The organism is Pseudomonas sp. B21-051, from assembly GCF_024748795.1.
GTDB classification, from domain to species: domain Bacteria; phylum Pseudomonadota; class Gammaproteobacteria; order Pseudomonadales; family Pseudomonadaceae; genus Aquipseudomonas; species Aquipseudomonas putida_A.
On the sequence record NZ_CP087166.1, the window covers coordinates 5,074,284 to 5,187,602 of the forward strand.

General features: G+C 60.3%; 107 protein-coding genes and 4 tRNA genes (2 of these 111 running past the window's edge). 50 read left to right on the forward strand and 61 right to left on the reverse strand.

Annotated elements, in window-relative coordinates; genetic code table 11:
• The 3 genes from LOY52_RS22790 to LOY52_RS22800 all read left to right on the forward strand — a co-directional run.
• Positions 1–516 carry the 3' portion of a class I SAM-dependent rRNA methyltransferase gene (locus tag LOY52_RS22790; RefSeq protein ID WP_258676046.1) on the forward strand. 501 nt of this gene lie to the left of the window's left edge, so only the last 516 of its 1,017 coding nucleotides appear in the window; the start codon falls outside the window, past its left edge; it ends in the stop codon at positions 514–516.
• Positions 517–699: 183 nt separating this feature from the next.
• Positions 700–3,648, forward strand: a complete 2,949-nt coding sequence (locus tag LOY52_RS22795; protein ID WP_258676047.1) for a DUF748 domain-containing protein — start codon at positions 700–702, stop codon at positions 3,646–3,648.
• Positions 3,648–3,944: a DUF2845 domain-containing protein gene (locus LOY52_RS22800; protein ID WP_258676048.1), complete on the forward strand. Its 297-nt coding sequence runs from the start codon at positions 3,648–3,650 to the stop codon at positions 3,942–3,944. Before LOY52_RS22795 ends, LOY52_RS22800 begins: the two co-directional genes overlap by 1 nt.
• A gap of 234 nt (positions 3,945–4,178) precedes the next feature.
• On the opposite strand, the gene LOY52_RS22805 is transcribed toward LOY52_RS22800, so the two are convergent.
• Positions 4,179–4,535 (reverse strand): BON domain-containing protein, encoded by a 357-nt coding sequence (locus tag LOY52_RS22805; protein ID WP_007963876.1) that lies wholly within the window; start codon positions 4,533–4,535, stop codon positions 4,179–4,181.
• Positions 4,536–4,830: 295 nt separating this feature from the next.
• Positions 4,831–5,268, reverse strand: a complete 438-nt coding sequence (locus LOY52_RS22810; protein WP_258676049.1) for a pilin — start codon at positions 5,266–5,268, stop codon at positions 4,831–4,833.
• Between the two features lie 228 nt (positions 5,269–5,496).
• Here LOY52_RS22810 and pilB point away from each other — a divergent pair, with 228 nt between their 5' ends.
• Genes pilB through yacG form a run of 5 tightly spaced genes read left to right on the forward strand, consistent with a single transcriptional unit; the run spans position 5,497 to position 10,108 of the window.
• The gene (pilB, locus tag LOY52_RS22815; RefSeq protein WP_258676050.1) at positions 5,497–7,197 is read left to right on the forward strand and encodes a type IV-A pilus assembly ATPase PilB; all 1,701 of its coding nucleotides are present in this window, start codon (positions 5,497–5,499) and stop codon (positions 7,195–7,197) included.
• Between the two features lie 2 nt (positions 7,198–7,199).
• Positions 7,200–8,417, forward strand: a complete 1,218-nt coding sequence (locus LOY52_RS22820) for a type II secretion system F family protein (RefSeq protein WP_258676051.1) — start codon at positions 7,200–7,202, stop codon at positions 8,415–8,417.
• 1 nt (position 8,418) lies between these two features.
• Entirely contained in the window at positions 8,419–9,291 is an 873-nt protein-coding gene (locus LOY52_RS22825) for an A24 family peptidase (RefSeq protein WP_258676052.1), read from the forward strand.
• Positions 9,288–9,911, forward strand: coding sequence for a dephospho-CoA kinase (gene coaE / locus LOY52_RS22830; protein ID WP_258676053.1), 624 nt, complete (start codon positions 9,288–9,290; stop codon positions 9,909–9,911). Before LOY52_RS22825 ends, coaE begins: the two co-directional genes overlap by 4 nt.
• Entirely contained in the window at positions 9,908–10,108 is a 201-nt protein-coding gene (yacG, locus tag LOY52_RS22835; protein ID WP_007963861.1) for a DNA gyrase inhibitor YacG, read from the forward strand. The genes coaE and yacG overlap by 4 nt, the downstream gene beginning before the upstream one ends.
• Before the next feature lie 6 nt (positions 10,109–10,114).
• On the opposite strand, the gene LOY52_RS22840 is transcribed toward yacG, so the two are convergent.
• A complete protein-coding gene (locus LOY52_RS22840) occupies positions 10,115–10,330 on the reverse strand; it encodes a hypothetical protein (protein WP_003228298.1) in 216 nt (71 codons plus the stop codon).
• A gap of 65 nt (positions 10,331–10,395) precedes the next feature.
• A complete protein-coding gene (locus tag LOY52_RS22845; protein WP_258676054.1) occupies positions 10,396–11,085 on the reverse strand; it encodes an energy-coupling factor ABC transporter permease in 690 nt (229 codons plus the stop codon).
• Positions 11,086–11,281: 196 nt separating this feature from the next.
• Between LOY52_RS22845 and LOY52_RS22850 the strand changes: the two genes are divergently transcribed.
• From LOY52_RS22850 to LOY52_RS22865, 4 genes are all read left to right on the forward strand, one after another.
• Complete coding sequence (locus LOY52_RS22850) at positions 11,282–11,908, forward strand: DUF1780 domain-containing protein (protein WP_003228301.1); 627 nt, start codon at positions 11,282–11,284, stop codon at positions 11,906–11,908.
• Entirely contained in the window at positions 11,905–12,432 is a 528-nt protein-coding gene (locus tag LOY52_RS22855) for an MOSC domain-containing protein (RefSeq protein WP_258676055.1), read from the forward strand. Before LOY52_RS22850 ends, LOY52_RS22855 begins: the two co-directional genes overlap by 4 nt.
• Positions 12,433–12,483: 51 nt before the next feature.
• Positions 12,484–12,657, forward strand: a complete 174-nt coding sequence (locus LOY52_RS22860) for a DUF3094 family protein (RefSeq protein ID WP_003228304.1) — start codon at positions 12,484–12,486, stop codon at positions 12,655–12,657.
• 63 nt (positions 12,658–12,720) lie between these two features.
• Complete coding sequence (locus tag LOY52_RS22865) at positions 12,721–14,019, forward strand: NAD(P)/FAD-dependent oxidoreductase (RefSeq protein WP_258676056.1); 1,299 nt, start codon at positions 12,721–12,723, stop codon at positions 14,017–14,019.
• Between the two features lie 172 nt (positions 14,020–14,191).
• On the opposite strand, the gene LOY52_RS22870 is transcribed toward LOY52_RS22865, so the two are convergent.
• The 7 genes from LOY52_RS22870 to rluD form a co-directional block, all read right to left on the reverse strand.
• Positions 14,192–14,268, reverse strand: a tRNA-Pro gene (locus LOY52_RS22870).
• A 97-nt stretch (positions 14,269–14,365) separates the two neighbouring features.
• A tRNA-Lys gene (locus LOY52_RS22875) sits at positions 14,366–14,441 on the reverse strand.
• 5 nt (positions 14,442–14,446) lie between these two features.
• Positions 14,447–14,523 (reverse strand) — tRNA-Pro (locus LOY52_RS22880).
• 9 nt (positions 14,524–14,532) lie between these two features.
• Positions 14,533–14,608 (reverse strand) — tRNA-Asn (locus tag LOY52_RS22885).
• A 297-nt stretch (positions 14,609–14,905) separates the two neighbouring features.
• A complete protein-coding gene (clpB, locus tag LOY52_RS22890; protein ID WP_007963856.1) occupies positions 14,906–17,470 on the reverse strand; it encodes an ATP-dependent chaperone ClpB in 2,565 nt (854 codons plus the stop codon).
• Between the two features lie 131 nt (positions 17,471–17,601).
• A complete protein-coding gene (pgeF, locus tag LOY52_RS22895) occupies positions 17,602–18,324 on the reverse strand; it encodes a peptidoglycan editing factor PgeF (protein WP_258676057.1) in 723 nt (240 codons plus the stop codon).
• Positions 18,321–19,283 carry a 23S rRNA pseudouridine(1911/1915/1917) synthase RluD gene (gene rluD / locus LOY52_RS22900; protein ID WP_007963852.1) on the reverse strand — a complete coding sequence of 321 codons (963 nt, stop codon included), beginning with the start codon at positions 19,281–19,283 and terminating at the stop codon, positions 18,321–18,323. The genes pgeF and rluD overlap by 4 nt, the downstream gene beginning before the upstream one ends.
• Before the next feature lie 151 nt (positions 19,284–19,434).
• On the opposite strand from rluD, the gene LOY52_RS22905 reads away from it, so the two are divergent.
• The 4 genes from LOY52_RS22905 (at position 19,435) to LOY52_RS22920 (ending at position 23,739) form a co-directional block, all read left to right on the forward strand.
• Entirely contained in the window at positions 19,435–20,457 is a 1,023-nt protein-coding gene (locus tag LOY52_RS22905) for an outer membrane protein assembly factor BamD (protein WP_123588157.1), read from the forward strand.
• A gap of 126 nt (positions 20,458–20,583) precedes the next feature.
• A complete protein-coding gene (locus LOY52_RS22910; protein WP_007963850.1) occupies positions 20,584–20,817 on the forward strand; it encodes a PP0621 family protein in 234 nt (77 codons plus the stop codon).
• Positions 20,807–22,396: a PAS domain-containing sensor histidine kinase gene (locus LOY52_RS22915; protein WP_258680029.1), complete on the forward strand. Its 1,590-nt coding sequence runs from the start codon at positions 20,807–20,809 to the stop codon at positions 22,394–22,396. Before LOY52_RS22910 ends, LOY52_RS22915 begins: the two co-directional genes overlap by 11 nt.
• Entirely contained in the window at positions 22,393–23,739 is a 1,347-nt protein-coding gene (locus LOY52_RS22920; RefSeq protein ID WP_258676058.1) for a sigma-54 dependent transcriptional regulator, read from the forward strand. Before LOY52_RS22915 ends, LOY52_RS22920 begins: the two co-directional genes overlap by 4 nt.
• A gap of 88 nt (positions 23,740–23,827) precedes the next feature.
• On the opposite strand, the gene thiO is transcribed toward LOY52_RS22920, so the two are convergent.
• The 7 genes from thiO to LOY52_RS22955 are packed head-to-tail and all read right to left on the reverse strand — an operon-like array spanning position 23,828 to position 30,593.
• Positions 23,828–24,928, reverse strand: coding sequence for a glycine oxidase ThiO (gene thiO, locus LOY52_RS22925; protein WP_258676059.1), 1,101 nt, complete (start codon positions 24,926–24,928; stop codon positions 23,828–23,830).
• Positions 24,929–24,985: 57 nt separating this feature from the next.
• A complete protein-coding gene (locus LOY52_RS22930) occupies positions 24,986–25,387 on the reverse strand; it encodes a type IV pilin protein (RefSeq protein WP_258676060.1) in 402 nt (133 codons plus the stop codon).
• A gap of 15 nt (positions 25,388–25,402) precedes the next feature.
• Complete coding sequence (locus LOY52_RS22935) at positions 25,403–28,486, reverse strand: pilus assembly protein (RefSeq protein ID WP_258676061.1); 3,084 nt, start codon at positions 28,484–28,486, stop codon at positions 25,403–25,405.
• A complete protein-coding gene (locus LOY52_RS22940; protein ID WP_202370528.1) occupies positions 28,473–28,952 on the reverse strand; it encodes a PilX N-terminal domain-containing pilus assembly protein in 480 nt (159 codons plus the stop codon). Before LOY52_RS22940 ends, LOY52_RS22935 begins: the two co-directional genes overlap by 14 nt.
• A gap of 11 nt (positions 28,953–28,963) precedes the next feature.
• Positions 28,964–29,677 (reverse strand): PilW family protein, encoded by a 714-nt coding sequence (locus LOY52_RS22945; protein ID WP_258676062.1) that lies wholly within the window; start codon positions 29,675–29,677, stop codon positions 28,964–28,966.
• Complete coding sequence (pilV, locus tag LOY52_RS22950; RefSeq protein ID WP_258676063.1) at positions 29,674–30,123, reverse strand: type IV pilus modification protein PilV; 450 nt, start codon at positions 30,121–30,123, stop codon at positions 29,674–29,676. The genes LOY52_RS22945 and pilV overlap by 4 nt, the downstream gene beginning before the upstream one ends.
• Positions 30,120–30,593, reverse strand: a complete 474-nt coding sequence (locus tag LOY52_RS22955) for a GspH/FimT family pseudopilin (protein WP_258676064.1) — start codon at positions 30,591–30,593, stop codon at positions 30,120–30,122. Before LOY52_RS22955 ends, pilV begins: the two co-directional genes overlap by 4 nt.
• Before the next feature lie 131 nt (positions 30,594–30,724).
• On the opposite strand from LOY52_RS22955, the gene LOY52_RS22960 reads away from it, so the two are divergent.
• Positions 30,725–31,294, forward strand: coding sequence for a GspH/FimT family protein (locus tag LOY52_RS22960; RefSeq protein WP_258676065.1), 570 nt, complete (start codon positions 30,725–30,727; stop codon positions 31,292–31,294).
• Here the strand turns inward: LOY52_RS22960 and ispH are convergent.
• The 6 genes from ispH to murJ all read right to left on the reverse strand — a co-directional run bounded on the left by ispH (position 31,251) and on the right by murJ (position 38,831).
• Positions 31,251–32,195 (reverse strand): 4-hydroxy-3-methylbut-2-enyl diphosphate reductase, encoded by a 945-nt coding sequence (ispH, locus tag LOY52_RS22965; protein WP_258676066.1) that lies wholly within the window; start codon positions 32,193–32,195, stop codon positions 31,251–31,253. The genes LOY52_RS22960 and ispH overlap by 44 nt on opposite strands.
• A 234-nt stretch (positions 32,196–32,429) precedes the next feature.
• Positions 32,430–32,867, reverse strand: coding sequence for an FKBP-type peptidyl-prolyl cis-trans isomerase (fkpB, locus tag LOY52_RS22970; RefSeq protein WP_169843368.1), 438 nt, complete (start codon positions 32,865–32,867; stop codon positions 32,430–32,432).
• A gap of 7 nt (positions 32,868–32,874) precedes the next feature.
• A complete protein-coding gene (lspA, locus tag LOY52_RS22975; protein WP_258676067.1) occupies positions 32,875–33,387 on the reverse strand; it encodes a signal peptidase II in 513 nt (170 codons plus the stop codon).
• Positions 33,380–36,211, reverse strand: a complete 2,832-nt coding sequence (gene ileS / locus LOY52_RS22980) for an isoleucine--tRNA ligase (protein ID WP_258676068.1) — start codon at positions 36,209–36,211, stop codon at positions 33,380–33,382. The genes lspA and ileS overlap by 8 nt, the downstream gene beginning before the upstream one ends.
• A 13-nt stretch (positions 36,212–36,224) precedes the next feature.
• Positions 36,225–37,163, reverse strand: coding sequence for a bifunctional riboflavin kinase/FAD synthetase (gene ribF / locus LOY52_RS22985; RefSeq protein ID WP_003228347.1), 939 nt, complete (start codon positions 37,161–37,163; stop codon positions 36,225–36,227).
• A 129-nt stretch (positions 37,164–37,292) separates the two neighbouring features.
• Positions 37,293–38,831: a murein biosynthesis integral membrane protein MurJ gene (murJ, locus tag LOY52_RS22990; protein WP_258676069.1), complete on the reverse strand. Its 1,539-nt coding sequence runs from the start codon at positions 38,829–38,831 to the stop codon at positions 37,293–37,295.
• A gap of 252 nt (positions 38,832–39,083) precedes the next feature.
• Between murJ and rpsT the strand changes: the two genes are divergently transcribed.
• On the forward strand, positions 39,084–39,356 hold the full coding sequence (gene rpsT / locus LOY52_RS22995; RefSeq protein ID WP_003228351.1) for a 30S ribosomal protein S20: 273 nt from the start codon (positions 39,084–39,086) through the stop codon (positions 39,354–39,356).
• 120 nt (positions 39,357–39,476) lie between these two features.
• On the opposite strand, the gene LOY52_RS23000 is transcribed toward rpsT, so the two are convergent.
• From LOY52_RS23000 to rplU, 5 genes are all read right to left on the reverse strand, one after another.
• Positions 39,477–39,944, reverse strand: coding sequence for a CreA family protein (locus LOY52_RS23000; protein ID WP_003228353.1), 468 nt, complete (start codon positions 39,942–39,944; stop codon positions 39,477–39,479).
• A gap of 11 nt (positions 39,945–39,955) precedes the next feature.
• Positions 39,956–41,074: a glutamate 5-kinase gene (proB, locus tag LOY52_RS23005; protein WP_258676070.1), complete on the reverse strand. Its 1,119-nt coding sequence runs from the start codon at positions 41,072–41,074 to the stop codon at positions 39,956–39,958.
• Between the two features lie 118 nt (positions 41,075–41,192).
• Positions 41,193–42,416: an Obg family GTPase CgtA gene (cgtA, locus tag LOY52_RS23010; protein WP_003228358.1), complete on the reverse strand. Its 1,224-nt coding sequence runs from the start codon at positions 42,414–42,416 to the stop codon at positions 41,193–41,195.
• 194 nt (positions 42,417–42,610) lie between these two features.
• Entirely contained in the window at positions 42,611–42,868 is a 258-nt protein-coding gene (rpmA, locus tag LOY52_RS23015) for a 50S ribosomal protein L27 (RefSeq protein ID WP_003228360.1), read from the reverse strand.
• A 35-nt stretch (positions 42,869–42,903) separates the two neighbouring features.
• Positions 42,904–43,215: a 50S ribosomal protein L21 gene (gene rplU, locus LOY52_RS23020; protein ID WP_003228361.1), complete on the reverse strand. Its 312-nt coding sequence runs from the start codon at positions 43,213–43,215 to the stop codon at positions 42,904–42,906.
• Positions 43,216–43,456: 241 nt separating this feature from the next.
• Here rplU and LOY52_RS23025 point away from each other — a divergent pair, with 241 nt between their 5' ends.
• The 3 genes from LOY52_RS23025 (at position 43,457) to LOY52_RS23035 (ending at position 45,391) form a co-directional block, all read left to right on the forward strand.
• A complete protein-coding gene (locus LOY52_RS23025; RefSeq protein WP_150367945.1) occupies positions 43,457–44,425 on the forward strand; it encodes a polyprenyl synthetase family protein in 969 nt (322 codons plus the stop codon).
• Positions 44,426–44,585: 160 nt separating this feature from the next.
• Positions 44,586–44,927 carry a zinc ribbon domain-containing protein YjdM gene (locus LOY52_RS23030; RefSeq protein ID WP_003228364.1) on the forward strand — a complete coding sequence of 114 codons (342 nt, stop codon included), beginning with the start codon at positions 44,586–44,588 and terminating at the stop codon, positions 44,925–44,927.
• A gap of 206 nt (positions 44,928–45,133) precedes the next feature.
• A complete protein-coding gene (locus LOY52_RS23035) occupies positions 45,134–45,391 on the forward strand; it encodes a hypothetical protein (RefSeq protein WP_003228365.1) in 258 nt (85 codons plus the stop codon).
• Between the two features lie 135 nt (positions 45,392–45,526).
• On the opposite strand, the gene LOY52_RS23040 is transcribed toward LOY52_RS23035, so the two are convergent.
• From LOY52_RS23040 to LOY52_RS23050, 3 genes are all read right to left on the reverse strand, one after another.
• Positions 45,527–46,144: an FKBP-type peptidyl-prolyl cis-trans isomerase gene (locus LOY52_RS23040; protein WP_007963802.1), complete on the reverse strand. Its 618-nt coding sequence runs from the start codon at positions 46,142–46,144 to the stop codon at positions 45,527–45,529.
• A 121-nt stretch (positions 46,145–46,265) separates the two neighbouring features.
• Positions 46,266–46,571, reverse strand: a complete 306-nt coding sequence (locus LOY52_RS23045; protein ID WP_258676071.1) for a DUF6482 family protein — start codon at positions 46,569–46,571, stop codon at positions 46,266–46,268.
• A gap of 135 nt (positions 46,572–46,706) precedes the next feature.
• Positions 46,707–47,195 (reverse strand): TIGR00645 family protein, encoded by a 489-nt coding sequence (locus LOY52_RS23050; RefSeq protein ID WP_007963798.1) that lies wholly within the window; start codon positions 47,193–47,195, stop codon positions 46,707–46,709.
• A gap of 174 nt (positions 47,196–47,369) precedes the next feature.
• Here LOY52_RS23050 and LOY52_RS23055 point away from each other — a divergent pair, with 174 nt between their 5' ends.
• Positions 47,370–49,202, forward strand: coding sequence for a hypothetical protein (locus LOY52_RS23055; RefSeq protein WP_258676072.1), 1,833 nt, complete (start codon positions 47,370–47,372; stop codon positions 49,200–49,202).
• Positions 49,203–49,208: 6 nt separating this feature from the next.
• Here LOY52_RS23055 and LOY52_RS23060 read toward each other — a convergent pair whose 3' ends face one another.
• Both LOY52_RS23060 and LOY52_RS23065 read right to left on the reverse strand, forming a co-directional pair.
• Positions 49,209–49,538, reverse strand: coding sequence for a hypothetical protein (locus LOY52_RS23060; protein WP_007963794.1), 330 nt, complete (start codon positions 49,536–49,538; stop codon positions 49,209–49,211).
• A gap of 324 nt (positions 49,539–49,862) precedes the next feature.
• Positions 49,863–52,301: a Lon protease family protein gene (locus LOY52_RS23065; RefSeq protein WP_258676073.1), complete on the reverse strand. Its 2,439-nt coding sequence runs from the start codon at positions 52,299–52,301 to the stop codon at positions 49,863–49,865.
• A 300-nt stretch (positions 52,302–52,601) separates the two neighbouring features.
• Here LOY52_RS23065 and LOY52_RS23070 point away from each other — a divergent pair, with 300 nt between their 5' ends.
• The 4 genes from LOY52_RS23070 to LOY52_RS23085 all read left to right on the forward strand — a co-directional run bounded on the left by LOY52_RS23070 (position 52,602) and on the right by LOY52_RS23085 (position 56,117).
• Positions 52,602–53,090, forward strand: a complete 489-nt coding sequence (locus LOY52_RS23070; RefSeq protein WP_007909797.1) for a DUF3015 domain-containing protein — start codon at positions 52,602–52,604, stop codon at positions 53,088–53,090.
• A 96-nt stretch (positions 53,091–53,186) separates the two neighbouring features.
• Positions 53,187–55,040 carry a DUF4105 domain-containing protein gene (locus LOY52_RS23075; protein ID WP_258676074.1) on the forward strand — a complete coding sequence of 618 codons (1,854 nt, stop codon included), beginning with the start codon at positions 53,187–53,189 and terminating at the stop codon, positions 55,038–55,040.
• 154 nt (positions 55,041–55,194) lie between these two features.
• A complete protein-coding gene (locus tag LOY52_RS23080; RefSeq protein ID WP_007963787.1) occupies positions 55,195–55,551 on the forward strand; it encodes a hypothetical protein in 357 nt (118 codons plus the stop codon).
• A 71-nt stretch (positions 55,552–55,622) separates the two neighbouring features.
• Positions 55,623–56,117, forward strand: coding sequence for a GreA/GreB family elongation factor (locus LOY52_RS23085; protein ID WP_027612831.1), 495 nt, complete (start codon positions 55,623–55,625; stop codon positions 56,115–56,117).
• On the opposite strand, the gene gdhA is transcribed toward LOY52_RS23085, so the two are convergent.
• Both gdhA and ettA read right to left on the reverse strand, forming a co-directional pair.
• Positions 56,114–57,451: an NADP-specific glutamate dehydrogenase gene (gene gdhA / locus LOY52_RS23090; protein WP_098965707.1), complete on the reverse strand. Its 1,338-nt coding sequence runs from the start codon at positions 57,449–57,451 to the stop codon at positions 56,114–56,116. The genes LOY52_RS23085 and gdhA overlap by 4 nt on opposite strands.
• A 346-nt stretch (positions 57,452–57,797) precedes the next feature.
• Complete coding sequence (gene ettA / locus LOY52_RS23095) at positions 57,798–59,462, reverse strand: energy-dependent translational throttle protein EttA (RefSeq protein ID WP_003228391.1); 1,665 nt, start codon at positions 59,460–59,462, stop codon at positions 57,798–57,800.
• 287 nt (positions 59,463–59,749) lie between these two features.
• Between ettA and morA the strand changes: the two genes are divergently transcribed.
• From morA to LOY52_RS23130, 7 genes are all read left to right on the forward strand, one after another.
• Positions 59,750–63,598: a cyclic di-GMP receptor MorA gene (gene morA, locus LOY52_RS23100; protein ID WP_258676084.1), complete on the forward strand. Its 3,849-nt coding sequence runs from the start codon at positions 59,750–59,752 to the stop codon at positions 63,596–63,598.
• A gap of 240 nt (positions 63,599–63,838) precedes the next feature.
• A complete protein-coding gene (glyA, locus tag LOY52_RS23105) occupies positions 63,839–65,092 on the forward strand; it encodes a serine hydroxymethyltransferase (RefSeq protein ID WP_003228394.1) in 1,254 nt (417 codons plus the stop codon).
• A gap of 280 nt (positions 65,093–65,372) precedes the next feature.
• Positions 65,373–65,945, forward strand: a complete 573-nt coding sequence (locus LOY52_RS23110) for a hypothetical protein (RefSeq protein ID WP_258676086.1) — start codon at positions 65,373–65,375, stop codon at positions 65,943–65,945.
• A 79-nt stretch (positions 65,946–66,024) separates the two neighbouring features.
• Positions 66,025–66,579, forward strand: a complete 555-nt coding sequence (locus LOY52_RS23115; protein ID WP_258676088.1) for a hypothetical protein — start codon at positions 66,025–66,027, stop codon at positions 66,577–66,579.
• A 286-nt stretch (positions 66,580–66,865) separates the two neighbouring features.
• Positions 66,866–68,179, forward strand: coding sequence for a C4-dicarboxylate transporter DctA (locus LOY52_RS23120; RefSeq protein WP_258676090.1), 1,314 nt, complete (start codon positions 66,866–66,868; stop codon positions 68,177–68,179).
• A gap of 84 nt (positions 68,180–68,263) precedes the next feature.
• The gene (locus LOY52_RS23125) at positions 68,264–68,968 is read left to right on the forward strand and encodes a FadR/GntR family transcriptional regulator (protein WP_025108765.1); all 705 of its coding nucleotides are present in this window, start codon (positions 68,264–68,266) and stop codon (positions 68,966–68,968) included.
• Positions 68,969–68,991: 23 nt separating this feature from the next.
• Complete coding sequence (locus LOY52_RS23130) at positions 68,992–69,702, forward strand: GntR family transcriptional regulator (protein ID WP_258676091.1); 711 nt, start codon at positions 68,992–68,994, stop codon at positions 69,700–69,702.
• Between the two features lie 116 nt (positions 69,703–69,818).
• Here LOY52_RS23130 and yjiA read toward each other — a convergent pair whose 3' ends face one another.
• The 3 genes from yjiA to LOY52_RS23145 form a co-directional block, all read right to left on the reverse strand.
• On the reverse strand, positions 69,819–70,787 hold the full coding sequence (gene yjiA, locus LOY52_RS23135; RefSeq protein ID WP_258676092.1) for a GTPase: 969 nt from the start codon (positions 70,785–70,787) through the stop codon (positions 69,819–69,821).
• Between the two features lie 163 nt (positions 70,788–70,950).
• Positions 70,951–71,148 carry a YbdD/YjiX family protein gene (locus LOY52_RS23140; protein WP_003228401.1) on the reverse strand — a complete coding sequence of 66 codons (198 nt, stop codon included), beginning with the start codon at positions 71,146–71,148 and terminating at the stop codon, positions 70,951–70,953.
• A gap of 15 nt (positions 71,149–71,163) precedes the next feature.
• Entirely contained in the window at positions 71,164–73,230 is a 2,067-nt protein-coding gene (locus LOY52_RS23145; RefSeq protein WP_007963766.1) for a carbon starvation CstA family protein, read from the reverse strand.
• Positions 73,231–73,389: 159 nt separating this feature from the next.
• On the opposite strand from LOY52_RS23145, the gene LOY52_RS23150 reads away from it, so the two are divergent.
• A complete protein-coding gene (locus LOY52_RS23150; protein ID WP_258676093.1) occupies positions 73,390–73,758 on the forward strand; it encodes a PilZ domain-containing protein in 369 nt (122 codons plus the stop codon).
• A gap of 95 nt (positions 73,759–73,853) precedes the next feature.
• Here the strand turns inward: LOY52_RS23150 and radA are convergent, their stop codons facing one another.
• Genes radA through katB form a run of 3 tightly spaced genes read right to left on the reverse strand, consistent with a single transcriptional unit; the run spans position 73,854 to position 77,403 of the window.
• The gene (gene radA / locus LOY52_RS23155) at positions 73,854–75,221 is read right to left on the reverse strand and encodes a DNA repair protein RadA (RefSeq protein ID WP_258676094.1); all 1,368 of its coding nucleotides are present in this window, start codon (positions 75,219–75,221) and stop codon (positions 73,854–73,856) included.
• A 43-nt stretch (positions 75,222–75,264) separates the two neighbouring features.
• On the reverse strand, positions 75,265–75,801 hold the full coding sequence (locus tag LOY52_RS23160; RefSeq protein WP_258676096.1) for an ankyrin repeat domain-containing protein: 537 nt from the start codon (positions 75,799–75,801) through the stop codon (positions 75,265–75,267).
• Positions 75,802–75,861: 60 nt separating this feature from the next.
• Positions 75,862–77,403: a catalase KatB gene (gene katB, locus LOY52_RS23165; protein ID WP_258676098.1), complete on the reverse strand. Its 1,542-nt coding sequence runs from the start codon at positions 77,401–77,403 to the stop codon at positions 75,862–75,864.
• A gap of 286 nt (positions 77,404–77,689) precedes the next feature.
• Between katB and mscL the strand changes: the two genes are divergently transcribed.
• Complete coding sequence (gene mscL, locus LOY52_RS23170; protein ID WP_007963760.1) at positions 77,690–78,103, forward strand: large-conductance mechanosensitive channel protein MscL; 414 nt, start codon at positions 77,690–77,692, stop codon at positions 78,101–78,103.
• Positions 78,104–78,146: 43 nt separating this feature from the next.
• On the opposite strand, the gene LOY52_RS23175 is transcribed toward mscL, so the two are convergent.
• Positions 78,147–78,923, reverse strand: coding sequence for a ferredoxin--NADP reductase (locus tag LOY52_RS23175; protein WP_258676102.1), 777 nt, complete (start codon positions 78,921–78,923; stop codon positions 78,147–78,149).
• A 328-nt stretch (positions 78,924–79,251) separates the two neighbouring features.
• Here LOY52_RS23175 and LOY52_RS23180 point away from each other — a divergent pair, with 328 nt between their 5' ends.
• Both LOY52_RS23180 and LOY52_RS23185 read left to right on the forward strand, forming a co-directional pair.
• The gene (locus LOY52_RS23180) at positions 79,252–79,980 is read left to right on the forward strand and encodes an autoinducer binding domain-containing protein (protein ID WP_258676104.1); all 729 of its coding nucleotides are present in this window, start codon (positions 79,252–79,254) and stop codon (positions 79,978–79,980) included.
• Between the two features lie 151 nt (positions 79,981–80,131).
• A complete protein-coding gene (locus LOY52_RS23185) occupies positions 80,132–81,256 on the forward strand; it encodes a class I SAM-dependent methyltransferase (protein WP_258676106.1) in 1,125 nt (374 codons plus the stop codon).
• A 74-nt stretch (positions 81,257–81,330) separates the two neighbouring features.
• Here the strand turns inward: LOY52_RS23185 and LOY52_RS23190 are convergent, their stop codons facing one another.
• The 3 genes from LOY52_RS23190 to LOY52_RS23200 form a co-directional block, all read right to left on the reverse strand.
• Positions 81,331–81,498 carry a DUF2474 domain-containing protein gene (locus tag LOY52_RS23190; protein WP_007963754.1) on the reverse strand — a complete coding sequence of 56 codons (168 nt, stop codon included), beginning with the start codon at positions 81,496–81,498 and terminating at the stop codon, positions 81,331–81,333.
• Between the two features lie 128 nt (positions 81,499–81,626).
• Positions 81,627–82,634, reverse strand: a complete 1,008-nt coding sequence (gene cydB / locus LOY52_RS23195) for a cytochrome d ubiquinol oxidase subunit II (protein ID WP_258676108.1) — start codon at positions 82,632–82,634, stop codon at positions 81,627–81,629.
• Between the two features lie 3 nt (positions 82,635–82,637).
• Positions 82,638–84,080 (reverse strand): cytochrome ubiquinol oxidase subunit I, encoded by a 1,443-nt coding sequence (locus tag LOY52_RS23200; RefSeq protein ID WP_007963752.1) that lies wholly within the window; start codon positions 84,078–84,080, stop codon positions 82,638–82,640.
• Positions 84,081–84,626: 546 nt separating this feature from the next.
• On the opposite strand from LOY52_RS23200, the gene LOY52_RS23205 reads away from it, so the two are divergent.
• Entirely contained in the window at positions 84,627–85,865 is a 1,239-nt protein-coding gene (locus LOY52_RS23205; protein WP_258676111.1) for an MFS transporter, read from the forward strand.
• Positions 85,866–85,871: 6 nt separating this feature from the next.
• On the opposite strand, the gene LOY52_RS23210 is transcribed toward LOY52_RS23205, so the two are convergent.
• Together LOY52_RS23210 and LOY52_RS23215 are read right to left on the reverse strand one after the other, a co-directional pair.
• Positions 85,872–86,423, reverse strand: a complete 552-nt coding sequence (locus tag LOY52_RS23210; protein ID WP_258676112.1) for a DJ-1 family glyoxalase III — start codon at positions 86,421–86,423, stop codon at positions 85,872–85,874.
• A 67-nt stretch (positions 86,424–86,490) separates the two neighbouring features.
• Entirely contained in the window at positions 86,491–86,940 is a 450-nt protein-coding gene (locus LOY52_RS23215) for a YolA family protein (RefSeq protein ID WP_258680032.1), read from the reverse strand.
• A gap of 224 nt (positions 86,941–87,164) precedes the next feature.
• On the opposite strand from LOY52_RS23215, the gene LOY52_RS23220 reads away from it, so the two are divergent.
• The 4 genes from LOY52_RS23220 to LOY52_RS23235 all read left to right on the forward strand — a co-directional run bounded on the left by LOY52_RS23220 (position 87,165) and on the right by LOY52_RS23235 (position 91,106).
• Positions 87,165–88,460, forward strand: a complete 1,296-nt coding sequence (locus tag LOY52_RS23220) for an NCS2 family permease (RefSeq protein WP_007963748.1) — start codon at positions 87,165–87,167, stop codon at positions 88,458–88,460.
• Positions 88,457–89,536: a tRNA (uridine(54)-C5)-methyltransferase TrmA gene (gene trmA / locus LOY52_RS23225; protein ID WP_047602591.1), complete on the forward strand. Its 1,080-nt coding sequence runs from the start codon at positions 88,457–88,459 to the stop codon at positions 89,534–89,536. The genes LOY52_RS23220 and trmA overlap by 4 nt, the downstream gene beginning before the upstream one ends.
• Before the next feature lie 269 nt (positions 89,537–89,805).
• The gene (gene aroQ, locus LOY52_RS23230; RefSeq protein WP_258676114.1) at positions 89,806–90,255 is read left to right on the forward strand and encodes a type II 3-dehydroquinate dehydratase; all 450 of its coding nucleotides are present in this window, start codon (positions 89,806–89,808) and stop codon (positions 90,253–90,255) included.
• Positions 90,252–91,106 (forward strand): shikimate dehydrogenase, encoded by an 855-nt coding sequence (locus tag LOY52_RS23235; protein WP_258676116.1) that lies wholly within the window; start codon positions 90,252–90,254, stop codon positions 91,104–91,106. The genes aroQ and LOY52_RS23235 overlap by 4 nt, the downstream gene beginning before the upstream one ends.
• Positions 91,107–91,216: 110 nt before the next feature.
• Here LOY52_RS23235 and LOY52_RS23240 read toward each other — a convergent pair whose 3' ends face one another.
• On the reverse strand, positions 91,217–91,894 hold the full coding sequence (locus LOY52_RS23240; protein WP_007963740.1) for a TetR family transcriptional regulator: 678 nt from the start codon (positions 91,892–91,894) through the stop codon (positions 91,217–91,219).
• A gap of 102 nt (positions 91,895–91,996) precedes the next feature.
• Positions 91,997–93,898, reverse strand: coding sequence for a 3-dehydroshikimate dehydratase QuiC (quiC, locus tag LOY52_RS23245; protein WP_258676117.1), 1,902 nt, complete (start codon positions 93,896–93,898; stop codon positions 91,997–91,999).
• Between the two features lie 353 nt (positions 93,899–94,251).
• On the opposite strand from quiC, the gene LOY52_RS23250 reads away from it, so the two are divergent.
• The gene (locus LOY52_RS23250; RefSeq protein WP_103367271.1) at positions 94,252–95,589 is read left to right on the forward strand and encodes an MFS transporter; all 1,338 of its coding nucleotides are present in this window, start codon (positions 94,252–94,254) and stop codon (positions 95,587–95,589) included.
• A gap of 115 nt (positions 95,590–95,704) precedes the next feature.
• On the opposite strand, the gene LOY52_RS23255 is transcribed toward LOY52_RS23250, so the two are convergent.
• The 4 genes from LOY52_RS23255 to LOY52_RS23270 form a co-directional block, all read right to left on the reverse strand.
• Positions 95,705–96,583, reverse strand: coding sequence for a DMT family transporter (locus tag LOY52_RS23255; RefSeq protein WP_103367270.1), 879 nt, complete (start codon positions 96,581–96,583; stop codon positions 95,705–95,707).
• A gap of 64 nt (positions 96,584–96,647) precedes the next feature.
• Complete coding sequence (locus LOY52_RS23260; protein ID WP_258676120.1) at positions 96,648–97,463, reverse strand: sugar phosphate isomerase/epimerase; 816 nt, start codon at positions 97,461–97,463, stop codon at positions 96,648–96,650.
• Between the two features lie 2 nt (positions 97,464–97,465).
• Entirely contained in the window at positions 97,466–98,527 is a 1,062-nt protein-coding gene (locus tag LOY52_RS23265; RefSeq protein WP_258676121.1) for a Gfo/Idh/MocA family protein, read from the reverse strand.
• A gap of 219 nt (positions 98,528–98,746) precedes the next feature.
• Positions 98,747–99,523 (reverse strand): IclR family transcriptional regulator, encoded by a 777-nt coding sequence (locus tag LOY52_RS23270; RefSeq protein ID WP_258676123.1) that lies wholly within the window; start codon positions 99,521–99,523, stop codon positions 98,747–98,749.
• 176 nt (positions 99,524–99,699) lie between these two features.
• Between LOY52_RS23270 and LOY52_RS23275 the strand changes: the two genes are divergently transcribed.
• The 4 genes from LOY52_RS23275 (at position 99,700) to LOY52_RS23290 (ending at position 104,291) form a co-directional block, all read left to right on the forward strand.
• Positions 99,700–101,439 carry an FAD-dependent oxidoreductase gene (locus tag LOY52_RS23275; protein WP_258676125.1) on the forward strand — a complete coding sequence of 580 codons (1,740 nt, stop codon included), beginning with the start codon at positions 99,700–99,702 and terminating at the stop codon, positions 101,437–101,439.
• Complete coding sequence (locus tag LOY52_RS23280; protein WP_258676126.1) at positions 101,423–102,256, forward strand: aldo/keto reductase; 834 nt, start codon at positions 101,423–101,425, stop codon at positions 102,254–102,256. Before LOY52_RS23275 ends, LOY52_RS23280 begins: the two co-directional genes overlap by 17 nt.
• A 190-nt stretch (positions 102,257–102,446) precedes the next feature.
• Complete coding sequence (locus LOY52_RS23285; protein WP_258676143.1) at positions 102,447–103,337, forward strand: neutral zinc metallopeptidase; 891 nt, start codon at positions 102,447–102,449, stop codon at positions 103,335–103,337.
• The gene (locus tag LOY52_RS23290) at positions 103,338–104,291 is read left to right on the forward strand and encodes an alpha/beta hydrolase family protein (RefSeq protein WP_258676144.1); all 954 of its coding nucleotides are present in this window, start codon (positions 103,338–103,340) and stop codon (positions 104,289–104,291) included.
• 143 nt (positions 104,292–104,434) lie between these two features.
• Here LOY52_RS23290 and LOY52_RS23295 read toward each other — a convergent pair whose 3' ends face one another.
• The 3 genes from LOY52_RS23295 to LOY52_RS23305 all read right to left on the reverse strand — a co-directional run bounded on the left by LOY52_RS23295 (position 104,435) and on the right by LOY52_RS23305 (position 106,569).
• Positions 104,435–105,028 (reverse strand): HAD family hydrolase, encoded by a 594-nt coding sequence (locus LOY52_RS23295; protein ID WP_258676146.1) that lies wholly within the window; start codon positions 105,026–105,028, stop codon positions 104,435–104,437.
• On the reverse strand, positions 105,025–105,894 hold the full coding sequence (gene tesB / locus LOY52_RS23300) for an acyl-CoA thioesterase II (protein WP_258676149.1): 870 nt from the start codon (positions 105,892–105,894) through the stop codon (positions 105,025–105,027). Before tesB ends, LOY52_RS23295 begins: the two co-directional genes overlap by 4 nt.
• Before the next feature lie 105 nt (positions 105,895–105,999).
• Positions 106,000–106,569, reverse strand: a complete 570-nt coding sequence (locus tag LOY52_RS23305) for a GNAT family N-acetyltransferase (RefSeq protein ID WP_258680034.1) — start codon at positions 106,567–106,569, stop codon at positions 106,000–106,002.
• An 82-nt stretch (positions 106,570–106,651) separates the two neighbouring features.
• Here LOY52_RS23305 and LOY52_RS23310 point away from each other — a divergent pair, with 82 nt between their 5' ends.
• Both LOY52_RS23310 and LOY52_RS23315 read left to right on the forward strand, forming a co-directional pair.
• On the forward strand, positions 106,652–107,572 hold the full coding sequence (locus LOY52_RS23310) for a histone deacetylase (RefSeq protein ID WP_258676152.1): 921 nt from the start codon (positions 106,652–106,654) through the stop codon (positions 107,570–107,572).
• Between the two features lie 280 nt (positions 107,573–107,852).
• Positions 107,853–109,094: a TIGR03862 family flavoprotein gene (locus LOY52_RS23315; RefSeq protein ID WP_258676153.1), complete on the forward strand. Its 1,242-nt coding sequence runs from the start codon at positions 107,853–107,855 to the stop codon at positions 109,092–109,094.
• 117 nt (positions 109,095–109,211) lie between these two features.
• On the opposite strand, the gene LOY52_RS23320 is transcribed toward LOY52_RS23315, so the two are convergent.
• Together LOY52_RS23320 and yedA are read right to left on the reverse strand one after the other, a co-directional pair.
• On the reverse strand, positions 109,212–110,552 hold the full coding sequence (locus LOY52_RS23320) for a DEAD/DEAH box helicase (protein ID WP_258676158.1): 1,341 nt from the start codon (positions 110,550–110,552) through the stop codon (positions 109,212–109,214).
• A gap of 65 nt (positions 110,553–110,617) precedes the next feature.
• Positions 110,618–111,559, reverse strand: coding sequence for a drug/metabolite exporter YedA (gene yedA, locus LOY52_RS23325; protein ID WP_098965752.1), 942 nt, complete (start codon positions 111,557–111,559; stop codon positions 110,618–110,620).
• Between the two features lie 163 nt (positions 111,560–111,722).
• Here yedA and LOY52_RS23330 point away from each other — a divergent pair, with 163 nt between their 5' ends.
• Positions 111,723–112,175 (forward strand): Lrp/AsnC family transcriptional regulator, encoded by a 453-nt coding sequence (locus LOY52_RS23330; protein ID WP_258676160.1) that lies wholly within the window; start codon positions 111,723–111,725, stop codon positions 112,173–112,175.
• 124 nt (positions 112,176–112,299) lie between these two features.
• Here the strand turns inward: LOY52_RS23330 and LOY52_RS23335 are convergent, their stop codons facing one another.
• Entirely contained in the window at positions 112,300–112,905 is a 606-nt protein-coding gene (locus LOY52_RS23335; RefSeq protein WP_258676164.1) for a PolC-type DNA polymerase III, read from the reverse strand.
• Positions 112,906–112,940: 35 nt separating this feature from the next.
• Positions 112,941–113,319, reverse strand: the 3' portion of a protein-coding gene (locus tag LOY52_RS23340; RefSeq protein WP_041065128.1) for an NYN domain-containing protein. The gene runs 101 nt beyond the window's last position; the window shows 379 of its 480 coding nt (coding positions 102–480); the start codon falls outside the window, past its right edge; it ends in the stop codon at positions 112,941–112,943.

The window sequence follows — 113,319 nt, forward strand, 5'->3', positions numbered from 1 at the left end:
GCCGCTGCCGGTGGCGCGCGCGAGGTGTGCAATCTGGATTTCGCCGAAGGCAATCTGGCAGTCGGCCGAGAAAACGGCCTGCTCAACCCGCAATTGCCCGAGATGCAATTCATCCAGTCCGATTACTTCCCGGCGATCCGGCAGCTCGCCGGCCTGCCGATCAGCCAGCGGCGCGGGCAGAAGCTGCCGAGCTATCAGCGCCTCGACCAGCGTCAATACGATCTGGTGCTGCTCGACCCGCCCGCTTGGGCCAAGAGCGCGTTCGGCACCGTCGACCTGCTGCGCGACTATCAGAGCCTGCTCAAACCGGCGCTGCTGACCACCGCTGACAACGGCGTGCTGATCTGCTGCAACAACCTGGCAAAAGTCAGCATGGACGACTGGCGTGAACAGGTTCTGCGTTGCGCCGAGAAGGCCGGGCGACCGGTCCGCGAATGGAGCGTGATGACCCCGGGCGCGGACTTCCCGTCGCTGGATCAACAGCCACCGCTGAAAACCCTGATCCTGCAGCTGTAGCCGTACTCCCTGTAGGAGCTGCCGCAGGCTGCGATCTTTTGATCTTGTTCTGAAAAGTCAAAAGATCGCAGCCTGCGGCAGCTCCTACAGGGATTGCAGACAAATCTGAACAATCCTGCCCCCCACGATGTACTTCGGAACCAGAATCGCGTGCCATACTCCAAGGCACTCCGATTCAGACAGATGAAGCCGCACATGCCCAAAGGATTGATTCGCGCGATTGGCGCCTTGTTGACTGTTCTGGCCCTCTACAGCCTGCTGGGGTTTCTGATCTTGCCGGGCATCGCCCTGCGTATCGCCAACCAGCAACTGGCGAACTACGCCACGGTGCCGGCGCATATCCAGCGCATCGAACTCAATCCGTTCAGCCTTGAAGTCACCCTGTGGGGCTTGGTCGTCGGTGAGCCGGGTAAAGAGCAAGTCGGCTTCGAGCGGCTGTACGCCAATCTGCAACTCGACAGCCTGTGGACCAAGGCGCTGCATCTGGCCGATATCGAGCTGGACAAGCCCAAGACCGAAATCCTCTTCGCCAAGGACGGCCAGCTCAATCTGCTGGGCCTGTTCAAGATTCCCGCCAGCGAACCGACCCCGGCCGATCCGAATGCCAAGCCGTTCCCGCTGCGCATCGACCGCATTCAACTGGCCGGCGGCAACGTGCATTTCCAGGACGCCCGGCCGAGCGAGCCGATCGAGTTTCTCTACGACAAACTCGACTTCGAGCTGAAAAACCTCAGCACTCTGCCCGAAGACAATGCCGACATGACCCTGGTGGCTGCCGGCCCGGCCGGTGGGCAGATCGACTGGAAAGGCAACTTCAGTCTGATCCCGTTTACCTCCGAAGGCACCTTGAAAGTCACCGACGGCAAGATGAAATCCTTCTGGCCCTATGTGCGTGACGCGGTGCCACTGGTGCTCGAAGACGGCGTGCTGAATCTCAGCACCGAGTACAAACTGAATCTGTCGAAAGAAACCGAACTGCTGTTGAACAACGTCGCGGTGAGCATTGCGCCATTCGCGATCAAGGCGCCGGACGGACGCCCATTGGCGAAACTTGAGCGCCTCGACGTCAGCGAGACCTCACTGGATCTGGCCAAACAGCAAGTAGTGGTCGGCAAGATCCGCAGCAACAAACTGGAAACCTGGGCCGCGCTCGAAGCCGACGGCCAGCTCGACTGGCAGAAACTGTTCGCCAGCCAGCCATCGAAACCCGCCGCCAAGGCCGCCGCCGAACCCAAGACCACTCCGGCCGCCGCCGACTCGCCGAAAGAGCCGGCCGCGCCGAGCAAGCCCTGGCAAGTGCTGCTCAAAGACGTACAGCTACGCAACTACACCGTGCATCTCGCCGACCGCTCGGCCAACCCACCCGTGGCACTGGATGTCACCCCGCTGAATATCGACCTGCAGGATTTCGACAGCCTCAACGGCTCGCCTTTCAAGGTCAGGCTCGACAGCGGCTTGGGCAAACAAGGCAAGATCAACGCCGACGGTGTGGTCAACCTCGCGCCGGTCACCGCTCAACTCAACGTGAAAACCCAGGACATCGACCTGCGTGTCGCGCAGTCCTACATTAATCCGTTCATTCGCCTGGAACTGCGCAGCGGCATGCTCGGCAGCGACCTCAAGGTCAACCTCAAGAGCACCGCCCCCCTGGCACTCGGCGTGACCGGGCGTGCGCAGATCGATCAACTGCACACCCTCGACACCCTGAAAACCCGCGACTTCCTCAAGTGGCAGCAAGTGGTGGTTGAAGGCATCAACTATCAACACGGTGACAGCCTGTCGATCGACAAGGTCAACCTGTTCCAGCCGTATGTGCGCTTCATGATCAACGATGACCGCACCACCAACATCGACGACCTGCTGATCCCGCAGCCTGCCGACAGCGGTGCGAAAACCGCCGCGGCGAAACCGGCCAGCAAGGACAAGCCGCTGGGCATTCACATTGGGGCGATTGCGATCAACGACGGTTCGGCCAACTTCGCCGATTTCAGCCTGACGCCGAATTTCGCCACAGCAGTTCAACAGCTCAACGGCCAGATCGGCACCATCGACAGCCGTCAGGCGAAACCGGCCAGCGTCGACATCAAGGGCAAGGTCGACCGCTATGCCCCGGTGACCATCAAAGGTGCCGTCAACCCGTTCGACCCGATGGCCAGCCTCGACATCGCCACCAGTTTCAAACGCGTCGAGCTGACTACCCTGACCCCGTATTCCGGCAAGTTCGCCGGTTACCGCATCCGCAAGGGCCGGCTCAACCTCGACCTGCACTACCTGATCACCAAGGGCCAGTTGAAGGCTGAAAACAAAGTGGTGGTCGAGCAACTGCAACTCGGTGAAAAAGTCGACAGCCCGGATGCCGTGAGCCTGCCGCTGAAACTGGCGATTGCCCTGCTCAAGGACGTCGATGGCAAGATTTCCATCGAACTGCCGGTGACCGGCGACCTCAACAATCCGCAGTTCAGCGTGATGCCGATTGTCTGGCAGACCCTGCGCAACCTGATCGTCAAAGCGGCGGCCGCGCCGTTCAAGCTGATTGGCGGGCTGATCAACGGTGGCGGTTCCGAAGACCTCGGCACCGTGTCCTTTGCCCCGGGTTCGAGCGACCTGAGCAAGGATGCCGAGTCGGCGCTGGACAAACTGTCCAAGGCCCTCAAGGAACGTCCGGCCCTGCGTCTGGAAATCGAAGGCACTGCCGCACAGAGCAGCGACGGCCCGTTGATTGCCGAGCAGCGTCTGGAACGTGAATACCAGTACAACTACTACAAGATGCTCCAGCGCCGTGGCGACAAGGTGCCGGCTCAGGCTTCACTGCTGCAAGTGCCGGAGAGCGAGAAAGGCCCGCTGCTCGAAGGCATCTACCGCACCCGACTGAAAACCCAGCCACCGGCCGAATGGAAGGATCTGGGCAAGGAAGAACGCACGGCGAAAATGCGTGATGGCGTGATCAAGTTCTGGAGTTCCAGCGATGTGCTGCTGCGGCAGCTGGGTCAGGAACGCGCCAGCAGCATCAAGGACTATCTGGTCGACAAGGGTCAACTGGCCGACGATCGGGTGTACTTCATCGACGCCAACCTGGGCGAAGCCGAAAGCGATGGTCGGGTCGTGACGCAAATGCACCTGGACGCGGAATGATGAACCACAAATGGCGGGTTGCGCTGACGCTGCTGCTCGCCGCCAGCCCTGTGCTGGCCTCCGACACGCTGCGTTGTGGCAGCCAACTGGTCAGTCTCGGCGACCGCGCCAGCGAAGTGCTGCAGAAGTGCGGCGAACCGGTCAGCCGCGACGTCCTCGGCTACAAGCGCAGCGCCAACCGTCGTGAAGAGTTTCAAGTGGAGGAATGGACCTACGGCCCGAGCAACGGCATGTACCAATACCTGCGCTTTGAAGGCAATCGCCTGCGGCAGATCAATAGCAAGCGCGGTAACTGAAAGATCAAAAGATCGCAGCCTTCGGCAGCGCCTACAGGGAAATGCATTCCACTGTAGGAGCTGCCGAAGGCTGCGATCTTTTGCTTTAACCAAATAGAACAGGCCCCGACACAAGTGCCGGGGCCTGTAATGGTCACATCCGTGTGACCGTTCGCATGAACTCTAAAGTTGCGGCAGACGTATTGCTCGGCCCGTCTGTCGCGCCTTCTCCCGGTCCAGGCGAGAAGTCATGCCTTATTCGGCTTTCAGGCCATCAGCGGAGACCGCTTTGACGCCTTTGATTTTCTTGGTGATGTTCACAGCGGTGGTTTTCTGAGCTTCGGTGACAGCGACGTCAGAAGACAGGGAAACCACACCTTTGTTGGTTTCAACTTTGATGTCGGTACCAGGAATGCCTTTTTCGGTTACCAGGTCGCTTTTGACTTTGGTAGTGATCCAGGTATCGGAAGTAGCTTCTTTAGCCTTGGTCATTTCACCAGCAGCCAGAGTCATTGGAGCCTGAGTAGCCTGGGTGGATTGTGCAAAGGCACCGGAAGCCATGGTCAGGGTCAGCGCGGTAGCAGCAGCGGCAGTGATAGCGAACTTCTTCATACGAGTAACTCCTGTTTTTCTGGAAAGTCTGCTGGTTGTCTTGTCAGCAGGGTTACCGGGTATATTGCGAAGGCTGTGCCAACTTTTCGAAAGACAATAAACCCTTGTAAATCAATGATTTACGAATTAAGCAAATTTTCGGAATCATGCAATTTGCATGACAAGTGCATTATCGACATGCAAGTTGCGGCTTTTCGGAAAGTTCCTAACACGCTGAAATTCTTGAAGCTTTTCCAGCATCAAAAGACAAAAAAATGCCCCGCAAAGCGAGGCATTTGCCAATCAGGCCATCGCATCAAGTGCCGCTGGCGGTGCAGCCTTTAGGCGAATAATCCGCGTTAACAGTAGTGGCACAGGTCCACACACCAGAGGTATTACCCGTAGCAGCGCCCGAACGAGTAAGCGTGATGGTTTTGCCCAGTACCGGACCCGGAGCGTTGAGCAGCGTACAGCTGATGCTGCCCGCCCCCGTCGCCGCTGTGCCTGTAACCGCGACCGTACAGTTGGAGGTGGTGGCTGTACCGCCATTCACATTGTTTATATCCGGAGCGGTACCTTGATTGATGGTGTCCTCGAACGGCACCTTCATCGCACTGATCTCCGCCAGCCCCGCAGTCACTTTTGATCGCGCCTGATACTTCGAATACTGCGGCAGGGCAATCGTCGCCAGAATCCCGATGATCGCCACCACGATCAGCAGCTCGATCAGAGTGAAACCTTTTTGGTTGTTCATAGACAGGCTCTCCATGCATGAGTCGGAATCTCATGATCTGCAAAGGGCTCAGCATAGGCCGTGCCAACCGCTTGCAGACCCCGTGCGCTCGGCATAAAGGCGCCGTGTCGCGCTTTCCTACAACCGCCAACCGCACTATCTGACACTTTTTGTCACCTGTACCGGGCGTGTTTGGCGCTGTCACTTGACTAGGCTATAAGTCATGAACTGTCAGCATCCGGAATCCCCATGAATGACATCGCTCTGAGCGGTCTGGCCAAGCAATTGGTACAGGCCGAACTGCTTACGGAAAAAAGCGCCCAGCAGGCCTGGCAACAGGCACAGCGCAATCGGCTGTCGCTGGTCAGCTACCTGGTGCAGAACAAACTGGTGAAGAGCTCACAGGTGGCCGAGATCGCTTCCGAGCATTTCGGCATGGCCTTCATGGACCTCAATTGCCTCGACAAGGAAACCCAGCCCAAAGGCCTGGTCAGTGAAAAACTGGTGCGCCAGCACCACGCCCTGCCCTTGTGGCGGCGTGGCAACAAACTGTTCGTGGGCATTTCCGATCCGAGCAATCATCAGGCGATCAATGACATCCAGTTCAGCACCGGGCTGAGCACCGAAGCCATTCTGGTGGAGGACGACAAGCTCACTGATGCCATCGAGAAATTCTTCGACACTCACGCCAGTGGTCTCGAAGACATGGCCGACGTCGATCTCGACGGCGTGGATGTCGAGTCCGTCGACGACAGCCGCCAGGACGCCATTGGCGGCCTCGACGCCGACGACGCGCCGGTCGTGCGCTTCGTGCACAAGATGCTGCTCGACGCGATCAAGAGTGGCTCGTCGGACCTGCACTTCGAACCCTACGAGAAAAATTTCCGGGTGCGGGTGCGCACCGACGGCATCCTGCGCGAGGTGGCCAAACCGCCGATCCAGTTGGCCGGGCGAATCGCCGCACGCCTGAAAGTCATGGCCAGCCTGGACATCTCGGAACGCCGCAAACCCCAGGACGGGCGGATCAAGATGCGCCTGTCGAAGACCAAGTCGATCGACTTCCGGGTCAACACCTTGCCGACCCTGTGGGGTGAGAAAGTGGTGATCCGGATCCTCGATCCGTCCAGCGCGCAGATCGGCATCGATGCATTGGGTTACGAACCGGCGCAGAAAGAACTGTACATGGCCGCGCTCAAGCAGCCTCAAGGGATGATTCTGGTAACCGGGCCTACGGGTTCGGGGAAAACCGTATCGCTGTACACCGGCCTGAATATTCTCAACACCGTCGACATCAACATTTCCACCGCCGAAGACCCGGTGGAAATCAACATGGAAGGCATCAACCAGGTCAACGTCAATCCGAAACAGGGGCTGGATTTTGCTCAGGCCCTGCGTTCGTTTCTGCGTCAGGACCCGGACGTGATCATGGTCGGCGAGATCCGTGACCTGGAAACCGCCGAAATCGCGATCAAGGCGGCGCAGACCGGCCACCTGGTGCTGTCCACGCTGCACACCAACAGTGCCGCTGAGACTCTGACCCGCCTGCACAACATGGGCATCCCCGGGTTCAACATCGCCACCTCGGTCAGTCTGATCATCGCCCAGCGCCTGGCGCGCAAGCTGTGCAGTCACTGCAAGAAACCGATCGAGATCCCCCGCGAAACGCTGATCAAGGAAGGTTTCCCGCCGGAACAGATCGGCAGTTTCACGATCTATGAGCCGGTCGGTTGCGACCTGTGCAACGGCGGCTACAAGGGACGCGTGGGGATTTACGAAGTGGTGAAAAACACCCCTGATCTGCAACGGCTGATCATGGCCGAAGGCAACTCGCTGGAGATCGACAGCCAGATGCGTCGCGACGGCTTCGACGACCTGCGCACCTCCGGCCTGCGCAAGGCCATGCAAGGCATCACCAGCCTGGAAGAAATCAACCGGGTCACCAAGGACTGAACATGGCGGTCAAGGCAGCGAAAATCAGTATCTACGCCTGGGAAGGCACGGATCGCAAAGGCAGCAAGGTCACGGGCGAGTTGAGCGGGCAGAACCCCGCGCTGATCAAGGCCCAACTGCGCAAACAGGGGATCAACCCGGGCAAGGTACGGAAGAAATCCACCTCTTTGCTCAGCCTCGGCAAACGCATCAAGGCCCAGGACATCGCCCTGTTCACCCGGCAGATGGCAACCATGATGAAGGCCGGCGTACCACTGTTGCAGTCGTTCGACATCATTGGCGAAGGCTTCGATAACCCGGCGATGCGCAAACTGGTAGACGAGGTGAAGCAAGAGGTGGCCGCCGGCAACAGCTTCGCTGCGGCCCTGCGCAAGAAGCCGCAGTATTTCGATGAGCTGTATTGCAACCTGGTGGATGCCGGCGAGCAATCCGGCGCCCTCGATACGTTGCTCGAACGGATCGCGACCTATAAGGAAAAAAGCGAAGCGCTCAAGGCCAAGATCAAGAAAGCCCTGACCTACCCCAGCGCCGTGGTGCTGGTGGCAATGGTCGTTACCGGGATTCTGCTGGTAAAAGTGGTGCCGCAGTTTCAGTCGGTATTTTCCGGTTTCGGCGCTGAATTGCCGGCCTTCACCCTGATGGTGATCAGTATCTCGGAGTTCATGCAGCAATGGTGGTGGGCAGTGCTGGGTGCGCTGATTGCTGCAGTGTTCGGCATCCGCCATGCGCTGAAGAAATCCCAGGCATTGCGCGACCGCAAGGACACCTGGCTGCTGAAGCTGCCGCTGGTGGGCACGCTGATGTACAAGTCGGCGGTGGCACGATTCGCCCGCACCCTGTCGACCACCTTCGCCGCAGGCGTGCCATTGGTGGAGGCACTGGATTCGGTGGCAGGCGCCACCGGTAACGTGGTGTTCAAACGCGCGGTGCTGCGCATCCGTCAGGACGTCGCCACCGGTATGCAGCTGAATTTCTCGATGCGCAGCACCGGCGTCTTCCCCAACATGGCGGTGCAGATGACCGCCATCGGTGAGGAATCGGGCGCGCTGGATGACATGCTCGACAAGGTCGCCGGTTTTTATGAAGAGGAAGTGGATAACATGGTCGACAACCTCACCAGCCTGATGGAGCCGTTCGTCATGGTGGTACTCGGGGTCATCGTCGGCGGGCTGGTCGTGGCCATGTACCTGCCGATCTTCCAGCTTGGCTCAGCGATCTGACATGCCTATCGACGAACTCTTCAGTCTGTATCCGCTGGCCTTTGTGTGCACCGCCCTGCTGTTGGGTCTGGTGGTCGGCAGTTTTCTCAACGTACTGGTCTGGCGGCTGCCAAAAATGCTCGAGCGCGACTGGCGCCAGCAAGCCCAGGATGTCCTCGGTCTGCCGAGCGAAACACCACTGCCGACCTACAACCTGATGCTGCCGCACTCCCAGTGCCCACACTGCGGCCACCGGATTCGGGCTTGGGAAAACATTCCGCTGCTCAGTTACCTGGTGCTGCGCGGACGCTGTTCGGCGTGTGCCGCGCCCATCAGCAAACGTTATCCTCTGACCGAACTGGCCTGCGGCCTGCTTTCGGCATTCGTCGCCTGGCATCTGGGTTTCGGCTGGCCGGCCGGCCTGTTGATCGTCCTTACCTGGGGGCTGCTGGCGATGAGCCTGATCGACACCGAACATCAACTGCTGCCCGATGTGCTGGTGTTGCCATTATTGTGGCTGGGACTGATCGTCAACAGTTTCGGGATGTTCGTCTCGCTGCACGCGGCGCTGTGGGGCGCGGTGGCCGGCTACATGGCGCTGTGGTCGGTGTTCTGGCTGTTCAAGCTGCTGACCGGCAAGGACGGCATCGGCCACGGCGATTTCAAGCTGCTGGCGCTGCTCGGGGCCTGGGGCGGCTGGCAGATTCTGCCGCTGACGATTCTGCTGTCGTCGCTGGTGGGGGCGATTGTCGGAGTGATTCTGCTGCGTCTGCGTGAGCAGAAAACCTCGACGCCGATGCCCTTCGGCCCGTATCTGGCAATTGCCGGCTGGATTGCCTTGCTCTGGGGTGGTCAAATAACCGACTTCTATTGGCAGTTTGTCGGTTTGAAATGAATACCCCTGTGGAAAAACCCTGGATTCTCGGCCTGACCGGCGGCATCGGCAGCGGTAAAAGCGCCGCGGCCCAGCACTTCATCGATCTCGGGATCCATGTGGTCGACGCCGACCACGCGGCGCGCTGGGTGGTCGAGCCGGGGCGTCCGGCACTGGCGAAAATTGCCGAACACTTCGGCCCCGGCGTCCTGCAAGCCGATGGCACGCTGGACCGTGCGGCCCTGCGCAAGTTGATCTTTGAAGTGCCGGAAGAACGCCGCTGGCTCGAAGCCTTGCTGCATCCATTGATCGCCGAGGAAATCGCTCACCATCTGGCGCTGGCAAAATCGCCTTATGCGATTCTGGTGTCGCCGCTGCTGATCGAATCCGGGCAATACGCGATGACCCAGCGCATCCTGGTGATCGACGCCCCGCAACAACTGCAGATCGAACGCACCTTGCAGCGCGATCAGACCAGCGAACAACAGGTCCAGGCGATCCTCAAGGCCCAGTCCAGCCGCGAGGATCGCGTGAGCCGTGCCGACGATGTGGTGGTCAACGACCGCGACCTCGCCTGGTTGCACAGCGAAGTCGAGCGCCTGCATCACTTTTACCTGACTTTATCCGGAGGCCAAGCATGAGCCCAATCCCAACCGTTGACTGCCCAACCTGCGGCGCCCCCGTGGAATTCACCCCAGAGAACAAATTCCGCCCGTTCTGCTCCGATCGCTGCAAGCTGATCGACCTCGGCGCCTGGGCGTCCGAAGAGCACAAGATTCCGGTCGCCCCGGATGCCGAAGACGAAATGTTCTCCGGCGATTTCGACCCGCGTCACTGATCGCGATCAGGGCCGCATGAAGCCGTAGTCCTGATCGTCGTCGAGGTTTTCCGCGAGAAAGCGCAACTCGTCGGCCAGGTCTTCGGCGTTGCGCACCGTCTTGCTCTGCTGCACCACCGCGCTGAGCAAGGCGCGCAAACTCAGGCCCGGATCGAAGCCCACCTCCAGCGCCATGTCCAGACTCTGCCGCGTCTCCTGCCTCGCCCACTCGTAAACACTCATGCCGCTGCTCCTGAAGGAATTTGGCCGAGCATGAAATGCCGCGCGGGGGGCGGATTTGATGTGGATCAAGACTTGGGATCGTCGTCCTTCCAGGGCGCCGAAAGGTAGCGGGTGCGGTTAAAGGTTTCCAACCACTCGGGACTGAACACCACCAGCGCGCTGATCACCATGCCGTTGATAAAGGCTTCCGGGAAAATCAGCAGCCACAGGTAGCCGATGAAATCTTCCAGCCATTCCGGCATGGCAAACAGGCCGTCGTACCAGAGCAGGCCCAGACTCAGCGTCAGACACAGCAATGCGGACAACGCTGCGGCAAAAAAACCGGAACAGAAGATATACACAAACGGATTACGCGGCTGGGCGCGCTCGACCACCATCGCCACACACTCGGTGATCAACACCGGCAACAGGATCAGCAACGTACCGTTGACTCCGACCGCCGACAGATCCTGACGCCCGAGCAGCACCAGCCCGAGCTGCGCCACCAGCCCGCCGATGATTGCCAGCGGCCAGTCGAGCAGCAGCGTCACGGCGGTCATGCCAATGAAGTGATAAGAAACCCCGGTGTCGAAATCCCTGCGTACCATCCACAGCAGAAACAAGGCGAACACGGTGCCGAACAGCAGATGCTGACGACGACTGTCGCTGAACAACTCGACCCACGGTGCACGGCAGATCGCCCACAACAGCACCGGCAGATAAATTAACCAGCCGAGTGTCAGGCTCGTCGAGGACAGCAGTTCTGCACCGATCATCTCTCCCTCACTTTTATCAGGAAACTCCCACATCCCCTGCAGGAGCTGCCGCAGGCTGCGATCTGTTGATCTTGCTCTTTGACAGTCAAAAGATCGCAGCCTTCGGCAGCTCCTACAAGCGCTCAACGTGCGACCTGTCAGCATCAGCCGATGCAAAGCTTTCTGCTTGTCGCATTTGAACGCTAAGCTTGGGCCTATGGATGACTCAGATTACCTACGCCTGCTGACCATTGCGGCCGAGCAAGCCAACGCGTTCCTGTCCAATGCCCGCAAATGGGAGCGTGAGCGTTGGGTCTGCCAGCGCCTGCTGCAAGGCTTGAACATCCCTTACCGCGCCGATGAGTTCGCCCCCGCTGGCGAGCCGCCAGACGTGCTGTTTCGTGATGCCAATTTCGAAGTGTTCTTCGTTCTCGATGAGGGCCGCCGACTCAACGACGAATGGCGCGATGAACTGCAACGCCGGCGCAGTGCGTTTTCCCTCAGCCAACTGGTGCGCCGTGAAGCCAAGCCACGGCGGATCCCGGCAAATGAGTTCTTGCTGCGACTGGCGCCGACCTTGCGTAAAAAAGCGCACAACTACAAGGAACGCGGCATGGACCTGGGCGAACTGGACATCATCGCCTTCGCCAGCCTCAAACGCGAGGTGCTGGACCTGAACAGCCACTTTCCACCGCCCACCGAGTATCTGCGTCAGGGTTGGCGCTCGCTGTCGCTGGTCGGCCCGACGTTCGCCCGGGTGCTGTTCGCCCATCCTGATGCGCCGGACTTTCTGCGCAGCAACCTCGGTCGCAGCATCGTCTTCGATGTCGGGATCAGCCTGTGACGCCAATGCAGCAGTTGATCGCCGACGTGCCGCAGACCGGCCGCGTGCGCTGGATCGGCGTACGCCCCGAGTCTCGCGGGCCGATGATCGAACTCGACGCCGTGGAAGCGCGACTGGAGGCCGGGCTGACCGGCGATCACGCCCGCTCGGGCGTGCGTAACGCGCGGCAGGTGACGTTGATTCAGTTCGAACACCTGGCCGTGATCAGCGCGCTGATGGGTCGACCTGAAGATCAACCCGTGAGGCCTGAAGACCTGCGGCGCAATCTGGTGATCAGCGGCATCAATCTGTTTAGTCTGAAAGGTCGGCGCTTTCGCATCGGTCAGGCCATATTCGAGACCACCGGTTGGTGTCAGCCCTGCGCGCGCCTGCAAAACAACCTTGGCCCCGGCACCTTTCAAGCGGTGCGCGGGCATGGCGGAATTACCGCGCGGGTGTTACAAAGCGGGATCATTCGCCTCGACGACGGTGTGTCTGTCGAACCGGTTCCGGACAGCGGCTATGCTGCGTTCAACCCCGGTTGAAAACCGCTGTAGCTTCTGCACATTCAGCAACGTCTACCTGACGAGGCCTTTATGACCAGCCGCCTGAACCCCGAAGACCAAAAGCATGTCGAAGAGTACCTGCAACTGTCCCAACACCGTGTCGAGCGCCGGCCTTTTCGGCCGTGGATGCTCCTGGTGCTGGTGCTGGCAGTGACCATTGGTCTGGGCCTGCTGAGCCGACTTATCAGTTACCTGACGCTATGAGCAGCATTGCGCTCGCGAAGGTGATTGCACCGATTTCCTTTAAAAACCTTGCGAGTGATCCCTATGTCCCATCGTATTGTTATTGTCGGCGGCGGCGCCGGCGGTCTGGAGTTGGCTACCCGTCTGGGTAAGACTCTGGGCAAGCGCGGCACGGCCAGTGTGATGCTGGTCGACGCGAACCTCACGCACATCTGGAAGCCCCTGCTGCACGAAGTGGCCGCCGGATCGCTGAATTCTTCCGAAGACGAACTCAACTATGTTGCCCAGGCGAAATGGAACCACTTCGAGTTCCAGCTGGGGCGCATGAGCGGGCTTGATCGCGCGCAGAAGAAAATCCAGCTGGCCGCCACCTACGACGAGAACGGCGTGGAACTGGTTCCCGCGCGTGAAGTGGCCTACGACTCGCTGGTGATCAGCGTCGGCAGCACCACCAACGATTTCGGCACCCAGGGCGCAGCGCAGCACTGCCTGTTCCTCGACACCCGCAAACAGGCCGAGCGCTTCCACCAGCAGTTGCTCAACCACTACCTGCGCGCGCATGCCGGGCAGACCGATGTAGTCGAGCAGATCAGCGTGGCGATCGTCGGTGCCGGCGCCACGGGCGTCGAGCTGGCGGCAGAACTGCACAACGCGGCGCACGAGCTGGCGGCCTATGGTCTGGACCGGATCAAACCGGAAAACATGCACATCACTCTGATCGAAGCCGGTCCTCGGGTGTTGCCAGCCCTGCCAGAGCGCATCAGCGGCCCGGTACACAAGACCTTGGAGAAACTCGGGGTCAATGTGATGACCAACGCTTCGGTCAGTGAAGTGACCGCTGACAGCCTGATCACTGCCGACGGCAACGAGATCAAGGCCAGCCTGAAAGTCTGGGCGGCCGGGATTCGCGCGCCGGGTTTCCTCAAGGACATCGACGGTCTGGAAACCAACCGCATCAATCAACTGCAAGTGCTGCCGACCTTGCAGACCACCCGCGACGAAAACATTTTCGCCTTCGGTGACTGCGCCGCGTGCCCGCAGCCGGGTTCGGATCGCAACGTGCCGCCGCGTGCGCAAGCCGCGCACCAACAGGCATCGTTGCTGGCCAAGTCGCTGAAGCTGCGCATCGAGGGCAAAACCCTGCCGGAGTACAAGTACACCGACTACGGTTCGCTGATTTCGCTGTCGCGTTTTTCGGCTGTGGGTAACTTGATGGGTAACCTGACCGGCAGTGTGATGCTGGAGGGCTGGCTGGCGCGGATGTTTTACGTGTCGCTGTACCGCATGCACCAGATGGCACTGTACGGACCGTTCCGCACGGCGATGCTGATGCTGGGCAGCAAGATCGGTCGCGGCACCGAGCCACGCCTGAAGCTGCATTGATCTAAAACTGTGGGAGCGAGCTTGCTCGCGAAGAGGCTGTGTCATTCAACATTCATGTCGACTGATACACCTCTTTCGCGAGCAAGCTCGCTCCCACATTTTTTTGCGGTGCGGCGAAGTTTTTCATGGGCAAAAAAAATCCCCGTATCTTTCGATACGAGGATTTTTAATATGGTCGGGGTAAGGGGATTCGAACTCCTGACATCCTGCTCCCAAAGCAGGCGCGCTACCGGACTGCGCTATACCCCGGTAAAAAAAAGGCGACCTATCAAAGATCGCCTTCTTCGATCAGCGCTTTTGGCCTCTGATCTTAAGATTCGATCCCAGCGTTAACTGGTTTCAAAAATGGTGGGTCGTGTGGGATTCGAACCTACGACCAATTGGTTAAAAGCCAACTGCTCTACCAACTGAGCTAACGACCCAAAAATGGTCGGGGTAAGGGGATTCGAACTCCTGACATCCTGCTCCCAAAGCAGGCGCGCTACCGGACTGCGCTATACCCCGGTTTGAAATTGGCTCCGTGACCAGGACTCGAACCTGGGACCCAATGATTAACAGTCATTTGCTCTACCGACTGAGCTATCACGGAACTACATATTTCAATTTACAACGGTGAAACCTGAAGCTTCTCGACATCGTTTTCGCATCGCTGCGTTCGTGTGTCTGAGGCGCGCTATTCTACAACCTAGAACACCTCTGTCAACCCCCTAAATTGCTTTCAAGTTAATGATTTGCAACTTATTTCAGTTTTCAACCCAGTGGGTTGAAACGCTGCCGGTGACTGACTGCGGGGCGCACTTTACAAGCCTTTTCCTTAGAGTTCAACAGCCTAACGAAAAAAAGGCCTCGCAAAGCGAGGCCTTCCTTATTTCATTGGCGTTGAGGCTCAGTCGAAAACGATTTCGTCGTTGACCACTTTGCCGGTCGCCGTGTCGCCTGGCAGGAAATGCCCCGACAGGATCAACTGCGCCAACGGGTTTTCGATCCAGCGCTGGATCGCACGTTTGAGAGGACGTGCGCCATAAACCGGGTCGTAACCAACGGCAATCAGCTTGTCCATCGCTTCCGGACTCAGCTCAAGCTTCAGCTCGCGCTCGGCCAGACGACTGCGCAGACGGCCCAACTGGATCTCGGTAATGCCCGCGATCTGGTCCCGCGCCAAAGGCTCGAAGATCACCACTTCGTCGACCCGGTTGATGAACTCGGGACGGAAGTGCGACGTCAGCGCGTCCATCACCGCTGCACGCTGCGCCTCACGATCACCGACCAGTTCCTGGATCTGCGACGAACCGAGGTTCGAGGTCATGACGATCACGGTATTGCGGAAATCCACCGTGCGTCCGTGGCTGTCGGTCAGCCGTCCATCCTCAAGCACTTGCAGCAGGATGTTGAACACGTCCGGATGCGCCTTCTCGACCTCGTCCAGCAGGATCACCGAGTAAGGCTTGCGGCGCACCGCTTCGGTCAGGTAACCGCCCTCCTCGTAACCCACGTAGCCTGGTGGTGCCCCGATCAGCCGCGCCACGGAATGTTTCTCCATGAACTCGGACATGTCGATCCGCACCATCGCCTCCTCCGTATCGAAGAGGAATTCGGCCAGCGCCTTGCACAGCTCGGTTTTACCGACACCGGTCGGGCCGAGGAACATGAACGAGCCGCTTGGACGATTCGGATCCGCCAGCCCGGCACGCGAGCGCCGTACCGCGTTGGCGACCGCGACCACCGCCTCGTCCTGACCAATTACACGCTGATGCAACAGGCTTTCCATCTTCATCAGCTTGTCGCGCTCGCCTTCGAGCATTTTCGACACCGGAATACCGGTCCACTTCGAAACGACTTCGGCGATTTCCTCTTCGGTCACCTTGCTGCGCAGCAACTGGTTTTCGCTCTTGCCGTGCTGGTCGACCATTTGCAGGCTGCGCTCCAGATCCGGGATCACCCCGTACTGCAATTCGGCCATGCGGTTGAGGTCGCCTTTACGGCGCGCCGCTTCCAGTTCCTGACGCGACTGCTCGATCTTCTGCTGAATCTGCGCCGAACCCTGTACCTCGGCTTTTTCCGAGTTCCAGATTTCTTCCAGATCCGAATATTCACGCTCGAGGCGGACAATTTCTTCCTGGAGTTTTTCCAGGCGTTTCATCGCTGCTTCATCGCTTTCTTTCTTCAGTGCCTGAGATTCAACCTTGAGCTGAATCAGGCGACGTTCCAGACGATCCAGCACTTCCGGCTTGGAGTCGATCTCCATGCGGATACGGCTGGCGGCCTCGTCGATCAGGTCGATGGCCTTGTCCGGCAACTGCCGATCCGTGATGTAGCGATGGCTGAGCTTGGCCGCGGCGATGATCGCGCCGTCGGTGATCGCCACTTTATGGTGAACCTCATAACGCTCCTTGAGGCCACGCAGAATGGCGATGGTGTCTTCTTCGCTCGGCTCGTCCACCAGGACTTTCTGGAAACGCCGTTCGAGGGCCGCATCCTTCTCTATATATTGGCGATACTCGTTGAGCGTGGTAGCGCCGACGCAGTGCAGCTCACCGCGCGCCAGTGCCGGTTTGAGCATGTTGCCGGCATCCATCGAGCCTTCGCCCTTGCCGGCGCCGACCATGGTGTGCAGCTCGTCGATGAACAGAATGATCTGCCCTTCCTGCTTCGACAGCTCATTGAGCAGCGCTTTCAGGCGTTCTTCGAACTCACCGCGATACTTGGCACCGGCAATCAGTGCGCCCATGTCCAGCGACAGCAGACGCTTACCTTTAAGGCCGTCCGGCACTTCGCCGTTGATGATGCGCTGGGCCAAACCTTCGGCAATCGCGGTTTTACCCACGCCAGGTTCACCGATCAGCACCGGGTTGTTCTTGGTGCGACGCTGCAGAACCTGAATGGTGCGGCGAATTTCGTCGTCACGGCCGATCACCGGATCGAGCTTGCCGTCTTCGGCGCGCTTGGTCAGGTCGACGGTGTATTTGTCCAGCGCCTGACGCGACTCTTCGTGGTTGGCGTCATTCACCGCCTCACCACCGCGCAGGTTATTGATCGCGTTCTCCAAAGCTTTCTTGCTCACGCCCTGGCCGAGCAGCAGTTTGCCGAGCTTGCTGTTCTCGTCCATCGCGGCGAGCAGCACCAGCTCGCTGGAAATGAACTGGTCGCCCTTCTGCTGGGCCAGGCGATCGGCCTGATTGAGCAGACGCGCCAGATCCTGCGACATGTTGACGTCGCCGGTCGGGTTCTGGATTTTCGGTAATTGATCGAGCTCTTTGGTCAGCTCTTTGCGCAGGCTGTTGACGTCGAAGCCGACTTGCATCAACAAGGGTTTGATCGAACCACCCTGCTGTTCAAGCATGGCTTGCATCAAATGCGCCGGCTCGATGGCGGGATGATCGTGGCCAACGGCCAGGGATTGGGCGTCGGACAACGCCAACTGTAATTTGCTGGTTAAACGGTCTATACGCATGGGGTCACCTTCCTTTTGAGCAGGCCGGACCTAAAAACCATCCTGAATAAAGAAACCTGCCAGATACCACTGTAGATGCGGTCGATTCTGGGAGATTCAAGCGTCAGCGAGTTGATTCAGGTCAGGCAAGTCTAGCGGGTGAGCCAGACAAGGGAGGCGAAACGGCCAGTGCGCGACGCACGGCGGTAAGAAAAGAAGCGTGGATCGGTCACAGTGCAGAAACCGCCGCCATAAACCGCAGTGACACCGCGTTCAGCCAGGCGCAGGCGCGCCAGCAGGTAGATGTCGGCCATGAACTTGCCAGCATTGTGGCTGGGGGCGAAGGCGGATGCCGCTTCCGGCAATTGATTGACAAAGACTTCGCGTACTTCCGGGCCGACTTCAAAGGCTTTCGGGCCAATGGCCGGGCCGAGCCAGACCAGTACGTCCGCCGCAGCAGTGTCGAGATGATCGAGAGTCGCTTCCAGTACTCCCGCCGCCAAACCGCGCCAACCGGCGTGAGCCGCCGCGACGCGAGTACCGGCACGGTTGCAGAACAATGCCGGCAGGCAATCTGCGGTCATCGCCGTGCAGGCAATCCCGGGAGTCGCCGTCCAACTGGCATCGGCGGTGGCAACCACGCCCGGATCAGCATGGGCCACGGCAGTCCCGTGTACTTGCTGCAACCAGGCAGGCTGTATAGAGAAGTGTTCGGTCAGACGCCGACGATTCTCGGCGACTGCTTCCGGGCGATCATCGACATGATCACCCAGATTGAGGCTGTCGAACGGCGCCTCGCTGACACCCCCCTCGCGGGTGGTGACACAGGCCCTGACGCTGGCCGGCGCAGGCCAGTCCGGCGTCAGCCAGTTCATCCGACGAATGCCTCGCGATCCTGCTTGAGCAGGGTCAGCAGCCAGACGAAGTCTTCTGGCAGCGGCGATTCCCAGCTCATGCGCTCACCGGTGGTCGGATGATCCAGCTCGAGGAAACGCGCGTGCAGGGCCTGACGCGGGAAGTGCTTGAGCGACTCGACCATGGTCGGGTTCGCGGCAGGCGGAATGCGGAAACGACCGCCGTACGCAGGGTCGCCGACCAACGGGAAGTTGATGTGCGACATGTGCACGCGAATCTGGTGGGTGCGGCCGGTTTCCAGTTTGACCCGCACATGCGTGTGGGACCGGAAACGCTCCAGCACGCGGTAGTGACTGACGGCCGGCTTGCCGCCTTCCATCACTGCCATGCGCTGGCGCTGCTGACCATGACGGCCGATCGGGGCGTTGATCTTGCCCCCGGCGGTCACGACACCGATCACGATGCACTCGTAGATCCGGCTGACGCTGCGGCTTTGCAGCTGGGCAACGAGCTTGGTCTGCGCCTGAATGGTCTTGGCCACCACCATCAGACCGGTGGTGTCCTTGTCCAGGCGATGCACGATACCGGCACGCGGGACATTGATGATGTCCGGCACGTGGTGCAGCAAGGCATTGAGCAAGGTGCCATCGGCGTGGCCGGCAGCCGGGTGCACCACCAGGCCCGCAGGCTTGTTGATCACCAGGATGTCGTCGTCTTCATAGACGATGTCGAGTTCGATGTCCTGGGCGATCCACTCGCCCTGGGCTTCCTGCTCGGCAGTCAGCTCAAGGATGGCACCGCCGTGCACGATGTCGCGCGGGCGGATGACCGCCCCGTCCACAGTCAGGCGACCTTCTTTGATCCAGGCGGAAAGGCGCGAGCGTGAGTGCTCAGCGAAGAGTTGGGCGGCGACTTGATCGAGGCGTTGGCCGCCCAAATCGGACGGCACCTCTGCGCGAAGTTCAATTTTATCGGACATGCTCTGACTGGGCGTCGGCACAGCCTTTGGTTTCGGCTGCGCGCTTGTGGTTAAATACGGCGTCTTTTGCCCCGAGGCTTTTCAACGGGGCGCTCATCATAACAGGACGGCCCCGCCCAAGACAGCGGCCGTCATAGGGACGCAAGCCGCCATGCAAGTGAAACACCTGCTGCTGATCGCCATCCTCGCATTGACCGCTGCTTGCTCATCGAAGGAAGTCGTAGACGAAAACCTCAGCGAAGCCGAGCTGTATCAGCAGGCTCAGACTGACCTGGACAACAACAGCTATACCAGCGCCACAGCCAAGCTGAAGGCCCTGGAGTCGCGTTATCCGTTCGGTCGCTACGCCGATCAGGCACAGCTGGAGTTGATCTACGCCAACTACAAGAACGCCGAGCCGGAAGCTGCAAAGTCCGCCGCCGAGCGTTTCATTCGTTTGCATCCGCAGCATCCGAACGTGGATTACGCGTACTACTTGAAAGGTCTGACCTCTTTCGACCAGGACGTCGGCCTGCTGGCGCGCTTCCTGCCGCTGGACATGACCAAGCGTGACCCGGGCGCTGCCCGCGACTCGTACAACGAGTTCGCGCAGCTGACCAGCCGATACCCGAACAGCCGCTACGCGCCGGACGCCAAGCAGCGCATGATCTACCTGCGCAACCTGCTGGCGGCCTACGAAATCCACGTAGCCGACTACTACCTGACTCGTCAGGCCTACGTCGCCGCCGCCAACCGTGGCCGTTATGTAGTGGAAAACTTCCAGGAAACCCCATCGGTCGGCGACGGCCTGGCGGTGATGACCGAGGCTTACCAGCGTCTGCATCTGGACGATCTGGCCGCCACCAGTCTGGAAACCCTGAAGCTCAACTACCCGAACCACCCGAGCCTGAAAGACGGTCAGTTCGTGCCATCGGTCGCCGAAGCCGACAACCGTTCGTTCCTGAGCAAGGCGACTTTGGGCCTGATCGAATCGCGTCCACCGCTGCCGCCGGGAGAAACCCGCGCCAACCAGGACGTGCAGAAGCAGTTCCAGGACGCGAAAGACGCGATCCCGAACGAGCTCAAGCCTAAAGACGAAAACGGTGACGTGATTGAAGAAGAACATCACGAGGCTGAAGGCAACAACGAAGACCGTTCGTGGTTCAGCTACATGACCTTCGGCGTGTTCGACTGATCATACCGGCGGCACAAAAAAGGGAGATCTGCGGATCTCCCTTTTTCATTGCCGCGCATTAATAGTCTGTGCGCTTGCCGGCTCCTTGGCTAAACTGCCGAATCATCAGCCGAAAAGCCGCCCATCATGCTTCGTTTACTGTTCTGGATTGTCCTGATTTTCGCCGCGGTATGGCTGTGGCGCAAATTCAAGGCGCCCGCCGCTTCCGCCCAGTCGCCCCGCGAGCAAGACGCCGCGCCGATGGTGCGCTGCGCCCATTGCGGCGTGCACCTGCCGCGCGATCGCGCGCTAAACCTTCAGCAACAGTGGTATTGCAGCCAGGCTCACCTTGAGCAAGGCCCGGGCACCAGTGATCGCTGAGGCCGCCAACGCCGACAGTAAACAGGCGCAGCGTCTGCTGCGCCTTTATCACCTCTACCGTTTAAGCGTCGGCATCACCCTGGTGTTGCTGATTTCCAGCAACATGGACAACCGCCTGCTGACGTCGGCCGACGACGACCTTCTGCGCAGCGGCAGCTGGTTGTATCTGGTGCTGAACATTCTGCTGGTGGTGTTCCTGGAGAACACCCGCCGCCCGGCGCAGCTGTTCAGCCTGGCGCTGGTCGATGTGCTGCTGCTGTGCGGTCTGTTCTACGCGGCGGGCGGCGTCGCCAGCGCCATCGGCAACCTGCTGATTGTCTCGGTGGCGATCGCCAATACCCTGCTGCGCCGACGCATCGGCCTGCTGATTGCCGCCATCGGCGCGCTCGGCATTGTCGTTTCCAGTTTCCTGCTGGGTTTCAGCCATCCCCTGAGCGCCAATGATTACCTGCAAGCCGGGACCCTCGGCGCTTTGTGTTTTGCCGCATCGCTGCTGGTCCAGGGCCTGATCCGGCGTCTGGAAGTCAGCGAGACCCTCGCCGAACAGCGCGCCAGCGAGGTGGTCGGCCTCGAGGCCCTCAACGCCCTGATTCTGCAGCGCATGCGCACCGGCATCCTCGTGCTCGACGAACAGCGCCGGGTGCAACTGGCCAATCACAGCGCGAAAAACCTGCTGGCGCAGTCGCACCTTGAGGGGCATTTGATCGATGACTACTCGCCGGCACTGGTCGAGCGCCTGCAACTGTGGCTGAGTAACCCGACCCTGCGCCCGCAGAGCCTGAAGATTCCCGGCAATGGTCTGGAGCTGCAACCGAACTTCATCGCCCTCGCACAGAGCCCGAACCAGCAGACCCTGATATTTCTCGAAGACCTCGCGCAAGTCGCCCAGCAAGCCCAGCAACTCAAGCTCGCCGCACTCGGGCGCCTGACCGCCGGCATCGCCCATGAAATCCGTAACCCGCTGGGCGCCATCAGTCATGCCGCGCAGCTATTGGCGGAGTCCGAGGAACTCGATAGCGCGGATCGGCGTCTGACGCAGATTATTCAAGACCACTCCCAGCGCATGAACCGAGTCATCGAAAACGTCCTGCAACTGTCGCGCCGCCAGCAGAGCGCTCCGCAACGCCTGGATCTCAAACCGTGGCTGGAACACTTTGTTGCCGAGAGCCGCGAACAGGCCACTGTGCGGCAAACGATTCATTTGCGGATCAATTCCGGGGACTTCATCACGCTGATGGACCCCGACCAGCTCACGCAGATTCTCGACAATCTGTTACGCAACGGCTGGCGGCACAGCGCCCTGTTGCATGAGCAGGCCGAGGTCTGGCTGGCGCTGTTCGTCGACCCCGACAGCCAGCTCGCGGTGCTCGAAGTACAGGACAACGGCCCCGGTGTGCCGCCCGATCAGCAGGCGCATCTGTTCGAACCGTTCTTCACCACCAGCAGCCAAGGCACCGGCCTTGGGCTTTATCTGTCCCGTGAGCTGTGCGAAAGCAACCAGGCGCGCCTAGACTTCAAACCACGCCAAGGCGGCGGCTGCTTTCGCATCACCTTTGCTCACGGACGGAAACAAAGTTGAACACGAGCCCACGGCAAAAAATCCTCATCGTCGATGACGAGCCGGATATCCGCGAACTCCTGGAAATCACCCTGGGACGGATGAAACTCGACACCTTCAGCGCACGCAACCTCGGCGAAGCCCAAGCGTTGCTGCACAACAACACCTTCGACCTGTGCCTGACCGACATGCGCCTGCCGGACGGCACGGGGCTGGACTTGGTGCAGCACATCCAGCAACGCTATCCACAACTGCCGGTGGCGATGATCACCGCCTATGGCAGCCTGGAAACCGCGATCAATGCGCTGAAGGCCGGGGCCTTCGACTTCCTCACCAAACCGGTTGATCTCACGCGCCTGCGCGAACTGGTCAGCACCGCATTGCGCATGCCGGCGGCGGGTGGCGCCAGTTCGCCGATCGATCGACGCCTGCTCGGCGACTCGCAGCCCATGCGAGACCTGCGCAAACAGATCGACAAACTGGCGCGCAGTCAGGCCCCGGTCTACATCAGCGGTGAATCGGGCAGCGGCAAAGAACTGGTCGCACGGCTGATCCACGAACAGGGGCCGCGCGCCGCCAAGCCGTTCGTGCCGGTCAATTGCGGGGCAATTCCGTCCGAACTGATGGAAAGCGAGTTTTTCGGCCATCGCAAGGGCAGCTTCACCGGCGCAGTCGAGGATAAACCCGGACTGTTCCAGGCTGCCCACGGCGGCACCCTGTTCCTCGATGAGGTCGCCGACCTGCCGCTGTCGATGCAGGTGAAATTGCTGCGAGCAATTCAGGAGAAAGCCGTGCGCAGCGTCGGCGGCCAGCAGGAAGCGGTGGTTGATGTGCGCATTCTTTGCGCCACCCACAAGGATCTCGACGCCGAGGTCGCCGCCGGACGCTTTCGCCAGGATCTGTATTACCGCTTGAACGTGATCGAACTGCGCGTGCCATCCCTGCGCGAACGGCGCGATGACATCGAAGTGCTGGCTGCGCACATGCTCCAGCGTCTGGCGGCAGGCAGCGGCCGCGCGGCGGCCCGCCTGCACCCGCAGGCACTTGAGGCGCTGAAGAGTTACCGCTTTCCGGGGAATGTGCGGGAGCTGGAAAACGTCCTCGAACGGGCGCACACGTTGTGTGAAAACCAGTTGATCGAGGCGGCGGACTTACGTCTCAGCGAAGGTAATTGCGCGGTCGAAGGCGGTATTGCCGACCTGACGCAGATCGACAACCTTGAGGACTATCTGGAGAACGTCGAGCGCAAGCTGATCCTGCAGGCGCTGGAGGAAACGCGCTGGAATCGTACAGCGGCGGCGCAGCGCTTGAGCCTTTCGTTTCGGTCGATGCGTTATAGGCTGAAGAAACTCGGTCTGGATTGAGCCTTTAAAAGATCGCAGCCTGCGGCAGCTCCTACATGGGAATGCGTTCCTGTAGGAGCTGCCGCAGGCTGCGATCTTTTGCTTTTGCTTAAATGCGTCCCTCTGGCGCATAAGGCGCCGGATCAATAATCGGCGCACGCCCCAGCATCACATCGACAAACAACTGACACGACGCCGGCGCCAGCACCAGGCCGTTGCGGTAATGCCCGCAGTTCAGCCACAAACCCTTAAACCCCGGCACACGGCCGATATACGGAATCCCCTCCGGTGAGCCTGGGCGCAAACCGGCCCAGTGCCCCACCACTTCGGCCTCCGCCAGCGCCGGCAGCAACTCCACCGCCGAGGCCTTGAGACTCTCCAGCGCCACATCGGTCGGGGTCTTGTCGAACCCTTCGTGCTCCAGCGTACTGCCGATCAGGATGTGCCCGTCGCGACGCGGAATCGCATAACGCCCCTTGGCCAACACCATGCTCGGCAGAAAATCCGCCGCACACTTGTAGAGAATCATCTGGCCCTTGACCGGCTCCACCGGCAGCGTCAGGTCCAATGTCTTTAGCAGATCACCGCTCCATGCCCCGGCAGTCAGCACGATCTGCTCGCCGCGGATCAGGCCCTTGGACGTCTCGACGCCAACCACCCGCTCGCCTTCGCGAACAAACCCGCTGACTTCGCATTGCTCGTGAATCGTCACGTTCGGCAGCGCGAGCAAAGCGGCTTTCAATGATTTGACCAGGCGCGGGTTACGCACGTTGGCCACATCGGCCATGTAGATCGCCCGAGAGAACCCGCCGCCCAGCACCGGCACCGCATCGTGCGCCGCCGAGATATCCACAGCCCGCAGCGGACGGTTTTCTCGCTTGGCCCAGGCCAGTGCCTCGGCTTCATCTTCCAGATCCAGCCAGTACAGGCCGGTGGTGTGCACTTCAGGATCAACCCCGGTATCGGCAAACAGCCGCTCGCCCAGCTGTGGATAAAAGTCCTGCGACCAATGCGCCAGCGCGGTGACTGCCGGGCTGTAGCGCCACGGGTACAGCGGCGAAACGATACCGCCGCCGGCCCAGGACGATTCCTGGCCGACGTTCGAACGATCCAGCAGCACCACGCTGCGCACTTCGGAGGCGAGGTTGTAGGCGGTCAGCAGGCCAATCACCCCGCCACCGACAATCACCACTTGCTGTTGCCTGGTCATGTTTGATCCAACCGTAAAAAAGACAGTGGGCGCAAAAGGCGCCCTTGAGAAGGTACCTCAGCGGCCCCAGCAATCCTTGGTGGTCAGCCCGGTGGTTGCGTTGTTCATGCCTCTGACGCCGGTGTTGGTCAGGGTGAAATCCCCGCACTTGTCGGTGGCCATGGTCGTGCCGGCCTTGCGGGTGGCCGTCAGCAGGAAGGTCTGATCAGCGATCGTCGGGGTGATGGTGTAGAAATCATTGCCCGTGCTCAGACCGGTGATGCCGGTGTAGACGTTGTTTTTGGTATAGAAGCGTTCGAGGCTCTGCGCCTGCTCCGAGAGCAGCGACACCACTTCGGCGCGCCGGCCCTTTTTCAGGTATTCGGTGTAGCTCGGTGCGGCGATGGTGATGATGATCCCGATGATCGCAATCACGATCATGATTTCAATCAGGGTGAAGCCTTGGTTGACTCTGCGCATGCCTCAAACTCTCACTTACTGTATTTGTCGCCACATGATACGACGGCTGCCGCCGCCGGATTTTTCCACCAGTGTGGTGACGGTGCCACTGGAATCGTTGACGATCTTGCGCGTCGCGCCATTGACGATGGCGTTCAGGGTCGGAATCCCGCCGGTGAACACCACGCCGCTGGAAATCGTGTCATTGCTGTCGACCACACCATCGGCGTTGGTGTCGAGCACCGCGTAGTTGAGCATCTTACCGCTGAACGCATCGAGTTCGACCAGTTTGCCGGTGCCAAAACTGGCACACGGGTCGGTGGTGTCGACACTGGCGGTGGTAAACACGATGCGTCCGAGCACCAGACTGGCCTGATTGATCACCCGCTCGCCGGTCAGCACGTTGTTGTACACCAAGGGCAGGTACCAGCCCTTCTCCCCCGGATAGGTCGTGTCGTTCTGGCTGATGGTGATGAACTGCCCTGTGCTGCCGGAGAACACTCCGGTCACTGCCTGTGCCTGCAGGCTGCTGACCGTCAGTTGCCCGGAACCGCCGTCGGCATCCCACACCGAATAAAATGCCTGCAGATCCTTGTTGGTCTTGTCGGCGGTCTCGTTGAATTTGCCGGTGCCGACGAAGATCTGTTTGCCCCCCAGCGAATTGTCCGCCAGCAGCGGCTGCGCGGTGATCGGCTGAGTCGCCCCGCCTGCCGTGGTGAACAACGGTTTACCGGAGAACGCCACACCCCAGCTGTCAGTCGACGTCGCGCTCAGATCGAACTTCCACAATCGCCCTTTCAGGTCACCTCCGTAAGCGGCCTGCACCACGTTGGAAGAATTGACCTTGAGCTTCACCGACGACAGGCCATTGGTGGTTTCGGTGCTGTCGATCACGATCTTCTTGATCAGCGAACCGTCACGCACATCCAGCACATACAACGCCGCCACCCCGGAGTTGCTGCCATAACCATTGGCAATGAATGCCGCCCAACGACCATCGGCCAAGCGTGCCACTTCCGGCCGGGCATAGGCATAACCCAGATCATTGAATGCGTTGGTAGTGTTCGCCGTGGCGGGTGCACTGACTTCCCACAGGGCATTGAGCACATTGCCCGCGGACGCGTCGAACAGTTGCAGCGCATAGAAAGACTTGCCGCCAGCACCGGTGCCGCCGATGGCCAGGGTTTTCCAGGCGCTGTTGATTTGCGCGTCATACACACCGACCTGGCCGTCCACCAGAAACTTGTGGCTGACGCCATTGATGTAAGCCGGGTCGGCAATCAGCCGCAGCGACGGCAACACGCTGGACGGCATGTAGGCATAACGCCGGGTGCCGTTGGCCGAGTTGATCACGTTGACGAAACCGTCGTTGGCATTCACCACCAGACTCGAATTCATGTTCGCCGCTTTGGTGGTCAGGTACGTGGTGTAGGTGGTGTCGCCCGAGAGGTCGGAGGCGGTTTTGTCGCTGGGCGAGGCCAGCACCAGCGGCGAGTTGATGATGTCGCCGAGCAATACGCTGCGCACCTTGAGCCCGGTCTTGTTGGTGCCCTTGCTCCACTCCACCAGATCGCTGCCGCTGATGCCGGTGGGCAGGCTCTGGCTCAGCGTGGTCTGCTGGGTCGCGGAAAAGTTGCCGTAAGCCAGAGTCACGGCGACGTTGCTGCCGGTGTTCCACGATTGATAGGTCGGTGCGGTCGCGCCCGGGACGATGGTGGTGTCGGTGGTCCACAACGCTGCCGAGGTATTCACCGCGCCAGCCGAAGTGAACCCGAAGGACTTGATCGTCCCGCGCCAGTCCTTGGGGTCGTAGCTGGTCTGGAAATAACTGGTGCCACTGGCCAGCGTGGTGCCGCTGGTGACCCCACTGCCGCCGGAACCGGCCTTGGAGGTGATGTCGCTCAACGCCGAGGACAGCGCGGCGTTGAGACCGGCGCTGTCGGTCGCCTGGTAATACCTGCCCTGCCCGTAAGCGGCGGCGTCCGACAGCATGTCGTTGTCGGCAGTAAAACCGACGGTGTAGGTGTTCATGTTCTGCTTGGGAAAATCCACCGCGTTCCAGCTTTTACCAGCGGCGTCAGTCCCCGTCGAACGCATGTCGATATCGAAGGCGAATTTGGCAATGTCATCGAGGTACAGCGTGTCGCCCTCGCTATCGCCATTGAGGTTGTTGCCGTCATTGTTGATGCCGTCCCAGTTCGGCAGGCGACTGCCACCCAGCGGATCATTGGTTGGGAAGGTGCGATCGTAGGTCGGCAAACCGTCAGTGATCACCACGCCGTAGTTTTTTTGGCAGCGGTACTGGATCGGACTGGTGTAAGTGGTGGGTGTGCTGTTGTAGTACGGCGTCATGCCGCGCATGTACCGGGTGATTTCGTAATAGGTTTCTGCCAGCGGCGTATTGGCCACAGCGCTCAAACCGTTGATCGAAGATATCAGCGCGTTGTAGTTGGCGTCGGCCTGCGCCTGGGTCACGCTGCCGGAGACCGGTGACAGGTCGCTGATCGATCGCGCGATATATCCGCCATTGCCCGAGTTGTTACTGGTGACCGGATTGAAAGTCGACAGGCCCATACGCAGGGTACGGTTGCTGGTGACCAGCGCGGTGGACACGTTGCGCGCCACGTTGATCCGATAGTCGTTGGGAATCGCCCCGGTGGTGAAGTCGCGAGTGCCGTTGTTGATCGCCAGCCCGACCACATAGGCGATGTAATCCCCGGTGTAGCGGGTGTTGCCGCCACCCACCGGGTCCGGCAGTTTCAGGCACAACGGCGCGACGCTGTTGTTGTAGAAGGCGAAGGCGCCGCCGGAGCAACCGGAGGTCGGCAGGTTCGAGAGAAACACCGGATCGCCAGTGATCGCCGTCGAACTCAGGCACAGCCCGAGCAACGCATTACATTGCCTGGCCGGAGTGCGCGTGACGTTCGGGTCGAATCCTGCCGCGTAAATGATGCTGTTCATACTGCCGGAATCATCGATCAGCAACATCACGTTGGGCGGCACCGCCGCAGCGCTCAACAGCGGCGAGTCGGACGGCGTGAACGCATACGCCGGCGCCGCCAGATACAAGCCCAGCAGCATGCCCGTCAACAGTGTCCAGCAGCGCTCAATACTTCGCATAGACACTCTCCACCACACTGCGCGAAGTACCGGCGATGCCGACGGCAGTCACTCGATACAGAGTCGCCGACGTGTTGCTCGGTACATTAACCGCCGTCAGCGTGGTGCCAATGTTCTGCACCCCATAAAAGCCGTTACCGGCTGCGATCCACGTTACCCCTGAAGTCGAATTGAGCCCCGCCGCACTGACTACCGCAGACTCCGCCGGCGGCGCACATTGTGTGGTGCTGGCACACACTGCCAGCGAATAACTGTCGAGCTGCACCGCACTCTCACCGATGCGCAACGCCGCCTCGGCGGTCTGGAATGACTGATTGCGCAGGCTGACACTGCCGGCCATTTTTTCCTGCAGATTGGCACTCTGCATCGACGATAGCCCGATCAAGGTCAGCAGCAACAGAAATACCAGACTGACCAGCAACACCATGCCACGCTGGTTTTGCCGCTGGTCGAAGGTCATCCTCATCGGCCCGGCCCTCATTGCAAGCGGTTGCGCAAAGCGGCAACCACATTGAAGGTTTGATTGGCCACCCGGTTGTTCGGGTCGGTGAGGGTCAGGCTCAGTCGCACACTGCGTATGCGTGCCGGATCGCTGGGATTGGCGCTGTACGAGGACGCCGCGACGTCAGTGGCGGACGTTGCCAGACCGAACATGACGCTGAACGCACTGACATTGTTCACCAGCACCTGTTGGGTCGGAGTGCCGCTGCCGGTGCCCATGAGAATCTGGTTGTTGCTGAAGCTGTAGATCAAGCGGCGGATCGGAAAAGCGATCTGCCCGCTCGCTGCCGCCCGCAACCCGGTATAGGCCGTGGCACTGTTGCGGCAATCGGAGACCACCGTCCAGGTCGGCGTGCCACCACTGCCGCCGACATCGGCGGTAACCAGAGTCAGCTTGAGGTTGCTGTTGTCCCAACTGATCGGGATGATCTGCGCCGCGTTGAAATCCCCCGCCGAGCTCGCGTCAGTAATCGTGCCCAGACAGCCGAACATGCCGACCATGCGCAGTTCCTGAATCATCTTGCTCAGGACAAAACGTGCGTCTTCCTGCATCGCGGCAGCGGTGTTCTGGCTGACGTAAGTGTTTTTGGCTGCAAGGAACGTCTGCACCACCCCCAGTACGATGATCAGCCCAAGCGCTAGCGCGATGAGCATTTCGATCAGGCCGAACCCCTGCTGATCATGCTTCATGGCGTGGCCACCGGATCGACCGTGGCGCGACTGGTCAGAACGAAGCTGCGGGTGGTACCGGTGGCATTCGCCGCCCGTGAGTCATTCCAGTTGATGGTGATGGTGTACACCCGCTGATTGAGGGTGATCGTGCCGGTGGCGCTCGGCCCGCCGAAATTGACGATATTGGTGGTGAAATCGTAGAGATCCTGATCGCGGGCCACGCTGAGGTTGCCCGAGGTCGGCGGCGTGACGGTGTAATCAGCGGCGGCGTTGGCACGGATGCGGTCCATCATGTCGTAGGCGATGAAGCTGGCCTGACTGGTCATTCGCGAACTGTCAGTGTACTTCAGCGCATTCACTTGAACGGCTGCCGCGCCCAATATGCCGACGGTCAGAATCAGCAACGCGACCAGCACTTCGATCAGCGACATGCCCTCCTGTGCCTGTGTGCTCCCTGCCCTCATCCGCAACTTCCACCCAATTGAATTCGTCCGTTCAGACACACGTTCAGCGTCCTGCTTTGCGTGCCCAACACGTAGCTGATGACTACCGCCGTCGACGGCGCCGCAAGACCGCCCAGGTTGTTGAAATCCAGTGCGCTCACTCCTGAGGGTAGCGTCAGAGTCGCGCCGCTGCTCATCGCTGGAACAACCCGCAATACATTCGCCGATGTGCCAGTACTGTCATAGACCGACAATTCGCCGGTCCACACGCTGCCGCCGGCGCTCGGGCGCAAGCGTGTGGTCACGCCGCGATCAATCGCCTCCAGCCGGGCATAGTTGATGGCGCGCTGCAGGTCGCCCATTTCGGTGTCGGCCTTGCTGCTCTGGATCGAGCGAGTGAAGCCCGGCACCGCCAAGGTGATGAGGATCACCATCACGGCGACCGCGGCCAACAGTTCGGGCAGCGTGAAACCTTTTGTACGATGATCCATCGATGCCCTCCGTTGCCGTCGGCTATACCTGCTTCTACAAACTAGAACATTCAACCGGCCTGCGTCGGTTGATTTGCCCTGCCCGGCGAAAAGGATCGCGCCGGGCTTCATGCTCCACGGAGGGAGTTGTCATGCCGCAACAGGGTTTCAGCCTGATCGAATTGCTTATGGGACTGGCGATTGGCGCAATTGTTCTGTCGCTGGTCAGCCCGGCGTTCGCCACCTTCACTGAATCGACTCATCGCGACCAGGCGGCCCGGTCGCTGCTCGAGGGCATTCGCAACGCCCGCACACAGGCCATCACGCGCAATCAGAGCGTGGTGATCCATGGCATCAACGGCGACTGGAGTCAGGGCTGGCGGATCATTCTGGATATCAGTGGCAAGGGGCCGCTGGACAGCAGCAACCCACTGCTGCTGGAGCACGCGAGTGACGGGCGGACACCGATTGTCGGTAATTGGGCGGTCAGTCGTTACGTGCGCTTCAGCAGTCTGGGACAACCGCTGATGCCCGGGCGGGCGTTTCAGGCAGGGACATTACATCTCTGTTCGGCACGCGAGCCGGTCAGCCAGCGGCAGGTGGTGCTGTCGGCAACCGGCCGGGTGCGCCTGACCAGCGCGAAGGCTGAGCAGGCGCTGTGCCTGAAGGCGAAGAGCGTCAGATCGAGCGGACGCGCAGCTCTTTCGGCATCGAGAACGTGATGTTCTCTTCGCGGCCGGCCAGCTCATCGGCACCGGTCGCGCCCCAGGCTTGCAATTGCTGGATCACGCCGCGCACCAGCACTTCCGGCGCGGAAGCACCGGCGGTGATGCCGATGCGCTCGACACCCTCGAACCAGCTCTTCTGCAGGTCTTCGGCGCCGTCGATCAGGTAGGCCGGCGTGGCCATGCGTTCGGCCAGTTCGCGCAGACGGTTGGAGTTGGAGCTGTTCGGACTGCCCACCACCAACACCACGTCGCATTCGTCGGCCAGTTGCTTGACCGCGTCCTGACGGTTTTGCGTGGCGTAGCAGATGTCGTCCTTGCGCGGACCACCGATGGCCGGAAAACGTGTGCGCAGGGCATCGATCACGCGACTGGTGTCGTCCATCGACAGGGTGGTCTGGGTCACGAACGCCAGTCTTTCCGGGTCACGCACTTGCAGTTCGGCGACGTCTTTCTCGTCTTCGACGAGGTAGATCGCGCCGCCATTGCTGGCGTCGTACTGGCCCATGGTGCCTTCGACTTCCGGGTGACCGGCGTGACCGATCAGGATGCACTCACGGCCGTCGCGGCTGTATTTGGCGACTTCGATGTGCACCTTGGTGACCAGCGGACAAGTGGCGTCGAATACCTTCAGGCCACGGCCGGCGGCTTCGCTGCGTACGGCTTGAGAAACGCCGTGGGCACTGAAGATCACGATGACGTCGTCTGGCACTTGATCCAGTTCTTCGACGAAGATCGCGCCACGGTTGCGCAGGTCTTCGACGACGAATTTGTTGTGCACCACTTCATGACGCACATAGATCGGCGGCCCGAAGACTTCCAGGGCGCGGTTGACGATTTCGATCGCCCGGTCCACGCCGGCGCAGAAGCCACGGGGGTTGGCGAGTTTGATTTGCATGCTGTGCCTCGTGTCTTGCGCGCAAGAAATAGCGAAAACGGTTGAAAACATTGTGGGAGCGAGCCTGTTGTGGCGAGGGGATTTATCCCCGATCGATTGCGAAGCAATCGTCAAACCAGTCAATGCTTTCCGATTCTGGATCGCGGTGATCAGATTCGGGGGTGCTTCGCACCCCATCGGGGATAAATACCCTCACCACAAAAGCCCCCTCTCATGAGGGGCCTGCTGTATTGCTTAAAGCGCTTTGACGTTGATGATCTCGACGTCAAAGGTCAGCGTCTTGCCGGCCAGCGGGTGGTTGAAGTCGATGGTCACTTGCGCGTCATCGAACTCTTTCACCACACCCGGCAGCTCAGTATTGGCCGCATCATTGAAGATCACCAGCAGACCCGGCGACAACTCCATGTCGACGAACTGCGAACGCGGGATGATCTGGACGTTTTGCGGGTTCGGCTGGCCAAAGGCGTTTTCCGGCTCGACGGTCAGCGTACGCTTGTCGCCAGCCTTGAAGCCGAACAATGCCGCTTCGAAACCCGGCAGCAGATTGCCGTCGCCGACCTTGAAGGTCGCCGGGGCCTTGTCGAACGTGCTGTCGACCGTGTCGCCGTTCTCCAGGCGCAATGCAAAGTGCAAAGTGACTTCCGTGTTCTGGCCGATGCGTTGCTCAGCCAATACCTGTTCAGTCATGAACGGCTTCTCCGGTTTTCTTACTTTTGAACATGTCCAGTGCGAGCATCACCGCACCGACGGTGATGGCGCTGTCGGCAAAGTTGAACGCCGGGAAGTACCAGCGGTTCTGCCAGTGCACCAGAATGAAGTCGATCACATGGCCCAGCGCAATGCGGTCATACAGATTACCCAGCGCACCGCCCAGCACCAGCGCCAAAGCGACAGCCAGCCAGGTGTCGTTGCGGCCCAGACGTTTGAGCCAGACCACCAGCACCGCACTGACCACGATCGCGATCAGGGCGAACAGCCAGCGCTGCCAGCCGGAGCTGTCAGCCAGGAAGCTGAACGCCGCGCCGGTGTTGTAGGCCAGGGTCCAGCTGAAGTAATCGGGAATGATCACGATCTGCTGGAACATTTCGAGCCTGTCTTCGAAGTAGAACTTGCTGGCCTGGTCGATGACCAGAACCAGCAAACTCAACCAGAGCCAGCTCAACCGTCCGAAACGGCCAACGGCGTTAGGCATAGTGACGAACCTCGCCGGCGCCGCTGATGTTGTCGACGCAACGACCGCAGATTTCCGGATGCTCCGGGTTCACACCAACGTCTTCGCGGCAGTGCCAGCAACGGGCGCATTTCGGGAAGGCCGATTTGACGATCTTCAGTTTCAGGCCGCTGACTTCGGTGGCTACCGCGTCCGCAGGTGCCTGAACGAAAGGTGCCACGCTGGCAGTCGAGGTGATCAGGACAAAGCGCAGTTCGTTGCTCAGCTTGGCCAGGTCGGCGCTCAGCGCGTCTTCGGCGAACAGCGTCACTTCGGCCTGCAGGTTGCCACCGACGGCTTTGGCCGCACGCTGGATTTCCATCTCTTTGTTGACCGCCACCTTCACTTCCATGATGCGATCCCAGTACGCGCGACCCAGCTCGAAACCTTCCGGCAGCTCGGTCAGACCTTCGTACCAGGTGTTGAGCATCACCGACTCGTTGCGCTCGCCCGGCAGGTACTGCCACAGCTCGTCGGCGGTGAACGCCAGGATCGGCGCGATCCAGCGTACCAGCGCTTCGGAGATGTGGAACAGCGCGGTCTGGCACGAGCGACGGGCCTTGCTGTCGGCGCCAGTGGTGTACTGGCGATCCTTGATGATGTCGAGATAGAAACCACCCAGCTCCTGCACGCAGAAGTTGTGGATCTTCGAGTAGACGTTCCAGAAACGGTATTCGCCGTAGTGCTCTTGCAACTCGCGTTGCAGCAGCAGGGTACGATCCACGGCCCAGCGATCCAGTGCGAGCATGTCTTCAGCCGGCAGCAGGTCGGTGGCCGGGTTGAAACCGGTCAGGTTCGAAAGCAGGAAACGCGCGGTGTTACGGATGCGACGATAGGCGTCCGCGCTGCGTTGCAGGATCTGCTCGGACACGGCCATCTCGCCCGAGTAGTCGGTCGAAGCGACCCACAGGCGCATGATGTCGGCGCCCAGGGTGTCGTTGACTTTCTGCGGCGCAATCACGTTGCCCAGCGATTTGGACATCTTGCGGCCGGACTCATCGACGGTGAAACCGTGGGTCAGCAGTTCGCGGTACGGCGCGTGGTTGTCGATGGCGCAACCAGTCAACAGCGACGAGTGGAACCAGCCGCGGTGCTGGTCGGATCCTTCCAGGTACAGGTCGGCACGTGGACCGGTTTCGTGCCCCATCGGGTGCGAACCGCGCAGCACGTGCCAGTGGGTGGTACCCGAGTCGAACCAGACGTCGAGGGTGTCGCTGATCTTGTCGTACAGCGGCGCTTCATCGCCCAGCAGTTCGGCGGCGTCGAGTTTGAACCAGGCTTCGATGCCTTCGACTTCAACGCGCTTGGCGACTTCTTCCATCAGTTCGACGGTGCGTGGGTGCAACTCGCCGCTTTCCTTGTTCAGGAAGAACGGGATCGGCACGCCCCAGTTGCGCTGACGGGAGATGCACCAGTCCGGACGGTTGGCGATCATCGAGTGCAGGCGCGCCTGGCCCCAGGCCGGCACAAACTTGGTGTCTTCGATGGCTTTGAGCGAGCGTACACGCAGGGTGTCGCCGCTGACCGGCTCTTTGTCCATGCCGATGAACCACTGCGCAGTGGCGCGATAGATCAGCGGGGTCTTGTGGCGCCAGCAGTGCATGTAGCTGTGTTCGATGACGGTGGTGTGCAGCAGCGCACCGACTTCGGTCAGTTTTTCGACGATAGCCGGGTTGGCCTTCCAGATGAACTGGCCGCCGAAGAACTCCAGCGACGGCACGTACACGCCGTTGCTTTGTACCGGGTTGAGGATGTCATCGTTGACCATGCCGTATTTCTTGCAGGTCACGAAGTCGTCCACACCGTAGGCCGGAGCGGAGTGAACCACGCCGGTGCCAGCGCCCAGTTCAACGTAGTCGGCCAGGTACACCGGCGACAGGCGGTCGTAGAACGGGTGACGGAAGTTGATCAGTTCCAGCGCCGAACCCGGCGCGGTGGCCAATACGGTGCCTTCGACGCCGTAACGCGACAGGCAGGATTCAACCAGCTCTTCAGCCAGGACCAGCAGCTTGTCGCCGATATCAACCAGCGCATAGTTGAATTCCGGGTGTACGTTCAACGCCTGGTTGGCCGGAATGGTCCACGGGGTGGTGGTCCAGATCACGATCGAAGCAGGCTTGCTCAGCGACGGCAGACCGAACGCGGCGGCCAGTTTGGGCTCGTCGGCGATCGGGAAGGCAACATCGATGGTCGAGGACTTCTTGTTCTCGTACTCGACTTCGGCTTCGGCCAGCGCCGAACCGCAATCGAAGCACCAGTTCACCGGCTTGAGCCCCTTGAACACGAAACCGCCCTTGACGATTTCGGCGAGGGCGCGGATTTCGCCGGCCTCGTTCTTGAAGTCCATGGTCTTGTACGGGTTGGCGAAGTCGCCCAGCACGCCGAGACGGATGAATTCGCTCTTCTGCCCTTCGATCTGCTCGGTGGCGTAGGCACGGCACAGCTCGCGGGTCTTGTCCGCGCCCAGGTTCTTGCCGTGGGTCACTTCAACCTTGTGCTCGATCGGCAGGCCGTGGCAGTCCCAACCCGGAACATACGGCGCGTCGAAACCCGACAGGGTCTTCGAGCGGATGATCATGTCCTTGAGAATCTTGTTCAGTGCGTGACCGATGTGGATCGTGCCGTTGGCGTACGGAGGGCCGTCGTGCAGGACGAACTTCGGACGATCCTTGCCAATCTCGCGCAACTTTCCGTACAGGCCAATACTGTCCCAGCGCTGCAGGATCTGCGGTTCGCGCTGTGGCAGGCCGGCCTTCATTGGGAAGGCGGTGTCCGGAAGGTTTAGCGTGGCTTTATAGTCGGTCATTTAAGGCTCTTCATTAGCGATGGGCGCTAGGTGCGGCTAGTGCACGGGCGGCGGCGACATCCGCGTTGATCGCCGTTTTCAGTGCCTCCAGGGAGGCGAAACGCTGCTCTTCACGCAGCTTTTGGTGGAAAACCACCGTCAGACGCCGGTCATACAGATCGCCGGCAAAATCCAGTAGGTGTACTTCAAGGTGGGCTTTGCCATCACCTTGGACCGTAGGCCGCACGCCGATGTTGGCGACGCCAGGCCAGGTCTTGCCGTCGATGTCCACATCCACCAGATAAACCCCGGTGAATGGCACGCGACGACGCTTGAGTTGAATGTTGGCAGTGGGCGTACCCAGTTGCCGGGCCAGTTTCTGACCGTGCAGCACACGACCGGCGATCCGGTACGGGCGGCCGAGCAAGCGTTCGGCCAAGGCAAAATCGGCGGCGGCCAACGCGTTGCGCACCTGCGTGCTGCTGACGCGAATGCCGTCCAGCTCGACGGTTTGCGCGGCTTCCACGGTAAAACCGTGAACCTGGCCGGCCTGCAGCAGAAAATCGAAATCGCCAAGGCGATCGCAGCCGAAGCGGAAATCGTCGCCGACTTCCAGATGCTGCACGCCGAGACCGTCAACCAGGATGGTATCGACGAATTCACTGGCACTGAGCTTGCTCAGGCGCTGGTTGAACGCCAGGCACAGCACCCTGTCGACGCCTTCGGCGGCCAGCAGCTGCAGCTTGTCGCGCAAGCGAGCCAAGCGGGCCGGTGCGGTCTCCGGGGCAAAGAATTCCCGGGGCTGCGGCTCGAAAATCACCACGCAGCTGGGTACGCCCAACTCGAGCGCACGCTCACGCAGTCGGGCCAGGATAGCCTGGTGACCACGGTGAACACCGTCAAAGTTGCCAATAGTGGCGACGCAGCCCCGATGCTGGGGGCGCAAGTTGTGGAGGCCTCGAACCAGCTGCATAACGCGCTTCTTGCTCATAAAGTGGTCGATTATAACCACACCCGACGGTCGACGACAGGCAACACCGTAACGCAAAGTGATCGAGCCGACAAAACTGCCGGCCCGTGCCCGGTTATAAAGGCTGAAACCTCAGCTCAACGCCTTGCGATTGAAGTCGCGAAGGCGGAAACCGAGCAGCAGCAACATACCGAAATACGCCACCACACCAGCAACCACCAGCGCCCCCAGACGCAGGAAGCGCTCCAGCATATGGCCCTGATCCCAAGCCGGCATGAAATGCATGCCCAGTAGCAATACCGCCGACATCACCGCTACCGCCACTAACAATTTGAAGCCGAACATGTACCAGCCCGGTTGCGGCTGATACATCTTTTGCTTGCGCAGTTGATAGAACAGCAGCCCGGCATTGAGGCAGGCACCGGCACTGATCGCCAGCGCCAGACCGGCGTGAGCCAGCGGCCCGATCAACACCAGGTTGAACAGCTGAGTGACGATCAGGGTGAAGATTGCGATTTTTACCGGGGTGCGGATGTTCTGTTGCGCGTAAAAGCCCGGCGCCAGCACTTTGATCACGATAATTCCAAGCAGACCGACAGAATAGGCAATCAGCGCACGCTGAGTCATGGACGCATCAAATGCGCTGAACTGGCCGTACTGGAACAGTGACACGGTCAGCGGCTCGGCGAGAATCCCCAGCGCCAATGCACATGGCAGCACCAGCACGAAGCACAGACGCAGCCCCCAGTCGAGGATCCGCGAGTATTCGTGACGATCCTTGCTCGCATAAGTCTTGGCCAGCGTCGGCAGCAAAATGGTGCCCAACGCTACGCCGAGCACGCCGGACGGCAACTCCATCAAACGGTCGGCGTAATACATCCACGACACCGAACCGGCCACCAGAAACGAAGCAAAAATGGTGTTGATGATCAGCGAAATCTGGCTGACCGAGACACCGATGATCGCCGGCAGCATTTGCTTCATCACTCGCCAGACGCCGGTATCGCGCAGATTCAGGCGCGGCAGCACCAGCATGCCGATCTTTTTCAGGTGCGGCAGTTGATAGAGCAACTGCGCCAGACCACCGACCAGCACCGCCCAGCCCAGCGCCATGACCGGCGGATCGAAATACGGCGTCAGGAACAGCGAGAACACAATCATGCTGACGTTGAGCAGGGTCGGCACGAACGCCGGCACCGAAAAACGGTTCCAGGTGTTGAGAATCGCCCCGGCCAGCGAGGAAAGGGAGATCAGCAATATATAAGGGAATGTCACCCGCAACAGGTCGGAGGTGAGCTGGAATTTTTCCGGCGTATCGGCAAACCCCGGCGCCGTGGCCCAGATCACCCACGGTGCGGCGATCATCCCCAGCGCAGTGACCAGCGCCAGCACCAGTGTCAGCAGGCCCGATACATAAGCAATAAAGGTACGGGTCGCCTCTTCACCCTGCTGACTTTTGTATTCCGCCAGAATCGGCACGAAGGCCTGCGAAAACGCACCCTCGGCGAAGATTCGCCGCAGCAGATTGGGCAGTTTGAAGGCAATGAAGAAGGCATCCGTCGCCATACCGGCGCCGAATGTGCGTGCGATGAGCGTGTCACGGACGAACCCCAGAATCCGGGAAAGCATCGTGATAGAGCTGACGGCGGCCAACGATTTGAGCAGATTCATTAAGGAAATGTGTGCCTGTCGATAAACAGCAGGCGAACAATGCGCCCACTTGTGCGATACTCCGCGCCGCAACAGCACAGAGCCAAAGCTCGCGAGTTTACAGGTCAAGCGCCGGAAATAAATATCCCGCCTCTTCATACCTACCACTTAGCGGAACGTTTCAAGCGCCCTTGACAAGACTTCTCTTCATCGGCATGATTCGCGGCCTATTTTGTTTGCTATTTCCTAAAAAGTCTTTCGAGGAGCTCGACGGTGGCCAACTCACCTTCCGCCAAAAAACGTGCAAAACAGGCTGAGAAGCGTCGCAGCCACAACGCCAGCCTGCGTTCCATGGTTCGTACCTACATCAAGAATGTAGTTAAGGCCATCGACGCAAAAGACGCTGAAAAAGCTCAAGCTGCATACGTTCTGGCTGTGCCAGTTATCGACCGTATGGCCGATAAAGGCATCATCCACAAGAACAAGGCTGCTCGTCATAAGAGCCGTCTGAATGGCCACGTCAAGGCACTGAAAGAAGCTGCTTAATCGACGTAGTCATTAAAAAACCGACCTTAGGGTCGGTTTTTTATTGCCTGCGATTTGATAAACGCAGAGCAAAAAAATGCAGGAGCGAGCAAGCTCACTCCTGCAATTGGTTTTGCGCTGTTACTGCTGGACCGGTACCCACGGCACGATCGGAATTGCGGTTACCGCATTCTGCGGACTCCCTTCGATCACGCGATCGCTGTAGACCAGGTACACCAGCGTATTGCGCTTCTTGTCGAGGAAGCGCACCACCTGCATGGTCTTGAACACCAGCGACGTGCGCTCCTTGAACACCTCGTCGCCATCCTTCAGTTCGCCCTTGAACTTGATCGGACCCACCTGGCGACAGGCAATCGACGCCTCGGCGCGATCCTCGGCCAGACCCAGGCCACCCTTCACCCCACCCGTCTTGGCGCGAGACAGGTAGCAGGTCACGCCGTCGACCTTCGGATCATCGAAAGCTTCGACCACGATCCGGTCATTCGGGCCGACGAACTTGAACACCGTCGACACCTGACCGATTTCCTCGGCCGAGGCCAGTAATGGCAGCGCCATCAGCAGACCCAACAATCCTTTTGCCATGCGCATCGCGTTTTTCCTTAGACCAGAATCAGGTTGTCACGGTGAACCAGTTCCGGCTCAGCCATGTAGCCCAGCACGCCGACAATCGCATCCGACGACTGACCAATGATTTTTTGCGCCTCAAGCGCACTGTAGTTGGCCAGGCCACGGGCAATCTCGCGACCGTCCGGCGCCACGCAGACCACCATCTCGCCACGACGGAAGCTGCCCTGGACCAATTTGACGCCGACCGGCAGCAGACTCTTGTTGCCCTGCGACAACGCCGACACCGCACCTTCGTCCAGCACCAGCGTGCCGCGAGTTTGCAGATGCCCGGCCAGCCACTGCTTGCGCGCCGCCAGCATGCCGCGCTCAGGCGACAGCAGCGTACCGATGCGCTCGCCAGACTTCAGGCGATCGAGCACTCGCTCCAGACGCCCACCAACGATGATGGTATGCGCCCCGGAACGCGCCGCCAGACGCGCCGCACGCAGCTTGGTCTGCATGCCGCCACGCCCCAGCGCGCCACCGGTACCGCCCGCCACCGCATCCAGGGTCGGATCATCGGCGCGCGCTTCGTAAATCAGTTGCGCATCAGGGTTGTTGCGCGGATCGGCGTCGAACATGCCGTCGCGATCGGTGAGGATCACCAGCAGATCGGCCTCGACCAGGTTGGCCACCAGCGCTGCCAGCGTGTCGTTGTCGCCGAAACGGATTTCATCGGTGACCACGGTGTCGTTTTCGTTGATCACCGGGATGACTTTCAGCTCGACCAGCGCACGCAGGGTGCTGCGGGCGTTCAGATAGCGCTTGCGGTCGGACAGGTCATCGTGAGTCAGGAGAATCTGCGCAGTGTGCCGGCCATGCTCGGCAAAGCTCGATTCCCAGGCCTGCACCAAGCCCATCTGACCGATTGCCGCGGCAGCCTGGAGCTCGTGCATCGCACTGGGTCGTGCGGTCCAGCCCAGACGACTCATGCCGGCAGCCACCGCCCCGGAGGACACCAGCACCAACTCGACACCTGCCTCATGCAGGGCGACCATCTGCTCGACCCAGACACTCATTGCCGCACGATCCAGCCCTTTGCCATCAGCTGTCAGCAAAGCGCTGCCGATCTTCACGACCCAACGCTGCGCACCTGTCACCTTGCTCCGCATCATCTTCAACCTTAGCTTGAGGACAGCGCGACCCAGCGCTGCCCGTTAATCGTGACTACCGATTTCCAGATACCAAAACGCCGCTCGATTGAGCGGCGTTCAAGTTTATCGCAACAGATCAGTCGCGCACGTAAATGATTTCCGGACCGTCTTCATCATCCACATCTTCTTCGTCCCAGTCATCGTCGCCGATGTCGTGGACCGACTTCACGCCGCTGCGACGCAGGGCACGCTTGTCATCCAGCGCCTGCAACTGCGCACGGGCTTCGTCTTCGATGCGCTGATCGAGGTCGGCCAGCTCTTCCTTGTAAGCCGGATCATTGGCCAGGCGATCGGCACGATCTTCCAGATAACGCATGATGTCGCGGGTCAGGCGCTCAGTGCCTTCTTTGGCGATGGCCGAGATCACGTAGACCGGACCTTCCCACTGCAGGCGATCAACGATTTCCTTGACGCGCTCTTCGTGCTCTTCTTCAAGGATCTGGTCGCACTTGTTCAGCACCAGCCAGCGATCACGCTCGGCCAGCGACGGACTGAATTTCACCAGCTCGTTGACGATCACTTCAGCCGCGTCCGGCGCACTGGTGTCATCCAGCGGCGCCATGTCGACGAGGTGCAGCAACAGACGCGTACGCGCCAGGTGCTTGAGGAAGCGAATACCCAGGCCGGCACCGTCGGAAGCGCCTTCGATCAGACCCGGAATGTCGGCGATGACGAAGCTTTTCCAGCGGTCAACGCTGACCACACCCAGGTTCGGCACCAGCGTGGTGAACGGGTAGTCGGCAACTTTCGGCTTGGCGGCCGATACCGAACGAATAAAGGTACTTTTACCGGCATTCGGCAAGCCCAGCAGACCAACGTCGGCCAGCACTTTCATTTCCAGTTTCAGGTCACGCTGCTCACCCGGCTTGCCCGGCGTGGTCTGACGTGGTGCACGGTTGGTACTGGATTTGAAACGGGTGTTGCCCAGACCGTGCCAGCCGCCCTGCACCACCATCAGTTTCTGGCCGGCCTTGGTCAGGTCGCCAATCACTTCCTGGGTGGCCGAGTCGATCACGGTGGTACCGACCGGCACACGCAGGATCAGGTCTTCACCCTTCTTGCCGGTGCAATCGGTGCTGCCGCCGTTGGAACCACGCTCGGCATCGAAGTGCCGGGTGTAACGGTAGTCGACCAGGGTGTTGAGGTTTTCGTCGGCCATCATGTAGATGGAACCGCCGTCACCGCCGTCACCGCCGTTCGGGCCGCCGTTTTCAATGAATTTTTCCCGACGGAAACTCATGCAGCCATTGCCGCCGTCGCCAGCTTTTACGCGGATCGATACTTCGTCTACAAACTTCATAACTCAACGCCTCTCGCCATACGGACGAGCCGAAAAACAATCAAGACATAAGACTCTTGCAAAAATGAGCGCAGCGACCCCAAAACACGACCTGCATCGCACGCCGACAGCCCATACAAACAGTTTTGCAAGAGACTCACCCCACAAACGAAAAAGCCCCGTCGCAAGACAGGGCTCTTCCAGCGATCTCGCGATTAAGCCGCGACAACGCTCACGTAACGACGACCGAAGGCGCCTTTTACTTCAAACTTGATCACGCCTTCGATTTTCGCGAAGAGGGTGTGATCCTTACCCATGCCAACGCCGTAGCCAGCGTGGAATTGGGTGCCGCGCTGACGCACGATGATGTTGCCGGCCTTGATGACCTGGCCGCCATACATCTTCACGCCAAGGCGTTTGGCTTCTGAGTCGCGACCGTTACGGGTACTACCACCAGCTTTTTTGTGTGCCATGAGTTCAATTCTCCTAGTGAGGAATTAGGCTGTAATTAAGCCTGAATACCGGTGATTTTGATCTCGGTGAACCACTGGCGGTGGCCCATACGCTTCATGTGGTGCTTACGGCGACGGAACTTGATGATGCGGACTTTATCGTGACGACCTTGGGAGATCACTTCAGCCTTGACGGTTGCGCCAGCAACAACAGGTGCGCCGATGTTCACGTCGTCGCCATTGGCGACCAGCAGAACGCGGTCAAAAGTCACGGATTCGCCAGTAGCGACTTCCAGTTTTTCGATCTTCAGGTATTCACCTTCAGCGACCTTGTATTGCTTACCGCCGGTAACGATTACTGCGTACATGGTATTTCTCCGATAATCCTGCTCACCCAGCTCTTTATAAGAAGAGGTATTGGCTGGCATGGCTGCATGGGGCTGGAACGGCCCAAGTGCAATTGCGTAAGGCAGGTGCTGCCCAGGAAGTTCAGGGTGCGCGATTGTACGCAAGCCGCGAGAGTCACGCAAGTGGCCGTCCATCGCGCCTTGACAGGCCCCGGTGTGGGTCCTAGCATGCCGCGCAACCCTTCTGGAGCAACTGTCGCTGATGCAACCCCAAGCTTTCTACCGCGCGGTGGCGGACGATTTTAACGCCGTCGACGGCATCATCAAGAAGCAGCTGACTTCCCGAGTGCCGCTGGTATCGAAAATCGGCGATTACATCACCTCGGCCGGCGGCAAACGCCTGCGTCCTTTATTGGTGCTGCTGTGCGGCAAGGCCTTGGGTCGCGAAGGCGACGACATGCGTCTGCTGGCCGCCACCATCGAATTCCTGCACACCGCGACCCTGCTGCATGACGACGTGGTCGACATGTCCGGCATGCGCCGTGGCCGCTCGACCGCCAACGCCATGTGGGGCAACGCCCCGAGCGTATTGGTCGGCGACTTCCTGTACTCGCGCTCGTTCGAAATGATGGTCGAACTGGGTTCGATGCCGGTGATGAAGATCCTGTCCCAGGCCACGCGCATCATCGCCGAAGGCGAAGTGTTGCAGCTGTCCAAGGTACGCGACGCCAGCACCACCGAAGAAACCTACATGGAAGTCATCCGCGGCAAGACCGCGATGCTCTTCGAAGCCTCGACCCACAGCGCTGCCGCACTGGCCGGCGCCACCACCGAGCAGAGCGAAGCCCTGCGCACCTTTGGTGATCACCTCGGCGTGGCGTTCCAGCTGGTCGACGACCTGCTGGACTACAAGGGCGATGCCGAGACCCTGGGCAAGAACGTCGGTGACGATCTGGCCGAAGGCAAGCCGACCCTGCCGCTGATCTACACCATGCGTGAAGGTACGCCGGAGCAAGCTGCTCTGGTACGCCAGGCGATCCAGAAAGGCGGGATCGAAGACCTCGAAAGCATCCGCATCGCCGTGGAAGCCTCGGGTTCGCTGGAGTACACCGCGCAACTGGCCCGCGACTACGTGGCCCGTGCGATCAAGTGCCTCGACGCGCTGCCGGCCAGCGAATACCGCGATGCACTGGTGGAACTGAGCGAGTTTGCGGTTGCCCGCACGCACTGATACCGCTGACGCAAGATCAAAAGATCGCAGCCTTCGGCAGCTCCTGCACAATTATCTGTAGGAGCTGCCGAAGGCTGCGATCTTTTGCTTTCAGCTCCCCACACAAAGAAAACCCTATATAATGTGCGACTTTTAGCGATCCCCTCTCCAAGGAGCCTTAGTGAGCACGTTGCCACCCTGCCCGAAATGCAATTCCGAATACACCTACGAAGACGGTGCCCAACTGATCTGCCCTGAGTGCGCCCACGAGTGGTCGGCCAACGGCGAAGCCGAAGTGGCATCCGATGATGCCGTGAAGAAAGATTCGGTCGGCAACGTGCTGCAGGACGGCGACACCATCACCGTGATCAAGGATCTGAAGGTCAAGGGCACCTCGCTGGTGGTCAAGGTCGGCACCAAGGTCAAGAACATCCGCCTGTGCGATGGCGACCACGACATCGACTGCAAGATCGATGGCATCGGCCCGATGAAGCTCAAGTCCGAGTTCGTCAGAAAGGTCTGATCCTGCTGTCATTCCATCCCGCGCCTGCCGTGGGATGGTGCTTCGCCCTCGCCGCCAAGCCTTCGCATTCTCGCGTAATAGCCAGACGCCAGCCGATTTGACCTTACGCAATCTTTACCCGGAAAAAATCGCATTCCGCCAATAGGCACTTGCTATTTTACGAATAAGAATTATTCTCATTGAAACCTTTCAAGGAGATGAGACCCATGACTTATTTGATCGACGCCTGGCTGGATCGCCCACACCCCTACCTCAGGATCCTGCATCGGGAAACCGGCGAAGTCTGTGCGGTACTGGAAGAAGAAGCCCTGCATGAGCTGCAGGATCAGGGTGATCTGGACGTCAGCAGCCTGAATTCCAGCGAACCGCTGGTGCTCAAGGAGCTGGTGCGCAATCTGTTCCTGTTCTGCTATGCCCGGGCCTTGCGCCCGACCAATGAGCTGCATCACAAGATCGAAATATGAGTAGCGCGGAAAAACTGTGGGAGCCAGCCTGCTGGCGAAAGCGGTGTGTCAGGCAACGGATGATTGCCTGAAAGGACGCCTTCGCGAGCAAGCCCGCTCCCACATTATTGACCTGTCACCGGGACAGGCCAGGCATTACAGAACGTCCAGCAGCTCGACGTCGAATACCAGAACGCTGTGCGGCGGGATGCTGCCAACGCCTTGAGCGCCGTAAGCCAGTTCGCTCGGCACGTACAGGCGCCATTTGCTGCCGGCGTTCATCAGTTGCAGAGCTTCGGTCCAGCCGGCGATCACGCCGCCCACCGGGAATTCTGCTGGCTGGCCACGATCGTAGGAGCTGTCGAACACAGTGCCGTCGATCAGCATGCCATGGTAGTGAGTACGCACGGTGTCTTCACGGGATGGCTTGGCGCCTTCGCCCTGGGTCAGCACTTCGAATTGCAGACCGGAAGCCAGAGTAGTGATGCCTTCTTTCTTGGCGTTTTCAGCCAGGAAAGCACGGCCTTCGCCGGCAGCCGCTTCAGCCTTGGCAGCGGCTTCGGCTTGCATGATTTCGCGGATAACCTTGAAGCTGGCGGACATTTCTTCCTGGCCGACACGGCTTTCCTTACCGGCGAAAGCGTCGGTCAGACCAGCCAGGATGGCGTCCAGGCTGACACCCGGTGGCGGGTTGTCGCGCAGCTGGTCACCCAGCTGACGGCCAATACCGTAGCTGACGCGGGTTTCGTCGGTGGACAGATTTACTTCGGACATGACACTGCTCCGCTGTGCGGACGGCCATCAGACTTGCCGTGCGTGCACAGCGCGTCCCGGCGCGCCCGGAACCAAAAGGGCGAGCAGACTAGCACAGATGCCCGGCGATGGGGCGCAACGCCTACAGGGCCGAGCGCCAGGCCAGCGGCACTTTCAGGCTTTCATCGGCACTGACGCCCAGGCCGCACATTTCGTCGTGCACCGAGGTGTGTACGAGGTTGAACGGCAGCACCGGAAAGTCATGCAAAAGATCCCGTGCATGCTCCACCGAACGGAACATCAGCATCTTGCCCTTGAGATCACTCAACGGGTACGCCGCCCCGTGCATGCGGGCCTCAAGCAGATAAATCCCGCCCTCCATGGAGATCAGGTTCAACTCATCGACCTTTCTGGCGATGGCAAACGCATTCAACTCTTGCAGGTTCATGAACACACCTCGTGCAGTGGCGAGCCAGGACCTCTACAGGGATATGCCCGCGCGCACCAAAGCACAAGCCAAAAACGACACCGCCCGTCTGTTTCGCAACAGACGGGCGGTGTTTTTGCAGCGTTCAATCAATGATCAGTGCTTGGTGAGCTTGTCCAGATAGCCCATGGCAAACGCCGAGATCACGAAGGTCATGTGGATGATCACGTACCACATCAGGTGTTCGGGATCGACGTTCTTGGCATCCATGAAGATCCGCAGCAGGTGGATCGAGGAAATCGCCACGATCGACGCTGCCACTTTCATCTTCAGCGATGAGGAGTCCATGGTGCCCAGCCAGCTGAGCTTCTCTTTGCCTTCGTCGATGTTCAGCTCGGACACGAAGTTCTCGTAGCCGGAAATCATCACCATCACCAGCAAGCCACCTACCAGCGCCATGTCGATCAGCGACAGCAGCACCAGGATCAGATCCGATTCAGCCATGGAGAACACGTTGGGAATGACATGAAACACTTCCTGGAAGAATTTCAATGCCAGCGCCAGCAGCCCGAGGGACAGCCCGATATAGATCGGCGCCAGCAGCCAGCGCGTTGCGTACATTGCATTTTCGATAAAGCGTTCCATTGACTCTCACACAGTAAGGATTGAAATCGGCGGCGAGTATACCAGCCGCCTGTGACCGCCAGAAACCGTCCGGCTCGCACCTCCAATCACAGCAACCTGCGTGTGTAGGTGATTTTATTTCTGCTACTGTCCAAACCATTGACCGCCTAGCGAAAGTGGACAGGACGACTGGAAATGCATGTGCGATTGCCGATGATGACTGCCGGAATTTGCCTCGCTCTGCTACTGGGTGGCTGCTCACCCGGCGAAGAGAAAAAGCCCTCGGTCAGCCTCGACGCGAAGACGGCAACCTTCGAACATTCACTGGATGCCATCACCGACCCGAAACTCAAAGATGCCGTGACAGAACTCGGTGGCTCGCTGCTCCTGCTCGAACGCGCGCAGCTCAAGCTCGACAGCACCCCGCTGAAAACCGTCTACGGCGAAGACACGCTCGGCATCCTCAAGCACTACCCTTCGCCGCAGGCGCTGGTCGATACCTTTATCAACGGGCTGTTCGTGCTGCACAAGGACGCCAGTTCCGACTACCTTACTGACCTGCAACCGGTGTTCCCCTTCAACCTGAACATTCCCGGCGGTTTCCTGTTCCCTCATGGCGTGGAATGGCAATCGGTGACCCTGAGCAACAAACGGGTGATCGCCTATCAACCGGAGTGGTCGGAAACCGATCCCGGCATCCAGTTGAGCCCGTCCAGCTCCAACGTCACCAACCCCGATGACCTGACCGTGACCTACCCGTTCATCGAAGGGCTGGACGTGGACAAGAAGAGCCAGCCACAACCGGTGAGCCTGCAGGGCAAAGTCGAAGTCATCGCGCCGCGCCGCTTGTTCAGCTTCAACCTGAGCCAGAAGGACGTCGGCCAGACCCGCACCGATGACAACCTCAGCGTCACCCTGCTGAAGCTTGCAAAGAACTACGCCGAAGTCGAATTCAGCAACAACCTGCCACTGGCCCCCGAGGTTGAAGGTGCGCAGCTCAATCCGTTGATCGTTCAGGCTCGCGACACCAGCGGGCAATACCTGGTCCGCGCCGGTTCAATCAATGAGAGCCCGGCACAAGTCGCCTTCTACGAGAAACAACTGGCGCATCTGCAACAACAGAAAACCTGGAGCGAGGCGCTGGAACAACAGCTGGAGGACGAGCAGTCCGCCTTCGAGCAGCAGCATCCGCGCCGCTATAACAAGGTCTACTTCAACGGCCCTGTCGACACTCTGGAAGTCAGCGTGCTCGATTTTTCATCGGCAACCGTAACCCGTAAAACACTGGATCTGCCGGTGCGCACTTTCAGTCAGCACACTACGGAAAAAGCCATTCAGCCGCTGGACCCGGCGGTGGTGGTGTATGACGATCTGGCGCCGAACTGGCTCAAGGGCGCGAGCCTCACCGAGGAAGCGTTGAAGGCCGGTATCCGCATCCATCAGTCCGTGGAGGATCCGAGCGCTGCACGCATCGAGTTCTCTCACCGGCGCACCTTCAACGATGAGCTGCTCGGCGATGATTTCAGCCCGGGCGAAAGCCCGGTGACGTTCTTCACCGAGAAACGCAGCGGCAAACTCGATGAGCCGATCGAACTGCCGCCCGAGGCGTATCAGGTCGATCCGCTGCAGGCGACCATCACTTACGATTTGAACCTGTTTCCGGAAACCCCGGCGATTGCCGTGGGCTCGATGCCGCTGTTTCTCGCGACCGTCGACAAGCAAACCTACGACGCCAAGTCCTTGCCCAAAGGCCTGGAGATCAAGGACAACACGTTGGTGGTGGACCTGAAACGGTTCCCGGCCAACGCCTGGCGATTCTTCGTCAAGGACGACAGCGGCAACTACCTGAAACAGATTCTCTCAGTCAGTCATGACGCGAGTGCAGAAGGGCCGGCGCTATTCGGCGTGCATTACTTCTATGGCCGTCCAACGCACGTGGAGACCTATCAGCGGACTGAACTCAATACCGTGCAATACGGCTTTGAGGTCAAGCTCGACAAGGCGCAGCAGTCCGACACCGCGCCATGATTGTGCTTAATGGTCGAACACGCCGACCGTACGCCCACGCCCACCATTGATCTGGCGTAGCTGTGCCTGCAGGTGCAGGCTCCAGATCTGCGGATCGTCAGCCAGCTCGTAGCCGTGCATCGTCAGGCTTTCAACAATGGTGTCAAGAATCGACTCGGCGGCGACCGGCCCGTGAAACGGGCCCTGGGCCTTGATGGCGGAGGGTTGTTCGCCGGCCATGCCGGCAGCGAAGAGCAAGGTCCACATGCCGTTATCGCCGGCCAACGGTTTGATGGCGCATTCGATGCGGGTCACAAGACCCAGGCACTGACGGGTGAGGCAGAGGTTGCGCGACATGGCGGCGACCCTCGGTAAAACCTGTATTCAGCCCTCACGCGAAGGCTGTTTCGATCCAGTGATACTGTCGATGTCCTTGAGCAGAGAATAGAAGAAAAGTCCGCCGCGCAAGCCGGATAGAACCAGAAGGCGCCGAATGGTCATTGTGTGAATTCTGACGCCAGAGTAGTGGCACTTTTCCCGAAGATCACCACAAAAACCAATATGAAAAACAACTGTGGGAGCGAGCCCGCTCGCGAATGCGGAGTGTCAGGCAACTCATTCGTCGTCTGATACACCGCTTTCGCGAGCAGGCTCGCTCCCACAGATTTACTGCATGAAGGCTCAGGCAGGTTTGGCTTCTGCCAACGCCTCCTGCGCCAACTCCTTCTCGGCCTCTTTCAGATCGTCTTCGCTGATCATCTCGGCAATCACCCGCAGACGCTCGACTACCCGTGCATTGACGCTGCCCTCGGGGAACTGACCGTCAGCATCCGGCTCACCGGCCGGCTCGCCGACCAACAGGCTCAACGCCTCGTCAGCCTGACGCACGGCATACACGTGGAACTGCCCGGCGCGCACCGCCGCCAGCACCTTCTCGTCGAGCATCAGCGTGGCGACGTTGGCCTGCGGAATGATTGCGCCCTGCTCGCCGGTCAGCCCGCGTGCTTCGCACAGACGGAAGAAACCTTCGATCTTCTCGTTGACCCCGCCGACCGCCTGCACTTCGCCGAACTGGTTGATCGAACCGGTGATCGCAAAGCACTGCTTGAGCGGGGTTTTCGACAGCGCCGAAATCAGCGTGCAAGCCTCGCCCAGCGACGCACTGTCGCCATCGACGTAACCGTAGGATTGCTCCAGCGCGATGCTCGCGGAAATCGCCAGCGGGAATTCCTGGGCGTAACGGCTGCCCAGATACCCGGTGAGAATCATCACGCCCTTGGAGTGGATCGGTTGCCCAAGGTTGACCTCGCGCTCGATGTCGACGATGCCGCTGCCGCCCGGATACACCGTGGCGGAGATCCGCGCCGGCACACCGAACGCCGAATCACCGACTTCGAGTACGGTCAGCCCGTTGCACTTGCCGACCGCCGCGCCGTCGGTGTCAATCAGGATGATCCCGGCGAGCATGTCGTCGAGAATCCGCGCCGAGACCCGGCCGGTGCGAGTGGCCTTGGCTTTCAAGGCGCGCTCGATGTGCCCGGCATCGGTCATTTCATCACCGGCCAGATGACGAATGAAATCCGCCTCACTGACCAACTGGAACAGATCGCCGATACGCGCCGACAAACGCCCCTGATGCTCGGCCAGCCTTGCGCTGTAGGTCGCCAGACGCGCCACCGCATCGGCGGTCAGCGGCGCCATGCCTTCTTCCGAAGTACGGGTTTTCAGCAACTGGGCAAATTGCTCCAGGCTTTCGTCGACCATCGGGATGTCTTCGTCGAAGTCGACCAGCACCCGGAACATCTCCTGGAAGTCCGGATCGAGGTCCTGCAACGTGTAGTACAACTGCCGCGCACCGATGATCACCACTTTGACCTGCAACGGAATGTGCTGCGGGTTGAGGGTCACCGTGGCGAAACGGCCCATCTCGCCCAGCGGCGATTCCATTTTCAGCTTGCGCGATTGCAGGGCGCGTTTCAGCGCGTCCCACACGAACGGCTCGCTGAGCATTTTTTCCGCTTCAAGGATCAGGAAGCCGCCGTTGGCGCGATGCAAAGCACCTGGGCGCAACTGCCGGTAAGTGGTGTAAAGCGCGCCCTGATCGGTGGTGTACTCGATGCGGCCGAACAGGTTTTCGTAAGTCGGGTGCGGCTCGAACACTACCGGCGCCCCGCCGCTGGCCGGATGACCGACCACCAGGCTCGGCGCGTATTGCTCTTCCAGCAGCTTGCGCGCCACGGCGTCGGTCTTGCTGTCGTCGACCAGTTGCTCGACCACGGTTTTCAGCAAGTACACCTGCATCGCTTGCAGGTAACCGCAGACCGCAGCGTTCTCCGCGTACTTCTCGGACAACGGCGAGAGCAACGGCTGCAAGGCCAGGGTGATGGTTTCCTCGTTGAGCTGACGCAGTTGATTGTTCGACTCACGCTTCCACTGCGGCAGGCTGGCGAGTTCTTCGTTCAGACGCTCTTCGAGGCCGGAGATGTCTTCGTGAAACCGTTCGCGCTCGGCTTCCGGCAATTGGGCGAATTCCGCTTCATCCAGCGCCTTGCCTTCAAGCATCGGCGTGAAGGCGATATTGCTGCTGTCGCGGTACAGGGCGACGTCCTTCTCCAGCGCCAGCCGCTCGATGATATCGAGGGCCTTGTCGTAGCGCTGGTTGAAGGCGCGGTCGATGGCGCTTTTCTTCTGCTGGTAGGACGGGTGTTCGAACACCGCCGGAAACGTCGCCAGCAGGTTGTCGATCAGGCCGTTGATGTCACCGATGAACGAGGCCGCCGTGCCGGAAGGCAATTCCAGCGCGCGGGGCTCGCGCGGCTCATCGAAATTGTTGACGTAGACCCAGTCCGCCGGGGTCTGCAGACGTTTGCCCTCGGCCTTCAGGTAGCGTTTGACGAACGAAAACCGGCCGGTGCCGGGTTCGCCCATGACAAAGACGTTGTAACCGGGGCGTGGCATCGCCACACCGAACTGCAAGGCTTCGACCGCACGTTCCTGGCCAAGCACACCGCGAAAGGGCTCCAGATCATTGGTGGTAGTGAAGCTGAACTGTTCAGCGGAAAACGGACGAGTCAGCGCTTCGGGCGCTATACGCAGGCTGGCAGCAACAGGATCAGGCATCGGGCTTCCTTAACAATCAGGCGGGGCAGATAGCGGCATTCTGGCGCTGCCCGTGCCCCACTGGCAAGGCGCGCCACACGACAAAGCATAGACAACCGGCCACCCCCCCACCGTCCCCCGTGAAACCGGGGTTATCGCCAAATCTTTTGTAAAAAATCACGGAACCCCCGGAACCTGCCTAAACTCCAAACTGCGCGGCTGGAACTAATACCGGCCCACTGGCGCTTTAAGGGTCTGTGATAGCAGAGCTTGGGGGGCCAGAACCCTGTCCATTGGTATGCACACAAAGAGAACAAAGCTATGAAACGGATTCTTCTCGGTACTCTCTTCACCGCTGTTTCCATCAACGCCATGGCGCAAGCCCCGGGTGGCCCGGATTGCGGTTGGGGCAACATGCTGTTCGAAGGTCAGCGTGGCACCCCGGCACACTTCCTGGCATCCACCACTAACGGCACTTCCGGTAACGCTACGTTCGGTATGACTTCCGGCACCAACGGTTGCTCGACCAACGCGTCGCTGACCTACGGCGGTAAATCCTGGTTCGCCATGAATGGCATGATGAACGAGCTGTCCGAAGACATGGCCAAGGGCAACGGCGAAGCGCTGACGACCTATGCCGTGGTACTGGGCGTGGCGCCAGAAGATCGCGCGCACTTCGCTGCTGTCACTCACGAGCACTTCCAGCAGATCTTCAGCAAGGCTGACGTGACCGCAGAAGACGTGCATACCAACACCCTGGCCGTGCTGAAGTCGGACCCACGTCTGGCCAAGTACGCGACTCAGGCTTAAGCTCGACCCCACCCGCTTCTTTCGGGAAGCGGGTTTTGTTTTTTTGGACCTGCCCTCCTTGGGTCTTTTGTTTCTTTTCGACTTAAGTTGCCACCTATGCTCAAACGCCTTGCCTGGCTGGCGCTCTGTGTCTGCGCCCCGCTGTCCGCCGCGCCTCACATCGACCCTCAACGTTTGCAGCAACTGGCCAACGACCGCTTCTGGATTTCCCTCGGTCATTACGAAACCGCCAAGCTCGGCGGCTGGCGCAGCTATGTCAGCGACAAGAAATTCTTTCTGGCGCCCGATGGCAACGAACACCCCGACCATGAACTGGCCGCCACCGTGCAGGCGCTGTACGCCCCGGCCAGTCTCGGCGAGCAGCATGCGCAGTGCGTCTACCCGGCGCGTACGCGCTGGCTGAAAGCCCAGCTCAATCTCAGCGATCTGCCCGCCCCCGATTGCGCCGAATTCAAGAAGTGGTTCAAGGACGTCTCGCCGCACAGCGCGGTGATGATCTTCCCGGCGGCCTACCTCAACAGCCCGTCGTCGATGTTCGGCCACACCCTGCTGCGCATCGACCAGGCTGACGTGCAAAGCGACAAGACTTCGCTGCTGAGTTACGCGATCAATTTCGGCGCCTACATCGAAGGCTCGGACAACAGCATTCTCTACGCCTGGAAGGGCTTGATGGGTGGCTATCCCGGGCTGTTCGCACTGGTGCCGTACCAGGAAAAACTCTCCGAGTACCGCAGCCTGGAAAACCGCGACCTGTGGGAATACCGGCTGAACCTGACACAAGCAGAAACCGCGCGCATGGTCGAGCATGTGTGGGAGCTGAAGCAGATTCAGTTCGACTATTTCTTCTTCGACGAAAACTGCTCGTATCGCCTGCTCGAACTGCTGCAAGTGGCGCGTCCAAGCCTGCGCCTGACCGAGCAATTCCCGCTGACCGCCATCCCTACCGATACGGTCAAAGCGGTGAAAGAGGCCGGGCTGGTAGAAAGTATCGAATATCGCCCGTCCCGCGAGCGTGAACTGCTCAGCCGCGCCGAGCCGTTGAACAAGGAAGAACAGCAATGGGTGCTGAAGGTCAGCGCCGATCAACAGGTGTTGCAGGAGCCGACCTTCAAGGCCCTGCCTCGGGATCGTCAGGCGCTGATCATCGATGCGGCGTATCGTCTGGAGCGCTACCGCGCCAACGGTCAGGAACGTGATGCGCAACGCGCACAGCGCAGCTTCGAACTGCTGCGGGCGATCAACAAGAACCCGGCGCCGGAGCTGCAGATTCCACAACCGGGCCTGCCTGAAGACGGTCATGAGTCACGCACCTGGCAGGCCGGCATCGGCACGCGGGGCGATCGTGCGTTCGGCGAGTACGGCTTGCGCATGGCCTATCACGATCTCAATGACAACGCCGAAAGCTTCCCGCTCGGCGCGCAGATCGAAATCCTGCAGATGAAGCTGCGTCAGTATGAAGGCAACCAGTGGCAATTCCAGCAACTGGACCTGGCGACCATCCGCTCGCTGACCCCGCGCAATGAGCTGCTGCAGCCACTGTCGTGGCAAGTCACCGGTGGCCTTGAGCGCGTACCGGGCAAGCATGATGACGAAACCCTGGTCAGCCACGTCAACGGCGGCGGTGGCGGTACCTGGCAACTGGGCGAAGACACGCTCGGCTTTGCCCTCGGCACCGTGCGCATCGAGCACAACAATGACTTCGCCGGGTTCGTCACGCCGGCCGCAGGCTTCAACAGCGGCGTGCTGTGGAAAAACCCGCTGGGCAATCTCAGCGTCGAGGCCAAGGGCGACTACTTCACCAACGGCGAAGTACGCCGCAGCCTGAGCCTGAACCAGCAGTGGGAATTGTCGCGCAACCTCGGTTTGCGCCTGAGTGCGCAGCGTGAGTTCAGTCATGTGGCGACGCCGGAAACCGAAGTGATGCTTGAAGTGAAGTGGTATCACTATTAAAAGATCGCAGCCTGCGGCAGCTCCTACAGTGGGAATGCATTTTTCCTGTAGGAGCTGCCGCAGGCTGCGATCTTTTGATCTTCCTTTCACACCCCATCAACGAATCACCTTCTAGACTTTCCCCATAAGCCGAGAATCGGCGCGGGAGAGTGCGATGTGGCGGTGTGCGGGATTGCTGGGTGTTTTGCTGTTGCTCGGGGGTTGCCAGACCACCCATGAAGACTTGATCGCCAAAGGTTATCCACCGGCCTTCGCCGACGGTTTTGACGATGGCTGCGTCAGTGGCCGGCAAGCCGCCGGTTCGATCAGCGGCGAGTTTCGCAAGAACGTGCCGCGCTATCTCAAGGACAAGCAATACGCCGAAGGCTGGACCGACGGCTTCCGCCAGTGCCAGGCAATGCTGGAAAACAAGGATCGCGAAGAGTATCGCAACGAGCACTGGGACGAACGTGAGCGCGCCTGGCAGCAGCAGAAAGATCAGGACGCCGGGCGGGCTTATCGCTCGCAATAGGTCGTTTCCAGACATCCAGTGAAACCAAATGCCGGCGACCATGGCCCAAACTCTTTGCAGAGGAGGACAGCATGAGCCGCGCTTTCGTCAACGAAGATAACGCCGCTGCGCAAGCCGATCAGCCCGTCGAACGGCAGGTCAGTGCGCAGCCCAATTACGTCACCCCGCAGGGATTGGTGCAGTTGCAGGCCAAGGTCGCCGAACTGCAAGCCCTGCACGCCGAGCAATCGGCCAAGGGCGAACAGGCCGACAAGCAGCGCCAGGCCGATCTTGAAAGAGATTTGCGCTACTTCAACCAACGCCTCGCCAGCGCACAGGTCGCGGCCCCGGCGATCTCGACCGATAAAGTGCAGATCGGCAGTTGGGTAACCTACGCCGACGAACACGACACCGAAAGTCGGGTGCAACTGGTCGGCGAAGATCAGGCCGACGCCAGCCAGGGCCTGATCAACTGGGCTTCGCCGCTGGGCCGGGCGCTGCTCGGCGCCCGGCTCAATGACGAAGTGCTGTGGCAGCGCCCCGCTGGCGATCAGGTGATTGAAGTGATTCGCATCGAACCGGCTTAAACCACACCCTGCGCGAGCATCGCATCGGCGACTTTGACGAAGCCGGCGATGTTCGCGCCTTTGACGTAGTTGATCCGTCCGTTCTCTTCGCCGTAATGCACGCAGGCGTGGTGGATCGACTGCATGATCGCGTGCAGCTTGCTGTCCACCTCACCCGCCGTCCACAGCAGGCGCATGGCGTTCTGCGACATCTCCAGCCCACTGACCGCTACCCCGCCGGCGTTCGACGCCTTGCCCGGGGCGAACAGAATGCCGGCCTCGATGAAGATATCCACAGCCGCAAGCGTGGTCGGCATGTTCGCGCCTTCGGCCACGCATACGCAGCCGTTGCGCAGCAGCGTACGAGCAGATTCGGCGTCGAGTTCGTTCTGCGTTGCGCAGGGCAGCGCGATGTCGCACGGCAGCGACCAGGGCAACTGACCGGCACGGAATTCCAGACCGAACGCCGTGGCCAGTTCGCTGATGCGTCCGCGTTTGACGTTTTTCAGTTCCAGCAGTGCCTGCCACTGTTCTTCGCTCAGTCCCGATTCGCAGTACAGCGTGCCTTCGGAGTCGGACAGCGAAATCACCTTGCCGCCCAGGTCCATGACCTTGCGCGCCGCGTACTGCGCGACGTTGCCGGAACCTGAGATCGCCACACGTTTGCCTTCGACGGTCTGCCCGCGGCGCTTGAGCATTTCTTCGGCGAAGTACACGCAACCGAAACCGGTGGCTTCCGGGCGAATCAGGCTGCCGCCGTAGGTCATGCCTTTACCGGTCAACACGCTGGTGAACTGGTTGCTCAGGCGTTTGTACTGGCCAAACAGAAAACCGATCTCCCGCGCACCGACACCGATGTCACCGGCCGGCACGTCAACGTCCGCGCCGATGTGGCGGTACAGCTCGCTCATGAACGCCTGGCAGAAACGCATGACTTCGGCGTCGCTCTTGCCCTTCGGATCGAAGTCCGAGCCGCCCTTGCCGCCGCCCATGGGCAACGAGGTCAGGGAGTTCTTGAAAGTCTGTTCGAAGGCGAGAAACTTCAGCACGCCCATGTTCACCGAAGGATGGAAGCGCAAGCCGCCCTTGTACGGGCCGATCGCGCTGTTCATCTGAATGCGGAAACCGCGATTGACCTGGACCTTGCCCTGATCGTCGACCCACGACACGCGGAACACCACTGCGCGCTCCGGCTCGCAGATGCGCTCCAGAATGCCCGAGGTCAGGTAACGCGGATTGGCTTCGAGAAACGGCCACAGACTGCGCAGGACTTCTTCGACGGCCTGGTGGAATTCGGGTTGATCCGGATCGCGTTTTTTCAGGCGGGCAAGGAAGGATTCGACGGATTCGATCATGGGAAAAGTCTCGGCAAATTTATTGTCGTTGGAAGCGATTGAGCCGGACTGTAACAAACGATTTGCGCACAGGAACAGCGCAAAATGTCGCAGTAATGAAATTAAATGGTGCACAGGATATAAATCAGAGGGCTTTTTGGACTGATATTGCACCTGATTGGTGAGAGCCAATCTGAAAGTCGCACCAACAGTTACACCGCTTTCGCGAGCAGGCTCGCTCCCACAGGGGACTGCATTTCAAATGTGGGAGCGAGCCTGCTCGCGAAGGGTGCGACTCGTTGGTCCTGAAAATCCGGACAAAAAAAACGGAGCCCGAAGGCTCCGCTTTTCATGCAACCAACCCGAATCAGGCCAGTTTCTTGTGGCGTACCCGATGTGGCTGGGCCGCCGCTTCGCCGAGGCGCTTTTTGCGGTCGGCTTCGTACTCGGTGTAGTTACCTTCGAAGAACACCGCTTGCGAGTCGTCTTCGTACGCCAGGATGTGCGTCGCGACGCGGTCCAGGAACCAGCGATCGTGAGAGATCACAATGGCGGCGCCCGGGAAGTCCAGCAGGGCTTCTTCCAGGGAACGCAGGGTTTCAACGTCGAGGTCGTTGGACGGTTCGTCGAGCAGCAGGACGTTGCCGCCCTCCTTCAGGGTCAGCGCCAGGTGCAAACGACCGCGCTCACCACCGGACAGATCCTTGACGAACTTCTGCTGGTCGCCGCCCTTGAAGTTGAAGCGACCGACGTAAGTGCGCGACGGGATCTCGTAGTTGCCGATGCGGATCTGGTCGGAACCGTCGGAGATCTGCTGGAACACCGTCTTGCTGCCGTCGAGGTCTTCGCGGCTCTGATCCACGCAGGCCAGTTGCACGGTTTCGCCGACTTCGATGGTGCCGGAATCCGGAGTTTCCTTGCCCATCAGCATGCGGAACAGGGTCGACTTACCGGCGCCGTTACCACCGATCACGCCAACAATGGCGCCCTTCGGCATGGAGAACGACAGGTTGTCGATCAGCACGCGATCGCCGTAACCCTTGGTGACGTTCTTGAACTCGATGACCTTGTCGCCCAGACGCGGACCGGCCGGGATGTAGATCTCGTTGGTTTCCGAACGCTTCTGGAATTCCTGCGACTGCATTTCTTCGAAGCGTTGCAGACGTGCCTTGGATTTCGACTGGCGGGCTTTCGCGCCTTTGCGCACCCACTCCAGTTCTTCCTTCATGGCTTTTTCGTGAGCCGACTGCTGCTTGGATTCGGCCGCCAGACGATCGGATTTGGCTTCGAGCCAACCCGAGTAGTTACCCTCGTAAGGAATGCCCGCGCCGCGGTCGAGTTCCAGAATCCAGCCGGCAACGTTATCCAGGAAGTAACGGTCGTGCGTGATCGCGACCACGGTGCCCGGGAAGTCGTGCAGGAAGTGCTCCAGCCAGGCCACCGAATCAGCGTCCAAGTGGTTGGTCGGTTCGTCGAGCAGCAGCATGTCCGGAGCGGACAGCAGCAGACGGCACAGGGCCACACGACGTTTTTCACCACCGGACAGGTGTTCGACCTTGGCGTCCCAGGCCGGCAGACGCAGGGCGTCGGCGGCGACTTCCAGTTGACGCTCCAGGTTATGACCATCGCTGGCCTGCAGGATCGCTTCGAGCTTGGCCTGTTCGGCAGCCAGCTTGTCAAAGTCGGCATCCGGGTCGGCGTAAGCGGCGTAGACCTCGTCCAGACGCGCTTGCGCGTCCTTGATCACGCTGACCGCTTCCTCGACCACTTCACGCACAGTCTTGGTCGGATCAAGTTGTGGCTCTTGCGGCAGATAACCGATGTTCAGGTCCGGCATCGGACGGGCTTCGCCCTCGAACTCGGTGTCGACGCCGGCCATGATTTTCAGCAGCGTGGACTTACCCGAACCGTTGAGGCCGAGTACGCCGATCTTGGCGCCGGGGAAGAACGACAACGAAATGTTTTTCAGGATTTCCCGCTTCGGCGGAACAACTTTGCCCAGCCGATGCATGGTGAAGACGTATTGAGCCATGGAGAACCTTGGGTCAGTGACAGATGAATGATTGGAGCGCAGGCGATGCCCGGCCAGACCGATGCGCGTCGTTCACTTGATGGTCATCAATGCGTGCGCGCGGAAAAAAGTCTGATTCTAGGAGCTGGAACGCTCCCGCGTAACCGGCAAAGCTACCTGAATGACCGGTGGCAGTCCAGCCGAGTGGGGCTGGCACTTCGCCACAACTCAAGGCATGCTAGCCGCCCTTCGGGCGTCCGGCTTATAGTGCACGTCGCGCCAGTCCAGCCAAACCGCAGGATTTCAGCTTGTCCAACGTTACCCCGCCAGCTTCTGTGAGCGCGTCCAATCCGGGGACCGGCTCGCCCCTGCGCGGAACATTGAAGGGGGCATTGGCGACGCTGGTACTTTTGCTGCTGGCCCTGCTGTTCTGGCAACTGCTCGATCAATTGCGCGAGACCCAGAAAAACCAGCGCCAGTACACCATCGACTACACCGCCGACCTCGCCTCGCAGGTCAGCCTGAACATGTCGCTGAATGCGCAAATCGCCCTCAACCTGCTACCGATCGTCGAACAACCGCAGTCGTCCGACGAACAGCAGGCGCTGCTGCGCAAGCTCCAGCAATCGCTGCCGGACCTGCGCAGCCTGGCCCTGCTCAGCCCGTCCGGGAAAATCCTCAACGACAGCGCCAGCGACAGCCACGACGCCGATTACCTCGCTGAACTGGTGCGCCGCAGCCGCGCCCAGGCGCATTACTTCAGTAACGCCGACGACGGCTCGGTGGTGCATCTGTTGTTGCATCAGGCCAGCGGCAGCACGCGCGGCTACTGGGTATTGCGCCTGACCCCGACCTTCTTCGACTCGCTGACCAAGCAGGGCGAAACCGGCATCCGTCCGTTGTGGCTGGTGGAAAACCGCCTCAACCACCAAATCATCAGCCGCGACGAAGCGTTGTCTTCCGCCCGGCCCGGGGTGCTGAGCCCGGACGACATGGCCAACACCGTGCTCACCGTGCCACTGAGCAGCAGCGACTGGCAGTTGCGCGGGCTGTTCGACCGTCAGCGCGTGCTCGAAGAACTGCTGCCGGCATTCATCGGCAAATGCCTGCTGGGCCTGGCGTTCTCGATGTTGCCGGTGATCGCGCTGCTGAACATGCGCCGCCGCCAGCGCCAGTTGCATGAAGGTCGCCGACGTTATCAGGACATCTTCGAAGGCACTGGCGTTGCGTTGTGCGTGCTCGATCTGTCTGGCCTCAAGCAGGTGTTCGACAAAGCACAGATCCAGACCAGCGACCAGCTCAAGGCCTGGCTCGACCAACCGGCCCAGCGCCAGCAACTGCTGCAAGAACTGCGCGTTACCGAAGTCAATCAGGTCGCTCTGCAGCTGCTCAATGTCAATTCCTGCGAGCACGCCTGGCAGTTGCTGATCGACGGTCATCCGCACAGCCAGTGCGCCATCGGCAACCAAGTGCTCGACGCCGTTCTGCAGCAACAAAAACAGCTGGAACTGGAAATCAGACTGCCGGATATCAACGGTCGCGATCAGCACCTGTGGATGGTCCTGCGCCTGCCCGAGGAACAGCACGACTATAAAGCGGTGATCCTCAGCATCAACGACATCACCAGCCGCAAGCTGATCGAACTGTCGCTGCTGGAGCGCGAAGGCTTCTGGTCGGACGTGGTGCGCACCGTGCCGGATCATCTGTATGTGCAGGACGTGATCAGCCAGCGGATGATTTTCAGCAACCACCACCTCGGCCAGACCCTCGGTTACAACCGCTCCGAGCTGCACCAGATGGGCGAGTACTTCTGGGAAATCCTCCTGCACCCGGAGGATGCCGACTATTACCACCGCTCGCGGCAGATGCAGCGGCACGCCGGGTACAGCCAGCTGTTGCAGTGCCAATTGCGCTTCCGCCATCGCGACGGCAAGTGGCGGCGCTTCGATATTCGTGAGCAGGCGCTGGCTCGCGACAAGCATGATCAGGTCACGCGGATCATCGGCGTGGCCAAGGACATCACCGAGCAGATCGAGGCCAGCGAATCGTTGCGCGACAGCGAGCAGCGCTACCGCATGCTCGCCGAAAGCATCAGCGATGTGATTTTCTCCACTGACAGCAAGCTGTCGCTGAACTACGTCAGCCCGTCGGTGCAGGCGGTGCTGGGTTACGACGCCGAGTGGATCTTCCAGAACGGCTGGCAATCGACCATTGCCAACCCGCAACAGCTATCCGGCATTTACACCTTGATGGATCGGGTGAGCAAAGCGCTCGACAAGCCTGAGCAACTCGCGCAACTGCGAAGCCAGGTGCAGACGCAGATGTTCCTGTTCGACTGCCTGCGCGCCGACGGCCGCAAGATCCCGATCGAACTGCGGCTGGTGCTGGTGTGGGACGAACACGGCGCGTTCGAAGGCGTGCTCGGCGTCGGTCGCGACATCAGCCAGCAGCGCCGCGCCGAGAAAGACCTGCGCATGGCCGCCACGGTATTCGAGCATTCGACGTCGGCGATTCTGATCACCGACCCGGCCGGTTACATCGTGCAGGCCAACGAAGCCTTCAGCCGGGTCAGCGGTTACGCGGTGTCGGAAGTGCTGGACCAGTTGCCGAACATGCTCACCGTCGACGAGCAACAGGACGCGCACCTGCGCTACGTGCTCAAGCAATTGCACCAGCACAGCACCTGGGAAGGCGAAGTCTGGCTCAAGCGCCGTAACGGCGAGCATTACCCGGCGTGGGTCGGCATCACGGCGGTACTCGACGATGAAGGCGACCTGGCCAGTTACGTGTGTTTCTTCAGCGACATCAGTGAGCGCAAGGCCAGCGAACAACGCATCCATCGCCTCGCCTACTACGACGCCCTGACCCACCTGCCGAACCGCACGCTGTTCCAGGATCGCCTGCACACCGCGCTGCAATCGGCCGAACGGCAGAAGTCGTGGGTGGTGCTGATGTTCCTCGACCTCGATCGTTTCAAACCGATCAACGACTCTCTCGGCCACGCCGCCGGTGACCGCATGTTGAAAGACATGGCCACGCGGTTGCTGGCCTGCGTCGACGATGACGACACTGTGGCGCGCATGGGCGGCGACGAGTTCACCTTGCTCCTGCAGCACCGCTCCAGCCGCGAAATGGCGCTGAACCGGGCGATTCATGTGGCCGAGCAGATCCTCGCCAGCCTGGTGCGTCCGTTCGTGCTGGAAGGTCGCGAATTCTTCGTCACCGCCAGTATCGGCATCGCCCTGAGCCCGCAGGACGGCAACGAGCTCAGCCAGTTGATGAAGAACGCCGACACCGCGATGTACCACGCCAAGGAGCGCGGCAAGAACAACTTCCAGTTCTATCAGGCCGACATGAACGCCAGTGCGCTGGAGCGTCTGGAGCTGGAAAGCGACCTGCGCCACGCGCTGGAGCAGAACGAATTCGTCCTGTATTACCAGCCGCAATTCAGTGGCGACGGCAAACGCCTGACTGGCGCCGAGGCACTGCTACGCTGGCGTCATCCGCGTCGTGGACTGGTGCCGCCGGGGGATTTCATTCCGGTGCTGGAGGAGCTCGGTCTGGTAGTGGACGTCGGCGACTGGGTGATCAGCGAAGCCTGCCGCCAGCTCAAGACCTGGCACCAGAACCGCGTGCGCGTGCCGAAAGTCTCGGTGAACATTTCCGCGCGGCAGTTCTCCGATGGCCAGCTCGGTACGCGTATCGCCACCATTCTGCGGGAAACCGGTCTGCCACCGGCGTGCCTGGAGCTGGAACTGACCGAAAGTATCCTGATGCGCGAAGTCAGCGAGGCGATGCAGATCCTCGCCGGGCTGAAGAACCTCGGCCTGAGCATTGCGGTCGACGACTTCGGCACCGGTTATTCATCGCTGAACTACCTCAAGCAATTCCCGATCGATGTGCTGAAGATCGACCGCACCTTCGTCGACGGCCTGCCGTCCGGCGAACAGGACGCGCAGATCGCTCGCGCGATCATCGCCATGGCCCACAGCCTGAATCTGGCGGTAATCGCCGAAGGCGTGGAAACCCATGAGCAACTGGACTTCCTGCGCGAGCACGGTTGCGATGAAGTGCAGGGTTATCTGTTCGGCCGGCCGATGCCGGCGAGCCGGTTTGAAGCGCAGTTCAGTAACGACGCCCTCTTCATGTTCGACTGAACATCGGCGGCGCGCCCTTCGCGAGCAGGCTCGCTTCCACAGGGATTGATGTCGATCACAAAATCGCAGGCCTGCCTCGATTACTGTGGGAGCGAGCCTGCTCGCGAAGAGGCCTTCAAAAGCACCGCACATCTGGCATGAACGCCACTTGTCTGCGACATGATGTCGTTTCATATGCCATCCAAAACCCATTGGGTTAGAATGCCCCCCTTTTCTGCCCCCCGATCCTTGAGGACCGCCATGTTCAGCCGTGATTTGACTATTGCCAAGTACGACGCCGATCTCTTTGCCGCCATGGAGCAAGAAGCTCAGCGCCAGGAAGAGCACATTGAGCTGATCGCTTCGGAAAACTACACCAGCCCTGCGGTGATGGAAGCTCAAGGCTCGGTACTGACCAACAAATACGCCGAAGGCTACCCGGGCAAGCGCTACTACGGTGGTTGCGAGTACGTCGACGTTGTCGAGCAACTGGCCATCGACCGCGCCAAAGAGCTGTTCGGCGCCGACTACGCCAACGTTCAGCCGCACGCCGGTTCCCAAGCCAACGCCGCTGTCTACCTGGCTCTGCTGCAAGGTGGCGACACCATCCTGGGCATGAGCCTGGCCCACGGTGGTCACTTGACTCACGGCGCCAGCGTTTCCTCCTCCGGCAAGCTGTACAACGCGGTGCAGTACGGCATCGACGCCAACGGTCTGATCGACTACGACGAAGTCGAGCGTCTGGCGGTTGAGCACAAGCCGAAAATGATCGTGGCCGGTTTCTCTGCCTACTCGCAGATTCTGGACTTCCCGCGCTTCCGCGCCATCGCTGACAAAGTCGGTGCTTACCTGTTCGTCGACATGGCTCACGTGGCCGGTCTGGTCGCCGCTGGCGTCTACCCGAACCCGGTGCCTTTCGCTGACGTGGTCACCACCACCACGCACAAGACCCTGCGCGGTCCTCGTGGCGGTCTGATCCTGGCGCGCGCCAACGCCGAGATCGAGAAGAAGCTGAACTCCGCGGTATTCCCGGGCGCCCAGGGTGGCCCGCTGGAGCACGTGATCGCCGCTAAAGCGATCTGCTTCAAGGAAGCACTGCAGCCTGAGTTCAAGGCTTACCAGGAACAAGTGGTGAAGAACGCCCAGGCCATGGCCGAAGTGTTCATCGAGCGCGGTTTCGACGTAGTGTCCGGCGGTACCAAGAACCACCTGTTCCTGCTGTCGCTGATCAAGCAGGACATCTCCGGTAAAGACGCCGACGCCGCGCTGGGCAAAGCGTTCATCACCGTGAACAAGAACTCGGTACCAAACGATCCACGCTCGCCGTTTGTCACTTCCGGTCTGCGCTTCGGTACCCCGGCTGTGACCACTCGCGGCTTCAAAGAGGCAGAGTGCAAAGAACTGGCCGGCTGGATCTGCGACATCCTGGCTGACCTGAACAACGAAGCGGTGATCGACGCCGTTCGTGAGAAAGTCAAAGCCATCTGCAAGAAACTGCCGGTATACGGCGCTTGATGCGACGTTAAGTCCGCAGCATGAAAAACCGGCCAGAGATGGCCGGTTTTTTTTCGCCTGAATAAATATCGCAACCCTTGTCTGGATAACATAATTAAAAAGCCTGAAACAATAAGCGCCGACCAAAAACAGACTCACCCCACAACTTAGCTGGTACTGTTGCTGCCACACAACAACAAAAAGCCCCACCCAAACCAACTACCAGAATGACAAACCTATAATTAAATCGGCTAAAGCCACACTCTAAAAAGTTGACCACAAGGAATTCAAGGATGAGTTCATGATTACCGACAGGCAGAATTCTTTTATTGCGACACTGGAACTTGACGATCAACACGTCGATTTTCTTGGCCAACTGCATGGCACTCCGGCTCTGCGCAACGACAGAACATTTTCAGGTGGTTTCTTTACCGGCGCGCCAACAGTCCGGGACGATTCACATCTGCTGGGATGTCGTCCCGCTCAAGAGATTGCGTTGCATGCACCCTTGACGGTTTATTTTCGCTGCACGGACGATTACTACCATCTCTATATCCGCTCACACCCGACTTACACCGGGCACTGCATCAGCAAGAGTGCCCAAAAGGTACTGGGTGCCTATCTGCCGGACGACGGTGACACGACATCCTTCAACCTGATGAGCCTTGAAAACCGGATTGTTACCCTGCAAGAAATGAAGGGCGGCATTCAGCGTGTTCGACTCAAGGCTCGTAATTCGAAGGCCATCGGCATTATCCGCCGCAAGGGCGCGCCTTATCTCTATCTGTCTGAACTCGATGGAGAGGGTGTGGTTTTCAAGTTACGCATCATCGAACGCAACGCATCGTTCCTGAGTAATCCGGACGAGATCTGACCGCTCACGGGAACACTTCATCACGTTATGGCTTATTGGCCATTCAGCGTTAACTCCCAATACTTGACAAGGCAACATCATGAGTACAAACCAGGAAAAATCCTTTACGGCGACATTGAGCACTCGGTTTGGTTATCCACACTTTCCGAGACTGACCTATGGTAGAAAAGTGACCACTCCTCGCCCCGACTACGAGTTCTTCAGCTTCTCCCACCATATTGATGTTTCCAACTATCTGTTTTTGAAGCCGGATGTTGCACCTGATGCACTGACGTTTTACTTCCGCTGTATCGATGACTATTACACGATGTATATATTTACCCCTGGCACTTATCACTACATGACCGTCAGCAAAGAGGAGGAGGATTTCCTTAATGCCTATAGCCCTGACGACGGTGACCAGACGACTTTCAATCTTCTGGATGCCAAAGGCAAAATCATCACGCTGGATGAAATCGACAGCAACACCCCCACCGTCAGAATCCAGACCCGAAGCGGCCGTTTGCTGCAGGCAGGTCTGAGCCGCAACAAGTACGACCCGAAGGTTGGCACCTTTGTGCGGACCCTTGCGTCCCGCAGCGCCGCCGTCCTCGATTTCAAAATGAACATCCTGCAACGCAACGTTCCTTACTGACAGCGTTGTCACCGAGGCACTTTGCGCGCTAGCGCTAATCACCTGCTGCAACCTCAGGCGCCCGGCAAGATAGCCGGGCGTCATCGACTTGCAGACAGCCTCACCGCATGACGGAACACCACTGGTCAGACCGGTCATGCCAATTACATGATTTTCACTTGTCATCCCGAAAAAACCGAGCGTAGACTGCACCCGCACTGGACATACCGGTAAGACCACAATAATTAAGTCCTGAATCTGATGTGCTCCGCACACGGCAGCCAGGACACCGACCAGGATTCCTCCCATGCTCAGATGGTGCTCGCGTTCAATCTTCCTCCAAGTGGTTCTCGGACTGGTGCTCGGCATCGTCTGCGGGCTGACCCTTCCCGAATATTCCGCTCAGCTGAAACCGTTGGGCGACGGCTTCATCAAACTGATCAAGATGCTCATCGGCCTGATCGTGTTCTGCGTGGTGGTCAGCGGCATCAGCGGCGCAGGCGACCTGAAGAAGGTCGGGCGCATCGGCCTCAAATCCGTGATCTACTTTGAGGTGCTGACCACCATCGCGCTGGTGATCGGCCTGTTATTCGCCTTCAGCACCGGAATCGGCAGTGGCGCGAATATCCATCTGGAGCAGTTGTCTGCAGCCGACATGGGCGACATCGCCGAACGCGGCCAGCACATGCACACCACCACGCAATTTCTGATGGACCTGATCCCGACCTCGGTGCTCGGTGCTTTCGCCGACAACAACATTCTGCAAGTGCTGCTGTTCTCGGTGCTGTTCGGCAGCGCGCTGAACCTGGTGGGCGAAGCGGCTTCCGGGATCTCACGGCTGATCAACGAGCTGAGCCATGTGATCTTCCGGATCATGGGCATGATCGTGCGCCTGGCGCCGATCGGCGTGTTCGGCGCCATCGCCTTCACCACCAGCAAATACGGCCTTGATTCGCTGCAACATCTGGGCAGTCTGGTCGGCCTGTTCTACCTGACCTGCATGGCGTTCGTCAGCGTGATCCTCGGCGTGGTGATGCGCGCCTCGGGCCTGCGTCTGTGGCCGCTGCTCAAGTACCTGCGCGAAGAATTGCTGATCGTCATGGGCACCGCTTCTTCCGACGCCGTACTGCCACAGATCATGCGCAAACTTGAACATCTAGGCATTGGCAGCTCGACGGTCGGCCTGGTGATTCCCACCGGTTACTCGTTCAACCTCGACGGCTTTTCAATCTACCTGACCCTGGCCATCGTGTTCATTGCCAATGCCACCGGCACGCCACTGGCGATGACCGATCTGCTGACGATTCTGTTGGTGTCGCTGATCACTTCCAAGGGCGCCCACGGCATTCCCGGCTCGGCGCTGGTGATTCTGGCGGCGACGCTGACGGCGATCCCGGCGATTCCGGTAGTGGGTCTGGTGCTGGTACTGGCAGTGGACTGGTTCATGGGCATCGGTCGGGCGCTGACCAACCTGATCGGCAACTGCGTCGCTACCGTGGCCATCGCCCGTTGGGAAAAGGACATCGACGTACAACGCGCAAACAAAGTACTCAGCGGTCAGCAGGGCTACACCTTTCAACCGCGTAAAACCGGAACTCCGGCGCACCAGCAAGAGTTCTGATTTTCAACCCCGCAGGAGCTGCCGCAGGCTGCGATCTTTTGATCTTGTTTGCGGCAACCCCAGCGGGCTCACGGAGCAAGACAAGTGATCACCACATCAACCGTCGTCAACTCAGTCGTAGAAAAACTGCGCGCCGCCCTCGCCCGCGGTCAGTGGCGCTCCGGCGACATGCTGCCGGGCCAGCGCGAACTGGCCGAACAACTGGGCATCAGCCGTCCGAGCCTGCGCGAAGCGGTGATCGTCCTCGAAACCCTTGGCCTGGTGCGTTCGATGCCGGGCAAAGGCGTGGTGGTGCTCGACGCCCAGCTCAGTGACAGCCAGAGCCACGACAGCGCGGTGGCCGGCGCCAGCCTCGAAGACGTGCTGCAACTGCGCTACACCCTTGAGCCGTTCATCGTCGGTCTGGTGGCGCAGTCGATCAGCAGCAAGGAAGTCGGCCAGTTGCGCCTGACGTTGATGGACATGCGCGAAGCCCTTGAAGCGGGGGACAGCGAAGCCGGGGTCAGCGCCTACATCGCCTTCCACGAAGAGCTGTTCACCCTGACTTCGAACCCGATCTTCCAGAGTGTGGTGCAGCAAACCAGCAATGCCCTCAAGCAAAGCGCCGAAGTGCTGCGCAATTCGCCTGAGCATCTGGCTGAGCGTCTGGAAGAAAACGAAGCGGTGGTGCGCGCAATCCGCAGCAAGAACAGCGCTCAGGCCAGCGCCGAAATGCGTCGGCACATCCTGCGCGAAGGCCAGCGCATGGGCATTGAATTGAACATTCCGGAAGACAACCTCAGCCACTGAAGAATTCACACTGGAGACCGGCCATGAACAGTCTTGCCACGTCGCCGCACACTCGTCAGATGTCGGCCCCCCTGCCCTTCTCCCGCCTGCAGGCGCCGGCCGATGATCTGTACCCGCGGCTGTTCGACGCGATTCTGGACCGGCGAATCAACCCGGCCAGCCGCTTCACCGAAGACAGTCTCAAGCAGATGTTTGGCGTGAGCCGCGCCGATGTGCGCCGGGTACTGACGCAGTTGTCCCATGAGCAGGTGATTGTGCTGCGCGCCAATCATCGGCCACGGGTCGCGGCGCCGGATGCCGAGCAGACCCGGCAAACCCTGCACGCCAGGCGCCTGACCGAAGCGACACTGGTACGCCTGGCCTGCCAGAATGCGTCAGCGGAGGGTTTGAAACGCTTGCGCACGCTGGTCGAACGCGAACGTCTGGCCGTGACACAGGAACGGCGTGCTGCGGCGATTCGATTGTCCGGCGAGTTCCATCTGCAGTTGGCACGGATGGCGGGGAATGCACCGTTGGCGCATTTTCTTGGCAGTCTGGTGCCGTTGACGTCGCTGGCGATTGCGCGGTGTGATGGATCAACGCCAGGTTGCTGCGCGTGGCAGGAGCACCTGGCGATTATCGAGGCGGTGGAGCTGGGAGATGTTTCCAAGGCTGGTTTGTTGATGAATCAGCACCTGGATCATCTTGAGCAGACCCTGCTGGGTTCAGCCCTTGAGCATTGCGCTGTCGGTTAGATCGTCTTCGCGAGCAGGCTCGCTCCCACAGTGAACTGCATTCCTCCTGACAGAATGCGGATTACTGTGGGAGCGAGCCTGCTCGCGAAGAGGCCATCGCTGACAACCAGGATCCATCAGGCAGAAGTCACTCTGGCAAACCCGGCCCGAATTTTCTCTTCCGGCAGATCGTCAGCAATAAACACGATGACACTTTCCCGCACCTCACCCTCGGCCCACTCGGTATCCCAGTCAAAACCGTAGAGTTTCAGCACGCCCTGAAACACCAGCCGTCGATCCTCGCCAGCAATGTTCAGCACACCCTTGTAACGCAGTAACTGTTTGCCGTGCTCTTCCAGCAGCTCGTTCATGAACTCGCTGAGTTGATCGATATCCAGCGGCTGGTCTGTGCGCAGCACCAGACTGGAGATGCGGTCGATGGAAGGCGCCTTGCTCACCGGACGCAGACTCACTCCGCCCAGGTCGGCATTGAGGTTGAAGCCGCGCACGTCGAGCAGTTCCGCCAGATCGATGTTGCCGTGCTCGACCACGCGGATTGGCGCACGACGGTTGATTCGCCTCAGGCGTTCGCTCAGTGCGTTGAACGTCGCCTCATCCACCAGATCGGTTTTGCTCACCAGCAAGCGGTCGGCGAAACCGATCTGCGCCTGGGCGATGGTCTGGGTCAGGTGCTGGTCGGCGTGAGCGGCATCTACCAGGGTGATGATGCCGTCGAGCAGATAGCGTTCGCGCAGTTCTTCGTCAATGAAAAAGGTTTGCGCCACAGGCGCTGGATCGGCCAGACCGGTGCACTCGATCACCAGCCGATCAAAAGCGATTTCACCGCTGTCCAGGCGTTCGAGCAGCAGGTACAAGGCCTTGGTCAGGTCGGTGTGGATGGTGCAACAGACGCAGCCGTTGGCCAGGGTCATGACTTGCACCGGTTCATCGCCGAGCAACTGGGTGTCGATGCCGGCGTCGCTAAATTCGTTCTCGATCACGGCGATTTTCAGGCCGTGCTCGGCTTTAAGCAGATGGCGCAGCAAGGTGGTCTTGCCGGCACCGAGGAAACCGCTGAGTACCGTTACAGGTATGGGTGAAGACAAAACAGATCCCCTTCACAAAATGAATGAACAACACAAAAACAACTGTGGGAGCGAGCCTGCTCGCGAAAGCGGTGTGTCAGTCAAATCATTCATCAACTGACACTCCGTATTCGCGAGCAGGCTCGCTCCCACAGGGGGATTACCTCAACCGCAGGCTGTCAGCTCAACAGCACTTCGGCCCACCCTTGCCACCGTAACGCGCTTCCTGACGTTCGCGGAAGAACATCTCATAGCTCATCACCGGTTTGTCCGGGTGTTTGGTTTGCATATGCTCGACGTAGGTGTCGTAGTCGGGCATGCCGACCATCAGGCGCGCGGCCTGACCGAGGTATTTACCGAGGCGACTCAGGTCATTGAACATGGTGCAATCCTCTGGTTACGCGTCCGGCAAGGCCTGGAATGGCGATTCTTTATCCGTACGCTCTTTTTTGCCCCAGGCGGCGATGCCGACCTTGAGCGCATAGAACAGGATACTGAAGACCACGAACAGGAACAGCGCGGTAAGCGTTGCGTTGGTGTAGGCGTTGAAGATCACGTGCTGCATCTGCTCGATGCTCTTGGCCGGGGCAATCACCTGGCCGGCGGCCAGTGCATCGCTGTACTTCTTGGCCAGCGACAGGAAGCCGATCGCCGGGTTGGCATCGAACAGCTTGATGAAGCCTGCAGTGGTGGTGCAGATCAACAGCCAGGCGGCTGGCAGCAGGGTGACCCAGATGTAGCGCTGGCGCTTCATCTTGATCAGGACCACGGTGCCGAGCATCAGCGCAATACCGGCCAGCATCTGGTTGGAGATGCCGAACAGCGGCCACAGGGTGTTGATGCCGCCCAGTGGATCGATCACGCCCTGATACAGCAACCAGCCCCACATCGCCACACAACCGGCGGTGGCGATCAGGTTGGCGGTCCACGATTCGGTACGCTTGAGCGCCGGAACGAAGGAGCCGAGCAGGTCCTGCAGCATGAAGCGCCCGGCACGGGTACCGGCGTCCACAGCAGTCAGAATGAACAGCGCTTCGAACAGGATCGCGAAGTGGTACCAGAACGCCATGGTGTTTTCACCCGGCAGGACACTGTGCAGGATCTGCGCAATACCGACCGCCAGGGTCGGCGCACCACCGGCACGGGCGAGGATGGTGGTTTCGCCAATGTCATGCGCCACGGCTTGCAGCGCCTCCGGCGTGATCGCAAAACCCCAGCTGCTGACCATCTGCGCCACCGATGCGACGTCACCGCCGACCACAGCGGCCGGGCTGTTCATGGCGAAGTACACGCCCGGCTCGATCACCGAAGCGGCAACCATGGCCATGATCGCCACAAACGATTCCATCAGCATGCCGCCGTAACCGATGTAGCGCGCGTTGGTTTCGTTATCCAGCAGCTTCGGCGTGGTGCCCGAAGAAATCAGCGCGTGGAAACCCGATACCGCACCGCAAGCGATGGTGATGAACAGGAACGGGAACAGACCGCCCTTCCACACCGGCCCGGTGCCGTCGACGAACTGGGTCAGCGCCGGCATTTTCAGCTCGGGCATGGTCACCAGAATGCCGATCGCCAGGGCAATGATGGTGCCGATCTTGAGGAACGTCGACAGGTAGTCGCGCGGCGCCAGAATCAACCACACCGGCAACACGGCGGCGACGAAGCCATAACCGATCAGCATCCAGGTGATTTGCACGCCGGTGAAGCTGAAGGCCTTGGCCCACACCGGATCAGCGGCAATCTGCCCGCCGAGCCAGATCGAACCGAGCAGCAGCAACACGCCAATGACCGAGATCTCGCCAATACGGCCCGGACGGATGTAGCGCATGTAGATGCCCATGAACATCGCGATCGGGATGGTCGCCATCACGGTGAAGATACCCCACGGGCTTTCAGCCAGGGCTTTCACCACGATCAGCGCCAGCACCGCGAGGATGATGATCATGATCAGGAAGCAGCCGAACAGGGCGATGGTGCCGGGGATGCGGCCCATTTCTTCACGCACCATGTCGCCCAGCGAACGGCCGTTGCGCCGGGTCGACATGAACAGGACCATGAAGTCCTGCACCGCACCCGCCAGCACCACCCCGGCAATCAGCCACAGCGTGCCGGGCAGATAGCCCATCTGCGCCGCCAATACCGGGCCGACCAGAGGCCCTGCGCCGGCGATGGCCGCGAAGTGGTGACCGAAAAGAATGTGTTTGTTGGTTGGAACGTAGTCCAGACCGTCGTTGTTGAGCACGGCGGGGGTGGCCCGACGCGGATCGAGTTGCATCACATTGTTGGCGATGAACAGACTGTAGTAACGGTACGCAACCAGATAAATGGCCACGGCCGCGACCACGATCCACAAGGCGTTGATCGCCTCTCCTCGGCGCAATGCCACTACGCCCAGGGCGCACGCTCCTACGATTGCCAGCACTAGCCAGGGTAAGTGGCGTAGCAGGCTATTATTATTTTTCATTTTATTATTCCAGCCAGGGTGGACAAGAAAGACAGCCACCCCGAGTTTAGCGCTTACGGCGCCAAAGGCCATACCCCGACGTTGGTCTAGACGCTTGGTTGATTGGCAGCCACCCAATGCTCGGGTCTATAGTCAGCGAACTCTTCCGAGGATTGCGCCATGAGCGAACACCCAGCCAATCGCCGTCGCTTCAAACGTATTGCGTTCGATGCCAGAACCGAGCTGAGTCAGGGCCAATTCATCTGGCCCGTGAAGTTGATCGATCTGTCGCTCAAGGGGCTGCTGATCGAGCGGCCGGATCCTTGGCTTGGGGACAAAGAGCAGGACTTCTTCGTCGACATTCATCTGAGCGATGACGTGGATATTCAGATGGATGTGCATCTGGCTCATGAAGAGAACGGCCAGTTGGGATTTGTCTGCCGGCATATCAGCCTGGAATCGATTCAGCGCTTGCGACGGTTGATCGAACTGAATCTTGCGGATGAGGCCGAACTTGAGCGCGAACTGGGCGCCCTGATCGAACTGTGACCCTTGCAGGAGCTGCCGCAGGCTGCGATCTTTTGATCTTGTTTTAGAAGATCAAAAGATCGCAGCCTGCGGCAGCTCCTGCAAGGAAATTGTGGTTATTCGAACAGCGCGTCGAGCGCCTGCTCCAAACGGGTCACGGCAATGATCTGCAGCCCCGGCGGCGCCTCCTTCGGCGCATTGCCCTTGGGCACGATCGCCCGTTTGAAGCCATGCTTGGCCGCTTCCTTCAGACGCTCCTGCCCACTCGGCACCGGGCGCACCTCCCCAGACAAACCGACTTCGCCAAACACCAGCAGGTCATGCGGCAACGGCCGGTTGCGCAGGCTCGACATCACCGCCGCCATCAACGCCAGATCCGATGCGGTTTCCAGCACCTTCACCCCACCGACCACGTTGAGGAACACGTCCTGGTCGTGGGTCGGAATACCGCCATGGCGATGCAATACCGCCAACAACATCGCCAATCGGTTCTGATCAAGGCCCAGCGTCACACGGCGCGGATTCGCCAGATGGCTGTCATCCACCAGCGCCTGCACTTCCACCAGCATCGGCCTGGTGCCTTCCCATGTGGCCATGACCACACTGCCCGGTACTTCTTCCTGCGCACGGGTGAGAAAAATCGCCGACGGGTTGGAGACTTCTTTCAGGCCCTTGTCGGTCATGCCGAACACGCCCAGTTCATTGACCGCACCGAAACGGTTCTTCACCGCCCGCAGCAAACGCAAACGGCCATCGGACTCGCCTTCGAAATACAGCACGGTATCGACCATGTGCTCCAGCACCCGCGGGCCGGCGAGTGCGCCTTCCTTGGTGACGTGACCGACGAGGAAAATCGCTGTGCCGCTCTGCTTGGCATAACGCACCAGCAGCGCCGCACTTTCGCGTACCTGCGATACGCCGCCCGGCGCCGACTGCAATTGTTCGGTGAAAATGGTCTGGATCGAGTCGATCACCATCACCTTGGGCTTTTCCTGACGGGCGGTGGCGATGATGGTTTCGATGCAGGTTTCGGTCATCACCCGCAGTTGATCCTGGGGCAGACCCAGGCGCCGGGCGCGCATCGCCACTTGTTGCTGGGATTCTTCGCCGGTGACGTACAGCGCCGGCATGCTCTTGGCGAGGTTGCACAGGGTCTGCAACAAAATCGTCGACTTGCCGATACCCGGGTCGCCTCCGATCAGCACCACCGAGCCGTCGACCAGACCGCCACCCAAAACCCGGTCCAGTTCATCGGACGCGGTGGAGAAGCGCGGAATTTCCTCGATGCTGACTTCGGCCAGGGTCTTGATCTGCGCCTGCTGCCCGGCCCAGCCGGTACGCCCGGTGGGCGCGGTGGCGCCGCCGCTTTCGATCATGGTTTCGGTCAGGGTGTTCCAGGCGCCGCACTCGCCGCACTGGCCCGCCCACTTGGGAAAAGTTGCGCCGCACTCGGTGCAGCCGTACATGCGCTTGGCCTTGGCCATCTGGATCCCCCGGCAAAAACCGCGATGATAACGCAGCCACCGTTCAGCGCGGCGCGGCGGTGCGGATTTCGCCGTTGGCCAGACGCGCGGCGCTATTGCCCAGCGGATCCTCGGCGTTGAGGTCGGCGCCCTTGGCCTTGAGCGCATCGAGCAGTTCGACGCGCTTGAACAACCCGGCGTACATCGCCGCGGTCTGACCCGCGCCGTTGCGTTGATCAGGGCTGCAATCGGTAGCCATCAGCCTTCGGGCGATCTGAATCTCGCCTTTGAAAATCGCGCCCATCAACGCCGTGTTGCCACGCTGGTCCTGCGCGCAGGCATCAGCGCCCGCCGCCAGTAACCGGTCAACTGCCGCGGCCTGGCCGTGATACGCCGCCAGAATCAAAGCGGTGTAGCCCTTGCTGTCGCGGGTATCGAGGGAATAACCGGACCCGATAAAGGTCTCGAGCATCGGCACATCACCACGCCGTGCGGCATCGAAATAGTAATCCTGCAACTGCGCCTTGATCGCCTCGGGGTTCTGTTCGGCCAGCGCTGTAAATGACAGGCAACCGAGCAGCAATAACAGACAAAATCGCATCAGCCTTCTCCTTGAGCAGAACGGGGCCTGAGTCAGGCCCCGCGTTGCATGGCGTAGAGATCAGTCGACCAGTTTCGCCGCCAGCGCCTTAACCCGGCTCAGGTCGCCCTTGGCCGCTTTGGTCACGCCGGTGCCATACTCCGGATCGGCCTTATAAAGGAAGGACAGGATGATGTGCTTGCTCTCGTCATCGGTGGTCGCCAGCGAACCGCCGAAGCTGGCGATCAGATCCTGACGTTCCTGCTGGCTGAACGATCGATACAGATCACCGGCCTGTTTGAAGTTCTGCTCACGCTGAATCTTCGCCTGCTGGGTGCTGCCCGACAGTGCCAGCTGGCTGTAACGCGCGCTTTGCGGCTCTTCACGCGGTTGCAGGCGGCTTGGCTGATAGTTCACGCCAGACTGCGTGGCTGCAAAGTTCATCGCACCGTCCTGATTGCCATTGTTGACGGCAACTTTTGGCGCGTTGATCGGCAACTGCAGGGCATTGGCTCCAAGACGATACATTTGCGTATCGGCATAAGAAAACACTCGGCCTTGCAATAGACGATCTTCTGAAGGTTCGATACCCGGCACAACATTGGCCGGAGCCATCGCAACTTGTTCGGTTTCCTGGAACACGTTGGCTGGATTACGGTTCAACACCATTTGTCCAACTTTTCGCTCAGGAACATTCGGCCAGATCTTGGTGGCGTCCAATGGATCGAAATCAAACTTGGACAAATCTTGCGGATTCAGTACTTGGATGTACAAGTCCCATTTCGGGAAATCACCCTTATTGATATGACTGACCAGATCATTAGTCATATGACTGTAATCCTTGCCCTGAACTTTTTCGACTTGTTCAGGTGTCAGGTTCTTGATGCCCTGCAAACTTTTCCAGTGAAACTTCACATAGTGCACTTCGCCTTTGGCGTTAACCAACTTGTAGGCATGCACGCCGTTACCGTCCATCTCCCGATAACTGGCTGGAGTACCCGAATTGGAGTACAGCTCGGTCAGCGTACGAGTAGCTTCCGGCACATGGGAGAAGAAGTCGAAACGACGCGAGTCATCGTCAAGGTTGGTACGTGGATCGGGCTTGAAGGCGTGGACCATGTCCGGAAACTTGATCGCATCGCGGATGAAAAAGGTCGGGAAGTTGTTGCCCACCAGGTCCCAATTGCCGTCGGCGGTGTAGAACTTGGTGGCAAAACCCCGTGGATCGCGCAAGGTTTCCGGGGAGTGGTTACCGTGTACCACTGCGGAGAAGCGCACGAACACTGGCGTCACCTGCCCGGCAGCGAACACCTTGGCCTTGCTCAGGTCGCTGAGATCGTTGGTCACCGTGAACGTGCCATGGGCACCGGTACCGCGGGCATGCACCACACGCTCGGGAATGCGCTCACGGTCGAAACGCTGGAGTTTCTGGATCAGTTGCACGTCTTGCAGCAGCACCGGGCCGTTGGCGCCGGCGGTTTGCGAGTTCTGATTGTCGCCCACCGCTGCACCGTTGTCCCGGGTCAGGGGCGCGGCGTGCACGGAGAAGGTCAACAGGCTGGCGGTGAGTACGCCGAGCGTACGGCGATGGGGAAAAGCCCCCAGTCCAAGGGTGGAATTCATATCAGGTTCCTCTGGTTTTTTTGGGCGCATCCAGGTGCGCCAACCAGAGGCTAGAGGGCTATGCCGGTGAACATAAATAGAAAGTTCGTAACCCGACGATTGAAAAAAATGGCTTTGCGATCAGCGATTTACGGCGTATTTCGCGCGCGATTAGTGGCACTTTGCAAACTAATCGTCGATTCATGTGTCGATAAAAACGGGCATTGTAAGAAGGTGTTTCGCGCAGGACGCGTTTTGCTGATTTACACTGCGTACACCAAACTCATCTGTAACAAGGAAATAACCTATGGGCGTGCTAAGTGAGTTCAAGGCCTTCGCGGTCAAAGGCAATGTGGTCGACATGGCCGTCGGTATCATCATCGGTGCCGCCTTCGGCAAAATCGTTTCGTCGTTTGTCGGCGATGTGATCATGCCGCCAATCGGCCTGCTGATCGGAGGGGTGGACTTCAGTGATCTGGCCATCACGCTAAAAGCCGCCGAGGGCAACGCCCCTGCCGTGGTATTGGCATACGGTAAATTCATCCAGAGCATTCTGGACTTCGTGATCGTCGCCTTCGCTATTTTCATGGGTGTCAAAGCCATCAACCGTCTGAAACGCGAAGAAGCCGTAGCCCCTTCCCTGCCACCGGTTCCGACCAAGGAAGAAGAGTTGCTTGGCGAGATCCGCGATCTGCTCAAGGCCCAGAACAACCGGCCTTGACTGCTTGATGAATAAAGAACGGCGCCTGATGGCGCCGTTTTTTTTACCAGTAGTTTTCCACCGCCACCTGTCCCGGCCGTCGCGTCAGGCTCAGGCTCATGTGGCGTTGTTTCAGCAGTGCCCGGGTGTCATCGATCATCTGCGGATTGCCGCACAGCATGACGCGCGAGTGCTCGGGGGTCAGTTCAACGCCGGCTTCACGTTCCAGCTCGCCGTTTTCAATCAGCGTGGTGATGCGACCGTGCAAGGCGCCCGGCGTGTGATCGCGGGTAACCGTGGGAATAAACCGCAGCTTATGGGCATGTTCAGCCAGGTAATCACGCTTGGACAGTTCTGCAATCAACGGCTGATAGGCCAGTTCCCGCGCTTCGCGCACGCTGTACACCAGAATGATCCGCTCAAAACGCTCCCACACCTCGAAGTCCTGCAGAATCGACAAAAACGGCGCGACTCCGGTTCCGGTGGATAACAGCCACAGGTCCCGACCGTCGATAAACCGATCCAGCGTCAGGTAACCAAAGGCCTGGCGCTCCACCAGCAGGGTATCGCCGACCTGCAAGCGGCTAAGTTCACTGGTGAATTCGCCACCCGGCACCACGATGGAAAAGAACTCGAGAAACTCGTCAAAAGGCGAAGAGACCATCGAGTAGGCACGCCAGACCGTATTGCCATCAGCCTTGGTCACCCCCAAGCGGGCGAATTGTCCTGCGCGAAACCTGAAACCCGCATCGCGCGTGGTGCGCAGGGTAAACAGACTGGGGGTCAAAGGCTGCACATCGAGCAGGATCTGGGCACTAAATTTCTCTGCGCTGACAGTCATGGGGCACTCCACTGAAAAGTCCCTTACAGTCTCGCGCAAACCCATAACATAAACACCACTGTCTTTGTAATGTTTTGCCACTCAGACAGCCTGGAGAAATGAGAAGTAAACCCAAATCCGATTAGTACGGCGGTATTCATAACCCCATTGAATGACAGGTTAAATACAACACGTGTTTGCCGACTAATAACCTTTCCAGCAACTAACGTGTCTATTCAAGAGCGAAAAAATTCAACGCCATGTGTAAGACCTGTCCTACACTCGATTGCGTGCTTGATCCCATTGGATCCAAAAAAGCACCCCAGGAAAGACTCATGGAGAGTGAGCGATGGAAATGTGGAAGGAGTCGCAATTAAAGCAACTGACTTTAGCAAGGGAAATAGAGACTGCTTATCCGATCCTGCAGCGATTTGCTCAAAACATTGGATTCAATTTTTGTGCTATCTCATTGACATCAACCAATCGGAACGCTGACTTCAAAACTTTGCGAATCAATAACTATCCGAAGGAGTGGAATCAACTTTATGAAAAACAGAGCTACAGCAAAATCGATCCGGTAATAGCACACTGCAATCATTCGATGCTGCCGATTGTCTGGACCCAGGACGTGTTTTCGCAAACCTTGCCGCTATGGGATGCCCAACAGAAACATGGACTGCGTCACGGCTGGTCGCAGTCGTTTCACCATGAAGGCAGCGGCCTGTGCAGTACGCTCAGCCTTGTCAGAAAAAATGGCCTGCTGAGCCCGCTGGAGGTGTACGAGCATTTTGGCTATATGTTTTACGTAACCAGCCATCTGAGCGATCTGTTCGCCAGTACCTTGCCCAAAGTACCGAAAAAGCCCCAGCACCCGCACCTTTCACCGCGGGAACTGGAAGTGCTGAAACTCTCGGCGCTCGGCAAAACAGCCTATGAAATCGCCAGGATCCTCTCCCTGAGCGAACGGACCGTGAATTACCACGTGCAAAACGTGATTATCAAACTGAACGTGTGCAACAAGATGTCGGCCGTCATTGCTGCCTGCCGCTATGGCCTTCTCGACGCTCCCCCCGCCTAAAAGCCACGGGTATTTCAACAGAAAAAAAAGTACCATTTGCGACCTTGCTGAGTGATGACGTGAACCTTGACGTTGTATTTCACTCGGACGGTTCCGCTGCGCGACACCCTGGGCTGCGGGCCACCCGTTGATTATCCAGAGTCCCCGCCCCATGCCCTTGCTCGACACCCCCTTCGCCCAACTCGACCTGATCCGCCAGCCCGAGCAGCAGAATGAACCGCTGCAAGCGTTCGACGCGGCTGACGAGTACCTGCTCAATCATCTGGCCGCGCAACAACCGGCGCCAGACACCCGGGTATTGGTACTCAATGACAGCTTCGGAGCGCTGGCGGCGAGTCTGGCGGGCAAGGTTCAGGTCAGCAGCAGTGGCGACTCGTTTCTCGCATTCCAGGGACTGGAAAAGAACCTGATACGCAACGGCCTGGCATTTGATGCCGTGCGCGGGATTGCGGCCAGTGAGCCGTTGCTCGGGCCGTTCGACCGAGTGCTGATCCGCGTCCCCAAGACGCTGGCATTGCTGGAAGAACAACTGATTCGCCTGCAAGGGCAACTGGCACCCGGCGCTGAAGTGGTAGCAGCAGCCATGGTCAAGCATTTGCCGCGCGCAGCCGGTGATCTGCTGGAGCGTTACATTGGCCCGGTACAGGCTTCACTGGCGGTGAAGAAAGCTCGCCTGTTGATCGCGACGCCCGAGAACAAGGCTCCGGCAACCTCGCCCTACCCTTCGCGTTATCAGCTGGACGAGCCGGCCATCGAATTGCTCAACCACGCCAACGTGTTCTGCCGTGAAGGCCTGGACATCGGCACCCGAGCCTTTCTCCCGCACCTGCCAAAAAACCTCGGTAGCGCCCGCGTCGCCGACCTCGGTTGCGGGAATGGCGTACTGGCCATCGCCAGCGCCCTGCACAACCCCGATGCGCACTACACGCTGGTCGACGAATCGTTCATGGCCGTGCAATCGGCCGCCGAGAATTGGCGCGCCGCGCTGGGCGAGCGCGAAGTGATCGTGCGCGCCGGCGATGGTCTGGCCGGACAGGAGCCGCAATCGCTGGACGTGGTGCTGTGCAATCCGCCGTTCCATCAGCAGCAGGTGGTTGGTGACTTCCTCGCCTGGCGCATGTTTCAGCAGGCCCGTGAAGCGCTGGTGGTGGGCGGCGCGCTGTACATTGTCGGCAACCGTCATCTGGGTTATCACAGCAAACTGGCGCGGCTGTTCCGTGGCGTCGAGCAAGTGGCGGCCACGCCGAAATTCGTGATTCTCAAGGCCCGCAAGTAAAACCTCAGGCAAAAAAAACCCTCCGCGGTACAGAGGGTTGTAAACCGTGCCCAAGGGCCACGGGACGGGATGTATCAGTGCGTGGTCAAACCGGCCGCGTTCATGAACAGGCGCATCAGGCTGGCGGCAATGAACAGCGCGCCGACGCTACCGATCCAGATCAGGGCCAACCAGCCGAGCCGCTGCCAAAGTGGCTTTTTTTCGGCTTCTTCAATCTCGTGCAGGGAATGTTTGCCGTTCATTGCATCGTTCCTCCGTTAAAGCGCGCTGTAGGAGCTGTCGAGTGAAACGAGGCTGCGATCATTTGATCATGATTTTCAAATCAAGAGATCGCAGCGTGCCGCAGCTCCTACACAGATTTCACACAGTTCTAGTGATAACCGTCTTCATGGGTGACCTTGCCGCGGAACACGTAGTAGCTCCAGAAGGTGTAACCCAGGATGAAGGGGATGATGAACAGCGTACCGACCAGCATGAAGCCCTGGCTTTGCGGCGGTGCGGCGGCGTCCCAGATCGAGATCGACGGCGGCACGATGTTCGGCCACAGGCTGATGCCCAGACCGCTGTAGCCGAGGAAAATCAGCACCAGGGTCAGCAGGAACGGCATGTAGTTGGCGTTGCGCGCCACCGCGCGAATCAAGCCGTACAGCGTCACCAGCACCAGAATCGGCACCGGCATGAACCAGAACAGGTTCGGCATGCTGAACCAGCGTTTCGCGATCTCGGGGTGAGCCAGCGGCGTCCACAGACTGACGATGCCGATCACCGCCAGCAGCACGAACGCCAGCGGCCGCGCCAGGTTGTGCATCTGTTCCTGCAACTTGCCTTCGGTCTTCATGATCAGCCAGGTGCAGCCGAGCAAGGCGTAGGCCACCACCAGCGCGGCACCGCAGAACAGGGTGAACGGTGTCAGCCAGTCCAGTGAACCGCCGGCGTATTGCCGATTGACCACCGGCAAACCGTCGATGAAGGCCCCGAGTGCCACGCCCTGAAAGAACGTCGCCGCCACCGAGCCGCCGATGAACGCCTTGTCCCACAGGTGACGCTTGTCGTCCTTGGCCTTGAAGCGGAACTCAAACGCCACACCGCGGAAAATCAGGCCGATCAGCATGAAGATCAGCGGCAGGTACAGCGCCGACAGCACCACCGAATAGGCCAGCGGGAACGCGCCGAACAACGCCGCGCCGCCCAGTACCAGCCAGGTTTCATTGCCGTCCCACACCGGGGCGACGGTGTTCATCATCACGTCACGGTCGGTCTTGCCCGGGATGAACGGGAAGAGAATCCCGATCCCCAGGTCAAAGCCGTCCATGACCACGTACATCATGATGCCGAAGATGATGATCACGGCCCAGATCAGCGGAAGATCAATACCCATGAGTCAAATCTCCTTTTCCAGGCTGCGATGCGAACCAGCGTCAGTGCCCTCGTCATCGGCGGCGGACAACGGCCGAGCCGGTGTGCGTTTCTGGCCAGGACCACCGTCGTTGGTTTCCTTGCCTTCGTCGGTTTTCGGCCCTTTGCGCACCAGACGCATCATGTAGCCGAGCCCCGCACCGAACAGCGCGAAATACACCACGACGAACATGATCAGGGTGATGCTCATCTGCATGAAGCTGTGGTTGGAGGACGCATCCGCCGTGCGCATCAGCCCGTAGACCACCCACGGCTGACGACCGATCTCGGTGGTGAACCAGCCGGCGAGGATCGCGATCAGGCCGGACGGCCCCATCCACAGCGCCAGATACAGGAACGGCCGCGAGGTGTAGAGCGAATCGCGCTTGCGCAGCCACAGGCTCCACAGGCCGGTGAAGATCATCAGGAAGCCGAGGCCGACCATGACCCGGAACGACCAGAACACAATGGTCGAGTTCGGCCGGTCTTCAGGCGGGAACTCCTTGAGCGCCGGCACCTGCTTGTCCAGCGAGTGGGTCAGGATCAGGCTGCCGAGGTACGGGATCTCTACGGCGAATTTGGTTTTCTCTTCTTTCATGTCCGGCCAGCCGAACAGGATCAACGGGGTCGCTTCGTTGCCTTTGTTTTCCCAGTGACCTTCGATCGCAGCGATTTTCGCCGGCTGGTGCTCAAGGGTGTTCAGCCCGTGGAAGTCACCGATGACCGCCTGGATCGGCGCGACGATCAGCGCCATCCACATCGCCATCGACAGCATGGTGCGGATCGCCGGGTTGTCCTTGCCGCGCAGCAGGTGCCAGGCCGCCGACGAGCCAACGAAGAACGCCGTGGCAACGAACGCAGCGGTCGCCATGTGCATCAGGCGATACGGGAACGAGGGGTTGAACACGATGGCCAGCCAGTCGGTCGGGATCACCTGACCGTTGACGATCTCGAAGCCTTGCGGCGTCTGCATCCAGCTATTGGAAGCGAGAATCCAGAACGTCGAGATCAGCGTGCCGATCGCCACCATTACCGTGGAGAAGAAGTGCAGTTTGCGTCCGACCTTGTTCCAGCCGAACAGCATCACCCCGAGGAAACCGGCCTCAAGGAAGAATGCCGTGAGCACCTCGTAGGTCAGCAACGGTCCGGTGACGGAACCGGCGAAGTCCGAGAAACGACTCCAGTTGGTGCCGAACTGGTAAGCCATGACCAGACCGGAGACCACACCCATGCCGAAGTTGACGGCAAAGATTTTCGACCAGAAGTGGTACAGATCCCGGTAAGTGTCGTTATGGGTTTTCAACCACAACCCTTCAAGCACCGCCAGGTAGCTCGCCAGACCAATGGTGATGGCCGGGAACAGGATGTGGAACGAGATGGTGAACGCGAACTGAATTCGGGCGAGATCGAGTGCCTCTAAACCGAACATAAGTCTTCCTCTGTCAGGTAATACCGGCATTGGGGCTTGTGGCCCCTGCCTACTGCCCCCACGGATATTGAGTGCGGCGAATTCTGATTCGTTCTTTTTTAACAGCCATCGCAACGCAGGGAGTCTGGCCAACGGGCCACCAGAGCATGGCCCAGGAGGGTCTTGATCTGGATCAAGCAATGTTAAAAGAGTAGTCCCATTTCCGACGAAGAACGGCGTGGTCGTTTGCCGCGTGACAAGTTGCCTCATTGCCTGGGCAACGCTCTGAAACAGATGTCCCAGAGCCAGGAAACCCTCCGTGGCGAGGGAGCTTGCTCCCGCTCGGCTGCGCAGCAGGCGTAAAAAGGTTTTCCAGCGCTTGCCTGAAAGCAGGATTGCGCTGGATTGGGGCCGCTTCGCGACCCGGCGGGAGCAAGCTCCCTCGCCACAGAGAAAGGGGTATCCGGATAATCGATGTCTGGCTAACTAAATTTTCTGTCATAGCAACTTCCTGTTACAGACTGGTGATAACCTCGCGGTTCCCCCAAGAGCCAGACCTGCCTTCAGATGCCCAGCCAAGAGCCCCTGCTGTTACGTCACCATCGTCCGTTTCTCGCGTTCTGGTTCGCCCGAATCTTTACCGCCAGCGGTTTTCAGATGCTCACGGTGGCGATCGGCTGGAATCTGTATCAGTTGACCGGCAACGTGCTCGACCTGGGTCTGGTCGGGCTGGTCGAGTTCGCGCCACGGGTGCTGTTCATGCTGCACACCGGGCATGTCGCCGACCGTTATGACCGTCGGCGTGTCGCCGCGATCTGTCAGTCGTTGCAGGCGTTGATTGCCCTGGCACTGGCCATCGGCAGTGCGACCGACCACGTCACCCGGGAAATGATCTTTATCCTCGCCTTCCTGCTCGGTGCGGCGCGCTCCTTCGAAATGCCGACCACCCAGGCGCTGCTGCCGAGCATCGTGCCCAGCGCCCTGTTTCCACGGGCGGTCGCCGCAGCGCAATCGGCTCAACAGTCAGCCACCATTGTCGCCCCGGCCCTCGGTGGCTTGCTTTACGCGTTCGGCAGCGTCTGGGTCTACGGCCCGACGGTATTGCTCTACGTCATTGCCTGCACCTTGATGCTCAACCTGCCCGCCCGGCAAACACCGCTTAACAAAGGCAAAGCCACGCTGGATTCGTTGCTGGCGGGGATTCGCTTCATTCGCAGCCGCCCGGACATCCTTGGGGCGATCTCGCTGGATCTGTTCGCGGTGTTGCTCGGTGGCGCCACCGCATTGCTGCCGGTGTTCGCCAAGGACATCCTGCTCACCGGGCCGTGGGGTCTGGGCCTGCTGCGCTCGGCGCCGGCGGTTGGCGCGCTGGGGATGTCGCTGTTCCTCGCCCGGTTTTCCGTCGAACGCAACGTTGGCCGGGTGATGTTCACCGCCGTCGGCGTATTCGGCGTGGCAACCATCGCCTTCGGCCTGTCGACCTCGTTCTGGTTCTCGCTGGCGGTGCTGGTGGTGCTCGGCGCGGCGGACATGATCAGCATGGTGATCCGCGCGTCCTTCGTGCAACTGGAAACCCCGGACGAAATGCGCGGCCGGGTCAGCGCGGTCAACGGCCTGTTCATCGGCGCCTCGAACCAGCTGGGCGAATTCGAATCCGGCCTCACCGCGCACTGGTTCGGCACCGTACCGGCCGTGGTCATGGGCGGGATCGGCACGCTGGTGGTCACCGGGACCTGGATCAAACTGTTTCCGACCCTGGCCAACCGCGACCGGATGCATGTGCCGGTGGAAGAGGCGAAGGTCTGAGGCTCGTCAAACCAACATCTCCCCCGCCACTTTCGCCCGCAACGCCTTGCCACCAAGTTGCTCCACCAGCGTCAGGGCAAAGGCCAGTGCGGCGCCGGAGCCTTGGGCGGTGATGCAATTGCCGTCGACCACCACCGGTTGATCAACAAACGTACAGCCCGACAATTGATGGCTGGCACTCGGCAGGCAGGTCATGCGCCGTTGGCGTAATACGCCTGAGGCTTGCAGGGCGATGGCCGGGGCTTCGGCGATGGCGGCGAACAGGCGTCCGGCGCTGGCCTGGCCCTTGAGCAATTGCTGCAGCGGCTGATGCGCCGCCAGATGTTGTGATCCGACGGCACCGCCGGGCAGGACGATCAGGTCGAAGGTCTGCGCCAGCACGTCGATCAGCATGCCATCCGCCGTCAGGCGTGTGCCGCGCGCGCAGGTCAGCATGCGCCGGCCTTCGATGCTGGCCGCCACCACTTCGACGCCGGCGCGGCGCAGCACGTCGATCAGGGTCACGCATTGCAGATCATCGATGCCCTCGGCGAGGGTAATCAGGGCTCTAAAGGTCATGGGCGCCATCCGCTGAGTGATCTTTAAAGCGTAGTCAGCTTTGCCTTGCCCTGTTCGATGACAGCCGTTACTTGATGTAAAGCTGGGTCGACATCGTGTTGCGTGGCGCGTTGATTGAGGTGTTGCTGAAACTGAAGGTGCCTTCCTGCTTGCCCGCCAGATCGAAGGTATATAGCGAGCCGACAGTTTTGCTGCCGGGCGTGCACTCGGTCAGATTGCCGTTATCAAAAGCGCACACCGGCGCCCGGGTGCCGTTGACTTCAAAACCGTCCAGCGTGGCATGCGGCTGGTTCTGGCCATAGCCGACTTCCAGTACATACACCTTGATGCTCGGCCCGGCGTGATTGCATTGGGTCTGAGTCTGTCCATCGCCGATGTCTTCCAGGCCGCAGGCCGGCGACTGAACCTTGATCACTTTCACTTGAGTCAACGCTGGCGCCGAGGCCGCCAGCGCCGCCGATGACCCAGCCATCAGCCCTGCCATTACCCAGAAAGCCTGCATCCAGCGCTTGCCCATGTGATCGCGTTTCCCCGAAAAATTCAGCGCGCAGTATGGCGCAGATAACCCTCCGGCAAAACTTCGACGACGTTCGGCACCAACAACCGCCATATTCCTCACGCTGCTGGTATGATGCGCGGCTTTTTCCGGCCCACCACAAAATCCCAGGCGCTTGCGACGGTCTGTGCTTTGCTGTTGAGGTCGATACATTCACGGCGCCGCGCGCGCCACGGGGAGCAGACATGCTGGAAAGGCTGTTTCAACTCAAGGCACACAACACCAACGTGCGTACCGAGATTCTGGCGGGCGTCACGACCTTCCTGGCCATGGCCTACATTCTGTTCGTCAACCCGAGCATTCTCGGCGAGACCGGCATGGACAAGGGCGCGGTGTTCGTCGCCACCTGTCTGGCAGCCGCCATCGGCTCGACCATCATGGGCCTGATCGCCAACTACCCGATCGCCCTCGCCCCGGGCATGGGCCTGAACGCCTTCTTCACCTATACCGTGGTCCTGCACATGGGCCACACCTGGCAAGTGGCGCTGGGCGCGGTGTTCATTTCGGCGGTGTGCTTCTTCCTGCTGTCGATCTTCCGCATCCGCGAATGGATCATCAACAGCATCCCGCTACCGCTGCGCTCGGCGATTGCCGCCGGTATCGGCCTGTTCCTGGCGCTGATCGCCCTGCACAACGCGGGCATCGTGGTCAGCAACCCGGCGACCATGGTCGGCCTCGGTGACCTGAAAGCCCCGGCGCCGATTCTCGCCACCCTTGGTTTCGCCCTGATCGTCGCCCTCGAAGCGCTGAAAGTGCGCGGCGCGGTGCTGATCGGCATTCTGGCGGTGACCATCATTTCCATCGCCATGGGCTTCACCCCGTTCGGCGGCGTGACCTCGATGCCACCTTCGTTGGCCCCGACCTTCATGCAACTGGACATCAAGGGCGCCCTGGACATCGGTCTGGTCAGCGTGATCTTCGCCTTCCTGTTCGTCGACCTGTTCGACAACTCCGGCACCCTGATCGGCGTCGCCAAGCGCGCCGGACTGATGGGCAAGGACGGCCACATGCCGAAAATGGGCCGGGCACTGATCGCTGACAGCACCGCGGCGATGGCCGGCTCGCTGCTGGGTACTTCGACCACCACCAGCTACATCGAATCCGCTGCCGGCGTGAGCGCTGGCGGCCGTACCGGTCTGACGGCGATCGTCGTGGCGATCCTGTTCCTGCTGGCGCTGTTCTTCTCGCCACTGGCGGCCAGCGTTCCAGCCTTCGCCACCGCGCCGGCACTGCTGTTCGTCGCCGTGCTGATGACGTCGGGCCTGGCGGAAATAGACTGGGAAGATATCACCGTTGCCGCACCGGTCGTGGTCACCGCGCTGGCCATGCCGTTTACCTACTCGATCGCCAACGGCATCGCCTTCGGTTTCATCTCCTGGACCGTGATCAAGCTGCTGTCGGGCCGCGCCCGTGAGCTGAACCCGGCGCTGGTGATTCTGTCGATTCTGTTCGTGATCAAGTTGGGTTGGTTCAACGCATGACTTTCGATTCCCAGGCCTACGCCACTCAGCTCGAAGACAAGGTCACGCGTTTGCGTGACCTGCTGGCCCCGTTCGATGCGCCAGAGCCGACCGTGTTCGACTCGCCGCTGCAGAACTTCCGCCTGCGTGCGGAATTTCGCCTGTGGCGCGAGGCCGGCGAGCGGCACTACGCGATGTTCTCCCAGGACGACAAACGCACGCCGATCCTCATTGAAGAATTCCCGATTGCCAGTCTGCGCATCAACCAGTTGATGCCGCAGCTCAAGGCGGCATGGCAGGCCAGTTCGGCGCTGAGCCACAAGCTGTTCCAGGTGGAATTCCTGACCACCCTGGCTGGCGATGCGATGATCACCCTGTGCTACCACCGTCCGCTGGACGAGCACTGGCATGCGGCCGCGTCGAAGTTGGCGGCTGATCTCAACGTCAGCGTCATCGGGCGTTCCAAGGGCAAGCGCGAAGTCATCGGCCACGATTACGTGGTGGAGAAACTCGACGTCGGCGGTCGCACCTTCAGCTACCGTCAGCCGGAAGGCGCGTTCACACAGCCCAACGGCACGGTGAACCAGAAGATGCTCAACTGGGCGTACGAAGCACTGGGCGATCGTCCTGACGATCTGTTGGAGCTGTATTGCGGCAACGGCAACTTCACCCTGCCGCTTGCTACCCGTGTACGCAAAGTACTGGCCACCGAAATCAGTAAGACTTCGGTCAACGCCGCACTGAGCAACCTCAGCGAAAACGCTGTGGATAACGTCACGCTGGTGCGCCTGTCCGCCGAAGAGCTGACCGAAGCGCTTAACGAAGTGCGCCCGTTCCGTCGCCTGCAAGGCATCGACCTGAAAAGCTACGAGTTCGGCAGCGTGTTCGTCGACCCGCCGCGCGCTGGCATGGACCCGGACACCTGCGAGCTGACGCGGCGCTTCGACAATATCCTGTACATCTCCTGCAACCCGGAAACCCTCGCGGCCAACATCGCCCAACTGCACGACACGCACCGCATCACCCGCTGCGCGATGTTCGACCAGTTCCCATGGACACATCACATGGAGTCCGGGGTGTTGCTGACCCGGCGTTGATGGCGAATGCCGGATACGAGAAAGCCGTCTTGATGACGGCTTTTTTGTGGGCGCCTTAAAAGATCGCAGCCTGCGGCAGCTCCTACCCTGGAATACGTTCCTCCTGTAGGAGCTGCCGCAGGCTGCGATCTTTTGATTTGTGCGATCACCGAACATAAAACGTCGGACGCAACGCCGTTCAATTGACCATGGTAACCATCTAGTACATTTTACCTCCACAGGCTGAAACCCTCGGCCCAAGCCAAAAACAATAAGTGGAGTTTGCCCCCATGCCCCCTATCGTTCTGGTGCTCAACGGCCCGAACCTGAACCTGCTCGGCACTCGTGAACCGGCGACTTACGGTCACGAAACCCTGGCCGATATCTCTGCACTGTGCGGGCGTGCCGCCGAAGAATTCGGCCTGGCCGTGGAGTTTCGCCAGACCAATCACGAAGGCGAACTGCTCGACTGGATTCATACGGCACGCGGCCGTTGCGCCGGGATCGTGATCAACCCGGCAGCCTGGACGCACACCTCGGTGGCGATCCGCGACGCGCTGGTGGCCAGTGAGTTGCCGGTGATCGAAGTGCACCTGTCCAACGTGCATGCGCGTGAGCCATTCCGCCACCACTCGTTTGTCTCGGCCATCGCCACGGCGGTGATGTGCGGCTTCGGCAGCCATGGCTATCGCCTGGCCCTGGAGCATTTCAGTCAGCGACTGAAGGGGCGCGCAGCATGACCCGTAAACCGGTAATACTGGCTGGCCTGATCGGTGCGGGCATTCAAGCCTCGCGCACGCCAGCACTGCATGAACATGAGGGCGACGCCCAAGGCTTGCGCTACCTGTATCGGCTGATTGATCTCGATCAGTTGCATCTCGACAGCAGCGCCCTGCCCGACTTGCTGCAGGCGGCCGAGCGGATGAACTACACCGGTCTGAACATCACTTTCCCGTGCAAGCAGGCGATCATCCCGCTGCTCGATGAGCTGTCGCCGGAAGCCCGGGGCATCGGCGCGGTCAACACCGTGGTGCTCAAGGACGGCAAACGCATCGGCCACAATACCGATTGCCTGGGTTTTGCCGAAGGTTTTCGTCGCGGCTTGCACGATGTCGCCCGTGAGCGAGTAGTCCAAATGGGGGCCGGCGGTGCGGGAGCGGCAGTGGCCCACGCGTTGTTGAGCGAAGGCGTACAGCAACTGAGCATCTTCGACGTCGACCGTGAACGCGCCGAGAGTCTGGCGAACAACCTCAACCAGCATTTCGGCTCAGGTCGCGCGGTGGCCGGGCGCGATCTGCCGGGCACCCTGAATCAGGCCGATGGTCTGGTGAACACCACGCCGATGGGCATGGCCAAACTGCCGGGGATGCCAGTGCCGGTGGAGTTGCTGCGCAAGGAATTGTGGGTGGCGGAGATCGTTTACTTCCCGCTGGAAACCGAGCTGCTGCGCAACGCCCGCGCGCTGGGTTGCCGCACGCTGGACGGCGGCAACATGGCGGTTTTTCAGGCGGTGAAAGCGTTTGAGCTGTTCAGCGGCGTGGTGCCGGATGCTCAGCGCATGCTGGCGCATTTTCAAAGCATGAACGGCTGAACTACCGCCGTTGTGGGAGCGAGCCTGCTCGCGAAAGCGGTGTGTCAGGCAACAGATGCATTGACTGACAGTATGCTTTCGCGAGCAGGCTCGCTCCCACAGGAACAGTGTCACGGCTGCAAGTAGCGCAACACCGACTCGCAGATCATCTCTCGATGGCGCTGCTTGATGCTTTCGTCCGGCAGGTCGATCTGAAAGATCTCACCGAACGTATGGCGGTTCGAGACGCGATAGAAGCAGAACGAGCTGATCAACAGGTGCACGTCCAGCGCATCTAGGCCTGCGCGGAATACCCCTTCTTCAGCACCACGGCGCAAAATCTCGCCCAGCGAATCGAGGATCGTATTGTTCATTGCCTTGATCGCATCGGAACGCTTCACGAACTCGGCGTTGTGGATATTTTCGATACAGACGATGCGCACGAAATCGACGTTGCGGTCGTGGTGATCAAAGGTGAACTCCACCAGTCGGCGGATCGCCACCACCGGCGGCAGCTCGGCCAGGTGCAGGCGGTTTTCGGTGCTGCGGATGTCGCCGTAAAGCTTTTCCAGCACCTCGACGTACAACTGCTCCTTACTGCCGAAGTAGTAATAGATCATGCGCTTGGAGGTATGGATACGCTCGGCGATCGCGTCGACGCGGGCGCCGGACAAGCCCTGCTGGACGAACTCGACGATCGCCTCCTGCAGGATGTTCTCGCGGGTTTTTTCCGGGTTGTTCTTGCGACTCTTGCGCGGCTCGATACCGGACTCGACGGGAGCGGCGGGGAGTTCTGAAGTCATTGTCATTGCGGGCTCACGGCCATCACTGCACAGGTTGGCGATTATGGGCCGCGCTGCACAGTGAAGGAAGCCACGCGGCTCGTGTTTAATCCCGCGTTTACGAAATTCCTACAACTTCGCCTGACGCACGGCGCCGCTGCGTGATTTCGCCATCGCCGCCAGACGTACCGCGACGTTCGCCGCCCCATAACCGGCATAGCCGTTTTTACGCTGGATGATCTCGAAGAAGAAGCGTCCCTCGAACGGCTCGGTGTACACGTGGAACAGCTCACCGCCCTGTGCGTCACGATCGTAGAGCACGTTGTAGTACGCCAGCTCGCTGAGGAATTCGTCATCGAAATCGAAGCGCGCGGCGAGGTCGTCGTAATAGTTGAGCGGGATATCCAGCAGCGGCACCCCAGCCTCTTTGGCGCGACTGACTTCGGCGAAGATGTCCTCACAATCGAAGGCGATGTGATGCACACCGGAACCGCGATAACTCGACAGCGCGTGAGAAATCGCGGTATTGCGGTTCTCCGAGATATTCAGCGGCAGGCGGATCGAACTGTCGCGACTTCTCAGCGCCCGGCTCTTCACCAACCCATACGGATCGGGCAGCACCACCTCATCGTCGGCCTCGAAATCCAGCAGGCTCTTGTAGAACAGCACCCAACTGTCGAGGCTGTCGGCCGGCAACGCCATGGCCATGTGATCGATGCGCTTGAGGCCGCCACGGGCCTGGGCGTTCGGCAGCAGATTGAAGTCGGTGCCATAGACATCCGCCGCCTCATCCACCAGATAAATCAGGCTGCCGTCCGGCGCACGCACCGCGGCCAGTTCCAGTTCGTTGGGGCCGACCAGGCCGCGATAGGGCTGGCCCTTGTAGGCGACGGCGCGGGCCAGGGCGCTGGCGCTGTCCTTGACCCGCACGGCGGTGGCACACAGCGACGGGCCGTGGGCCTCGAAAAAGCTGTGGCCGAACGAATACGGTTCGGCGTTGAGGATCAGGTTGATATCGCCCTGGCGCAACAGGCTCACGCTCTTTGATCGGTGTTGTCCGGCCTTGACGAAGCCCAGGCGCTCCAGCCAGTTGCTCAGTTTGGCGCCGAGGCTTTCGTCGACGGCGAACTCAAGAAACTCGATGCCGTTGTACTCGCTGGCCGTCGGCGTTTCGAAGAGGATGTCGCGGTTGGCCACCGGCGTTGCTTGCTGTTCCAGGCGCTGACGGGTTTTCTCTTCCAGATACAGCAGCGAACGCAGACCATCAGCGGCATTGGCCCGTGGCGGCGCGGCGCGGAAGCCATCGTTGAAGATCTCCAGCGACAACGGCCCGGTGTAACCGCTCTGGATGATCGGCGCGAGGAACCCCGGCAGATCGAACTCGCCCTGCCCCGGGAAGCAACGGAAATGCCGGCTCCACTCCAGAACATCCATGGCGAGGATCGGCGCGTCGGCCATTTGCACAAAGAAGATCTTGTCGCCGGGAATGTCGGCAATCGCGCGTGGATCACCTTTCAACGACAAGGTGTGAAAGCTGTCGAGCAGCACGCCGAGTGCCGGGTGGTCGGCCTGGCGGACGATGTCCCAGACCTGTTGATAAGTATTGACGTGCCGGCCCCAGGCCAGCGCTTCATAGCCGATACGCAACCCGCGAGCGCCGGCACGTTCGGCCAGCAGCCGTAGGTCATCGACCAGAATCTGCCGGTCGCCGATGCTTTCCGCCGAGGCGTTGCTGCACACCAGCACCAGATCGGTGCCCAGTTCCTGCATCAGGTCGAATTTGCGCTCGGCCCGTTCCAGATTGCGCGCCAGCCGATCACGGCGGCAGCCTTCAAAATCGCGGAACGGCTGGAACAGAGTGATGGCGATCCCCAGGTCAGCGCACATCTGCCTGATTTCCCGCGGGCTGCCGTCGTAATACAGAAGATCGTTCTCGAAGATCTCGACACCGTCGAACCCGGCGGCGGCAATGGCTTCGAGCTTTTCCGGCAGGGTGCCGCTCAGGGAAACGGTGGCAATGGAACGCTGCATGTTTCTACTCCCGGACTTCGCCGCGCTTATCTTTAAGGTAGGAGCTGCCGAAGGCTGCGATCTTTTGATCCTGGTCCTGAAAAGCAAATTCAAAAGATCGCAGCCTTCGGCAGCTCCTGCACAGGACGTTTTTTATAGTGAGGGAAATTATTGGCTGCATCGTCTTCAGCAGCAATTTAAAGTGTACCAGCCGGTTAGTTTTGCGTGCGATTATCGAACACTATGGCGTTTCGGCGAATTGACGATTTTTCGTCCACTGCCCACCATCGACTTCACATTGAGTCCGGAAATGAACCTTCGGTCGCAGTGCGTGCAAACAACACCACATAACAAATTCAAAAACGGGTGGAACAATGATTCCTTCACAGACTTCCCGCATGGCCCCGGCCATGAGCACTGCCACGGGTGGCATCGGCGACAAGATCCGCGGCGCCATGGCTGTCGGCAAGACCCGTTGGGGCATGCTGGCGCTGGTGTTTTTCGCCACGACCCTGAACTACATCGACCGCGCCGCCCTCGGCGTCATGCAACCGATCCTCGCCAAGGAAATGAGCTGGACGGCGATGGATTACGCCAACATCAACTTCTGGTTTCAGGTCGGCTATGCGATCGGTTTCGTCCTGCAGGGACGCCTGATCGACCGCGTCGGCGTCAAGCGCGTGTTCTTCTGCGCAGTGCTGCTCTGGAGCCTGGCCACCGGCGCCCACGGTCTGGCGACGTCGGCCGTCGGCTTCATGGTCTGCCGGTTCATCCTCGGCCTGACCGAAGCAGCCAACTACCCGGCCTGCGTGAAAACCACACGCCTGTGGTTCCCCGCCGGTGAACGCGCCGTGGCCACCGGCATCTTCAACGCCGGGACCAACGTCGGCGCCATGTTCACGCCGATGCTGCTGCCGCTGATTCTCCACGTATGGGGCTGGCAGGCGGCGTTCCTGTGCATGTCGGCACTGGGCGGGATCTGGCTGCTGTTCTGGGGCCTGAAATACTTCAACCCGGAAGACCATCCACGAGTGAAGAAATCCGAACTCGACTACATCCAGCAGGAGGTCGAACCGGAACAGGCCCGCGTACCGTTTTCACGCATCCTGCGCATGCGCGGCACTTGGGCGTTCGCCCTCGCCTATTCGCTGACCGCACCGGTGTTCTGGTTCTACCTGTACTGGCTGCCGCCGTTTCTCAATCAGCAATACAACCTGGGCATCAACGTCACCCAGATGGGTATCCCGCTGATCATCATCTACGTGACGGCCGACTTCGGCAGCGTCGGCGGCGGCATTCTGTCTTCGTTCCTGATCGGTCGCGGCATGAACTCGATCAAGGCGCGGCTGCTGTCGATGTTCCTGTTCGCCTGCTGCATCATCGGCGTGATCATGGCCGCCGGCTCGAGCAATCTGTGGGTCGCCGTCGCGGCAATCTCCCTGGCCATCGGTGCACACCAGGCCTGGACCGCGAACATCTGGAGCCTGGTCATGGACTACACGCCCAAGCACATGATGAGCACGGTGTTCGGTTTCGGCGGCATGTGCGCCGCGATCGGCGGGATGTTCATGACCCAGATCGTCGGCCACATCCTGACCGTCACCAATAACAACTACACGGTGCTGTTCACCCTGATCCCGGCGATGTACTTCATTGCCCTGACCTGGATGTACTTCATGGCCCCGCGCAAGATTCCAGACGTCACCGAGTAACCGGCTTACCCCTCCCCTTGTAGGAGCTGCGACACGCTGCGATCTTTTGATCTTGATTTTGAAGATCAAAAGATCGCAGCGTGCCGCAGCTCCTACACAGGAATTTGTGGATCCTTCAGCGACGGCTTTGCTGCCAAGCCGCCGCCAGGCCGCTGCAGCAGATCACCGCAATGCCGATCACCGTCAACAGACTCGGCGTGTGATTGAACACCACCCACCCCAACAACCCGGCAAACACGATCTGGCAGTAGCCGAACGGCGCCAGCAATGCCGGCGCGGCATGGCGGAACGCCTGGGTCAGAAACAGGTGCGCGGTCATCCCACAGCTGCCCAGCGCCAGCATCAACACGGCGTGTGACAAGGTCGGCACCTGCCAGAAGAACGGCACCAGCGCACTCATCACCAGCGTGTTGCACAGCCCGGCGAAAAAGTTGCTGGTGGTCGGACTGTCGACCTCACTGAGCTTGCGCGTCAGCAGTTGATAGAAGCAGAAAAACAACGCCGAGCAGAACGGCAGCAGCACCGCCGGGGTGAACAACTCGCCTCCCGGATGGACGATGATCAGCACCCCGATAAAACCGCAGATCACCGCGATCCACTGCCCGCGCGTCACCCGTTCCTTGAGCAACGGCACCGACAACGCCGTCACCAGCACCGGCGCAAGAAAGTTGACCGCGGTGGCCTCGGCCAGCGGGATATACAGCAGCGCCGTGGTGAAAAACAGACTGGTGCCGAGCAGGCACAGCGCCCTCGCCAACTGCCACAACGGCCGTTTGGTGCGCAGCACACGCAGCCCTGATTGCGGCAGGAAAATCCCCGCCATCAGCAAGGTGTGCACCAGATACCGCGCCCATACCACCATGATGATCGGGTAGAAACCCGAGAGGTATTTCGACAGCGCATCGTGGCTGGAGAACAGGAAAGTCGCCACGACAATCAGCAAGATCCCCTTGAAGGGTTGGTTGACACCGGAGAGCGGGGTGCTGACGGTCATTGGATATCTCTGAAGGAAAAATAAACAGTGGCGAGAACGCTGGCGCCCCGCCACAAAAACTGACTTACAACTGCGCCAACAATTCCCGCGTCCTGTCGAGCGCCATCTGCGCTCGTTGCAATCCGCTTACACCCTGCTCCAGCAGTTTTACCGTGGGGATCTCCAGGCTCAGTGGAATATTAGCTGGCAGACTGCGCAACAAACCGTGCAGGTCACAATCGCCCTCGCCGGGAAACCGCCGCTCATTGCGCGCCTGACGCAAGATCTCGGCCATGTCCGCCGGTCGCGGTCCCGCCACATCACACAATTGCGCATAACGCAGGCGCCCAGGCGCGACGAGGGTCAGGTCCTCCAGCCGTGAGCCGGAGCGATCGAAATGAAAGGCATCGACCAGCACCGCGGCATTTTCCCGGTCAGCACTGGCAACGATGCGCAACGCCTGCTCGAGGTTGCGCGCATCGGTCCAGGGCATGAACTCCAGATGCGGATGCAAACCGTAAGGCGCCGCCAGATCACACAGCGCGGCAAAGTTGTCGGTGAGCCGTTGCTCGTCAGGATCATTGCCGGCGACGAGTAATTCGCTGGCGCCGAACTCCGCGCCGACGGCCAGCAGCTTGTCGAAATCGGCGACCACGGTTTGCGGTTTCAGACGCAGGATTTCCACGTCGAGCACAGCAATGCCAGTGTCGCGCAAACGCGCCAACGTCTGACGCCGTAAACCGCCATCGGCCACTAATGGAAAGTGATATTCCTCCGGCGTCGCCGGCTCCAGGCGCAGGCCGACATGGCTGTAACCGGCACGCGCCGCCACCTCGACCATTTGCGGCGGTGACAACTCGAGTACGGTGAGACTGGCCAGAGACAGAATTCGTTCGTTCATGCTCACGCCTCGACCGCTGCCGGGGAACAGGCACGACCGCTGGCCGCCGCCTCGCGAATCGCCTCGACCAGCGCCAATGTTCGCGCGGCATCGGCGGCACTGACCAAGGGTTCGACTTCACGCCGCGCGACCTGCACAAAATGCTGCAGTTGCAAACGCAAAGCATCCCCGGCCGCGCAATGTTCCTGCACCGCGAGCAAAGGCTCGTGCCAACCGGCATCGACTTGATCGGCAGCGTAATGCCAGCGCTTGAGTTGCGGAAGGCTCAGCGCCCCGGCGGTGCCCGCCAGCAAATAACACGGCTGATCGACTTGACGCGGGTAGACCGGGTTTTCCCCGGAATTCAGCTCCCAGCTCCACGGCGCGGCGACCGCATCAGAACCGCTCAGCGTACCGAGTGCACCGTCGGCAAATTGCAGCAACACCGCGACGCTGTCTTCGTTAGCAAAACCCCGCACCGCGTTGTCGGTGACGGCCTGCACCGATTGCACTTCACCGCACAGGTGACGCAGCAGATCGAGGTCGTGAATCAGATTGGTCAGCAACAGGCCCGCGCCCGGTTCACGCCGCCACGGGACCTCGAAATATCGGTCGGGTTTGCGTAACTGGAACAGTGCAGTAACCGTGGTCAGCCGCCCGAGCGCGCCGCTGCGCAGCAATTGGTGGGCACGCACGATCAACGGATTGTGCCGCCGATGATGGCCGACCAGCACCGGCACGCCACTGCGTTTGACTGCCGCCACCAGTTCGCGTGCCTCATCCAGATGCACGCCGAGCGGTTTCTCCAGCAACACCGCAACCCCGGCGGCGAGGCAATCCAGCGCCGTGCTGACATGCTGATTATTCGGATTGGCCACGATCACCGCGTCGGGCAGCACCTGCTCCAGCATCTGCCGGTGATCGGCGAAATACGCCACGCCCCACTGCGCCGCCAACGCGGGGGCCTGCGGGCCGGGATCGGCCACTGCGCACAACCGGGCTTCTTCGAGGGTTTGCAGGTGCTGGTAATGCTGCTGGCCCATGTTGCCAGCGCCGATCAGGGCGATACGAAGGGGGGGAGTCAAGGCGCGATCCTTTTGTGATTGTTGTTGGACATGTCACTCCAGCAACAATTTAGAACCGCGTTCCACAATCAAACACCCGGTGATGGGAAAACCGTGCGAACACCGCACATTTTTATAATCGACGCTCAACCTGTAGGAGCTGCCGAAGGCTGCGATCTTTTGACTTTGATTTTCAAGATCAAAAGATCGCAGCCTTCGGCAGCTCCTACAGGGGATCGGTCAGACGAACAATTCCGATGCCAGACTCGCCGCCGACAATTCCTCAGTGAACGTCAGCAGCAGCGGCGCCAATTCATGCAGTCGCGCGCCGGGCATCCGTGCGCTTGGCCCGGCAATGCTCAGTACACCGATCACCCGCCCGTCAACCGGATGCTTGACCACCGCGGCAATCGCCGAGGTGCCCACCGCCGAACTTTCCTCGACACACGCATACCCCTGCTCTCGCGCCAGACGCAGGCGTTCCAGCAGTTCGATATTGGAGCGCGGCGCATTCGGCCCGACGCCCATCGGAACTTCCGCGCCTTGGCGCTCGACCAGCGACAAGGCTTCGGCGTCGCTCATGCAGGCCAGCCACGCATGCCCGGAAGCGGTGTAGAACAACGGCGCGTCGCGGCCCATGTCCGGGTCATAACGCAGGCCCGTCCGTGCGCCCTGCGCCTTGGCGATCCAGGTCTGGCGCTCGTCATCGATCACCCCCAGACGCACCAGCTCGCCGGTTTCCTGAGCCAGTCGATCCAGCACCGGTTGCACGATGTCAGCACCGCTGCTCGACAGGTACTGAAACCCCATCGCCACCAGTTTGGTCGACAGGTGATAGCGCAAAGTGTCGGGATTCTGCCGCACGTAGCCCAGGCGAATCAGCTCCGCGAGCATCCGGTGCGTGGCACTTTTCGGGATGTCCAGTTGCTCGGCGAGGGTCTGCATCGGCAGCCCGCGCGGCACACTGGTGAGGCTTTCCAGCACGCTGAAAACCCGTTCGATCTGACTGCCAGCCATGGAAAGGTCCAAGTGAAATTTTGCCGATTCTAGAAGACATCCGAGACAAAGCGAAATCCGGAACTGGCTGTGCGATAACCGCCCACTTTACTGAACCATGCCTTGTTGCAGCTGAACTTCATTGGTTAGTTTCTGGAATCTAATTCCAATAAATTCTTACTGCGGAGCTTTGCCTGATGCCTGCCGAACTTCCCGAAATCGACTGCGACGTTCTGGTCGTCGGCTCCGGTGCCGCCGGTTTATCCACAGCGGTCACTGCCGCGTGGCACGGCCTGAAGGTCATCGTGGTGGAAAAAGATCCGGTGTTCGGTGGTGCCACTGCGTGGTCCGGCGGCTGGGCATGGGTGCCGTGCAATCCGCTGGCCCGGCGCGCCGGCATCGTCGAAGACGTCGAGCAACCGCGCACGTACTTGCGCCATGAACTCGGCGAGCATTACGACCCGGCAATGGTCGACGCTTTCCTCACTGCCGGGCCACACATGGTCGCGTTTTTCGAACAGCACACTGCTTTGCAATTCGCCGATGGCAACGCCATTGCCGACATTCACGGCGATACACCCGGCGCCGGCACGGGCGGTCGCTCGGTGATCGCGGCGCCTTACGACGGACGAAAAGTCGGACGCTTGCTCAGGCGCCTGCGTACAACGATGCGCGAAACGTCCTTCATGGGCATGCCGATCATGGCTGGCGCCGACCTTTCGGCGTTCCTCAATCTCACCCGTTCGCTGAAAGCCGCGTGGCATGTAACCCGTCGTTTTACCCGACACTTGCTCGATCTGGCGGTACATGGCCGGGCCATGCAATTGGTCAACGGTGTGGCGCTGGTCGCAAGGCTGGCGAAGTCCGCCGAGGACCTTGGCGTTTTGTTATGGGAGTCGGCACCCGTGACCGAACTGCTGCGCGATGAAGCAGGGGTTTGCGGCGCGCTGGTCAACAGCGCCAAAGGCCCGATCCGCATTCATGCACGCAAAGCCGTGGTGCTGGCCGCCGGCGGATTCGCCAACGACATCGAGCGGCGCAAGGCGTTGTTTCCGCGCACGCCCACGGGTCAAGAACACTGGGCACTGCCACCGCTGGCGGTGAACGGCGACGGCCTGCGCCTGGGCGAAAGCGTCGGCGCCACGGTCAACACCGACCTGGCGTCACCCGTGGCCTGGGCGCCGGTCTCGCAAGTGCCGCATGCCGACGGCAGCATCGGCCATTTCCCACACATCATCGAACGCGGCAAACCGGGAATCATCGGCGTAATGCGCAACGGCCAGCGCTTTGTCAACGAAGCCAACGGTTACTACGACTACGTCAGCGCCATGGTTGCCGCCACCCCTGAAGGCGAAGAAGTCGCCTCGTGGCTGATCTGCAGCCGTGCCTTTCAACGGCGTTATGGCTTGGGCATGTCGCGGCCATTTCCCGTTCCGGTGTCAGGATTTATCCGCAGCGGCTATCTGAAAACCGGCAACACCCTTGAAGAATTGGCCAGCGCCTGCGGCATCGACCCCAGCGGGTTGCGCCAGACGGTGGAGGACTACAACCGCCATGCACGCCACGGCGAGGACCCGTCGTTCGGTCGCGGTTCAACGTCTTACAACCGCAAGCAGGGCGATCCGGCGAACCTTCCCAACCCTTGCGTTGCCCCAATAGAGACAGGCCCCTTCTATGCCGTGAAAGTCCAACCGGGCTGCTTCGGCACTTTTGCCGGGCTCAAGGTCAACCCGCAGGCGCAAGTGCTCGATGCCCATGCCCAGCCCATCGCCGGGCTCTACGCCGCCGGTGGCGACATGGCCAGCATCATGGGCGGGCACTATCCGGCGGGCGGGATCAACCTCGGCCCGGCGCTGACTTTCGGCTACATCGCCGCCCGGCATATCTGCGGCATCACAGCTTTCGAACAGGAGATCGACCATGCAGCACATCGTTAACGCCCAGGGTTTGAACATGCCGAAACTGGGCCTCGGCACCTGGCCGATGCTCGGCGACGAATGCACCCGTGCAGTGGAGCAAGCGCTGGAACTCGGCTACCGGCACATCGACACGGCAGCGGCCTACAACAACGAAGACGCGGTCGGACAAGCATTGGCGAATACACCGACATCCCGCGAGCAGATTCATGTCACCACCAAGGTCTGGTGGGGCCAGTTGCAGCCCGACGCCATGCGCCACTCGATGGAACGAAGCCTCAAGTCTTTGCGCAGCGAGTACGTCGACCTGTTCATGATCCACTGGCCGAGCACTGACTGGGACTTGCCGCGCACGCTTGAAACCCTCGCATCCTTCAAGGAGCAAGGTCTGGCTCGCAACATCGGCGTGGCGAATTTTCCGCTGCCGCTGCTGCGCACAGTCGTCGAGGAACACGGCATCCCTCTGTCAGCGATCCAGGTCGAGTACCACGTCCTGCTCGGCCAGAACGCCCTGCTCGACTACGCGCGCCAACACGACCTGGCGCTGACCGCGTACACACCGCTGGCGCGCAACAAGGTCTCGGAGATTCCACAGATTCATCAGATTGCCGAAAAACACGGCGTGCTGCCGACTCAGGTGGCGTTGAAATGGCTGCTGGATCAGCCCAACGTGGCGGCGATTCCCAAAGCCAGCAGCCGCGCCAATCAACTGGCGAACCTGGCTTCGCTGCAGGTTGAACTGGACGCTGAAGACCGCGCACTGATCGCCGCCCTGCCGAAGAATCAGCGTCAGGTCAGCCCGGATTTCGCCCCGGTGTGGGATGCCTTCGATCGCTGACGCACAGCGCGCCGAGAGAAATCCGCCGACGGATTGAATTAGTCGCGCACACGCTCGTCAATAACAGGCCCGCCCTCGTCACCCGAGGCCGGGCCTGTTTGCGTGTACGCCAATAGACGGACGACCGGACTGGCGCCACACTCCCACACCAGCAACACTCATCACCACGAACAGAAAAGAGGATTCCCACATGCTATGGAAAAAAGGCCGACGCAGTGACAACGTCGTCGATGCCCGTGGCGATGATAGCGGCGGCGGTGGTGGCATGCGGTTCGGTGGCGGCAAAGGCCTGAGCCTGGGGGCGATCCTGCTGATCGTCGGCATCGGCTGGATCACCGGACAGGATCCGTTGCAGATCCTCGGCCAGCTCACCGGGCAAATGACCGAGCAATCGGCACCGGCCTCGACGCAAACCCGCCAGGCGCCACCGGCCAACGACCAGCAGGCCGAATTCGTGCGTTCGATCCTCGGCGATACCGAAGACACCTGGGGCGCAATTTTCCAGCAGGCCGGGCGCCAATATAAGGACCCGACCCTGGTGCTGTTCAGCAACCGGGTGAATTCCGCCTGCGGTCTGGCGACTTCGGCGACCGGCCCGTTCTATTGCCCGGCGGATCAGAAAGTCTATCTGGACATGGCCTTCTTCCAGGAAATGACCCAGCGCTTCAAGGCCGCCGGCGACTTCGCCCAGGCCTACGTGATCGCGCACGAAGTCGGCCACCATGTGCAGACGTTGCTCGGCGTCTCGGCAAAAATTCAGGCGGCCCGTCAGCAGGGCCGGCAGATGCAGGGCGACGGCGGTTTGCTGGTGCGTCAGGAATTGCAGGCCGACTGCCTGGCCGGCGTCTGGGCCTACCATGCGCAGAAGCGCCTGAACTGGCTGGAACCGGGTGACGTCGAAGAGGCCTTGAATGCGGCCAACGCCATCGGTGATGATCGCCTGCAACAACAGGGTCAGGGCCGCGTGGTGCCGGACTCGTTTACCCATGGCACGTCGGCGCAAAGGGTGCGCTGGTTCAAAACCGGTTTCGCCCAGGGCCAGGTCGGCCAGTGCGATACCTTCGCGACGAAAAACCTGTAAATGCGCAAATGGCTTCTGGCTTTACTGATCATCGGCGGCAACGCGCACGCGGCAGGCGTCGATGCCATCAGCCCCGGGCGCCTGCAATTCGAGGCCGGCGAAATGGCCGTCGGCATCAGCCCCGCACCGGAAAAAATCGAGCGGGTGCTGATCGTCATCCACGGTCGTCTGCGCAATGCCGAGACCTACCGCAAGAGTGCCGAACGCGCAACCGAACTGGCCGGGCAAACGGCGCACACGCTGGTGATCGCGCCACAGTTTCTCAACGAAAGCGACGTCGCCCTGTACTCCCTGCCCGACACATTGCTGCGCTGGAAAGGCAACGAGTGGATGGGCGGCGGGTTATCCACAGGGCCGAAGCCGCTGAGTTCCTACGCCGCACTCGATGCCATCGTCGCCCGGGTCAGTGATCGCAAGCAGTTTCCGGACGTGAAGCAGATCGTGATTTTCGGCCATTCCGGTGGCGGTCAAGTGGTGCAGCGTTATGCCCTGCTGGCCAAGGAGCAACCGGCGCTGAAGGCCAATGGCATTCGCCTGCGCTATGTGGTGGCCAATCCGTCGTCATACGCGTATTTCAACGAACAGCGGCCGGTAGCGTTCGATCACGCACAGTGCCCGGGTTTCAATCGCTGGAAGTACGGTCTGGCAGACATGCCGGTGTACGCCGGTGGGCAAACGCCATTGCAGCTTGAGAGCAGCTACATCAAGCGCGAAGTGATTTATCTGCTGGGACAGCAGGACACCGATCCGCAACATCCGGCGCTGGACAAGAGTTGCGCCGCCGAGGCGCAGGGCGCGTATCGGCTGGAACGCGGCAAGCTGTTTTTCGGCTACCTGCTGCGCCGGCATCCGGAAGGGGTCAATCAGCGGCTGGTTGAAGTGCCCGGGGTCGGGCATAACGGCGATGGGATGTTGACGTCACCGGAGGGGCTGAAAGCGCTGTTTGAGCAGTAAGTTGTGCAGTGGATGATCTGGCCTCTTCGCGAGCAGGCTCGCTCCCACATTGGATTGATGCATTACACAAAATCCCTGTGCACCGAAGATCTAATGTGGGAGCGAGCCTGCTCGCGAAGGCTTCCCATCTGACAACATACATCTCAGACTGAAAGCATCCGCCGCAACTCGACACAATCCTGCGCATGCCAGTCCGTCAGCTCCGGCCATGGGTTGTCCGGCAGATTCACCAGCACCGTCCGTGCCCCGGCCGCTCGCCCGCAATCGAGATCGAAGCGGTAATCACCCACCATCACCATCTCGCGGGTTGGCACATTCCAGGCTTCGGCCAGTTTCAGCAACCCGCCGGGATGCGGCTTGGGTGGCGCTTCATCGCGGCCCAACACATCCTCTACAGCAAAGCAGTCAGCCAGACCAATTGCTTCAAGTGTCACATGCGCCAGCTCCCGTGCGTTGCGCGTCAGGATGCCGAGCCGATAGCCACGCCCGTGCAGGTCACGCACCAGCTCCACCGCACCGGCAGCCGGTTTCGAACCCAGCGCCAGATCGCGCTCATGCTCCAGCAACCAGGCATGCTTCGCCGCGGCTTCCTCGGCCGGCAGCGCCGCGAGGTAGGTGAGAATGTCGTCCTCGGGCGGAATCGCCAGCGCCACGCGGATCGCCGCAAAGTCATGCACGGCGATGGTCAGGGTGCCGTCCATGTCGAACACCCAGTGCTTCACATCGCTCAGGCTCATGCCCAGTCCTTGCGGTGACGAATCAGGCCTTCCTGGGTCACCGACGCCACCAGTTGCCCGGCGCGGTTGTACACGCTGCCACGGGAGAAACCCCGGGAATTGCCGGCCCACGGGCTGTCCATCGCATAGAGCAGCCAGTCATCGGCGCGCAGATCGTTGTGGAACCACAACGCGTGATCAAGGCTGGCGACCTGCATGTCTTTCTGCCAGACCGACTTGCCGTGCGGCAGCATCGAGGTGGTCAGCAGACCGAAGTCCGAGGCGTAGGCCAACAGGTACTTGTGCAGCGCCGGAATGTCGGCCAGCGCACCGTCGGCACGAAACCACACGTATTTCACCGGATCGGCCGGCTGCGGGTTGTACGGATCCTTTTCGGTAACCGGGCGTACTTCGATCGGTTTTGGGCACAGCAGTTTCTCGCGCATGTGCTCGGGGATCAGGTGCGCACGTTGCTGGGTCAGTTCCAGCTCCGACGGCAGGTTTTCCGGGCCGACCACCATTGGCATCTGGCTCTGGTGCTCAAAGCCTGCCTCGTCGTACTGAAACGACGCGCTGCAGGTAAAAATCGGGTGGCCCTTCTGGATCGCCGTGACCCGCCGGGTGCTGAAGCTGCCGCCATCGCGCACGCGATCCACCGAATACACCACCGGCAACTTGGCGTCGCCCGGGCGCAGAAAATAGCCGTGCATCGAATGCACATGGCGCGTCTCTTCAACCGTCTGACTGGCCGCCGACAGCGACTGACCGAGTACCTGGCCACCGAACAACTGACGGAAACCCAAGTCCTGGCTGCGGCCACGGAACAGGTTTTCTTCGATCGGTTCCAGGGTCAGCAGGTCGACCAGATCTTCCAACACTTGGCTCATTCAGACTCTCCTCACACAACGCTATGCCGCGCAGTCTTGGCTGCGGCGGCCCATTCAGGTTCTGGCGCGAGCCATTGTCGCGCCATTGTAAACGTCCGTGTCGGCTTAGCCATGCAAGGTCTGCAGCCATTGCTCCCTGGTAATTCGGTACAACAAATGCCGGCGCAACGGGTGATCGACGGCAAGTTTGGGGTGATCGAAATCATCGGCCGGATCGTGCTGCATGCCAATCGCCTGCATGACTTTCTCCGACGGCAGATTGCTCTGCGCGGTGAAAGACACGATCTCCTTCAGCCCCAGCCGATCAAAACCTGCGCGCAATGCCGTCCACGCCGCCTCACTGGCATAGCCCAGCCCCCAATGCTCGCGGGCCAGACGCCAGCCGATTTCCACCGCCGGGGTGAACGGCGCATCGAAACCGACCACACCCAGGCCGGTAAAACCGATGAACGCACCGCTGTCCTTGCGCTCCAGCGCCCACAGGCCGTAACCGTGCTCGGCGAAATGCCCGCGCACCCGGCCGATCATCGAGGCACTTTCCAGACGGCTGAGCGGCGCCGGAAAGTAGCGCATCACCTGAGGATCGGCGCACATCGCCGCAAATTCCGGCAAATCCTCGTCGCGCCACTGACGCATCAGCAGGCGTGCGCTTTCGAGTTGCTGAATCGGCTCCATCATGCCCCTCCATTTCCATGCCGCAAGTCTACATCGCTGGTAGGATCGTTCACTCTTTCCATCGTTCCTACATGAAGTTGCCATGCCACTGCCGCTGATCTACCACGAAGACTACAGCCCCGAGTTTCCGGCGGATCACCGCTTTCCGATGGACAAATTCCGCTTGCTGCGCGACCACCTGGTCGACAGCGGCCTGGCCCGCGACGCCGACCTGCTGCGTCCCGAGATCTGCCCCAACGACATCCTCGCCCTGGCGCATGACCGTCGCTATATCGAACGTTACATGAGCGGCGAGTTGTCTCGCGAAGACCAGCGGCGCCTTGGCCTGCCGTGGAACGAAGCCTTGGCGCGGCGCACGGTGCGGGCGGTCGGCGGCTCGATTCTGGCGGCGGAAAAAGCCCTCGAGCATGGTCTGGCCTGTCACCTCGCCGGCGGTACCCATCACGCCCACTACGATTACCCGGCCGGCTTCTGCATCTTCAACGACCTGGCGATCATCAGCCATTACCTGCTGCAAAGCGGTCGGGTGAACCGGGTGCTGATCTTCGATTGCGACGTGCATCAGGGCGATGGCACCGCGCGAATCCTCCACGACACGCCGGAGGCCATTACCGTTTCCCTGCATTGCGAAAAGAATTTTCCTGCACGCAAGGCCGAAAGTGACTGGGACATTCCGTTGCCCAACGGTATGGGCGATGCCGACTATCTGCAGGTGGTGGATGACACGCTCAACTACCTGCTGCCGCTGTATCAACCGGACCTGGTGCTGTACGACGCCGGGGTCGATGTGCACAAGGACGACGCCCTCGGTTATCTGCAACTGACAGACGCCGGCGTCGCCGCCCGCGATGAAAGCGTGATGCGCCATTGCCTGGGCCGCGACATCCCGGTAGTCGGCGTGATCGGTGGCGGCTACAGCAAGGATCGCCACGCCCTCGCCCGCCGCCACGGCATCCTGCATCACAGTGCGCAACGGGTCTGGACGTCACACGGTTGTCACTAAGCTGTGCTGCGTTACCCACAATGGCTGTGGAACGGCCTGTGGATAACCTGAGCGAAAGGGACTACAGACCACAGCGAACAAGGTGTACAGCGCGATGGTTGTTTTTTAACCAGGCCACCAGATTTACCGTCGATCCCCCTGTAGGAGCTGCCACAGGCTGCGATCTTTTGATCTTTGTTTTCTCAAGGCCAAGATCAAAAGATCGCAGCCTGCGGCAGCTCCTACACGGATCCCGACTGTTAGAATGCGCGCCTTATCCCGCCATACCGCAGCGCACGCCATGACCCAGACCTCCGCCCCCCTCCCCGCTCACGTCGCCATCATCGGCGGTGGCCCCGCCGGCCTGATGGCCGCCGAAGTGCTGAGCCAGGCCGGCGTGCGCGTCGATCTATACGACGGGATGCCCTCGGTGGGGCGCAAGTTCCTGCTGGCCGGAGTCGGCGGCATGAACATTACTCACTCCGAGCCTTACCCGGCGTTCCTCGCACGCTACGCCGAACGCGCGCCACAGATCGCGCCACTGCTGCGCGGGTTCGACGCCGACGCGTTGTGCCGCTGGATTCATGATCTGGGGATCGAGACCTTCATCGGCAGCTCCGGCCGGGTATTTCCCACCGACATGAAAGCCGCTCCCCTGCTGCGGGCCTGGCTCAAGCGCCTGCGCGACAGCGGCGTGGTTATCCACACCCGCCATCGCTGGCTCGGCTGGGATGAAGACGGTGCACTGCGCATCACCAGCCCCGCCGGCGACATCACCGTCAAACCCGACGCCACCCTGCTCGCCCTCGGCGGCGGCAGTTGGTCGCGCCTGGGTTCGGATGGCGCGTGGATGCTGCCCCTGGAGCAAAAAGGTGTAGGACTGGCGCCGTTGCAGCCGAGCAATTGCGGCTTCGAGGTGCAGGGCTGGAGCGAATTGCTTGTCAGTAAATTCGCCGGCGCACCGCTGAAAAATGTCGCCATCGGTTTGAACGACGATATCCCACGCTTGGGCGAATGCGTGATCACCGCGACCGGGGTTGAAGGCAGCCTGATCTACGCGCTGTCGGCACCGATTCGCGAAGCGATCAATGCGCACGGCTCAGCCACGGTGCACATCGATCTGCTGCCCGGCCGTCCTGTGGATAAATTACAGGCCGCGTTGAGCAAACCACGCGGTTCGCGCTCGATGGCCAAGCATCTGCACAGTCAGGTCGGGATTGATGGGGTGAAAGCAGCGTTGTTGCGAGAGCTGAGCGATGCAGCAACGTTTGCTGATCCGGCGCTGTTGGCGCGGGCGATCAAGGCGTTACCGCTGACTTTGGTGAAAGCGCGGCCGCTGGACGAAGCCATCAGCAGTGCCGGTGGCGTGACGTTCGAAGCGCTGGATCAGCGTTTGATGCTCAAGGCGTTGCCGGGGGTGTTCTGTGCGGGCGAGATGCTGGATTGGGAAGCGCCGACGGGCGGCTATCTGCTGACCGGGTGTTTTGCCAGCGGGCGGGCGGCGGGGTTGGGTGTCGTGCAGTGGTTGCAGCGCAAAGGTTGAAGACCGAGGTGCGTCCTTCGCGAGCAGGCTCGCTCCCACACTGATCTCCAGTAACAAGGAGATCCCATGTGGGAGCGAGCCTGCTCGCGAAGGCGTCCTTTCAGACGCCCCATCAGATCAAGGCTTGCGCTTACGCGGCCCGGTATTGAACACCGGCACTTTACGCACAGGCTTGATCGACGGCTCCGGTGCCTGAGTCTCACCACTGTCGACCCACTTGCCCAGATTGCGCTTGCCGCCACCGCCGCCGGACGTCTTCGGCTTTTTCGGTTTCTTCGGCTTCTTGATCACCTGACCGCTGGCATCGGTATCCGGCACGCGGTGCTCGGGTTCGAAGTCCGGCTCGTTCTGGCGCTTCAGGGTCTGACGCGTGAGCATCTCGATCGCAGAGAGCATGTTCACCTCATCCGCGCACACCAGCGAGATCGCCTCGCCCGTCGCACCGGCACGCCCGGTACGACCAATACGGTGGATGTAATCCTCGGCGACGATCGGCAGGTCGAAGTTGACCACCAGCGGCAGATCTTCGATATCCAGACCACGGGCGGCGACGTCGGTCGCCACCAGAATCTGCACTTCACTGAGTTTGAAACGATCCAGCGCACGCTGACGGGTCGCCTGCGGTTTGTCGCCGTGGATACCGTCGGCGTTCACACCGAGGCCCTGGAGTTTTTCCACCAGCGCATCCACACCGTTGCGGGTCTTGGCGAACACCAGCACCTGCTTCCACTTGTTCTTGCGCATCAAGTGCACGAACAGTTCCGGCTTGCGCTTCTTGTCCACCGTCACCACCCACTGTTTGACGGTGTTGGCCGCGACGTTGCGCGGGCTGACCTCAATGCTCAGCGGATCGTTGAGCATCTGCCCGGCGAGCAGGCGGATGTCATCGGAGAAGGTCGCCGAGAACAGCAGCGTCTGGCGCTTCTTCGGCAGCATGCGGTAAATGTTCGCCAGTTCTTCGGAGAAGCCCAGGTCGAGCATGCGGTCGGCTTCATCCAGCACCAGAGTTTGCAACTGATCGAGTTTCAACGCGTTCTGGCGGAACAGGTCGATCAGGCGACCCGGCGTGGCGACAAGCACATCAACGCCGCCACGTAGCTTCATCATCTGCGGGTTGATGCTGACGCCGCCGTACACCGCGTAAGTGCGCAGCGGCAGGTTTTCAGCATATTGGCGCACCGACTCATGAACCTGCTCGGCCAGCTCGCGGGTCGGCACCAGAATCAGTGCACGCGCCGAATTGGCGGCCACTTTCGGCCCTTCCATGGCCAGCAACTGCAGCAGCGGCAAGGCGAAACCGGCGGTCTTGCCGGTGCCGGTCTGGGCCGCAGCCATCAGGTCGCGACCGGCCAGAACGGCCGGAATGGCTTGCGCCTGGACCGGCGTTGGAGTCTGGTAGCCGAGCTTCTCGAGGGAGCGCAGCAAGGGTTCGATCAGGCCAAGGGTGGCGAAAGTCATGGGAGTACCGTAGGAAAAATCAGCGCGGTTGCGCAAAACAAGGGTGCAATGGCGCGCAGTTTACCCTAATTCACACGTTGCTCTGCTGGAATGGCGGTCTTCGGCGTCTCCACGACGAGCGGCTGCGCCGGCCGCCGCCACTGCGGCAGACCGATCAGCACCACGGCACTGATGATCACCAGCATCGCCAGCGCTTCTTCCATGCCGATGGTCTCGCCGACAAACACGATCCCCAGCAACACCGCCACCGCCGGGTTGACGTAGGCGTAACTGGTGGCCGCCGCCGGACGCACGTGCTTGAGCAGGTACATGTAGGAATTGAAAGCGATGATCGAGCCGAAGAAGATCAGATAACCCAAGGCCAGCCAGCCTTCCATCGGCGGCAAGGCTTGCAGATGTTCGCCGCTGACCGCGCTGCCGATCAACAGCACCACGCCCCCCACCAGCATCTCCACGGCACTGGCCATCGCCCCTTGCGGCAGCGGCAGGTGTTTGCTCCACACCGAGCCGAACGCCCAGGTCGCCGCTGCAAAAATCAGCAACGCCGCGCCCAGCGGACTCGATTGCAGGTTGGAACCCATGTTGAGCATGGCGATGCCGACAATTCCCAACGCCACCCCGGCCCACTCCAGGCGAGTATTGCGCGCGCCCCAGAAATAGCCGAAGAGCAAGGTGAACAACGGCACCGTCGCCACCGCCAGTGCCGCCACGCCGGAAGCCACGCCGGTGTGCTCGGCGACACTGACCGCGCCGTTACCGAAGCTGAGTAGCAGAATCCCGATGATCCCCGCCGCTTTCCACTGCGCCCAGGTCGGCGCCGGCGCCCCGCGCCAGCGCAGGAAGGCGTACATCAGGCTGCCGGCAATCACGAAGCGCACTCCGCCAAGCATCAGCGGTGGCCAGTATTCGACGCCGAGGCGGATCACCAGATAGGTCGATCCCCAAATCACATACAGCGCGAAAAACGCGGCGATCAACGGCAAGGAAAAACGGCGCAAGGCAGGCATGGGCAGCTCGACAGTCAGAGGCAGGGTGTGAATTATTCTAGAAAGGCCCGCGAGCAAAAATAAGCTACAAAACCTGTTTATCGCGCCGGTACACTTTTGAAACAACGGAGATCGACGGGATAAACCGCGATTTCGAAAGTCTGGCAATTTCAGGAGTCCGGCCTTGGACAAATACGACCGCATGCTGCTCAGCGCCCTGTTGGAAAACGGTCGCGCGTCCTATGCCGATCTGGCGCGCAAAGTGAACCTGTCCGCCCCGGCAGTGGCCGAGCGCGTGGCCAAGCTTGAAGCGGCCGGAGTGATCACCGGGTATCAGGCGAATATCGACCTGTCGAAAATCGGCTTGCCGATCCAGTGCATGATCGAATTGCGCCTGCACCAGAACGGCAGCCAGAAGGTTTACGACGAACTGGTGAAAATCCCGCAACTGACCGAATGCTTCCGGGTGACCGGCGATCCGTGCGTGATGATGAAGGGCGCGGTGGGGTCGATGACGGAGCTGGAGGAGTTGATCAACCGGGTGGCGAAGTTTGGCTTCAGCAAGACCTCGATTGTGTTGTCGAGCGCAATCGACAAGCGTGTGCCGTTGAGCCATATAGAAGGCAACGGCAAATAATCAGCCCCACCGAAACGCCCCCTGTAGGAGCTGCCGAAGGCTGCGATCTTTTGACTTTTAAAAGCAAGATCAAAAGATCGCAGCCTTCGGCAGCTCCTACAGGGGATTTGTGGTGACTTCGGGATCAGCGGTAGCGCTGCAAGTGCTCGCCGACTTTCGCGGCCGGGACTTTCTGCAGTTTGCACAGCAGGTCGTGATTCAGCTCACGCACCCCATGCTTGTGCCGCAGTTCTTCCGCCAGATGCGCCATCAGGTTGGCCGCCATCTCCGCATCCGCCATCGCCCTGTGCGCCTGGCCGGTGTGTGGCAGGCGGGCGAAGGTGGTCAGGGTGCCGAGCTTGTGATTCGGTGCCGCCGGCATCAGGCGCCGGGCCAGCAGCAACGAACAGGCGAAGTTCTGCAGACGGGTGCGTTTGATCCGCCCCAGTTCGAAGTCCCAGAACTTCTGGTCGAACGACGCGTTGTGCGCGACCAGTGGCGTGCAGCCGACGAATTCGTTGACCTCTTCCATTACCCGCTCCGCCGCAGGCGCGCTGCGCAGCATGGCGTTGCTGATGCCGGTCAGTTGTTCGATGAACGCGGGGACGCGGACGCCGGCGTTCATCAGGCTCTGGTAACGCTCGACGATGCGGCCGTTTTCCAGCATGACCACGGCAATTTCCGTGGCGCGGCAGCTGCTGTTCGGCGACAGGCCGGTGGTTTCAAAGTCGATGACTGCAATGCGTTCCAAACCGGGTTCAACTCCGTTCAAATCAATTTTTCAGCTTAATTCTTCAGCAGCAACGCGCCTTCGATCGGCACGTAACGGCTGGCGGCGCGAATCAGCGAGTTGGCGGTCAGGCCCGGCACGCCGTAGGCGACTGCCTGTACGCCGTGCTTGCTGATGATGCGTTCGAGCAGCATGTCGAAGTCTCCGTCACCGGAGGCCAGGACGATTTCGTCGACGTGGTCGGCGGCGTCCATGATGTCCAGGGTGATGCCCACGTCCCAGTCGCCCTTGGCCGAGCCGTCGCTGCGCTGGATATAGGGTTTGAGCTTCACGGTGAAACCGAGGTTGCGCAGGATCTGCTGGAACTGCTGCTGCTTGCTGTCGCCACGGTCGATTGCGTAGGCGTAGGCCTCGACAATCTGCCCGTGTTTGCTC

Bases quoted from the DNA above. Each gene is read 5' to 3' on its own strand.
- LOY52_RS22795 (WP_258676047.1), top strand. From the start codon at position 700: ATGAAGCCGCACATGCCCAAAGGATTGATTCGCGCGATTGGCGCCTTG.
- LOY52_RS22800 (WP_258676048.1), top strand. From the start codon at position 3,648: ATGAACCACAAATGGCGGGTTGCGCTGACGCTGCTGCTCGCCGCCAGC.
- LOY52_RS22805 (WP_007963876.1), bottom strand. From the start codon at position 4,535: ATGAAGAAGTTCGCTATCACTGCCGCTGCTGCTACCGCGCTGACCCTG.
- LOY52_RS22810 (WP_258676049.1), bottom strand. From the start codon at position 5,268: ATGAACAACCAAAAAGGTTTCACTCTGATCGAGCTGCTGATCGTGGTG.
- pilB (WP_258676050.1), top strand. From the start codon at position 5,497: ATGAATGACATCGCTCTGAGCGGTCTGGCCAAGCAATTGGTACAGGCC.
- LOY52_RS22820 (WP_258676051.1), top strand. From the start codon at position 7,200: ATGGCGGTCAAGGCAGCGAAAATCAGTATCTACGCCTGGGAAGGCACG.
- LOY52_RS22825 (WP_258676052.1), top strand. From the start codon at position 8,419: ATGCCTATCGACGAACTCTTCAGTCTGTATCCGCTGGCCTTTGTGTGC.
- coaE (WP_258676053.1), top strand. From the start codon at position 9,288: ATGAATACCCCTGTGGAAAAACCCTGGATTCTCGGCCTGACCGGCGGC.
- yacG (WP_007963861.1), top strand. From the start codon at position 9,908: ATGAGCCCAATCCCAACCGTTGACTGCCCAACCTGCGGCGCCCCCGTG.
- LOY52_RS22840 (WP_003228298.1), bottom strand. From the start codon at position 10,330: ATGAGTGTTTACGAGTGGGCGAGGCAGGAGACGCGGCAGAGTCTGGAC.
- LOY52_RS22845 (WP_258676054.1), bottom strand. From the start codon at position 11,085: ATGATCGGTGCAGAACTGCTGTCCTCGACGAGCCTGACACTCGGCTGG.
- LOY52_RS22850 (WP_003228301.1), top strand. From the start codon at position 11,282: ATGGATGACTCAGATTACCTACGCCTGCTGACCATTGCGGCCGAGCAA.
- LOY52_RS22860 (WP_003228304.1), top strand. From the start codon at position 12,484: ATGACCAGCCGCCTGAACCCCGAAGACCAAAAGCATGTCGAAGAGTAC.
- LOY52_RS22865 (WP_258676056.1), top strand. From the start codon at position 12,721: ATGTCCCATCGTATTGTTATTGTCGGCGGCGGCGCCGGCGGTCTGGAG.
- clpB (WP_007963856.1), bottom strand. From the start codon at position 17,470: ATGCGTATAGACCGTTTAACCAGCAAATTACAGTTGGCGTTGTCCGAC.
- pgeF (WP_258676057.1), bottom strand. From the start codon at position 18,324: ATGAACTGGCTGACGCCGGACTGGCCTGCGCCGGCCAGCGTCAGGGCC.
- rluD (WP_007963852.1), bottom strand. From the start codon at position 19,283: ATGTCCGATAAAATTGAACTTCGCGCAGAGGTGCCGTCCGATTTGGGC.
- LOY52_RS22905 (WP_123588157.1), top strand. From the start codon at position 19,435: ATGCAAGTGAAACACCTGCTGCTGATCGCCATCCTCGCATTGACCGCT.
- LOY52_RS22910 (WP_007963850.1), top strand. From the start codon at position 20,584: ATGCTTCGTTTACTGTTCTGGATTGTCCTGATTTTCGCCGCGGTATGG.
- thiO (WP_258676059.1), bottom strand. From the start codon at position 24,928: ATGACCAGGCAACAGCAAGTGGTGATTGTCGGTGGCGGGGTGATTGGC.
- LOY52_RS22930 (WP_258676060.1), bottom strand. From the start codon at position 25,387: ATGCGCAGAGTCAACCAAGGCTTCACCCTGATTGAAATCATGATCGTG.
- LOY52_RS22935 (WP_258676061.1), bottom strand. From the start codon at position 28,486: ATGCGAAGTATTGAGCGCTGCTGGACACTGTTGACGGGCATGCTGCTG.
- LOY52_RS22940 (WP_202370528.1), bottom strand. From the start codon at position 28,952: ATGAGGATGACCTTCGACCAGCGGCAAAACCAGCGTGGCATGGTGTTG.
- LOY52_RS22945 (WP_258676062.1), bottom strand. From the start codon at position 29,677: ATGAAGCATGATCAGCAGGGGTTCGGCCTGATCGAAATGCTCATCGCG.
- pilV (WP_258676063.1), bottom strand. From the start codon at position 30,123: ATGAGGGCAGGGAGCACACAGGCACAGGAGGGCATGTCGCTGATCGAA.
- LOY52_RS22955 (WP_258676064.1), bottom strand. From the start codon at position 30,593: ATGGATCATCGTACAAAAGGTTTCACGCTGCCCGAACTGTTGGCCGCG.
- LOY52_RS22960 (WP_258676065.1), top strand. From the start codon at position 30,725: ATGCCGCAACAGGGTTTCAGCCTGATCGAATTGCTTATGGGACTGGCG.
- ispH (WP_258676066.1), bottom strand. From the start codon at position 32,195: ATGCAAATCAAACTCGCCAACCCCCGTGGCTTCTGCGCCGGCGTGGAC.
- lspA (WP_258676067.1), bottom strand. From the start codon at position 33,387: ATGCCTAACGCCGTTGGCCGTTTCGGACGGTTGAGCTGGCTCTGGTTG.
- ileS (WP_258676068.1), bottom strand. From the start codon at position 36,211: ATGACCGACTATAAAGCCACGCTAAACCTTCCGGACACCGCCTTCCCA.
- ribF (WP_003228347.1), bottom strand. From the start codon at position 37,163: ATGCAGCTGGTTCGAGGCCTCCACAACTTGCGCCCCCAGCATCGGGGC.
- murJ (WP_258676069.1), bottom strand. From the start codon at position 38,831: ATGAATCTGCTCAAATCGTTGGCCGCCGTCAGCTCTATCACGATGCTT.
- LOY52_RS23000 (WP_003228353.1), bottom strand. From the start codon at position 39,944: ATGCGCATGGCAAAAGGATTGTTGGGTCTGCTGATGGCGCTGCCATTA.
- proB (WP_258676070.1), bottom strand. From the start codon at position 41,074: ATGCGGAGCAAGGTGACAGGTGCGCAGCGTTGGGTCGTGAAGATCGGC.
- cgtA (WP_003228358.1), bottom strand. From the start codon at position 42,416: ATGAAGTTTGTAGACGAAGTATCGATCCGCGTAAAAGCTGGCGACGGC.
- rpmA (WP_003228360.1), bottom strand. From the start codon at position 42,868: ATGGCACACAAAAAAGCTGGTGGTAGTACCCGTAACGGTCGCGACTCA.
- rplU (WP_003228361.1), bottom strand. From the start codon at position 43,215: ATGTACGCAGTAATCGTTACCGGCGGTAAGCAATACAAGGTCGCTGAA.
- LOY52_RS23025 (WP_150367945.1), top strand. From the start codon at position 43,457: ATGCAACCCCAAGCTTTCTACCGCGCGGTGGCGGACGATTTTAACGCC.
- LOY52_RS23035 (WP_003228365.1), top strand. From the start codon at position 45,134: ATGACTTATTTGATCGACGCCTGGCTGGATCGCCCACACCCCTACCTC.
- LOY52_RS23040 (WP_007963802.1), bottom strand. From the start codon at position 46,144: ATGTCCGAAGTAAATCTGTCCACCGACGAAACCCGCGTCAGCTACGGT.
- LOY52_RS23045 (WP_258676071.1), bottom strand. From the start codon at position 46,571: ATGAACCTGCAAGAGTTGAATGCGTTTGCCATCGCCAGAAAGGTCGAT.
- LOY52_RS23050 (WP_007963798.1), bottom strand. From the start codon at position 47,195: ATGGAACGCTTTATCGAAAATGCAATGTACGCAACGCGCTGGCTGCTG.
- LOY52_RS23055 (WP_258676072.1), top strand. From the start codon at position 47,370: ATGCATGTGCGATTGCCGATGATGACTGCCGGAATTTGCCTCGCTCTG.
- LOY52_RS23060 (WP_007963794.1), bottom strand. From the start codon at position 49,538: ATGTCGCGCAACCTCTGCCTCACCCGTCAGTGCCTGGGTCTTGTGACC.
- LOY52_RS23065 (WP_258676073.1), bottom strand. From the start codon at position 52,301: ATGCCTGATCCTGTTGCTGCCAGCCTGCGTATAGCGCCCGAAGCGCTG.
- LOY52_RS23070 (WP_007909797.1), top strand. From the start codon at position 52,602: ATGAAACGGATTCTTCTCGGTACTCTCTTCACCGCTGTTTCCATCAAC.
- LOY52_RS23075 (WP_258676074.1), top strand. From the start codon at position 53,187: ATGCTCAAACGCCTTGCCTGGCTGGCGCTCTGTGTCTGCGCCCCGCTG.
- LOY52_RS23080 (WP_007963787.1), top strand. From the start codon at position 55,195: ATGTGGCGGTGTGCGGGATTGCTGGGTGTTTTGCTGTTGCTCGGGGGT.
- LOY52_RS23085 (WP_027612831.1), top strand. From the start codon at position 55,623: ATGAGCCGCGCTTTCGTCAACGAAGATAACGCCGCTGCGCAAGCCGAT.
- gdhA (WP_098965707.1), bottom strand. From the start codon at position 57,451: ATGATCGAATCCGTCGAATCCTTCCTTGCCCGCCTGAAAAAACGCGAT.
- ettA (WP_003228391.1), bottom strand. From the start codon at position 59,462: ATGGCTCAATACGTCTTCACCATGCATCGGCTGGGCAAAGTTGTTCCG.
- glyA (WP_003228394.1), top strand. From the start codon at position 63,839: ATGTTCAGCCGTGATTTGACTATTGCCAAGTACGACGCCGATCTCTTT.
- LOY52_RS23110 (WP_258676086.1), top strand. From the start codon at position 65,373: ATGATTACCGACAGGCAGAATTCTTTTATTGCGACACTGGAACTTGAC.
- LOY52_RS23115 (WP_258676088.1), top strand. From the start codon at position 66,025: ATGAGTACAAACCAGGAAAAATCCTTTACGGCGACATTGAGCACTCGG.
- LOY52_RS23120 (WP_258676090.1), top strand. From the start codon at position 66,866: ATGCTCAGATGGTGCTCGCGTTCAATCTTCCTCCAAGTGGTTCTCGGA.
- LOY52_RS23130 (WP_258676091.1), top strand. From the start codon at position 68,992: ATGAACAGTCTTGCCACGTCGCCGCACACTCGTCAGATGTCGGCCCCC.
- LOY52_RS23140 (WP_003228401.1), bottom strand. From the start codon at position 71,148: ATGTTCAATGACCTGAGTCGCCTCGGTAAATACCTCGGTCAGGCCGCG.
- LOY52_RS23145 (WP_007963766.1), bottom strand. From the start codon at position 73,230: ATGAAAAATAATAATAGCCTGCTACGCCACTTACCCTGGCTAGTGCTG.
- LOY52_RS23150 (WP_258676093.1), top strand. From the start codon at position 73,390: ATGAGCGAACACCCAGCCAATCGCCGTCGCTTCAAACGTATTGCGTTC.
- radA (WP_258676094.1), bottom strand. From the start codon at position 75,221: ATGGCCAAGGCCAAGCGCATGTACGGCTGCACCGAGTGCGGCGCAACT.
- LOY52_RS23160 (WP_258676096.1), bottom strand. From the start codon at position 75,801: ATGCGATTTTGTCTGTTATTGCTGCTCGGTTGCCTGTCATTTACAGCG.
- katB (WP_258676098.1), bottom strand. From the start codon at position 77,403: ATGAATTCCACCCTTGGACTGGGGGCTTTTCCCCATCGCCGTACGCTC.
- mscL (WP_007963760.1), top strand. From the start codon at position 77,690: ATGGGCGTGCTAAGTGAGTTCAAGGCCTTCGCGGTCAAAGGCAATGTG.
- LOY52_RS23175 (WP_258676102.1), bottom strand. From the start codon at position 78,923: ATGACTGTCAGCGCAGAGAAATTTAGTGCCCAGATCCTGCTCGATGTG.
- LOY52_RS23180 (WP_258676104.1), top strand. From the start codon at position 79,252: ATGGAAATGTGGAAGGAGTCGCAATTAAAGCAACTGACTTTAGCAAGG.
- LOY52_RS23185 (WP_258676106.1), top strand. From the start codon at position 80,132: ATGCCCTTGCTCGACACCCCCTTCGCCCAACTCGACCTGATCCGCCAG.
- LOY52_RS23190 (WP_007963754.1), bottom strand. From the start codon at position 81,498: ATGAACGGCAAACATTCCCTGCACGAGATTGAAGAAGCCGAAAAAAAG.
- cydB (WP_258676108.1), bottom strand. From the start codon at position 82,634: ATGGGTATTGATCTTCCGCTGATCTGGGCCGTGATCATCATCTTCGGC.
- LOY52_RS23200 (WP_007963752.1), bottom strand. From the start codon at position 84,080: ATGTTCGGTTTAGAGGCACTCGATCTCGCCCGAATTCAGTTCGCGTTC.
- LOY52_RS23205 (WP_258676111.1), top strand. From the start codon at position 84,627: ATGCCCAGCCAAGAGCCCCTGCTGTTACGTCACCATCGTCCGTTTCTC.
- LOY52_RS23210 (WP_258676112.1), bottom strand. From the start codon at position 86,423: ATGACCTTTAGAGCCCTGATTACCCTCGCCGAGGGCATCGATGATCTG.
- LOY52_RS23215 (WP_258680032.1), bottom strand. From the start codon at position 86,940: ATGGGCAAGCGCTGGATGCAGGCTTTCTGGGTAATGGCAGGGCTGATG.
- LOY52_RS23220 (WP_007963748.1), top strand. From the start codon at position 87,165: ATGCTGGAAAGGCTGTTTCAACTCAAGGCACACAACACCAACGTGCGT.
- trmA (WP_047602591.1), top strand. From the start codon at position 88,457: ATGACTTTCGATTCCCAGGCCTACGCCACTCAGCTCGAAGACAAGGTC.
- aroQ (WP_258676114.1), top strand. From the start codon at position 89,806: ATGCCCCCTATCGTTCTGGTGCTCAACGGCCCGAACCTGAACCTGCTC.
- LOY52_RS23235 (WP_258676116.1), top strand. From the start codon at position 90,252: ATGACCCGTAAACCGGTAATACTGGCTGGCCTGATCGGTGCGGGCATT.
- LOY52_RS23240 (WP_007963740.1), bottom strand. From the start codon at position 91,894: ATGACAATGACTTCAGAACTCCCCGCCGCTCCCGTCGAGTCCGGTATC.
- quiC (WP_258676117.1), bottom strand. From the start codon at position 93,898: ATGCAGCGTTCCATTGCCACCGTTTCCCTGAGCGGCACCCTGCCGGAA.
- LOY52_RS23250 (WP_103367271.1), top strand. From the start codon at position 94,252: ATGATTCCTTCACAGACTTCCCGCATGGCCCCGGCCATGAGCACTGCC.
- LOY52_RS23255 (WP_103367270.1), bottom strand. From the start codon at position 96,583: ATGACCGTCAGCACCCCGCTCTCCGGTGTCAACCAACCCTTCAAGGGG.
- LOY52_RS23260 (WP_258676120.1), bottom strand. From the start codon at position 97,463: ATGAACGAACGAATTCTGTCTCTGGCCAGTCTCACCGTACTCGAGTTG.
- LOY52_RS23270 (WP_258676123.1), bottom strand. From the start codon at position 99,523: ATGGCTGGCAGTCAGATCGAACGGGTTTTCAGCGTGCTGGAAAGCCTC.
- LOY52_RS23275 (WP_258676125.1), top strand. From the start codon at position 99,700: ATGCCTGCCGAACTTCCCGAAATCGACTGCGACGTTCTGGTCGTCGGC.
- LOY52_RS23280 (WP_258676126.1), top strand. From the start codon at position 101,423: ATGCAGCACATCGTTAACGCCCAGGGTTTGAACATGCCGAAACTGGGC.
- LOY52_RS23285 (WP_258676143.1), top strand. From the start codon at position 102,447: ATGCTATGGAAAAAAGGCCGACGCAGTGACAACGTCGTCGATGCCCGT.
- LOY52_RS23290 (WP_258676144.1), top strand. From the start codon at position 103,338: ATGCGCAAATGGCTTCTGGCTTTACTGATCATCGGCGGCAACGCGCAC.
- LOY52_RS23295 (WP_258676146.1), bottom strand. From the start codon at position 105,028: ATGAGCCTGAGCGATGTGAAGCACTGGGTGTTCGACATGGACGGCACC.
- tesB (WP_258676149.1), bottom strand. From the start codon at position 105,894: ATGAGCCAAGTGTTGGAAGATCTGGTCGACCTGCTGACCCTGGAACCG.
- LOY52_RS23305 (WP_258680034.1), bottom strand. From the start codon at position 106,569: ATGGAGCCGATTCAGCAACTCGAAAGCGCACGCCTGCTGATGCGTCAG.
- LOY52_RS23310 (WP_258676152.1), top strand. From the start codon at position 106,652: ATGCCACTGCCGCTGATCTACCACGAAGACTACAGCCCCGAGTTTCCG.
- LOY52_RS23315 (WP_258676153.1), top strand. From the start codon at position 107,853: ATGACCCAGACCTCCGCCCCCCTCCCCGCTCACGTCGCCATCATCGGC.
- LOY52_RS23320 (WP_258676158.1), bottom strand. From the start codon at position 110,552: ATGACTTTCGCCACCCTTGGCCTGATCGAACCCTTGCTGCGCTCCCTC.
- yedA (WP_098965752.1), bottom strand. From the start codon at position 111,559: ATGCCTGCCTTGCGCCGTTTTTCCTTGCCGTTGATCGCCGCGTTTTTC.